Below are 115,343 nucleotides of genomic sequence, written 5' to 3' on the forward strand. Positions count from 1 at the left end.
GCAACTTGGTTGTGGAGGAATTAATGGTGCAACTGGTTGTGATATTGATATTGATCATATTTCCTTAAGTGGTAATTCTGCAAATGGAATGGATCGTGCTGCGACCTCTGCCTTGATTACTAATCCTTTTGTTCAATTTGCTATAAAAAATCCAAATCAGGCATCTACACGTGAAGTTTTGGGTTTCCGTTTAAGTGCAGAAAAGATTTCAGGTCTACTGACTATGGGTACAGAAAATACGGCCACACCAAATGGTATTAATAGTTTTAGTGGATATATGAAGACTAAAGAAGCCAAAGGAACAGCTGTAACTAATCCAAGAACAATGACCTATGCATCAACTGGCAATAAATATATTGAAGGTGCTGTTACGGGAACAATATTGGGGCAGGATCTGGAACTTCATTATAAATCGAATGATTATACTTTTAATTTAACAAGTACCAATGCGCCATTTGTGATTCCAGCCACTATAGTTTCAGGAACACGAATGAGTGAAGTTAAATTAAAGGGGACTGGTACAGTTGACAGAATTGATTTTAGTGGCCCATTAAAGGCCATTTTAAAGCCACTGGATTTATTTGAGCTTACACTGGATAAACAAATTACAGGCTATATGACAGGCCTTAGAACAGATATTACAGTGGATCAAGATCTTGGCTTAATCCATGCATTGTATTTGAATAACCCAGCATCTTTATCATTACAATCGCAAAAAATACTTTGGCCGGGTGCTGCCGTTGCTGCTAATCAAGGTTGGTGGATGGCAATCGAGGATGAGGTAAATCTTGGTGATATTAGTCCAAATAAAGGTGTGGATATTACTAATGCGGTATTAGCACAAACCATTGCAGGGATTAATCATGATTTAACATCAAAACCCAGAGCATGTGGAAGTCTTTTGAATTGTGTATTTGATGGAGCTTTAGATGTGAAAGAAATTAAAAACCCGGCACTTCTTGATTTTCCTTTGAAAAATTTAGAGCTTAAAGGCCAGAACTTTCAACCGAACTGCTTCGGTGGACATAAATTCTGTTAAGTTAAAAAGAATAAAAAATCCCGCACTTGACGGGATTTTTTTATTAAGAAAGCAAAATTATTTCGCGATTTTAGCCAACAACTCTTCTTTGGAAATATTTACAGATTCAGCATCACGGCGACCTTTATATTCAAAAGTACCTGCATCCAAGCCTTTTTCACCAATCACAATACGGTGTGGAATACCGGTCAACTCAAGGTCAGAAAATTTAACGCCTGGACGTTCGTTACGATCATCTAGAATTACGTCATAACCCGCAGCAGTGAGTTCAGTATAAAGCGCTTCAGCTGCTTCTACTGTGCGTGGTGATTTATGTGCATTCATCGGTACAATGGCCACTTCAAACGGGGCAATGGCAGTTGGCCAAATAATGCCTTTCTCGTCAAAGTTTTGTTCAATGGCAGACGCAACCACACGTGTTACCCCAATACCATAGCAACCCATGGTCACAGTGAATGGTTTGCCATCTTCACCCAAGACTTTACAGCCCAATGCTTCAGAGTATTTCTGACCCAACTGGAAGATATGACCCACTTCGATACCACGTTTGATTTGCAGTGTACCTTTGCCATCTGGAGAAGGGTCACCTTCAACTACATTACGCAAGTCATAAACTTCAGTGAACTGTGCATCACGTTCCCAGTTTATGCCGGTTGCATGCTTGTCAGCTGTATTAGCACCTGCAACAAAGTCAGACAATACTGATGCTGCACGGTCAACAATGACGGTGACACCTTTTTCAACCAGACCTTGTGGGCCTACAAAACCAGCTGTCAAGCCAAGTGCTGCGATTTGCTCTTCGGTTGCAAAAGTGAGTGGAGCTGCAATTTGTGCATGCTTCTCGGCTTTAATTTCATTCAGTTCGTGATCGCCACGAAGGAATAAAGCAACCACAGGAACAGAACCATCCTCTTTTGCAATGCCTTGAACAAGCAATGCTTTTACTGAGTGAGCTGGATCCGTGCCCAAGAAGGCAGATACATCCGCAATGGTTTTTTGATTTGGCGTATCAACCAGTTTAAGTTCTTGAGTTGGTGCCGCACGTTCGCCGACCAGAACGGCTTCAGCCATTTCAATATTGGCGGCGTAGTCTGATTCGGTCGAAAATGCGATATCATCTTCACCGCTTGAAGCCAGTACATGGAATTCGTGTGAACCTGAACCACCAATCGAACCGGTATCTGCTTGAACCGGACGGAAATCTAAACCAAGACGAGTAAAGATTTTGCAGTAGGCTGCATACATGTCGTCGTAGGTTTGTTGCAATGATTCCTGATTGGCATGGAAAGAGTAGGCATCTTTCATGATGAATTCACGTGAACGCATTACCCCAAAACGCGGACGAATTTCGTCACGGAATTTGGTTTGCACCTGATAGAAGTTGGCAGGGAGCTGCTTATAACTTTTTAGTTCATTGCGTGCTAAATCAGTGATGACTTCTTCATGGGTTGGACCCAGTACAAACGGGTTACCGTGGCGGTCATTGAAACGTAACAGTTCAGGACCGTATTGTACATAACGACCTGATTCTTCCCATAAAGACGCAGGTTGAGTCACCGGCATATAGACCTGAAGTGAACCGACCTTGTCCATTTCTTCGCGAACGATCGCTTCAACTTTATTTAATACGCGAACGCCCATCGGCAACCAGGTGTACAGACCTGAAGCCAACTTACGAATCATACCGGCACGAAGCATCAACTGATGGGAAATAACCTCAGCATCGTTCGGGGTTTCTCTTAACGTTGCAAATAAAAAGCGACTCGCGCGCATGGAAACTGTCCTAAAAAATTAAGCGTTAAAGCAGAGATTATACAATAAAAAATGAGATGAGCATTTGGGAATGTCACCTCATTGTGTTGCATTAAATTATGCCATGATTTTACGCATCTGACGCAGCATAAAATTCTTAAAGTCATCCAGGTAGGTAAAGATCACGGGGACAACCACCAAAGTGAGCAGGGTTGAGGTGATCACCCCGCCAATCACGGCATGGGCCATCGGCGCACTTTGTTCACCGCCTTCACCCAGCCCTAAGGATAAGGGCACCATACCCATGACCATGGCGCTGGTGGTCATTAAAATGGGACGCAGTCGGGTTTTCCCCGCGGCAATAATCGCATCATAACGCTCTTCACCGCGATCCATGGCTTTTTTAATAAAGTCGATCAGCAGAATCGCATTCTTGGTCACCAGTCCCATTAGCATGATAATCCCGATAATCGAAAACAGGTTCATAGTGGAATTAAACAGGAACAGCGCCAGGAACACACCAATCAAGGATAATGGCAAGGAGGCCATAATCGCCGCAGGATGGATAAAGCTATTAAACTGTGAACCCAGCACAATGTAGATAAACACAATCGACAGGGTGATGGCGGTCAGGGCATAGCCTGCGGATTCTGCCATATCGGCATTTGAACCTTGGGTATCAAAACTATAACCTGGCGGCATATCAAAATTGGCTTGTAGCCGGCTGATATCCGTGCCGATATCTCCTGTAGGACGACCAGCGGTATTGGCTTCTATCAGAACTTCACGTGCCAGATCACGGCGGTTAATTTGTGAAGCACCGAGTTTTTCTTCAAACTTGGCCACACTCGAAAGTGGAATCAGAATCGGCTGATGATTGGCATCGGTTTTATTTGAAGTGATATACATGTTCTGTAAATCACGTGGCAAGCTGCGCTGGTCTTCCGTCAGGCGCAAATTCACATCATAAGTTTCGCCTTTTTCATCCTGCCAGGTGGTGACATCATCACCGGCAATCAGTGGACGAACCACATTGGCAATCTGATTCACGGATAATCCTAAATCACTGGCCAAGACACGATTGATCTGCACGCCGAGTGTCGGCTTGGGTTCTTTCAGTGAGGTTTCCAAATCGACAATACCGTCAATCTTGGCAATCTCTGTCATAAAACGATCGGAAATTTTTTGCAGTTCATCCAGGTCGGGGCCCTTGATCGAGATCATAATTGGCTTTTGACCACCCGAAACGGTTTCATCGGCAGATGCAACCGAGGTAATACTGATCCCGGCAACCGATTGCAGGCGTTGTCGAAACTCATTGTTGAGCTCGGTCAGGCTTTTTTCGCGTTCGATCCGTGGTGTCACGGTCACTCGCAGGCTGACGTGGTTTTTACCACGGTCAGTTACACCATTAATCACGCCATAAGTTGCTTTAACATCAGGGTGTTGACGGATAATATGATCGACTTGTTGCAGTTTGGCTTGTGAGTATTCAAGCGAAGAATCTACCGGTGTTTCAAACTTAATGCGGATTTCGCCTTTGTCAGGAACCGGTACAAATTCGGTGCCAATCAGTTTCGATAATCCCAAGGCACCAAATAATGAAGCTACGGCAATCATTAAGGTAATGAATCTGAAGCGCAGCGCCAGTTTGAGCAGCTTTTCATAGACATGGCTTAAATTGTCCAGCTTGCCAGAAATCCAGCTAAAGAAACGTTTCACCCGTCCGGGTCTTTTATTTGGATCTTTTTTCTTTTCGGCCCAATGTGCAGAAAGCATCGGATCTAAAGTAAAACTAACAAACATCGAAATCAGCACAGCCACACTAACTGTAACCCCGAACTGATAAAAGAAACGACCAATAATCCCGCCCATAAAGGCCACCGGCAGAAACACGGCGACAATGGTCAGGGTGGTGGCCAGAACAGCTAAACCAATTTCTTTGGTGCCATCCAGTGCGGCAGTCACATGATCTTTGCCCATGTCGGCATGCCGGACAATATTTTCTCGCACTACAATCGCATCATCAATCAACAGGCCAATACTCAAGGATAATGCCAGCAAGGTCATCATGTTGATACTGAAGCCAAAGGCCCAGATGAAGGTCAAAGTACCTAATAATGCAATCGGCAGAGTTAAACCGGTAATCACAGTGGAGCGGAATGAACCAAGGAATAGCAGAACAATCAGCACGGCAAGTACCGCACCTTCAATAATGGTGCGGGCTACATCGCCAATGGTGCCACGGATACTTTTGGAAGAATCCACCACCACTTGCAAGGTCGTCCCCTGAGGAAGCTGGGTCTCAATACTTTCTAAAGTTTTGTAAGTTCTATCGACCACCTCAATCACGTTAGAGTCCGAGCTACGCAGGATATCAATCGCAACTGCGGTTTTGCCATTTAAAAAGGCGGCAGATTCTAGTTCTGCCTGACTGTCTTGGATCTCTGCGACTTGTCTCAGGAAAATCGGTACGCCGTTTTTATTGGCGATGATGAGATCGCCGAAGGCCAGCGGATGCAGCACTTTGGAATTGATCTCAATCACCAGTTCCGAGTTGCCAGATTTGAGTGTGCCGCCTGGAACTTCAATATTTTCAGCCTTTAAGGTATTGATGACACTGTCTACACCAAGGCCAAAAGCTTGCAGTTTTTGCGGTTCTACCTGAATCCGGATCTGGCGCTGTGCATCGCCGAGTAAATTCACCGTTCCCACGCCAGCAACTGTGCGCAGTTGGGGTACAATCCGCTGATCCAGATAAGAACTGAGTGCTTTGATATCCATGTTATTGGATTCAAATACGATCGACATGACCGCATTTGCGGTTGGATCATAACGTTCGACAATCGGATCCTGAATTTCATCACGAAATTCAGCAGTCACAGAGGCAATTTTATCCCGCACATCCTGAGCGGCTGTGGTAGAAGGTACATCCAGATTAAACTCAGTGGTGATCATCGACAGGCCTTCACTGGACTGTGAAATCACCTGTTTTAAACCAGAAATGGTATTGATCTGATCTTCGAGTTTCTTGGTTATTTCTGACTCGACCGTTTCTGGAGAAGCACCCGGGTAGTTGGTATACACCACCACAAAGGGAAAATCGACATCGGGAAATTCTTCAACGCCCATCCGCTGCCAGGAAGCCAGTCCCAATACCATCAGACAGAACATCATCATGATGGTGAAAACTGGATACTTCACACTAATTCGGGTAAACCACATGTCAATGATCCTGTGTGAGGCGCTTTAGTTCGAGCGAAGTGTGACAGTTTTTTGTAGATCGGCTTCGCTAAATTTAATTCGGCTGACCTGATCGGTGCTTTCCAATCCTTTGACCACTGCAATATTGTCGTTATAGCGCTGTTCCAGTATCTGCACATTGGCCTTGATAAGTTTATTCTGGCGAATCACCCAGACATAGGGTTTGTTCTGGATATCCTGCAGCGTATCTAGGGGAATAATCTGCCCACTGATTTGGCGTGAACTCAAAATATTGCCTTCTACAAAGGAACCGATACTTAAAGAGGGAATTGTTTCATTCGGCGTAGCAAAGAATTCGATCTGGCGACTGGCCTGATCGGCGATCGGGGAAATCCGGCTCATCACTGCAGTGAGCCGATTGGGATTGCCTTGAATGCTGTATTCGACTTGACTGCCTAGCCTTAAGTTTGATTGTAGGTCACTAGGCACGCGTGCCTGAATTTCCAGCTGTTTAGGATCGACAATTTCAAACAGGGTTTGTCCAATCGCCACGGTTTGGCCAGGTTCCACCTGACGCTGGGTAATCACGCCACTGATCGGACTGGTCATGGTTCCGTCACGATCTGCTTTCTCGGCAATATCGACATTGGCTTGCTGGGCACGTACATTTTCCAGCTGTGCCTGATAATCGACCTGACTCTGTTCATATTCTACTTTTGAGATAAAGCCCTGATCGAGCAGACGCTTTTTACGTTGCATCATGTTTCGAGCCTGATTGGCCTGAGCTTGAGTAGAGGCCAGATTGGCACGTGCCTGTGCCAGTCGGGCAGCATTGTCCTGATTGTTTAGCCGTACCAGCACCTGACCTTTGGAGACGGTCTGACCGACTTGGGCATTGACACTGGTGGCGGTGGCAGACACCTGCGCCTGAATACTGCTTTGATTGACAGCCCGAATCGTGCCGGTAAACGCAGTTTTTTGAACTGAGTTGCCGGACTGTACTGCAATCAGGTCTTGAGGAATCAGTTCAATGGATGTGGGTGTTTCGGCTTGCTGTACGGGTTCATTTTTATCACAAGCCACTAACAACATATTTAAGCAAAGTGCACTCATGATCAGGAGAGAGCGCGGAAAAGGCATATTTAAACCATGAGCATGTGGTGCAGTTTGCATAAGAGTCCTTGTAGCTTACTGTGGTTTAAAACCAACACAAGCTATCTGTATTTATTCAAGTGCTTTTAAACGGGCGATAATTTTGTCGTATTCTGCTTCCAGATTTCGATAGCGACTTTGTAAAGATTGAATATTTTCTTTTTGGGAAATGAGATTTTTATGATTATTCTCAAGTGTGGTTTTCAGGTGTGCCGGTGGAGCCTTACCTTTACGTAAATATTCACGTTCTTGGCGTACAAACATCACTCGATCTTTTTGCAATTGCTTCATTTGTTCTTGCTGAAAATCAATTTGCTTTTTCAACTGTAGCAGACTGTCATTTTTTTTCTGTAAGGCGGTCTGACTATTATTGTACGCTCGCTTCAGTCTATTGTCTTCAGCGATCCGCTTGGCCTGTTGAGCACGTTGGGGAGCCTGTCTGATATCGGCTTCGGCATTATAAGGACGAGCACGTTTAATGACCTGCATATTCTGGTCAAGCGCTTCATAACCGTAACGAATATGATTGGGCGTCACATTAGTGCTGATATTGGCCACGCCTTTACTATCGTAATAGCGGTACCAAGTGGCCTTTGGCTGGATTTGGTTATTGTTGGCACAAGCTAAGGTCACCTGTAATAGTAACAGCACAGCAACAATGAATTGACCAGTCATTTTATTTTTATCAATGACAGCAAGTTTTTCTGAAAACTGACCCATCATTGGCTCCCTAGATTTAAAGTTGACTAAATTACTTATTTTAAAGTAATAATCTTGTTATATTAGACTTAAATTTACGAATTAAAAACTACCGTTAGTCAAAAAAAAAACATCGGCGTGGGTAAAATGTGAAGCTGTTGTTAAAAATAACTGATTTTGTCTACTTGTGTAGAAAATGTTCATTGATAATACAAGTGACTTTATGTTAAAAATGTTTATCGATCGTAATAAAATAATCCTATGAGCCTTATGGCATAATAGTTTCTAAAATGGGAAGGGTTAAACAAATGGACGATAAATTCCAAAATCTAAAAGTTATGGTTATTGATGACTCAAAGACCATTCGTCGTACCGCGGAAACTCTTCTTCAGCGCGAAGGTTATGAAGTGATTACTGCCGTCGACGGATTTGAAGCTTTGTCAAAAATTGCCGAAGCAAATCCAGATATCGTGTTTGTAGACATCATGATGCCGCGTCTAGATGGCTATCAAACTTGCGCGTTAATTAAAAATTCTCAGAATTACCAGAATATTCCTGTGATTATGCTATCAAGTAAAGATGGTTTATTTGATCAGGCCAAAGGTCGTGTTGTGGGTTCAGATGAATACCTGACCAAACCTTTTAGTAAAGATGAATTGCTGAACGCAATCCGTAACCATATTAGTGCTTAATATTTGATTTTTTTTGGGGAATTGGCATGGCACGTATCCTAATTGTGGATGACTCACCGACAGAAACTTTTCGCTTTAGAGAAATTCTTTCTAAACATGGCTTTGAGGTGATTGAAGCAGCCAATGGGGCCGATGGCGTCACCATGGCACAGGCTGAATTGCCTGATCTGGTCCTGATGGACGTTGTGATGCCGGGCGTAAACGGATTCCAGGCGACCCGTCAGATTGCGCGTGGGGCGACCACCAAACACATTCCAATTGTGATTGTCAGTACCAAAGATCAGGCCACTGACCGCGTGTGGGGCAAGCGTCAGGGTGCAGCAGACTATCTAACAAAACCAGTAGATGAAAAACAATTAATAGAAGTAATTAAGCAACACCTCAATGCAGGATAAGCTCTATGGCAGCAAATGGATTTATCGAATTGCTTCGCATTGCGAAACGGGGAAATAAAAACTACGTTTCCAATGACAATGAAGTGAACCGATGGTCGGGCATTGCTTTTGAGATGATGGGGCAATATTTTGTTGCTCCGCTGGGGGAAGTATCAGAAGTGATTTATCCCCCAAAATATACGCCGGTACCCAAGACACAAGCATGGGTGTTGGGTCTGGCGAATATCCGGGGAAGATTGTTATCCGTTTCTGATCTCACTCAATACGTATCAGGGCATAGCAGTCAGTTTTCACCGACTCAAAAAGTATTGTGCATCAACCATAATGACCAGTATGTCGGTTTGGTCGTAGATCAAGTTTTGGGTATACAACATTTCAATAAGAAAAGTTTCTTTTCGAAGAAATCTGAATTAGATGAAAACTTACAAGAATACTGTCAAGGATTTTTTCATCAGCACAACCAGCAGTGGCATGTGTTCTTATTCAGTCGTCTGTTGCAAAATCCAAATTTTATGAACGCATCTATAAAATTTATAAATTAAATGTCGCGCACGAAAGTGATCAAGGCGTCAACCGGGGAGAGGCTGCATGGGCTTTAAACTTAAAAAGAAAAATACAGGTGAAAGCACTGGCCGCAATGGCGGTAATGCTTTTTTCACTAAGATTCAATCGCAAATAGATCAATTATCACGTGTATTTGGTGATAGTGAGAAATCAAAACCGCTGATCTATGGGGCAGCAGGCTGTCTTTTAGCCGCACTGATCACTTTATTATATCTTTTTTATAGTGTGCCACGTAGCAACGAACTCACTCAAAGTCTGGGTGATTTACGTCTCCTCTCGCAAACGATTTCGCGCCAAGCAACTGAAGCAACCGCTTCGGGTACACCGGAGTCAATGAAAAACCTAACTGACTCGCAAAAATCTTTTGCTGAGAACCTTGAAACAGTTAAAAATATTCATTCAGATAATGAGGCGCTACAAGCTGTTGATAAACAGTGGACAGAAGTTTCTAGCGGTATTGATCTGATTACCTCGCAACAAAAAATCATTAACCAGTTATACGACACCAACATTGCCATTGGTGAAGCAATTCCCGGGATTCAGGCGGAATATAACTTGATGGTTGACCAAATGGCGCGTCAAGATATGCCATCGAGCCAGGTGGTGATTGCCAAGAACCAGGTATTTATTGCAGAACGTATTTTACGTTCCATCAGTCTGGTATTGACGGGTAGTGATGGCTCTCGTGAATCGGCAGATGACTTTAGTGCCGATACCGAAACTTTCGGCTCTTATTTAAATGCACAATTGAATGGTTCTGTTGAACTGGGCGTACAGCGTATTGCTGATCCAGCAATGCGTGAATCTCTAGAAGGTATTAAGGCTGAATATGATGAAGTACTCGAATCAGCATCAGCAATTATTCTGAAGAACTCGACTGAAATTGTAAAAGTTCGTCAGGCCGCTGCATCTATTTTTGCCCAGTCTGATGTGCTTTTAGATAACCTGAACAAATTATCAGGTAACTCAGGTCTTAAAACCGTTATTCCAGCCATCCTGTTGATTGCCTTGTTACTTGGTTTCTTGCTTTGTGTATTCAAATTGCTTTCTTTGCGTGGTGTATCGGATAAGCAGCGTGTAGGCCGTTTACAAGAAGAATATGACCGTAACCAGAATGCGATTTTACGTTTACTGGATGAAATCGCCGATCTTGCAGATGGTGATTTACGTTCATACGCAACAGTATCGGAAGACTTTACCGGTGCGATTGCCGACTCGATTAACTTTGCAATCGACCAGTTACGTGACCTGGTATCGCGTATTACTGAAACTTCACAAGAAGTTGCGCAATATACCGCAACCACACAGGGCATTACCAACCAGTTGGCTGAAGCTTCTGAACATCAGGCTCAGGAAATTGCCGGTGCTTCTGCGGCAATTAACGAAATGGCCATGTCGATTGATCAGGTATCTGCCAACGCCGATGAATCTGCTGTGGTAGCAGACCGTTCGGTACAAATTGCTGCAAATGGTGCGGATGTCGTACAACGCTCGATTGAGGGGATGGACACGATTCGTGAACAGATTCAGGAAACCTCAAAACGTATTAAACGTCTGGGTGAATCTTCTCAGGAAATTGGTAACATCGTTGCCTTGATTAACGATATTGCCGACCAAACCAACATTTTGGCATTGAACGCAGCCATTCAGGCGTCGATGGCCGGTGAAGCCGGTCGTGGTTTCGCAGTTGTAGCCGATGAAGTACAGCGTCTTGCAGAGCGTTCTGCGTCTGCAACCAAGCAGATTGAAGGCCTGGTAAAAACCATTCAGACCGATACCAACGAAGCGGTTATTTCGATGGAGCAAACTACAGCCGAGGTTGTACGTGGTGCGAACTTGTCTAAAGATGCCGGTGTGGCACTGGATGAGATTCAAACAGTATCGAATAACCTGGCGAAACTGATTGCGAACATTTCCGATGCAGCGAAACTGCAGTCTGCATCTGCAGGTCATATTGCGACCACGATGAATGTCGTACAGGAAATTACTTCGCAAACCACCAGTGCCACCTTCGATACAGCACGTTCGGTATCTGAACTGGCAAATATGGCCGATGCATTACGTGAATCTGTAGCTGACTTTAAACTACCAGAATAAAGTTAGCGATGATGGGGAGAATGTGCCTTGATTACGATTGAGGCACATTCAAAAAATACAGATAAAGCCTCGACAAGATGTACTTAACCTCAAACATTAGGTATTGCGTGACGGTCACAATTAAGTTTGAGCGCCCTTCTTGGCGGCATAACGTAAGAAGCATAAGCTATGAAAGAAATATTAAAAAATTTAGTTGAAACGACAACGCTTCCTGAAGATAGTTATCTTGATCAAGATGCAGAAATTCTTGAAATTTTTGTTGAGGAAATCGAAGAAATCTTCGTTGAGTTAAATGCTTTATTTCCAGAATGGCTGGTCAATCCAGATCATCAGGAAAATCTGAAGACCATTCGCCGTCATTTTCATACCCTGAAAGGTTCAGGTCGTATGGTCGGTGCAAAATCGGCAGGGGAAATGGCCTGGGCAGTTGAAGATACCCTGAACCGGGTCTTGTCCGGTTCAATTCAGCTGACAGCGATGGTGCAAAAATTTGCCCAAGCGGTACTGAATGTCTATCAATATGCTTTATATCCAAAATTCAAACATGTACAGGAATTGGATCTCGACCTGCGTCCAATGCTGCTGTTGGGACAACAATTACAACAAAACCTTTCACCTGAACCTGCGTTAGAAGAATTATTAGCATTGGCCGATCATTTGACTGCCGAAGGTCAGACCACGGGGCTAGAAATTGCGGATCATAATCTAAGTGAATCTGCTGCTATTATCGAAACAGCGCCGGTAGAAGTAGCGGTTCGCAATGATATTGAAGAAACCGTGGCCATCTTCATTGAAGAAGCCGAAGAGCATTTGGAAACGATTGCCACCTTCCTGCGTACTGAAGATGAAAAATCACAAGATTATAATGCTCTGATTCGTGCTATTCATACCTTGCGTGGCAGTTCATCGATGGCGCAGATTGAACAGATTTTTGAAGCCAGCTCTAAAGTTGAACAGTTATTTAAAACCTTGCTACAAGATGAAATAGTCTCGACCTCAAAAGAAACAGCCTTACTGATTCAATATGCCGAATTTATCAGTGACTATGTGCATTTATTAGGTCAGGGGGATACCGAAAAACTAGATGCGGTCTATGCCACTTTTGAAGCAGTCTGGAGTGATTATGGCTTTGCGGTCACTGAATCAGATGCGGTTCAAACCCAAGGTCTGGTGTCCAAACTGGTTGAGCTGGATATTGACCTGTTGCTCGATGCTGAGTTTGAATTCGATAAACGCGCACAAGTCGATTATCCGGAATATATCCAGGCACTGAGTCAACAGGCTGCAGAATTACTGGCGCATACTGATAGCCGCGCGGCCAAAGGAATTCATGAATTCACGGCAGATCTGAAATCGGCTTATGATGCCCTGCTTAAAAAGCCGGTGCTGTTAAACAGCAATTATGCTTATGAACTGTTTGCACAGGCACATCAGGAATTTATTCATTTATTTGATACCCTGGCCGCAGGACAGCGCGTCATTCTGAATGATGACATTCAAAAAACTTTAAGTGAACTGTCGGCATTTGTACAACAGGATCTTGAGATCTTTGCGGAAGATACTGAAACGTCAGGCCTTGAGCCGACCACAGATATTATCTCAACGGCTGACACCTTAAGCACAGGCAGCGTAGATTTTGCTGCCTTGAGCCAGCGTATTGCAGCCGATCGTCAACAGCGCGAGAGTGCTGAAACCAACCGTGATTTCGATGAAGAACTGTTAGGTATCTTTCTGGAAGAAGCCGATGAATTGCTGGCAGGTATTGATGAAGATCTGAATACCTGGAGCAAAAAACAGGATGATACGACTTCACTGAACAATCTGATGCGTCATTTGCATACCTTAAAAGGTGGTGCAAACATGATTGCGGCTTCGCATATCGGTTTGATTGCCCATGAACTGGAAAGTATTTATGAACGGGTGATCCGTCAGCAGATTGCCGTAACACCTGCTTTAATCCAGATTGTCCGTCTGGTACAGGATAACGTGTCCGACCGTATTCAGTCCATTCGAGATGATGGCATTGATTATCCGGCGACAGAAGCGGTGGCAATTTTACAAAATATTCAGGCACTACTTTCTGGGCAAACGCTGGCTGCTGTTGAAAGCACAACTGCTGAATTCAACGTGACCGCGTTAGAGATGCTATCGACTCCTGAAGTGCCATTCGAAGAATCAGTGGCGACAGAACAGCCTGCAACTGATCTGGCTGAAACAGAAAAATTAGTTGAAATCCCTAGATTTACTGAAAATCAAGTTGAACGCTCTGAAGAAGATGAGCTGAAATCAATCGTTGAAGAAACCTTCCTCGAAGAGTCTGAAGAAATTCTGGCCAATGCAGAGAAGCTGCTCAATCAATGGTTTGATCAGCGTAGTGACCGTAGTTTATTACTTCAGTTACAACGTGCTGCCCACAGTATTAAAGGTGGTGCACGCATGATTGAAACTGAAGAGGTGGCCAGCATTGCCTATGAACTGGAAACCACTTTCGAGCAGTTTGCAGTTTATCAATTTAACTCGAATGCCTATGATGGCTTATTGCAGAAAACACTGGCCTGGTTAAAACAGGCAATTTTCCAGCGCGACTATAGCGGTTTTGAGCAGCTTCAAAGCAGTCTGAAAAAGATTGCTTATGTGGACGTCACTGCGCAATTGCCTGAGCGTCTGGCAAAAACAGAACATCTGGTGGTCAGTACCGACTTTGGTTTTGTTGAGGGTGATGGTACTGAACCGCCACAGATGATGGGTGAGTGGGCGAATACAGGCAGTAGCGATAGCAATAACGAGATGATTCGTATCTCTGCTGATCTGGTCGAGAAGATGATTGACCTGTCGGGTGAGAACTCGATTAACCGTTCGCGGATCGAGATGGATCTGGGTCAGCTTGGCAATACCCTGAACGAGATGGAACTGGCGATCAAACGACTTGCCGACCAGTTGCGTCGAATGGAAGGCGAGCTGGAATCACAGATTATTGCCAAACATGGTTCAGAAAATTCGCGCTATGCCGACTTCGATCCGCTGGAAATGGACCAGTATTCATCGTTGAACCAGTTATCCAAATCTCTGGCAGAATCAGCATCGGATCTGGTCGATTTCAAGAGCACCTTGGCCGACAAGATTCGTGAAACTGAAGGTCTATTATTACAACAATCGCGTATTCAGGCCGAGATTCAGGAAAGCCTGATGCGTACCCGTCTGGTGCCGTTTGACCGGATGTTGCCGCGTTTACAACGTATTGTGCGTCAAACCTCAACCACCTTGAACCGTCCTGCCGAACTGATTGTGCAGAATACTGAAGGTGAATTGGATCGTAATATTCTGGAACGTCTGGTTACGCCATTTGAACATATGTTGCGTAATGCGATTGACCACGGTCTGGAAGATACCGCAGATCGTCTGGCATTGAACAAGCCGGAAGTGGGTTCTATTGTATTGAACATCAGCCGCCAAGGAACCGATGTCATCGTTTCTTTCAGTGATGATGGCAAGGGGATCGATGCGGAGAAAATTCGTGAGAAAGCCCTCAGTCTGGATCTGATCAAAGCCGACCAGCCGATTGATCAGGATGAAATACTACAATATATCTTCCATCCTGGTTTCACTACCGCAAAAGCAGTCACCCAGATTTCCGGTCGTGGCGTTGGTCTGGACGTGGTACAAAGTGAAATCAAGTTGCTCGGTGGTCATGTTTCGGTCAGCTCGGAACTGGGTAAGGGCACGGTCTTTACGATTCGCGTACCGACGACAGTGGCCGTTAGTGATGCCTTGATGGTGAAAGCGGGCGATCAGCAATATGCAATTTCTCTGGCGCAGATTGACCGAATCGTGCGGATTGCGCCGACCACATTGGAAACTTACTTTAACAGTAAAGACGATTACTTCAAGATTGATGGTGAAAACTACAAGCTGCGTTATCTGTCTGAATTTGTCGGTACTCAGCCGATTCCACGTCTGAATAATGTCGGTCATTCATTGCCGGTGCTTCTGATTAAAGGCAACAGTGGCCAAACCATTGCCTTGCTGGTCGATCAACTGGTGGGTTCACGTGCACAGATTGTGGTGAAACCGATTGGACAGCAGTTTGCCAACATCGGGGTAGTGGCGGGTGCTACGATTCTGGGTGATGGTCAGGTCTGTCTGATTCTCGATGGCCAGAATATTGCGCGTCAGATTCAGGCGACACAGCGTGTGAAACAGATGCATGATCAGCGTGATGGTTCGCGTCATTCCAATGCACGCCGTCTGGTGATGATTGTCGATGACTCGGTGACAGTACGTAAGGTAACTTCGCGTCTGCTTGAACGTCAGGGCTATGACATTGTGACCGCCAAAGATGGTGTAGATGCGATCGAGCAGCTAGAAAATGTCAGACCGGATCTGATGCTGCTGGATATCGAAATGCCACGTATGGATGGTTTTGAAGTCACCAACCTGGTTCGTCACCATGATATTCACCGTGACTTGCCGATTATCATGATTACGTCGCGTACTGGTGAGAAACATCGTGAACGTGCATTCAGTCTGGGCGTGACCCACTATATGGGTAAACCGTTCCAGGAAGCTGAACTGCTGGCCAATATTCAACAATTAATTGCCGAAAAACAGGGGTAATCGATGAGTCAGAGCAATTCGACGAGCAAGATGGCTGATCAGATTAGCCAGCAGGAACTTCAGCATCTGATTACGGTATCGACCGGATTTATTGATGCCTATATTATTGACTGTCATGGCAAAGATCCGATGTTATTGCCACAAAACATTGTGCTGTCAGCGCTGGACAGCACTACCCAGGTCAAGACAGTGGAATGGCATGAAGCACAATTGCCAGTCTATGCCATCAATGAGCCTTCACGTCAACATGGCGTGGCACTGGTGATTGAAGGTGATGAGATCAATCAGCGTTTTGCCCTAATGTGCAATGAAATGCCGAAAACCATCCGGATTCGTATTTCTGAAGTGGTCGATGTCGATCAGCCGGTGAATGACCCTGCAATTTTCCAATATGTACGAATGAATGAACAGCTGTTTCATATTCCGAATATGACGAATATTCAGGCTACAATCGGGCTGTAATGCAAACTATTAAATATCAAAAAGGAACTCCATGGAGTTCCTTTTTTATTGCGTTATGAATTTACTTAATTGGCAAGTAAATTTACCAAAATCTGCTCATAAATTTCAGCCAGTGGCTCCAGATCGGCAATATCAACATGCTCATTGATCTGGTGGATGGTGGCATTCAATACGCCAAGTTCCAGTACCTGTGCGCCTGTAGGTGCAATAAAGCGGCCATCCGAGGTTCCACCAGAAGTAGAAAGCTCGGTTTCAGTACCGGTGACATTTAGAATAGCGGTTTTAGCTGCATTGACCAGCTCGCCGACCGGGGTCAGAAATGGCAAGCCCGACAAAGTCCAGGAAATGTCATAGTCCACACCGTGACGATCCAGAATTTCCACAGTACGTGCTTTAAGTTCTTCGGCAGTCACTTCAGTTGAATAACGGAAGTTAAATAGCAGATTCATGCTACCCGGAACAACATTGGTTGCGCCTGTACCCGAATTGATATTGGAAATCTGGAAAGTGGTTGCCGGGAAATATTCATTGCCATGGTCCCAGACGGTGTCACACAGCTCGGCAATCGCTTTAGAGGCACTATGAATCGGGTTCACTGCCAGATGCGGATATGCCACATGACCTTGTTTGCCTATTACCGTGAGATTGGCATTTAAAGAACCGCGACGGCCATTTTTGACAATATCCCCCAGTTTATGGGTACTTGACGGTTCACCGACCAGACACCAGGTAATTTTTTCATTACGCGCTTCCAGGGTTTCAATGACCTTGACTGTACCATTAATTGATGGGCCTTCCTCATCTGACGTAATCAGGTAAGCAATTGAACCTTTATGATTTGGGTATTTTTCTACAAAACGTTCTGTCGCTACGATCATAGCTGCCAAAGCCGTTTTCATGTCGGCACTGCCACGACCATAAAGTTTACCTTCACGGATTTCGGGTAAAAATGGATCTGAGTTCCAGTCATCCAGGTTGCCCGTTGGCACCACATCGGTATGGCCAGCGAAACAGAAGACCGGACCTTCTGTGCCTTTGCGTGCCCAGATATTATCGACATCTTCAAAACGCATGGATTCAATATTGAAACCAATCTTTTTTAAACGTTCCGCCATAATATTCTGGCAGTCATGATCAATGGGGGTGACAGAAGGCTGACGTAATAGTTGCAGGCTTAAATCGAGAGTAGCGGAAGAGCTCATGCGGTTTTCAACAGTCGATAATTTTCTCGGCTCTATAATAGGCGAATATCGGCTTGAATGTGAACGATCGATATAAAAAAACCCTATCTGAGATAGGGTTCTATGAGCATTTAAGAAAAAACTAGTTTTGACGGATTTCGTCAGAGGTTTTTTCAGCAGTATTGGTTACCGCATCGCCCGCCTTAGACACGTCTTTGCCCATACCTTTTACGGTGTTACAGCCAGTTAATACAAAAGCCATCATTAATGAAGCAGCAAGAATTTTTTTCATCATCATCTCCGTATAATCAATAATAAAATTATTATGATGTGGAACTTAGAGTAGAAAATATACGCACTAAAAAATATGTGGTTTTCATAGTGCTTCGGTTAATAAATGTAATGCTTTATAGGGGCTTATGTGATGGATACTGGCTTAGTACCGGTTGGCGATACATATAGAAGTCATTGCGATCGATTTTTTTATAGAGACCATCCGTCCACCAGGTCGCAGTCAAACTGCTTGGCTGGGCTTGCGGATAAATCCATTCATGCCGTTGCAGGCGATAGAACGCATCTTGTGCAGCAGGAATATGCTGTCCCCATAGACCTAGGCGACGCTCGGTATTGATCCAGGTGGGAATAGGCTGGTCAGCATGATGGGTCGGCAGATACAACTGTCCCTTCATCACACAAAAACGTTTTTGAATAGAATGTGCTAAAGCTTCATCAAATTGGAACTGTTTTTGTGTGAAATGGTTCATTTTTCTGATTAAGGTATCGGTGCGGTTCAGGCCGTACCAATGCGGCAGACTAAAATCTGCTTCGGCCAGATAATATTTCAGGGCAATTTCCCAGTGTTCAACCAGTCCGGTATCGGTATTAAGGACTAGGAAATCCAGTTCACCCAAGGTTTTTGCACCCTCAATTTGCTGAATACTATGACCGAGTAGCCGATAGGGATGATAAGCATCGTCGAGTAACCAGAACCAGACCAGCATTTCAAAGCGCAGCCCCAAACGCGTGCTTTTCAGTTGCTGCACAAACTCGATTAATTCTTCTGGATGCTGATCGAGAAATTCCAAACGTGGATGATACTGGCTAAGATATTGCTGCCAAGTCTGGCTGTCATGCAGCTCAAAGCGATGTATGAGTTCAAGCTCCTCGGGAATACCGGACAGAATATTCGGACTGCCGACAGCAAATGCCAGTTGCCGTACCAGAGGATGTTGATAACGATGCCATGCTTCTACAAAATTTTGGTTTAAACTGGAAAAAGACATGGTACAACCTGTGAAAAGTGCAGAAATACAACGGACAGTATCGGAAAACGCTTTATACTACCTGAATTCTGCGGTTAGGGTTGATGTATGAAAGTGTTGTTTTGGCGGAGTCTGGTGGTGCTGTTTGTGATCCTGGGCTTTATCGGTGCAATCCTGCCGGGTATGCCAACAACGGTCTTTTTGATTCTGGCTGCTTGGGCGGCATCTAAAGGTTGGCCACAAATGGATAACTGGTTATTGAACCATCCCAAATATGGCTCGACTTTAAGAGATTGGCGGGCACATGGTACTGTACCGCGTAAGGCCAAATGGCTGGCCAGTATCATGATGCTGATCAGCGGGATTATCATGCTGTTTACTACCGCACCCTTGGCAGTAAAAGCCTTTACCAATATCACCATGCTGATTGTGGCCATCTGGTTATGGCGACGTCCTGAACCGGATCAGGTGATGCTTCATCAAGAAACGATTCATCCTGAAAAGACAGAGATAAAGTTAAAGAAAACAGAGTCAAATAAAGTAGATTCAGAGAATAACAAGTCATGAATACCTTGCATCTGGATCAAGCAGATATCCTGATTGATCTCGCCCAACAAAAGCTGTATTTGCCACGTCTAAACAAGCAATATCTGATTTCCACTGGTAAAAATGGCATTGGTGAAACTGAAAATAGTGGCAAGACCCCACGTGGCTGGCACAAGATCGCTGAAAAGTTTGGCCAGAATGCACCTTTAAACAGTGTATTTATTGCACGTCAGGCGACGGGTGAAATTTATGATGCTGAATTGGCAGCAGAGTTTCCGCAACGTGACTGGATCTTGACCCGTATTTTATGGTTGAGTGGGCTTGAAGCCGGTTTTAATCAAGGCGAGGGCTGCGATACCTATCAACGTTATATCTATATTCATGGCACGCCAGAAACAGAAATGATGGGAGAGCCGCTTTCTCATGGCTGTATTCGTATGCGGAATCTGGAGGTCGCTGAACTCTTTGACCTGGTGGGTGAGAATGCCTTGGTGTATATCTCGGAACATGCATTAGATTCAAAAATGCTGAAGGGTGTGCATACTGAATAATGAATCGATCTTTAATGTCATGTGAAAATGATTTTGTTTTTACGGGCGGGATGAGATGATTTAATACAGTTTAAGACATTTATTAATCTGATCCAGATCCTATTTTTACAGCATGAAACGGGTTGAATCATCGTCTAAAGCTAAACTTTATCGCTATTTTTCACATAAAAATAAATGACAGTTGAAAGATTACATGAACACAACGCCGAGTAATTTTAAAGCTTTGTATAATTCTTGATCGGAACTAAAGCATACTGCCTGAGTGAGTCTGAAATCTCGCAAGAGAAGACAGGAAATTTTGTTGTGATTTTCATTTTGGAAATTAAAAAATTTCGGTAGAGACTTAAAAAATAAACAAAAAGTGTTGTTTTTTTTAACAAACAACCTATTTTTTAATCACTCACACCTAAAAAGTGGAAAACATTCCGAAAAGCGTTTGACAGGCTGTGCAGATTCTCTATAATGCACCCATCAAACGATGATAGACGTTTAGAAAGGGCGCTTAGCTCAGTTGGTAGAGCGTCTGCCTTACAAGCAGAATGTCGGCGGTTCGATCCCGTCAGCGCCCACCAAGCTCTTTCATGTTGAGACCTTATAGTTGCAGCGGTAGTTCAGTTGGTTAGAATACCGGCCTGTCACGCCGGGGGTCGCGGGTTCGAGCCCCGTCCGCTGCGCCACTTTAAGATCTTGATTCTCGTTTGCCACAATAGCGATATTGTGTAAATGCAGCGGTAGTTCAGTTGGTTAGAATATCGGCCTGTCACGCCGAGGGTCGCGGGTTCGAGTCCCGTCCGCTGCGCCATTTATACGATAGACCTTTTGAGGGCGCTTAGCTCAGTTGGTAGAGCGTCTGCCTTACAAGCAGAATGTCGGCGGTTCGATCCCGTCAGCGCCCACCATAATCTTTTGCGATGCAGCGGTAGTTCAGTTGGTTAGAATACCGGCCTGTCACGCCGGGGGTCGCGGGTTCGAGCCCCGTCCGCTGCGCCATTTCAAAAGAAATTAAATTTAGGTCCCTGAGCTTAAATTTGATTAAACTAAAGATTGACACTCTTTATCAGGGCGCTTAGCTCAGTTGGTAGAGCGTCTGCCTTACAAGCAGAATGTCGGCGGTTCGATCCCGTCAGCGCCCACCAATTCTTACGATGCAGCGGTAGTTCAGTTGGTTAGAATACCGGCCTGTCACGCCGGGGGTCGCGGGTTCGAGCCCCGTCCGCTGCGCCATCCTAAGATGAGAAGCTTGGATTCCTGAGATCTGAGTGTTCAATATACCAAGACATTCCTTGTCTTGCGTCATTAAAAACAACGCTGTTGTTTTTCTCAGGGCGCTTAGCTCAGTTGGTAGAGCGTCTGCCTTACAAGCAGAATGTCGGCGGTTCGATCCCGTCAGCGCCCACCATATCTTTCTTGCCTAAACACTGAACATTTCATAGAATTTGAAGTCTATAATAATTTGAAGGTTTCACGACGATGAGAAATCCATATCAGCGCAAGGCAGCGACCAAATCTCAAACTACATACGACCCTCAACACCTTTATAAACAATATATTGAATCGATTGTCGCGAATGCCGGCATTTTTGCGCTTTATCAGGATGGCTGGGCTTTGTGTGCTACGCCGACTGGACAGCGTGCATTTGCTTGCTGGCACAGTAAAGGTCTGGCTCGTCTGCTGATTAAAGACAATTGGGTGAATTATGATATTCAGGAAATTGGTCTCAAGGATTTTGTAGAGAAAGTGATTCCGTTTTTACGTCAGGAAAGTACCATTGTGTCTCTTGATCTGACGCCAGAAGGGCAGAATATTCTGGTGGCACCGGAAAAATTATTACTGGATATCAAAAATTATCTGTATCAGATCTATGTGCAAAAGCCGGAACTTTTTAAAAATCCGGATATGCCTTTGCCAAGACACATTCGTTTAAATTAATTTTCTTGTTGTTAAATAGCTTGTTTATTGGAACAGTGAATATTCATTCAGCAGCCAGCCATTAATCAACGCAAAATATTCACGTAGCCATGAATGGTAGCGAGCATTCTGAGGAGTGCGGGCACTCAGACTGATCACTTGCTGATAGCCCTGATGTCTGGCAATGGCACGGGCACGCGGGCTATGAAAATCGTTGGTCACAATCACAATAGGCTCATTTCGATCAATATTCTGTTGTTGCAAGATCGCCTGAGAATATTGCAGGTTCTGTTGGGTGCTTCTGCTTTGATCTTCTAAGCGAATCGGGTTTTTGAGCTGCGGATAGGTCATATGAATATAATGTTGCATGACTTCAGCTTCGCTTTGTCTTTCCCGGAAATTTCGTCCCCCGGTCATAATCATCAACGTATCTGGATATTGTTCTGCATATTTTGCTGCAGTATCCAGACGATTTTTTAAGATGGGTGAGGGTTGACCCTGGTTAATCCCACTACCTAATACCAGAATCGCTGTAGCCGGTTGTGCAGGAATATTTGAGTTAATCGACATCTGGATATAAGCGAAGAAAGCCGCGACACTGATGATCCAGAATAAAAATCCGCCCCAGAGACTGTTCCAGAACAATGTTCTGAGTCGAGAATTTTGTTTCCAGCGCTGAATAGATGAAAAAAGCAGGGCATACAGGATCAGTGCCACAGCAATGATGATAGACAGCATGATACCAAAATGCCTTTGATCCTGATTCAGTAACCAGACGCTATTGATACAGAGGATCAAGCCAAAGATCAGACTGAGACTTCGTTTAAGTTGATTGAACATCCAAGTTTCCTTTTTTCTTATTCATATTTTTATTATTACTTTTGTATTTTCAAAAACCGGGCTATTGCGCCCGGTTTTTAGTATATCAGTTCATCTTAATATACATCACGGCGATAACGGCCATCCAGACGTAATTGATCGAGCAGCGTTTCACCAAGTATCTCGGTCAGGGCCTGATCGACATCACTGGCCATGCCATTGATGCTACCACAGACATAAATCACTGCGCCTTGGGCAACCCAGGTTTTCAGCTCTTCAGCCTGTTCCCGTAATTTATGATGCACATAGACTTTTTCCTGCTGGTCACGAGAGAACGCAAGATCCAGCCGTTTCAGGGTTCCCATTTGCAACCAGGCCTGAATGGTTTCTGCAAAGAAAAAATCATGTTCACGCTGACGTTCACCGAAGATCAGCCAGTTTTGGCTGTATTCCTGACGGTTACGGGAACTGAGCAGACTCATTAAACCAGCAATACCGGTACCATTCCCAATACAAATGATCGGACGGTTATCATCAATCAGGTGGAACGATTCGTTGCTGCGAATGCGTAGCGCAATCGGTGCATTGAGTGCGGCATGCTGGGTTAACCAGCCTGAACCCAGACCTAGATTTCCATTCGCATCAGCTTGCTGACGTACCACCAGACGCAGGACTTGCTGACTTGGAATGCTGGCAATCGAGTATTCACGTGATGCCAAAGCCGGTAATTGCTTGAGGAGCTGATCCAGTGAATCAAAAGGTTCAGCCTGAGTCAGATCACGATCCCAAAGCGCGCGCTCAATGCTTTGCTGCATAGAAGGCACTTGTGTGCCGGCAGCAATATTGTGTTGTTGCATAAATGCCTGAATACGTTCCGGACTGTTAGCTGGCTGAATCTCGGCAATATCACCTGCTTGCCAGATTGCTTCATGCTCAGGAATCAGTTCGATATTAAAGGCAGGAGCACCCAGACTACCTGGATTGAGGATTTCACGTTGAGTCAGTGTCCACTGATCAAAGGTTTTATCGATACCCATGGCTTGCAGTTCAAGGCGAGTTACTTGTGCCAGTGCAGTATTCCATTGCTGGATGTGCTCATTATTGGCATTATCCACTTCAATGGTGGTGAATAACTGCTGGGCACCATTTTGCTGCAACCACTGGTCAATACGGTGACCAAAACTGCAATAGCTATCCGGATATTCTTGAGAACCGAGCGCCAACACCGCATAATTTAAATGCCGCAGATCAGCTTTGCCGGACAGGATTTTTTTCTCAAAAGAAGAGGCCAGATCAGGTGCTTCACCTGTGCCATAAGTACTGGCAACAAATAATACCTGCTCGGTTTGCTGTAAATCGGCAAGCGTCAGTTGTTGTACCGCTTTTACTGTTGCTGGCTGACGCGCTTCCTGCAGGGCAGTTGCTGTACGCCAAGCCAGTTGTTCTGAGACACCTGTTTGTGATGCATAAGCAATCAGCCAAGGTTTGGCATTTTCATCTAAGTCAACTGGAGTGACACCCTGACGCGCTGCCAGCGTTAAGCGCTTCTGTTTACGACGTTTCAGATACAGCATCCAGCCTGTCACAAAGAATAATGGCATTAACAAGGCTGCGACCATGGCAAAGAACTGGTAGATCGGGCCGAAGAAGCTGCCACGATGCACCGGTAACATGCTGCTCATGATCTTTTCATTGAGCTTTTTATCTTCATAGAATTCAACTTCTGTAAATTCGGCTGTCTGGTAATTATAAGTGGCACTGTTCCGCGCACGTTCATGCTGGGCAACCGGATCGACAAAGCTGAGCTGCATGCTGCCGTCGGGTTTTTTGGGAAGATTAAAGGTTACTGTGGAATATTTATCTGAAAATTCAGTATTAAAGCCAGTCCAGCTCAAATCTAGCGCGCGGCCAATCTGTTCTGGATTCATGCCTTCTTCGCGTCCTTCACCACGTGGGCCGCGTTCGCCACCTTGACGTCCTTCACCACGATTATTGCCCGCATTGGCTTGCATGGTAGGCTGTGGACGTTCAACGCCGAGAACTTTAAACATCCCGCTACGCCACCAGTCATAGGACCAGTACAGACCAGTACAAGCCAGAATCAGGTAGAAAATCACCACCCAGGTTCCCACAACAGCATGCAGATCCCAGATAAAATTACGGCCTTTCAGCTTGGGTTTTACAAAGAACCATTGCTTGATCGAATGACGTTTTGGCCAGCGCAGGTAAAGACCGGACAAGACGAAAAAAATCAGCATTAAAGTACAAGCACCGGTAATCTGTTTGCCGACCGGGCCAACCGTTAAATTACGATGCAGTTGCTGAATAAACTGGAAAAATTCCCGACCCTTAATTTCAGGCAAAACTTCGGCAGTATAGGGATTGATCAGGATGTTATGACCACGCCGTGCTCCCTCTTTGGCAATATTTACAGTACTTGAAGCACTTGGATCTTGTGCCACGCTAATACTGTTAATCTTCATCTCTGGAGTGGTATTTTGAAAATGCTGATACAGCTGAGCAGGCGTAAGTTTGTCACCTTGCTGAACCTGAACCGTATAACTGTCGTTATTTATCCATTTTAAGATTTGTTGTTCATAGGAATAAATTGCGCCAGTGACGCCCATCAAAGAGAGGATTAAACCTGCTGTAATCCCCAGAAACCAGTGGATTTGGAAAAATGTTTTTTTAAACATGGTCGTCAGATTAAGGGTGAGCTTTATAAAAGTGGCCAAATTATAACTGAACTTTAATACTGAATTATAGGTGTTGAGGATAATATTTATTCTCATTATCATTTATTGTTTTAGGATTAAAAAAACCTCCATGCCGGGGCAGGAGGTTTTTTATTGAAACGTGTACAAGTTTAGATTTGTTTGGCTGCGCCAACTTCTGCTTCTAGATGCTTACGAATCGTGTTAAAAGAAAAGTTTTTGCTGTCCAGACGTTTAGGCAGGATATAAGCACCTTGCTGGCCTTTTACCTTGAAATTGACCAACATGAATTCTGGTGTGTTGTACCATTCATAAATGTCTTTCCAGCTGATCGCACCCACACCTTCCTGCATGCCCATTTTCTGACGCATGATGATGCCGTGCGGTTGTACGCCCAGACGAACACCTTTGATTTCCTGTACCGGAAATTCGTTCATCTTGCGTTTAACATACCATTCCAGACCAAAGGTACGGATCAGGTAATACAACACCACACAGGCAATCGCCACCCAGCAGAACACGGTTGAATAGTTCTTGAGAAGCAGAAGGCCCAGAATAGAAAGTGCAACAACAGCACCCATGATCAGCCATGCTTTCATGCCAATTTTATTGGTACTACGCCAGATCACCAGCTGAGCATGACGCTGCTCGGCTTCTGAAATTTCATAGTTCACAGGCTGTAGGGTATAAGCGTATAAATTTTTCGCGGTCATAGTGAAACTAGCAGATTTAAAACTGTAAAAAGTTTAGCATTAATTGTACCAATTCAGTGAGTATATTGTTCCAAAATCATCCAAATTATAAGGAACCGAGTTCTGTTGCCTGTTCATCACGCTCATGGCTCAAACTTTGTTTCAATTGGCTCAACTGGTTTAAAATACTGAACATTAAAGACAGCTGCTGCAAAATGATCAGAGATTTCTGATCTTGTTCCTGATCATGTGATAGACGCTGACGAATATGGACAATCATATTTTGCGCCCTGAAATCGGGCGTTTCGTCTCGTAATAATGCACCGCGAATGTTCTCTAATGCATTATCCAGTAAATTCAGAATGTCCTGATCCTCAATTCTTCCCCGGTGCGCACCCAGCGCGGCGATATAACTGATAAAGGTATGGTTCAGACACAGGAACTCAAAGGCCAGCGATTTTTGTACCGGATCAATATCCGGTTCAGTGGCCAGGGTCGAAATGAGTGAAGCCACCTCTGCATCGGTATTGTGGGCAGCACGGCGCACAATCCGATATTTCAGGCCATTATTACGCCCCGATTTATATTGCTCGATCACTTCACTTAAATAGTCCGCTTCTGCCTGCAAGCTGCGTTTGATACTGCGCGGCAAACGTCTGAACTTCCAGTCCGGGAAAATAAAGCTGACCCCGAACCAGGCAATGGCACAGCCAATCAGGGTATCAATCATCCGCGGGATAGCCGCAGCAAAGCCCATACCATCCAGATTGAAGTTGATCAAGGCAAGAATCGTGATAAAGGCCGTGGCTTGGGCATACTGTTTACTACGCAATTCAAAGAACAAGATCCCGCTGAACACCAGCAGTAATAATTGTCCTTCGACAGAAGGTACAAAATATAAAATGGCATAACCGAAAATAATACCGACCAAGGTACCGACAATCCGCAGACGTAAACGCCGCTTGGTGGCGTTAAAGTTTGGCTGGCTGACAAACAGTGCAGTTAATAAAATCCAGTAACCATATTCAATATTGCTGACCTGTACAAAGATATAGCTGATCAGCAGCACAATCGACAGGCGGATGGCATGCCGGAACAGCACCGATTCTGGAGTGAGATGCTGTTTAATTCGAACCTTGATGTCGTCCCAGCCTTTCAGGTCATCATCTCTGAGCTGGTTTTCAATATGTTTAAAACGCTCGGCTTTGATACTTTGCTCGGTTTCCAGGTTACGTAACTGGGCATCAATCGATTTCAGGTTCTGAAATAGTGAAAATAAAGCATTAATCCAGACCTGATCATAATGCTGATCCTGACGTAATTTCTCCAGAGACAGCCGAAGATTGTCAAAAGCATGCTTGAAGCGTTTGTTATGTACATAAGGCTTGCGCAGCAGCAAACTTTCACTCAGGTCCTTGCAGGCTTTGCCCTGAATCGACATGATGCGCTGAAAGCGGAACAGGATGTCGCTGTGCTGGAAAATCTTGGCCAGTTTCTGATAATCAATATGGGCTGAATCGGCACGTTCATGAATATCCTGCGCCACAAAATAATATTGCAGACTGCGACGGGTATCTTTTTGCCCACGGTCGCCTTTTAGACGGGTCAAGAGCGCCGTTTTCATTTCGTTAAAAATGGCAATCAGTTTGCCATTTTCAAGAGAAAGATCAATCATGCTCTGCTGATAACTGGTCGGGGTCATGTCCACATCAAACAGATTGGACTTGGCATATAAAAAGTCACCAAGCGAAGCATAAGAGGTGGCAAGCTTGTCTTGTGCCAACCGGGCAGGGAAGACCAGGAAGCTGAGCGTCGACAGAATGCCGTACCACATCGCACCGATGACCAGCAAGCCGGCCTGCTTATACCATTCATCGAACAGTTCGACACCCAGCATGGCATAGACGGAAACCACCAGACAGCCATAAGAAATTGTGGCATAGCGCCTGCCAAGGGAGCCAAGCAGAATCAGGCCAATACAAGAAACAATCAAGGCCAAGGCGAACAGCGGCGGATAAGGATAGAGCAGATAAACGCCAACCGCAGTAATAAAGAAACCCATGTAGGTATACAGCAGATTGAGAATACGCACCGAAAAGCGGTCATCAATATCGCTTAAACCGGCTGCGACCACACCTAAAGTCAGAGGAATCGTCATCAATTGTTGCCCCATAAAATAGGGAACAAAGGCGGTACCTGCAAATGCCGTCATCATACGCAGGTTATACATCAAGGTCGTATTATAGGTGGTTTGCTTGAGACGAGTGAGCCAAGATTTCAAAAGTCGTCCTTTATACTGCAGTCTTACAGATGAATCTGAATATGCCAATGAAAAATAGTAGGTTTATAAAATTTCATTTCAAGCTAAATCATACTATGCACTGTGTTAACTTGTCTGCATATTAGCGCTTTAAATCTTCATGCTTATGCCATCGAATAAAATCGTACAACCACCTTATGCCATGTCCTGGATTGTTTTGCTAGCGGCACTGAGTGCGCTCGGACCTTTATCCATTGATATGTATCTTTCTGCCTTGCCGGCGATGGCAGCAGATTTTGGCGTCAGTACCCAAATGGTCTCGAATAGCTTGCCGGCTTACTTCTTCGGTCTGGCTGTGGGGCAACTGATTTATGGGCCGATCAGTGACCGGATTGGGCGTAAACCACCGCTGTATTTTGGGCTGTGTTTATACATTGTGGCAAGTCTGCTGTGTGTGTTTGCGCAGGATGAATGGAGTCTGATCGCTGCACGGATTCTGCAGGCTTTGGGTGGTTGTGTCGGGGTGGTCATGGCCCGTGCGGCCATTCGTGATCGTCTGGATATGCATTCAGCAGCTCAGGCCTTTGCCAGCATGATGATTGTGACCGCCATTGCGCCAATCATCGCCCCAAGTCTGGGGGCCTGGGTGTTGATGTTTTATGAATGGAACATGATCTTTGTGGTACTGATGGGCTGTGGTCTGTTGAGTCTGGCCTGTGTACATTTTCTATTTAAAGAAACCTTGGAACCAGAACGCCGTCTCAAACTGAACTTTCAACAGGTATTAAGTTTGTACCGTACTATTTTTCAGGATCCAAGCTTTCGACGCCCGCTCTATGCCGGTTGTTTCTCCGGTGCGGTGATGTTCTGTTATATCAGTGCTTCTTCGGCCATTCTGATGGATCGTTATCAACTGACCGAGCAGCAGTTTGCTTATGCTTTTGGTGCCAATGCCTTCGGGATCATGCTGTTTTCGACCTTGAATAAACGTCTGGCTGGGCGATTCTCGATATTGCAGCGTCTGAAAATTGGCACCTGTCTGCAGTTTGCTGGTGTATTAGGGTTAATCTTGCTGGGCTGTCTGGACGTCGATTCTGTGTTCTGGGTGTTGTTAGGCATGTTTATTATGGTGGCATCCATCGGGTTTACTGGTCCGAATGCCATGGCTCTGGCAATGGCTGAACAGGGCGAGAGAGCAGGAACTGCCAGTGCGATTATGGGCAGTATGCAATTTGTTTGTGGCTTATTGGGCGGTGTATTACTGAATTTTCTGATCTGGCATGCCTTATTAAATATGGCATTGATCATGCTGGTTTTTGTAGGTATTTCCGCTTGGGCGATTTTTAAAATCAAGATGCCCAGCTTGAAAAATGCATAGATGCTGGGCGTTTTCTACAAATATTGAAAATGCTGGATTGTACAGAGGGCTAAGTGAGTTGACTTAGCCCTCCTTGCATTACTCATCGATAAACACGGCAAATTCCTCTACGGGAACGCGCGGGGTAATAAAGCTGTTAACAATCTGCTCTGGGTCAGCATAACCCAGTGTCATACCGCAGACCAGTTCTTCATCATCAGGAGCACCCACCAGATCAAGCACGATCGGATGAAAATGATTCCAGGCGGCCTGCGGGCAAGTATCCAGACCGCGGGCTTTTGCTGCAATCATGACATTCTGGATCATCATCGAAATATCCATTTTCGAACCAATGGCCAAAGAGCGATGTACGGTAAAAAACAGTCCCACCGGTGCATCAAATAATTCAAAATTACGCAGCTGCTGCCGTGCCATTTTTTCTTTTTCGCCTTTTTGAATATTCAGCAAACCATATAAGCCCCAACCATTTTCACGACGACGTTCAATAAACGGCGAGAGCCATTGTTCAGGATAATAGGCAAAGGTTTCTTGGTATTGTTCCGCCAGCTCGGGATTGGCATAGATTTGCATTTGGGCCTGACAGACGCGTTCTACCAGTTCATCGCGTTTTTTACCTGTCACAACATAGACTTTCCAGGGTTGGGTATTGGTGCCCGAAGGTGCGCGGCTGGCCACAGTTAAAATCTGTTTCAAGATGTCTGTACTGACCGGCGTATTTAAAAAAGCGCGCACCGAATGGCGAGAGGTGATCGTTTGATCTACAGCATGAACAAGTTTTTGATCCATTTTGATGTCCAATCGAATATCCATATGAAGTTTTGAATGACTATAAACTAAACAAACAGTAGGGTGGACAGAAAAATTAAATCGCGGGCCAGAATGGAAAAAGTATTTATCAGTGAAACAAAAGATTGATATCTAGCTTGATGTTTTAAATAGCCTCAGTCAAATAGTCAGGACATTGGTTAAAAAGCTTTGATGAAATTAAAAATTAGCTTAAAACTCGGATGCTTGAACCATTTGAACATACTAATTGCCTGCACAGATGAAGTGGATTGGGATAGAAAAGCACGTTAATTCCATTGAAATTTCTTGGTTTGATAAAGTTTTAAGTAAGAGATTAATATTTTTTTTCGATAACTAGAGAGTTTGACCCTCATCTAAAAACCCTGGATTAATAATTATTTTTTATAGATTGATTAACTATTCTTAATAAAAAACAATAAAACTTTATACAAAGAAACAGCATAATATGCAGCTTTTCATCTTAATCCATGCGCTTTGGGAAAATTCAAGGTCGGCATGCACAAGATTTATTTTAAATAACGCTATTCCAAGTGGCTTGAATTAAGCTAGTCAGGTTAAAAGCGCTCACTAAACCTTGGTGTTTTTTGAGAAGTAGAACACAGTCTTATAGATCTGACTCTCCTGTTAAATTTGTATGCTTATACCATTCATTGACAGCAATAGAGCTTGAATCAAAGCTGTATTTTGGCTTTTATAAATCTCTCATTTGTTGAATATGATCGTGATGATGATATTCATAAGTTTGAAAGAGATGGTGGATCATTTTGTTATTTTAAAAGCATTAGATGAGATCAGAATATTTTAGGTCGAAATCGATGAGAGATCTAAAGCTCGGTATCTCTGCATCACTTTTAGAATGATAAAAAATCAACATTATCTTGGGCAAGAAATTATGGATTTTACTTTTAACGCATTTTATACCTTGATTGCCGCAGTTATTGTTTTGTTACTCGGCCGATTCCTGGTTAATAAAATCGATTTTTTAAAGCGCTACAATATTCCTGAGCCGGTCGCAGGCGGTTTAGTCGCTGCAATTATCTCGTTGCTGGTGCATGCACTGTGGGGATATAGCATCACCACCAGTGCAGAATTACAAACCAGTTTTATGCTGATCTTCTTTGCCTCGATTGGTCTGAGTGCCAACTTTTCCAAGTTGCGTGAAGGCGGGATCGGTCTGGTTATTTTCCTGTTTGCTGTTTCGGCTTTCATTATTTTGCAAAATGCAGTCGGCATGAGTCTGGCCACCTTGCTCGGTATTGACCCATTGATTGGCCTGATTGCAGGTTCAATTACCTTAACCGGCGGTCATGGTACTGCAGGTGCATGGGGCGAGATTTTTGAGGTTGAACATGGCATTCAGGGGGCGCTTGCACTGGGGATGGCCAGTGCTACTTTTGGTCTGATTATCGGTGGGATTATTGGTGGTCCTTTAGCAAAATTGCTGATTAACCGTCATAATCTCGCAATTGCACGTACGGATCAACAAATCGAAAAGCGTGATAGCACGCCAATGGATATCAACTCGACCGAATATATTCCATTTGAATATCCGCATCAGGTGCGTTTAATTACCGCAGATAATGCAATCACGACTTTGGGTCTATTTGCAGGCTGTTTGGCTTTTGCAGAGTTTATGACGGGTTTCAGTAAAGGTACTGCATTTGAACTGCCAACATTCGTGTGGGCATTGGCGGGTGGTGTCATCCTGCGTAATGTACTGGAAGGTATATTTAAAGTCCAGATCTTTGATCGTGCCATTGATGTGTTCGGTAATGCTTCATTGTCGCTGTACTTGGCGATGGCATTGTTATCATTGAAATTATGGCAATTGGCTGACCTTGCAGGACCACTGATGGTAATTCTGGGTGCGCAGACCATTACGATGGGTTTATATGCGGCATTTGTCACTTTCCGTTTGATGGGCAAGAACTATGATGCTGCGGTACTTGCAGCGGGTCACTGTGGTTTTGGTATGGGTGCAACACCGACAGCGGTTGCCAATATGCAGGCGATTACCAATATGTATGGTGCATCACATAAGGCCTTCCTGATCGTTCCATTATGTGGCGCGTTCTTTGTTGACCTAATCAATGCCACTGTTATTCAAATGATCTTGAAGTTCTTTGTATAATTTAGACCTGATACGATGAGTCATAAGCTCATAAGGATGTGACATGAATGATCAGTTAAATGAAACATTGCTTGGCTGGATTAATGCCGTGAATGGTCCTTTGTGGGACTTTCTGGTGGTGTTTCTGGTCGCAGTTGGTATTTTCTATACAATCATGACGGGTGCAGTACAAATTCGTTTGTTCTGGCACAGCATGAAAGTCATGAAAGGCAGCCGTGGCAAGGTTCAGGATGCGCACGGCATTACCCCGTTTCAGGCCTTTGTGACTGGTCTTGCAAGCCGGGTCGGGGTGGGTAATGTCGCCGGTGTGGCCATTGCCATTGCGATTGGCGGACCGGGCGCGGTGTTCTGGATGTGGGTTACTGCATTTCTGGGTATGAGCTCTGCTTTGGTGGAATCCTCATTGGCGCAATTGTTTAAGGTGCGCGATCATAAAAACCAGCAATTCCGTGGTGGCCCCGCGTATTACATTACTCAGGGTCTAAAACAGAAATGGCTCGGGATTGTCTTTGCAATTGCATTGATCACGACCTATGGTTTTGTGTTTAATGCGGTTCAGGCCAATGCCATTACCGGTGCAACATCACACGCATGGGGCTGGGATCAGGCCAATATCATTTTGCCTTTAGGCGGATTGGATTTTGAAGTTTCCTGGATTGGGCTAGTCTTAGTATTGATTACAGCTACAATCATTTTTGGCGGTATTAAACGTATCGCCAAAGTGGCAGAAAAGGTAGTGCCCTTTATGGCGCTACTGTATCTGGCGGTGGCTTTATATATTGCGGTTATCAATTACGATCTGCTCCCATCCATCTTCCAGCTTATTTTCAGTAAAGCCTTTGAATTTGAAGCCGCTGCTGGTGGTTTCTTTGGTGCCATGGTGTCTATGGCCATGATGATGGGGATCAAGCGTGGTCTGTTCTCTAACGAGGCAGGGATGGGTTCGGCACCGAATGCTGCTGCAGCCTCGGATGTCAAACATCCAGTCAACCAGGGTCTGGTACAGATGCTCGGAGTATTTGTAGATACCTTTGTGGTGTGTTCATGTACCGCGATTATTATTCTGGTTTCGGGTCTGTATGAAAATGCAGGCTTTGAAGGCGTGACCTTGACCCAGATGGCACTCGAAAGCCAGATTGGTGCCTGGGGTGATGACTTCCTGGCTTTGATTCTGTTCCTGTTTGCCTATTCTTCGATTATTGGTAACTATGCCTATGCCGAAGGAAACGTCCAGTTCATTAATAACAATAGCCGGGTTATGTTGATTTTCCGTTTATTTGTATTGGTGATGGTGTATTTCGGTTCTGTCGCCAGTGTGCCATTGATCTGGAATATGGCAGACCTGTTTATGGGCATCATGGCAAGTATTAACTTGATTGCGATTCTGTTGCTGATGCCATTCTTGCTCATGCTACTCAAAGACTATACCGGTCAGTTGAAGCGTGGCGTGAAAGAACCTGAGTTTAAACTGGATAATCATCCTAAGTTTAAAGACAAGGTCAAATCTGATATCTGGTAACCCTGCAAAGCAAAAAGCCCTGATCGTTCAGGGCTTTTTTATGGCTGGAGTATTTTAAAAGAAATTCAAATAACTTTGATAAAAGATAAAACCCAGAATCAGGCTGCACCAGACTGGTAATTTTGAACGGAGTAAAGCAATCATTACCACAACGAACAGCAGGTCGGAGATACTGTTAAAATAACGTTGTGACAGATTCAGGAGCAAAGCCAGTAACAAACCCACTACCGCTGCATTAATTCCCATCACGGCCTGATGAATCAGCCGTTGCTGCAGCAGCCATGACCAGTAGGGCAAGGTGGCAAAGATCAGAAAAAATGAGGGTAAAAAGATTGCACAGGTCGCTAAAAGTACATTCAGCCAGACATAGGGCGTCCACGGCAGCACAGCGCCAATATAACTAGCAAAACTGAATAGTGGCCCGGGCATGAGCTGGGCAAATGCATAGCCAAGATCAAAAGATTGCGCATTCACTATGCCTGTCGCGACAAAATCCTGATGGAGTAAGGGCAGAATCACATGACCACCACCAAAAACCAGCGAACCGGTCTGATAAAAATCACTCAGGAATTGCAGGCCCGACCCATTCGATAGTTTATCCGCTAGGGGCAGCAGCAAAAATGGCAAGATAAATGCCAGCAGCCAGTAGGGTGCAGCAGCAGATTGCAGATAAGGCGAGCTGATTTCAGTACTGTCACTGTCTTTGAGCTTTTTCGGATCTAATCTGGAAGAATATCCCATCAACATTCCACAAATTGCGCCGAGGATGATGACGAGAATCTGGTTATAACTCACCGAAATTACCGTCAATAATATGACAGACAGCAGCAGGACTGCATATTGCCAGGCCGTTTTACAGCAGCCTCGCAGCATCTGCCAGAATGCCCAGGCAATAACAGAAAATACAATGAGCTGAATGGTATGAAAGCTATTTAAGTTTAGAATATGAACATAGTGTTGACCCAGTAGCGCGACACCAGTCATGAGTATGACCGAGGGCAGGGTGAATCCCAGCCATGCCATCAATGCCCCTAGATAACCACGTTGCAGATATCCAATAGACAAACCCACCTGACTACTGCTCGGACCCGGTAAAAGCTGCGCCAAAGCCACCAGTTGACTGTATTGGGTATCATTGAGCCATTGTAGTTGCATCACAAATTTGCGGTGAAAAAATACCAGATGTGCGGCTGGCCCGCCAAATGAAATACAGCCCAGTTGCAGGAAAATCAGAAAAATCCGGTACAGTGAAATGACTGACATAGCATGAAGGGGAAAATGAAGACAAACTACCCGAACTGTATGACAATTTTACGAAATTCTACAGATTATTTAAGCAGGTGTTTATACACTATGCTGCTTTAAGTTAATGAGGACATTCTCTACATGCAGAAATATGTGTTGAGTATTGTGGCACTGGGTGCATTCGGCCTGAGTGGTTGTCAAACCACACCGATGACAGTCCAGTCGGCTACCAATCATCTACAACCCGCTGCGCAACGTGGAGAAGCTCAGGCACGTCCGAATCAAATTGATTTTGAAAAGATCAAGCAAACTGAACAGCGTCCGGTCATTGCTCTCGTTTTAGGCAGTGGTGGTGCGCGTGGCTATGCACATATCGGTGCGCTCGAAGTACTGGAACAGGCCGGTATTCGTCCGGATTTTATTGTTGGAACCAGTGCGGGCAGCATCGTCGGATCTATTTATGCCAGTGGTAAACCGGCGATTGAGCTGCGCAATATTGCCTTGAGCATGCGAGCAACCGATGTACGCGATATCAAACTGGATCGAAAAGGTTTTTTTGATGGCAAAAAAGTAGAAGACTATGTCAATTTACAAGTCGATCAAACTCCACTAGAAGCCATGAAAATCCCGATGTTTGTGGTGGCCACAGCACTAAAAGAAGGCAAGAAAGTCGTTTTTAATTATGGCAATACTGGACAGGCAGTACGTGCTTCAGTGTCGATTCCGAGTATGTTTATTCCAACAATAATTGAAGAAAAAGAATATGTCGATGGCGGGCTGGTCAGCCCGGTACCGGTGAATGTGGCACGTGAGCTGGGAGCAGATATTGTGATTGCGGTTGATATTCTGGCACAGCCTATTCATACGGAAACCAGTAATGTCTGGGGACTGTTTAACCAGAATATTAATATTATGCAGCAACACTTGGCACAAGAAGAATTAAAGCATGCCGATGTGGTGATCCAGCCCGATTTACGGGAAAAAGGACATATCTTTGATGTACGTGGCAGAGAATTAACCATGCAGGCCGGCATTGATGCTGCACAGTTAAAACTGATGGATATTTCTCTCGCTTATCAAAAATATAATTATGCTCGCGGCCATCATATTCCGCTCTTTGTGGCTCAGGAACAGCAGCAGCCCTAAAGCATATTGCGGTTAAATTTTTTTGTTCATTTTTTATGAGATCGAACCAGGTAGGCAAAGCTATTGCATCCCTATGCTTTCCAGATTCTGATCTTAACACTGGCTGATCGTTATAAAAGATTAAATTATTGTTTCTGCATATGAATTGGCCAGAATTTTCAGGAGAGATAAACTTTATTTTGACTATAAGTTGTTGAATTATAAATTATATTTTTTTTGGAATAAGTATTGCTTTTCTAAGTCGAAATTTTAATATTATTATTCCTATACTTAAGTTGATCAAATATTTAAATATTGTTCATGACAGAATGTGCTTTGAAAGATTAATGAATAGATGTAACGACAATGAATCAGATTAAAATTGGACATCAGGTCAAGTTGGCGCAATTTGAACACTATATTTTTACAGTGACAGCTGCACATCAAGATGGTTCTTTCACGGTCACTACCACACTGGATGGTCAGCAAATTCTCAGCTATGAAAATGTCGCCCAGGAAATGTTAAAACCACTCATGCGCTAAATCAGTAATGATTTATCCAACATCTTGAATTATTTTTTGCAAAATGAGAGCGGCCCGAAAAAAACTTGAGCTGGGTAAGCAGATGCTTTGGATCAATAAGTGTTTATTTGTTTGGAACTTAGCTTCTTGCTGAGCCTTGAGATCTGTTAAATATATTTTTTTCTGTATGAGTGCAGTTTCTATATCAATAATTATGATGCTTCATTTGCCGAATTGAACATTTTATTCATGTTAAAAACGCTATAATAATAAGCGATAACCTTGTCATTCAAAGAGTTCAAAGAAAACGATGGCCCCTTTAGATCAAATTGCAGCAGTGTCAGATGACCAGTCAGAGTTAACGATGTCAGTTCTCATGACGCCAGATATGGCAAATTTTTCAGGAAATGTTCATGGTGGAACCATTCTGAAATTACTGGATCAGGTGGCGTATGCATGTGCGAGTCGCTATTCGGGCAGTTATGTCGTGACCTTATCGGTAGACAAGGTGAACTTTAAGGAACCAATTCATGTGGGTGAGCTGGTAACTTTCTTGGCCAGTGTCAACCATGTTGGTCGCACCTCGATGGAAATCGGGATTCGTGTAGAAGCGCAGAATATTCAAAAAAGAACGGTACGCCATACCAATAGCTGTTATTTCACTATGGTGGCCGTAGATGAAAATGGCAAACCGAAACAGATTCCGGCTTTGAACCTGGACAATGACTGGAAACGTTGCCGTTTTGAAGCAGCCGAACAGCGTAAAGTCGCGCGTTTGCAAGAGAATCATCATCCTTCATGCAGTATTTATAAAAAGACTGCACAGAGTTAAGCGGTGATTTAAAAACATCTTCATAAGAGTAATGCCAGTCAGTTAACCAATTGACTGGCATTTTCTTTTTTAAATTGAGGATTATATGTGATAGGTGGAAAAGTCATCCGCAACTGTTTGAGGCATGGGGTGTATTGCACCGCAAGATTTAAAAAATGATGGTCTCCATGACAAATTTACGAGTCGAGGGTGGCTGACGAGTTTTGCGGTGAGGAATATGACTGCAAGATGCCTTCCTTGCGAAGTTCCGCTGCTCATTTGAATGAAATCAAAGTAACAAATGATATTGAAAATATTTGATTTAAAACCTTAAGACTCCATCATGAATGACTAAGCAGTTAAAGCGTCTATTTTTAAATTCTTTAACTGATCAGCATGACTTTATAAGAGAGTCTTTTTTGCCTTAATTTCAGTTTATGTCTGGAGCTTTATCGTTTTTTGCTCTAATATAAAACGATACGTATCGTATCGATTGTGTTTGAAGATAAGTAGACTTTATGAATCATGACGAAAAAAGCTCACGACGACAGCAATGTATTTTGCAAGCGGTTGCCGATGCATTGGCAGAGGGAGAGTATCATCAACTGACTATTGAGGCTGTTGCAGCACGAGCTGGGGTGGGAAAATCTACGATTTATCGCTGGTGGAAGCATAAATCGGAGCTGGTGCTAGATACCTTCAAACAGCATACGGTCTCAGTCTTTGAGCCTGATCCTGCAAATGACCTGAAAAGTAATCTGATTCGACAGCTAAGCTTGTTGTCTCAGGCGCTCAACCATCCGATTGGTCGGGCTTTACTGGTGGTAATCGCCAATCATCGTGAGCTGGCCGGTGAATTCTTTCAGCAATATTTATTGCCGCGTCGACAGCAGACTCATCAACTGATTCAGCAAGCGATTGAGCGTGGCGAGATTCGCGCGGATTATCCTTTTGATTTAATGCTGGACAGTTTGTACGGCCCGATCCATTACCAGATTATTTTTTTCAATCGTATGCCGGATGAAAATTACATCCGGGCGCTGGTTGGGTTAGTGCTGCATCCTGTTGTAATTCAAGCCTGAGCCTGGTCTATTTTTCTTAAAGTTGGTTTTTATGTCTTTCAGCCCCGAGCGTTTATGGAATCGCTCATTTATCTTGTGCTTATGCAATAACTTTTTTCTGTTTGTTTATTATTTTGCCTTACTGACCATCTTGCCGATTTACATCATGAAAGATTTGGGGGGCTCAGTCAAAGAAGCGGGTCTGGCACTGACCTTGTTTCTGGCATCATCAATTGCAGTTCGGCCTTTTTCCGGCATGATCATCGAAAAACTGGGCAAGAAAATCTCGATGCGCGGTGCAGGCGTGATTTTTGCGCTGTTTGCCTTTGGCTATTTGCTCATTGATAGCTTGTGGTCACTGTTGCTGGTGCGATTTCTACATGGCATTTGGTTCAGTATTTTGACCACGGTGGCGGTTCCGGTGGCCAATGAATTTATTCCAGAACAGCGTAAAGGCGAGGGCATGGGCTATTTTGTCATGTCGACCAATCTGGGGGTGGTATTTGGCCCATTGCTGGCCTTGACCGTCATTCAATTCACCAGCTTTAAAAGCTTATTTGGGATTCTGGCTATTATTATTTCTCTGGGACTGATTTTCTGCTGGATGCTGAAAATTACCGAACTGCCAAAATCAAGGCGGATCGGCACAGAAAAAACCAAATTGAGTCTACAAGATATATTGGAAGTCAAAGTCCTGGCGGTAAGCTGTGTGGCATTGCTGACGGCATTTGCTTATTCGGGCATCATGAGTTTTATCACGGCATTTAGTGAAAGCAAGCAGCTTTTGGCTTATACCAGCGTATTTTTTATTGTATTTGCGGCTTCGATGCTGTTGGTACGGCCGTGGGTCGGGAAAATCTATGATCGTAAGGGACCAAGTGCTGTCATTTATCCTTCCTTTATTTTCTTTGCGATTGGCCTAGTCATGGTGAGTCTGATATCCAATCAATGGACGCTCTGGTTATCAGCGGTCTTTGTGGGGATCGGTTATGGTTCATTATTTCCATGTCTGCAGACACTCGCAATTCAATCTGTCGATAAGCAGCGTATGGGACATGCGATTTCAACCTTCTTTACCCTGTTTGATCTGGGTTTGGCGGTAGGTTCCGTGGTGATGGGCCTATTGATTGCCTATTGGGGCTTTGAAGCGATGTATGTGTCGAGTGCTGCACTCGTCATTGTGACGATCTTGGTTTATCGTCAGTATGTGGCCAAAAGACCAATACACGTACCGGAAAATCAGGAAGCATAAAATGGAATTAAGACATTTACGTTATTTTGTCACTGTGGCCGAGGAACTGAATTTTACCCGGGCTGCGGAAAAATTGAATACTGTACAGCCTTCCTTAAGTCAGCAAATCAAGGATCTGGAGCGTGAGGTAGGCGTACAGTTACTGGAGCGAAATAACCGTAAGGTCAACCTGACCGAGGCCGGACAGGTTTTTTTAAAAGAAGCTTTGCTCAGTCTGGAACATGCAGAACGTGCGATCCACGCTGCCAGACAGATTGCCAATGCACATCAGGATCAGCTGAATATCGGATTTGTACCGGTTGCGGAAATGAAAGTCTTTCCCTATATCATGCCCAATATCCGCGCACATTTTCCTGAACTGAAAGCACTATTTCATAGTTTGACCGACGCTGAGCAGTTTAGTGCTTTAAGAAAAGGCCAGATCGATATTGCTTTTACCCGCTATCCGGGACAGTCGAGCGAGTTTGATTCGATCCGGATTTTTGATGAACCTTTAACCCTGATTGTGCCTAAAGATTCTCCGGTTGCGACCCTGCCACATGTCAGTATTAAGAGCTTTGAAAATCAGGATTTTGTCATTAGTGATGAACAGGCTTCACCACAATTGCATCGAATTATTCAAGACTTTTTTAAACAGTCCAAATTGAAGGTCAATGTGGTGCAGCATTCCACCAATATCCTGCTCAATGTCAATCTGGTCGGAATGGGCGTGGGCTGGAGTCTGGTACCAGCCTATGTGATTCCATTACTCGGCGATAATATCGTGGTGAAAAAGACCCTTGAACCTTTGCCCATGATTGGGCTATATGCCAATTATCGTAAAGACCAAAAACATGTGGTGATTGATCTGATTTTAAAAGTCTTAAAAGAAAAGTTTTGTGTCGATCTTTTTTAAGATTTGCATCTTTGGTCTGCCTATATTTTAAAAGCTGTGCGACAGAAATGATCTGTAGCACATCTGTGTAAATTGACACAGAAAACCGTTTTATACTGAAACTCTAAAAATAAAAAATGGTTAAACCAATATGATGAAGCTCTATAACAATCCGCAATCACGGGGCCTGACCCTGTTGCCCTTATTGAAAGAATTGCAGATTGAAGACCAGATTGAGCAGGTGGAAGTGTCCTATGAATATATGCATCAAGCTGAATATTTACAGATTAATCCGATAGGAAAAGTTCCCTGTCTGGTCGATCAGGAGATTGTCATTTCAGAAATGGCCGCCATTTTTATCTATCTGGCAGATAAGTATTCTGATAAAGGCTTGGCACCTGCTTTGGATGAACCCAAGCGTGGGGCATATTTAAAATGGATATTGTTCTGTCATGGGCCCTTCACCGAATATATCGATATAAAAAATTTGCAGGTCTCGCCAGAAAATATTGAACAGAACCGCAGAAGTTTAAGTTTCGGCAATGAAGCAGCCGTATTTGATTTTCTGAAACAGGGCATAAGTCAGGCCAATCCCTATTTGCTGGGTGAAGAATTTTCCGCAGCAGACTTATATGCTGCCTATTGTTTGATCTTTGCGATCTCTGCGAAAATTTTACCGCCATTTGACGAGTTCAGACCCTATTTGCAGCAGATGGCCTCTCGTGATTCCCTGAAAGACATGCCGTGGTTTCAAGACTACCGAGTTTAGTTCATCGTTCTGTATCACTTGATCTGGATATCTCATCACAATAAAAAACCACGCCGAAGCGTGGTAAAAAATGACCTTAAAATTATTTTAGGTACAGCTTTTTAAACAGTTGCTGACTGGTGTTTTCCAGTGATTGTGGAATGGCCAGTGCGGCCACAAAACGGTCAGGACGCAAGATCACCACTGAATCGGAAGTATTGCCAAACCAGGAGCGAATTTCTGTGCCGCTATCACCAAGGGTGATGACATCTTCAAACGGTTGGCGCTGGGTATTTTGTAACTGCACTGCCGGAATCACCTGAATGAATTTTACCCCGAGGGTTTTCCACTGTTGCAGTGTCTCTGGACTCAGGCCCCATTTTGGATCGACACCCCAGGCAATAATGGCAAAATCATTGCCGATGACTTCATCCAGTAACACTGTTTCACCTGATGCAAGCTGAACTTGAGGCTGAATGAACATCTTGCCAATTGGAGAATTTTTGGCGCCGTTGCTCAAAAGCACACCATCATGATATTTCGGCATCGGTTTAAAGCGCATTTCCAGCAGGTACTGTTTGATCGGCTTGATATAGTTCAGGGCATAGGCGATACCGTCACGGACAAAACCTTGCCACTTTTTCGGTGGTGCCAATACATGACCGGCCATTACGGACAGATCAATCATGGCTTTGGCATGGTCTTTACGTTCAATCTGATACGAATCTAAAAGTTCTGGGCCGGTTTTGCCTTGAACCACCAGTGCGACTTTCCAGGCCAGGTTAAAGGCATCCCGCATCCCGCTGTTATAACCCTGACCTTGCCAGACGGGCATAATGTGCGCAGCATCACCTGCCAGTAAAATGCGGTCTACCCGGAACTTGTCCGCAATACGGGCATTATGCGTATAAACACGTTGACGGATCACTTCGATGCCATCGGTACTTGGAAGCACTTTGGCCAGTAATTTGGCAATATTTTCCGGTTTGCTGAGTTCTTCCTGAGTTTCACCCGGCATAACCATAAATTCAAAACGGCGAATTCCATGGGGCAATGCGGCGGATACATAAGGACGTACCGGATCACAACACAGGTAAATATGCGGTGTCGCAAGCGGATCATTTTCAAGATCGATCACGATCCATTGATTCGGCGCAGTTTCACCCTCAAAAGCAATGCCCAGATTGCGGCGTACATAAGAGTTACCGCCATCACAGGCAATCAGGTACTGGGCACGGACTGTTTCTGTATCCCCTTGTTCGTTTTGCAGGTTAAGCGTTACACCCTCGGCATCCTGACTAAACTGGGTCAATTGACGTGAGAACAGCACCTGCGTATTTTTATATTGTTTTAAGCCCTGAAGCAGAACCTGATCGACTTGTGGCTGAATAAAGGCATTACGGCGTGAAAATCCGAATTCGCGGGTTAAAGGCTGAATATCTGCAAAACAGCGACCCTTAGGTGTTAAAAAGCGCATGGCATGATTGGGCGTGGTATGGGGCAAGACTTGATCGACCAAACCTAAGGATTGAATGGTACGCAAAGATTCATCATCGATCCCAATGGCACGTGGATAATCAATCAAACTATCCAGTTGCTCGACCATCGTGACGCTCACGCCTTGCTTGCTCAGATAGTTGGCAATGGTTAAGCCTACAGGCCCAGCGCCGAGGATTGCTACATCAGTGCTGTAATTGGTATTGCTCATAGTGAATGTCCATTCAATCGACTTGCATTTCAATCTATTAAGGGACAGTTCTGAGCTAGAAACAAGTTAGGCGATAGTAGTTGAGCTATATCAATAATATTAATTTTAAATAGATTTTTATTAATTAAATTATTGAATTTAAATGATAAAGTTAAAATAATTCAATAGTCATTCTCAATCCTGTGATCAGTTTTAACTATGATGGGCATTTAAATCTAGTCAACAAAAATGCTGAACCCGCGCAAAGCATGATTCAGCATCGATCAATATGAGGCAGTACAGGCTAAGCCTACTGGAGAAATACTGCCCTGATATTTTCTTTGATCATTTAACCCGTCGTTAAATCACTTAACGTGCTGCAGGTTGTGCAGGTGTTGCGCTTTCTGCAGCAGCTTCAGATGCAGCTGGTTGTTCTGCATTTGCGCCAGCAACCGGAGCATTTGACTCAGGCAATTCCTGGGTACTGACAATCACTTTTTCTTCAGTGTTTGTATTTGCATTTGTTGTTTCAGTCGCGGCAAAGCTGGTGGCTGCAGCAGCAGTAAGCGTTGTTGCAAGTAAGATTTGTGCATATTTCATTTTTGGCATCCTTTATTTATGTCATATAATTTGCCGAGCTGACCATCACATCAATTCGACAGGAGTTCATCCTAAGCACTGAAATTTTGATGAGCAAATCAATTAACAAAAGCGACACGGAGTGAATAACTCAGCATATACACAATGCAGAAAGTTGTTTAATTACTGTTAATTATGCAGTGTTCTATTTAATGAAAATGTATATGAATGTTTCAAAAAGCTGAATTTTAAATATGAATAAACATCAGGATTCTCTATTTGGGATAATTCGCTTAACTTATAAACTGATGGTTTCAAGTCGCCATTGAGCAAGAAAATGTCTCTACAACCATGCTGTGTCCTATAATACAGGGCATGATCTTGTCTATTTAATTTCTTGAGAACCAATTTTGAAAATTCTGTCCGCAGCACAGCCGATTCCTGTCCATATCATTTCTGGATTTTTGGGGGCGGGTAAAACCACACTGCTTAAACATTTATTACAGCAGAAACCTGAACAGGAAATCTGGGCCGTACTGATGAATGAGTTCGGTCAGATCGGGGTGGATCAGCAGTTATTACCACAAGATTCAGGCTATGCGGTAAAGGAATTACTGGGTGGCTGCCTATGTTGTAGTAGTCAGTTGCCGATGCAGATTGCCTTGTCACGTTTACTGTCCGAAGTGAAACCGGATCGGCTGTTTATCGAGCCGACCGGATTGGGGCATCCCGGGCAACTCCTGGAACAGTTGACCGAACCGCATTGGCATAGCCATTTAAACATGCAGGCCTTGGTCACGGTGGTCGATGGTTCACGTTTGCATGACCGGGACTGGACTCAGCAAAACCTGTATGCAGACCAGCTTAAGGCTGCGCATATTGTGGTGATTTCCCATACAGATTTAATGACAGCCGAAGATCATGCTGCGCTTATGCAGCTTCAGGCGGAATATCAAGTCTATGCCCAGCAGTGGTTGTGCACAGAGCAGGGACAGCTGAGCATTGAGCAGATTAAACAGGATTATCAAGGTTCTGTACGTCAGCTCCAGCCTTTATTAAAACAGCAACAGATCAATCCTTCCCCAGAGGTACCCGTGCTGATTCAGCAACTGCCTTATCATTATGTGGAAAGCGCGCAGGGCTATCAGGTTGCGGGCTGGAAGTTGCCGAAACGCTGGCAATTTCATTTTTATGATTTGCTCGACTTGCTGTGTGAACAAAAAGACTGGCTCAGAATCAAAGGAATTTTTAATACCGATCAGGGCTGGAAAAGCTTTAATTTCAATCCGGAGCAGTTTAATTATCAGTCGGTCGAGGCAGGTATTGATAACCGGATCGAAGTGATTTATCAACAGTCACGGGATTGGCTGGAGTTTGAAAGCGCGTTGATGCAATGCCGTATTGATCCGGAAAAATAATAGTACTGTTGCTAAGGCGCTGAATGAGCTATTGACCTAAATCTGTTCAGCAAAATACTGCTAAATCTTATATGCTAGGCGCCAAATTTGAGGATTGTGTTATGGCGTTAAAAGCGACGATTTATAAGGTTGATTTGAATATTGCAGATATGGATACGCACCGTTATGCAGATTATCAGTTGACGATGGCGCTGCATCCTTCAGAAACCATTGAACGCCTGATGGTGCGTATTCTGGCGTATGCGCGTTATGCCGATGAAACGCTGGAATTTACCAAGGATCTGTTTGAAACCGATGAGCCGGCCTTGTGGGAAAAAGACCTCACTGGTCAATTGGTGAAATGGATTGAAGTCGGTAGCCCGGATGAAGATAAAGTCAAAAAAGCCAGTGCGCGTTGTAAGCAAGTGGCTGTGGTGACCTATGGTTCTGCGGTAGATGAATGGTATAAGCGCAGCAGCAAATTAAAGACGTTAAAGAATGTGGAGGTGTGGAAATTATCGACTACAACCACCGATGCATTGCCACAATTATGTGCACGCACCATGCAGTTACAGCTCAATGTGATGGATGGTGAATGGACTCTGATTGGCGATCAGGGGCAGGTGCTGGTCGAGTGGGAACAGTTACAATAAGGACGCATAAGGATGCACGTCTGGACTTGTATCCTGTCGCTTAAATTGCGTATACCTGAGGGATAAAAATACTCAGGGTTATGTCATGTACCATGAACTTTATGATTTACTGCTGGCCGTCGCGATCGGGGCCATTATTGGTGCAGAACGTGAATATCATAGTAAATCTGCCGGACTGCGTACCATGATCATGGTCAGTCTCAGCTCCTGTCTGTTTACTATCATTTCCCTGAAAATAGGTGTGGAAAATCCTGACCGGCTGGCGGCCAATGTCCTGACGGGGCTAGGCTTTTTAGGGGCAGGGGTCATTCTCAAAGATGAGAACCGTATTTCAGGAATTACCACGGCCACCACCATCTGGATGACCGCAGCACTGGGCATGGCAGCCGGTGCGGGTTATGAAATCCTGAGTATCTGGGCCACTTTAATGGTCATGGTGGTACTGGTTCTACTGATGTATGTACAGCGCGGGATCGAGTCGCTGAATCAGGAACGTAATTACGAAATTGTCTGTCCTTTTGAGAAACATGAGCTCAACCATTATGAATCGCTTTTCAAACAATATAAGCTAAAAGTCATGCATTCTTCACAGCGCAAGGTTGAGCAGCAGATTAGCGGAAGATGGGTGCTGATGGGATCGGCCAAAAACCATCAAAAACTCACCCTGCATTTACTCAATGATCAGAATATTCAGGAACTCAGCTTTTAATCCATCAAGGACTAAAGCCTAAAAAAATCAATCAATCCGGTTTATACTGGTTTTTGAATTTATGCCAATCTCAGGTAAATAAGTATGATTAACGAACTTGAAATTATTGATTTAAAAGTAGGCGAAGGGAAAGAGGCGGTAAAAGGCGCGCTGATTACCACACACTATACCGGCTGGCTAGAAGATGGAACCAAGTTTGATTCATCGATTGATCGCGGTAATTATTTTGAAACCGTGATCGGAACAGGCCGTGTGATCAAAGGTTGGGATCAGGGCATTTTGGGCATGAAAGTGGGCGGTAAACGTAAACTGCTGGTGCCGGCACATTTGGCCTATGGCGAACGTAAAATGGGCAAAGTGATTCCAGCCAATTCAGACCTGATTTTTGAAATTGAACTGTTTGATGTAAAAACACGTGATTAATTCATTGAAATAAGATTCATTCAGTATCATGAGTGAATGCTGATCGGGAGAAGTCTCAGTATTGGGGGCTTCTTCCGATAAACTACAAAAAAATATTTGAACTCCCTGATATTCCAAGTAGATTATAAGAAGAATAAAGCTCTTTTTCAGGAAACTACTGTCTTTGCAAAACGTGATAAGGAATGTCTATTTTGTAATGTGGGTTTGGGCCATAAGCTGGGGCATCTTGATGAGCACTTCAGTATCTGCCCAGATCGCTGCCACATCCCCCGGGGTGCAGCAGCAGTTCCGTGATCATATCTCTGAAATTCATTTTAGCGAACACAGCAGCAGCCCTTTGCAGGGGAAATGGTTATTTTATCCGAGCCAGTTTATTGTCCAGCCAAGTTCCGTACTGTTATCAAAAACAGTGGAATTGCCGGCTTCTTTTAAAATACTGACCAACTCAAATATTGGTTATGGCACATTTATTAGCCATTATAAAATTCCTAAAGAATTTATCGGACGCCGGATTGCCATTCGGATTCCTGCTCAATATGGCGCTTATCGGGTCTATGTAAATGGCGAGTTTATTGTCCGGCTTGGGCAAATCAGTAAAACACCTGAACAGCAGATCACTGAAAAAGCCCCCCGGATTGGCTATTTCGTTGCAGACAGTGAATACATTACCTTAAGCATTCAGGCCTCGAATTACACTCATTTGCATGGAGGGCTGGAACGCCCAATGCAGATTGGGGTCGCAGGTACAGTCAATCGTCAATTCCAGCAGTTGATGATGAGTATTGCCATGACCTGTGGCGCAGTACTCGGGGTGGGTGTTTTCAATATCCTGTTTTCAATATTTCGAGGATCGAAAGAGCGTAATAGCAAAAGCATTTTTGTGTTTGGCTGTTTTATTATCTTTCTGGCCCTGCATAATATGTTTTCAGCGCCCTATGCTTATTCGGTATTTACCAATATCGACTGGTTATGGGGAACACGTTTAGAGTATCTGTTTACGTTTCTGGCGGTATTATTTTTCCTCAGTTATATGCATCTGTTTAATCAGCGCTATTTAAAACCGCTGATTTATTATATTGCGATCGTCTTATTGATTTTGAATATCAGTGTGACGCTATTTTCTACCCCCGAGTTATTTGAACGTCTTGCGCTCTATAGTGCGATTTATGGTCTGGTGATTATTGGGAATTTTATGTACGGGTTTTATCAGACCCTACGTGATAAGCAACCGTATTCACGCCTGAATCTGTTTGCCATTATTTTCTTGTGTCTGACATTTTTAAATGACTATCTCTTGCTGATTAATGTCATTCAAACCACACATTTGTCTTTCATTTCCACCAGTTTATATGCCTTGTTGATTATGTTTCAGCAGTCTAGACACTATGCGCATCAAACTTATCAGACAGAACAGCTAAATTTTAACCTCATCGAGCTCAACAGTTCGCTTGATCAAAAAGTCAAAGAGCGTACCCAGCAACTGCATCAACTGAATGCCAAACTGGAACATCAGATGAAGATTGATGCGCTGACCGGTGCTTTTAACCGGCGTGCTTTAAATAGTGAAATCCAGCAGAAGTTTTTGCAAAGCCAGCAACATTCACATGCCACACTGCTTTTTGCCATGCTGGATGTTGATTATTTTAAAAATTATAATGATCATTATGGCCATTTAAAGGGTGATGAGATTCTACAAAACCTGGTTAAGGTGATTCAGGCCAGCTTGCCTCAATCGGGTTATCTGGCGCGTTATGGCGGGGAGGAATTTGCCATTCTGCTTGGTGATATACCGATTCCGGTTGCCCTGCAATATCTGGAACGTGTCATTCAGCAGGTTCGGGAACAACAATTTGAACATCTAAACCGGCCGGATGGCAAAGCCTGGATCACGGTCAGTGTGGGCGCGGCTTGGATAAGCCCACAACATCAATATGCCGATATTCATGCCTTGATGAAAGCTGCAGATGTGCAGCTGTATCTGGCCAAACACACCGGGCGTGATCAATTAAACTTTGAGCAGGGCGCGGATTAAAAAACGTATTTATACAGATATGATCCATCATCTTGTGAATGTGCAGGGCTGGAATCAAATCCACATCGCTGATAATAGCTGAGGGCTGTTTGAGTCGACTTGACTGCAATCTGATAGATTTTTTTCTCTACTAATGCTGCATGCATTTGATTAAATAATTTGGTGCCAAATCCAAGCCTCTGGCAATGTGGGGCGACATAATGCATCCGGATTTCTCCAGTATCACTGACCAATAAAAACCCGACTACTTTGTCGTGCACAAGGCAAACCCAACAATCGTTATAAAGCATATCGACAATCAGGCTGGCGTGATCAAATTTTTCCAGCCAGCTTTGGATGCGACTGTCCTCACGTTGATGATCTAAAACACAAGATTGAATACTGTCATGAATCACCTGAATAATTTGAGGTATATCCTGAATCTTCCCTTCACGAATCACCATGTTATTCATTTTCTCGAATTCTCGAACATTTACAGGAAGGCTTCATTGGAAGAGAAATGCAGGTTGAAACAAAATAACAATCTTGTAGTTTTTTGAGAGGATTTTCTTAAAACCAGTAGGTGAAGATAACTTATGTTGCTGATCTGTCGGTTTTGTTTATCTGATTTTCTAAAATCAACGCTTCTCAGGAGCGGGTGCTCAAATTTACAGCAAGCTTTGCTAGAATCGCCGTGCTTACTTTAAATCCCCATAAAATCGAGTCAAGGATGCCATCATCGAAATAGTGCAGGAGTTTGCACTGTCTAAAAAATAGACGTATGCTAGGTGTTAGGCCATTATTCAAATGAATATGAAGTGCTCGGTAATAAAAATAAAATCAGCCACACGAGATGATCTACTATGTTTAAATTGTTGCTCTTGCTGTGTATTTTTTTACTGTTCAATGCCGCCTGGATCGTGGGGCGGAAAATTTATAAAACCCAGTCTTATCTCTCTGCGCAGCGTGCAGAAAAACCTGAACAAATTGCCAGTATTTCAGAACATGTCATGACTACGCATGAGGAACAGGTGCATCTGGTTGATGCTTATGAACTGGAACTGTTTGATGATGTTGCTCAGCTGTTTTTTCAGCGTCATGTAGCTATTCAGGACAGGGCACAGGCAGAGCAGTTACAGCAGGAAATCTTGCAAAAAATGCCCATGCAAAGCAGTACACAAATTCGTCAGATGGATTTAGGGGAGTGGTCGATTTTCTGGAATTTTTACCATCAGTCACTGGAATATTATGTCGGCCGCTATGGCGTGTTTTATACGCATGTCGACCGTTTTGGCCAAGAGCATCGTCAGGAAATTCGTACCGATCTTTTACGGTCAGATTGTGCTTGATCTCTCTGCTCAGGAAGCTTGTAAGTTTTGCAGGAAACGATAGGCATTAAACATCAGGCTGCATATTTAAGCCGATGTAATTCGGAAAAGGTATTTAAGGCATCTTGCCAGATTTTTTCTGCCCCCTGACGGAAATAGCCCATATGACCAATGTCCTTTAAACCATAATCTTCAGCTTTAAGATCAATATAATGCACGTTTGCCTGACGGTAATATTGCATAAAAGCATGTCTGGAATTAGGCAGGGCCCAAGCATCATCGAGAGCAGCAACCGCATAAATCGGAGTACTTACCGCAGCATAACGTAGGTGTAAGTCTTTCAAATCCGGATCGGCAAAGAAATAGGTCGGATATTTGCACCACTTACGCCACTGATCATAGACATCACGTGGCAAGTCTGCACCCATGTTAAATTTGCTCCATGGCAAATAGTCGGTGATTGCTACAAGTGGAGGGAAAACAATATTCCAGATCATCTGAACCTTGATTTTTTCCTTGAGTGGCATATAACCATGCCAGCCGGCGCCTGTGCCATAACAGTACATCGCTTCGATGCGGTCATGATGTTTACACAGACCTAATGCCTGACCTCCATAGGAATGGCCAATCATATAAATATCCAGTCCTGTCCGGCCCAAATATTCAATTGCCGCACTCAGGTCATATTCTCCCCAGTCCAGATAAGACATTTTAAAGCCTTTGAGCTGTTTCGGTGCGGAAGCGGCCACCCCTCGATAATCGAAGGTCAGCACCTGAAAACCGGCATGAGTTGCATATTCTGCAAAACGGCGATAAAACGCTTGCGGTACTCCCGTCGCACAGGCAACGACAATATTGGCCTTCGCCACAGACGGTGTCCGGTAGAGTTTGCCACTTAAGCTATAACCATCTTCTGCCAGAAACTGGACACTTTCTACCTGCATTTTTCCCTGCACCATGAGTATATCCTTCGTTATATTGGATGAGATCTTGTTTTTTGTGCGCTAGCTTATGTTTAATCCAATAATGGGCCAGATGTCAAAACTCGGCAGTCGTATAGCGAGAAGAACCCTTTAAACATATATGAAGATCGCTGCGCTATCATCATGTCTAAACAGGGGGAAATAGTATGATTATTGATTTTCAGCAGGCGCAATTACAGAAGTTTATGGCTCTGGCAATGAAGATCGAAGCGCAGCCTGAACTGTATGTGCAGTTTGATTCGGTTTCAGACTTTTATAAAGCAGACTGGTTGCAGGATTTTCCAAACGGAACCACATGGTATGTGTCCGGTTTAGACGATGGCGCCGATGAATTTCATGTCGTGATTGACTATGCCACAGCGCAGCTACAGATCAGTTGTGGCCAGACACAGTTGTCTGCAAAACTATCTTGCACAGATTGACCGAATTGCCGCTATTTCCCGATAAAAGAATAATGACAGATGCTATAAAGTTGATATAAATTGCAGAATCATCTCTGTGTTTGGTTTTATTTGCGATAGTCCGGAGTGACCTAAGCGAATAATGCAATAAAAATAAGGAAAAATAGCATGGCACATCAGTTCACTGTGAAAGCAATTATCAATGGCGTGTCTATTGATGAATTTAAACGTCTGGCCAATGATATTCGTTTGCATGAGGCAGTCTGTCATCGAATTCCTGCGCAAAATTTAGAAATTCTGGTCTCGGAAAAGCAGGGGCATATGTATACCTTGAAACGTGCCTATAATCTGGATGTCAACATCCCGGATATGGCAAAAAAATTACTCAAGGATGCATTCCGTTTGCAGCGTACCGATATCAGCGATCTGAATCAAATGACATCGACGGTACAACTCGGGGCAAATTTACCGATCGAGGCGACCTGTCAGCGTGCAGTCACTGGAGATGAAGACCAGATCCAGTTTCAGCTTAACTGGACAGTAAAAGTTAAAGTGCCATTGCTCGGCGGTATGCTGGAAAAGCATGCAGAAGGCGAGATTCGTAAATTTAGTGAAATTGAACTCAGTATCGTTGAAGATGAATTACGCAAGAGCCTAACAGCCTGAATCAGTGCCCCCATCTCGTTCACCAATATTTAAAAAGGGCACTTTTAAGCTGGGTGGTGGCGGTCAATTCGGCAATGTATAGCCATTTAGCTTGCTGCCGTTCTCTAAGCAATGCGGCTTAAGACGTAGAAAAATAATAAGGCAATACAGATGGGATTGAGTGCCGTTTGATCGACTGAAGAAACGGCATCATATTATTTGTATTTATGCCGCTAACTTTGAGCTTAATCACTTCTTCTATGATATTGCATCCCCAGTCGATAAGCGAGTTGATCCACATTCAGTAATTATCTGCGCGTACTGCGCAACATGAACTAACCATCTGCATGCTATTGTTTATATAGCTATTTTTAGATTAGTGAAACAGATTGCTGAATTGCAGTGCCATAAGCAAAGACTTCGACCATACCGCCTTGCATGCCCAGTTCCGTAGTGCTCAGCCGAATCCCCATAATCTGGGTGGCTCCGATTTTTTCAGCTTCAAGTTTTAAACGTACAATCGCCTCACGCCGTGCCCGCTCTACCACGCTTTCATAGCTGGTCAAACGACCTCCCAACATGTTCTGCACATTGGCAATTGCGTATTTAAAATAATCATGGGAAATAACCACATTACTGCTGATCATCTGTCCGGAATGTTCAGATACGATAAAGCGGCTGTTGTTGACCTGGATATAAGCCAGTCGTTGCTCCTGTTCGTCTAGATAACGAAAATGTTTGCGTTCATTATAACGACCAAAGCCAAAACCGACGCTAAACAGAATGACAAAAATGACGATCTGAAAAATTAAACCGTCCATGAATTATTCTGCCTGTGGAAAAGGGTCGGGTAATTTTGGCATGACTGGATCAACAATGACCGCCGTTCCATAGACAAACAGTTCAGAGGCGCCTTGGGCAATATTGGAGGTCGAGAAACGAATACCGACAATCGCATTGGCACCCATGCTACGGGCTTTTTCAACCATCCGGTTCATCGCTTCCTGACGGGATTCTTCCAGCAGCTCGGTATAAGCAGTAAGCTCACCCCCGACAATATTTTTCAGGCCAGCGAGTAAATCACGCCCGACATGTTTGCTGCGTACCGTACTGCCATAAACCACATCAATTTGTTGGCGAATAGTGTGTCCCGGTACAGATTCCAGATTGCTAAGTAACATGCGTATGTTTTCTAAATAAATTGCTGGTCTATGACAATAGGAAAACTGCTTTGAAAATGCAATAAAAAAGCCCACCGAAGTGAGCTTTTCTTTTTCTATTTTAAATCTATTTCGCCTGCTGTGCTGCTGCGCGGCGTTGTTCAGTCACGGACGGCTGATTCGGCAGGGTATCCGTGGTATTGACTTTTAAGCCTCCACCGAGGGTCTTGTAGACTTCAACCTGATTGTTCAAGTTGGCCTGTTCAAGCAAGAGCAAGCCTTGTTCTGCGGCATAAGAGGCGCGCTGTGCATCCAGTACCGTCAGATAGCTGTCAATCCCGGCGCGAAAACGTGCCTGCGACAAGCGATATGTGGTATTGGTGGCTTCTACCAGACGGCGCTGTGCAGCAATTCGATCACCAATGTTTTGGCGAACTGCTAGCGCATCATTTACTTCACGAAAAGCGGCTTGAATCGACTTTTCGTAATCTGATAATGCAATTTGCTGATCGGTTTCAGAAATCTGGATATTGGCCTGACGGGTACCCCAATCGAAAATTGGAATATCCAGACTTGGGCCAAAGGACCAGCCAAAACTGCCTGATTTAAACAGATCGCCTAAATCGGTCGATGCATAACCTGCTGAACCGGTCAAACTGATGGTCGGGAACAGGCGTGCGCGTGCTGCCGCGATATTGGCACCCGCTGCAGACAGACGATACTCGGCAGCGCGTACATCTGGACGGTTAATCAGCAAATCACTTGGCAAGCCTGCACCCAGTGCCGTATTGGACGTGATGCTGGTTACGCGTTGTGCCGGCAATAAAGTCGCAGGCACTTGCTGACCGACCAGCAGGTTTAACAGGTTTTGTGCCTGTGCCACCTGAGTGCGGTAATTCGCGACATCATTGCGTGCCGTTTCGACGGAAATCTGGGCCTGACGCACAGGAAGTTCGCTGTCGATCCCGACATCAAAACGTTTCTTGTTCAGGTTAAACGATTCAAGCTGTGCTTTTAGCGTTTGTTCAGCCAAAGCCAGATTGGCATTGGCAAATGAATAGCTGAGCCAGGCTTGAGACACCTGACCAATCAGCGCAATTTGCGTCGCATCTCGCGCACTCTGAGTCGCCAGGAAGTTATCCAGTGCATTGTCACTTAAGCTACGTACACGCCCCCAAAAGTCCAGTTCAAATGCGGTTACACCCAGACCTACATTATAGGTGGTTACAGCACCGCGGCTTTGAGGATTGCTGCTGCCCGTGTCTTGACGTAACACGCTGCCACTGGCACCAATGGTCGGTAACTGATTGTTTTCAGTAATTTGATACTGTTGCTGCGCACGCTGAATGTTTAATGCAGCAATACGTAAATCACGGTTATTGTTTAATGCCAGATCGAGCACCTGTAACAGGCGCTGATCGGCAAAAAAGTTTTTATAACCTTGTTCTGCTACAGAAGTACCAGACGCATTGGTATAGCTGCTCGGGATATTTGCCTGTGCAACCGGCTCTGGACCACGCATGCTTTGACAGGCTGTCAAAGCAAGCGCAAGGGCAGATACCGCAATGCTACGACCTGTAATAGACCATACATTTTGCATTACGACTTATACTCCTGATTTTGTTGTTTTGGTTTGTATTTAAAGATACTTCGAATCCACACGTAGAATACCGGGATAAAGAAGATACCTAACAAGGTCGAGCTGATCACGCCACCAAGTACACCATAACCGACTGAGTGCTGACTACCTGCACCTGCACCTGAAGCCAGGGCAAGCGGCAATACACCAAAACCAAAGGCCAAAGTGGTCATGATAATTGGACGTAAACGCATTTTCGCCGCATGCAAGGTTGCTTCGAATAAATCTTCACCTTGCTCTTGTAGCTCTTTCGCAAATTCCACGATCAAGATCGCATTTTTCGCAGAAAGACCAATCACGGCAATGATCGCCACCTGGAAGTAAATGTTATTCGACAGGTTCGGGTTTTGCAGCAGCACCATCCCGCCATAAGTCATGAGCAATGCACCGACGATACCCAATGGCACCACCAGCAGAACCGAGAACGGAATCGACCAGCTTTCATACAGGGCTGCCAGACACAGGAATACGATCAGGAGTGACAGGGCATACAGGAACGGCGCCTGTGCACCAGATTCACGTTCTTCCAAAGACAGACCGGTCCATTCGAAGTCAAAGCCGGTTAAGCCCATTTCTGGTAACTTCGCCGCAATTTCTTCCATGGCCACCATGGCATCACCCGAACTGATTCCCGGAGCCGGTGTACCTTGAATGTTCATCGACGATACGCCGTTATAACGTTCAAGACGTGGTGAACCATAGGTCCATTCGCCTGTGGCAAAGGCCGAGAAAGGCACCATTTCACCGCGATTATTACGCACATACCACTGGTCCAGATCTTCCGGCATCATACGTGAGCCAGCTTCACCCTGAACATATACCTTCTTGACCCGACCGCGATCAATGAAGTCATTGATGTACGAACCGCCCCAAGCAATACCCATAGTACTGTTAATTTCGGCAACGCTGACACCCAGTGCACCGGCTTGTGCATGATCAACAATGACACGGTACTGTGGATTATCTTCCTGACCATTTGGACGCACACCTGCCAGACGCGAGTCTTGTGCTGCCAGGCCCAGAACCGCATTACGTGCTGCCAGAAGCTGGTCATGACTTTGACCACCTGCCGCCTTAAGCTGTAAGTTAAAGCCAGCCGACACACCCAGTTCAGGCATTGCAGGTAATTGCAGTGGCATGATGTAAGACGCATCTTTAACAATCATGTTTAGCGCCATACCACGCTGGATAATGGCACCGACTTGAGATTCCGGACTAGTACGTTCTGACCAGTCTCTCAGTTTAATAAAGGCCAGACCTGCGTTTTGACCCACACCGGTAAAGGAGAAACCCGCCACACTAAAGACTGACTCGACATGATCTTTCTCGTTTTCCAGGAAATAGTTGGTCATGGTATTGACCACCTTGTCGGTACGTTCCAGAGTTGCATTTGGTGGTAACTGAACCAGTGCCATGACCACACCCTGGTCTTCATCCGGCAAGAATGAAGACGGCAGTTTCTGGAACAACAGCACAATAATACCCAGTACCACCGCATACACGATACCTGAGAAAATCTTACTGTGGGTCATGCGATTCACGCCGCCCTGATATTTCACAGACACCTTGTCAAAGCTGCTGTTAAACCAGCGGAAGAAACGCGCAAAGATACCATTGCTTTCCGGCTTGTTTGGATCATGCTGTTTGAGCAGGGTCGCACACAGGGCAGGGGTAAAGGTCAAGGCGACAATCAGTGACAGGATCATTGCCGTGACCAGCGTAATCGAGAACTGACGATAAATGACGCCGGTGGTTCCACCGAAGAAGGCCATTGGAACGAATACTGCAGACAGCACCGAGGTAATACCAATCAGTGCGCCGGAAATCTGTCTCATCGATTTTTCAGTTGCAGACACAGGATCCAGATGCTCTTCCACCATGACCCGTTCTACGTTCTCGACTACAACAATCGCATCATCGACCAGAAGACCGATCGCCAGTACCATGGCAAACATGGTCAGGGTGTTGATCGAGAAGCCAAAAACGTTAATGACCGCAAAGGTGCCCAATACCACCACTGGAACAGCCATGGTTGGAATAATCGTGGCACGCCAGTTCTGCAAGAACAAGAACATGACCAGGAACACCAGAATAATCGCTTCGATCAGAGTCTTAACCACACTCTTAATCGACAGTTCAATAAATGGTGTTGTATCAAAGGCCAGTTGATCGACCATGCCTTGCGGATAGTTCGGACGTAACTGTTCTAAGCGTTCTTCAACCGCTTTTGCTGTATCAAGCGCGTTAGCACCTGTGGCAAGTTTAATTGCCACACCACCAGCCGGTTTGCCATTAAATTTCGAATCAAACTGATAGTTATCTGCACCGAGTTCCACCCGTGCCACATCACCCAGACGAACTTGCGCGCCCGAAGTGGTGTTTTTCAGGAAGATATTGCTGAACTGTTCCGGAGTTTGTAACAGGCTTTGAGCCGTTACGGTCGCATTCAGCACTTGACCTTCAACTGCAGGAGCACCACCAAGCTGACCCACCGCAACCTGTGCGTTCTGGGTGCGAATTGCAGTCGCAATATCGCTCGGTGTTACTTGCAGGCTAGCCATTTTGGCCGGATCTAGCCAGATGCGCATCGCATAAGAGCCACCAAAGACCTGAACTTCACCAACCCCGGCCACACGGCTTAAAGGTTCAGAAATATTCGAGTTGACATAGTCTTTGATGTCATTGGCGGTCAGGCTGCCATCAGGTGAATAGAAAGCCAATACCTGAAGGAAGCTGGCACCGGATTTGGTGACACGCACACCCTGACGCTGTACATCTTCGGGAAGAAGTGCAGTGGCAGACTGTAATTTGTTCTGAACCTGAACCTGTGCGATATCAGGATCAACACCCTGGTCAAAGTTCAAGGAAATAGAAGAAGAACCGTTACCCGCACTGTTAGATGAGATATAACGTAAGCCATCCATACCGTTCATCTGCTGCTCGATGATCTGGGTCACTGTATTTTCAACAGTTTCAGCAGATGCACCTGGATAAGTCGCAGAAATGGTCACGGTTGGCGGAGCAATCGTTGGATATTGTGCAATTGGCATTTTGCTGATGGTTAAAATACCGGCCAGCATGATAACCAATGCAATCACCCATGCAAAAATCGGGCGATGAATAAAGAATTGAGCCATGAACCATTACTCCTTATGCATTTGCAGCAGGTTTTTGTTCAGGTTGTTCTTTCTTTGCATCATCTGCCTTTTTCTCGCTTGCTGCAGGCTGTTGCGGTGCAGCACCTTGTGGCGCAGCAGCTTGAGGTTGATAAGGTTTAGCTACAACTTGCTGTTCAGGTTTCACTTTTGCAATCCCGTCCACAATCACTTTATCACCTGGATTCAGACCTTCAGTCACAATCCAGTTGTTGCCTTGAGAGCCGGTGGTCGTGACTGGACGTGGTGCTACTTTACCATCAGCACCGACCAGCATCGCCATTGCCTGACCTGTTGGAGTACGGGTCAACGCCGCTTGTGGGATCAGGAAGGCATTGGGCACTTCACCCTGTACGATTTGCGCAGTCGCAAACATACCTGGCAGGAGTAAATGGTTTTTGTTCGGGAATACCGCACGTAAAGTCACCGTACCTGTTTCCGGATTTACGCTGGCATCCGAAAATGCAAGACGGCCTTCAATCGGGTAGATGCTGCCATCTTCAAGCTTTAACTTCACTTTAGTGTTGTTTGAGCTATTCAAATCGCCTTTGTTGAGCTGCTGACGTAAACGTAAAAGCTCAGCACTGGACTGGTTGATATCCACATAAATTGGATCTAAACGCTGAATGGTAACCAATGGCTCTGGTTGATTCGCCGTCACTAATGCACCCGCAGTCACAGAGGAACGGTTGGTCTGGCCCGAGATCGGTGCACGTACAGTCGAATAGCCCAAGTTAATTTCGGCATTACGCAAGGTGGCACGGTTGGCATTCAGATCGGCTTCAGCCAGTTTGACCTGTGCCACGATGTCATCATATTCTTGTTTAGAAATGGCATTGGTTCCAACCAGCTGGCGGTAACGGCCTTCCTTCACACGTAATACACCCAGATTGGCTTCAGCACGGGCAATTGCTGCACGAGCATTATCCACGGTCGCACGGTTGGTGCTTGAATCGATTTCGTACAGAGCCTGACCTTCACGCACATAACTGCCTTCAGTGAACAAGCGTTTAAGCACCACACCACTGGCTTGCGGACGTACTTCTGAAATTTCAAATGCTGTTGTACGACCCGAGAGCTCTACAGACTGCTCTACACTTTGTGGTTGTGCAACAAGAACACCGACTTCAGTCGGTGGCATCTGTTGTTGAGCACCAGCTTGCTGGCCCTCTTTTGGATCTTTGCTACAACCAACAAGTGCAAGACTTGTTGCTAATGCGCAAGCAGTCAGGGCAGGTGCCCAAAGCTTTGCAGACATCATTGTTTCACCTCTATTAGATCTTTATCTAAATTTTCTTATTTGTGCGCCGCGCAATATCTGATCCAGACCATATACCACAACGAAATCCAAATAAAACTGATACTCCAGCCGGATATGACATCTGAAGGAAAATGTACGCCTAGATAAACTCTTGAAATCCCCATCATCAGCATCCATAAGCCTGCACCGATCATGATGATGGTAAAGCGAGAATGTTGCCGATACATGTAAATTGCCAGACAAGCCAGACATGCCGCATACAGACTATGCGCACTTGGAAAGGAACTTCCAAAACTTTCAACCAGATGCAAGGACTCTGGTGGTCGGGGTCGGGCAATTGCAAACTTTAACAGCCAAGCTAGGAGTATTCCTCCGATAATTCCGATACATATAAAAATTACGCTTGTATGCTTTTTATACCACAGCAAGGCAATACACCATAGTGTGGATAAAAATAATACAAATGGCATGCCACCTATCACTGATAAGGACAGAGTAATTCGATTCCAAAACTCGGTGCGATACAGACTCATCCACTCCACTGCGTGCAAATCAAGCTTGCTTAAAGCAGGGATATTCAGGATGAACACACTGAAAATTAAAAATAAAATACCGACAAAAAGTAACAAGTAATGCATGCCAAAAATCCTTGTCCCTTTAACCGTTCGCAGATCGGTTAATTGTCTGGAGTAGAAGTGTACTTGTCAGTACACTTTTTTTCAAGTGTGCGTATTTTATGCGAATTCCATTTTTTTAGTAAGGAATTTGTTGCTAAATATACTGTAATTGTCGCAGTTTTAAGATTTTGTCGATGTATGATTTTCGTCAATTTCAATGCTTTGCTTGGGTGGCCAGAAGAAATCACTTGGCCGGGTCAGGAAGTGAGTCATGACCAGTTTTGCCAACGGTTTCCACTGTTCAAAACGTACCCGTCGTGCACGTAAGGCCACAATAATGGTCAAACTGAAACTGACAAATAAGTTGGTCAGGCCAATCAACAACACACCGAGGAAAGACACCACAATCAAGCCAATATCCGGGCCATTAATATTGATCAGGCCCTGAATAAAGTTGGCCGAGGCAAAGGCAATATGACGGATATCGAGCGGCAACCCCAGAATAAAACCAATGGTGCCCATACTGCCGAGCATGATGCCAAACATGAAATTACCTGCCAGCGCTCCCAGATTACGTTCAATATAATCTGCAAACCGGTACAGCCGTTCCTGTCCCATCAATTGCGATAAACGTATATGGGCTTTCAGGCGGGGGCCTACTTTGCGGTAGACGGCCATGTTGTCAAAATAACCGGCCAATAACCCGGACAGGAACAGACATACCCCGGCAATCGCAGCATGCGGAATCGCCAAAGAGGTAAAGGGGTTCAGGTCATGTAAGGTTTTGGTTGCCTTGGCATGATTCATTAAGGGTTCATGCAGAGCAACGTCCCACATTAAGGTAATCAATGCCGCCACCGGAATGGCAATCGAAATATTGCCCAGAATTGCCACAAACTGGGTACGGATAATATTCACAATCAGCGCGGCCAGCTCGGCAATTTGCGCCATTTTTGAGCCTTTGCGTTGCTGGACTGTGGCCGCCAGTGCAGCGGCTGTCATCGCTGGCTGTTTGGTCGCCACGGTAAAATGCAGCACATGAATCAGCATAAAACCCAGCGAATAATTCATGCTATAGCTAAAGGCCTGCATGAGAGGCGCCATGCTCAGGCGTGTCATCAGGATTTTCAGGGTGGCCATCGTCGCGATGATTGCACCTGCACCGGCGGCCGATTTGTACATGGCCAGAAAGCCTTTTTTGTCAGTACTGACATAGTGTTCGCCAGTTTTACTGGCATTCTCAGTCACCTGCAAGGCCAGGAGTTCACTGTTGGTCGCCAGCAGGGCACGTACACTGCGTTCGCTATAAATCGCTTCAGTGATATCTGCAATAAACAGGCCGATGGACTGGTAGCGTAGGTCATCCTCGTCCATGACCATGTTGAGCAGGATTTCAACCCGCTCCAGACACTGCTCCAGCAGTGCCAGCATATAGGTCAGACTCACACTGACCCCAATCCGTTTGGTAGAGCGGCGAATTTTTGCCACGACATCATGGCACTGTTCCAGCATGACCAGCGCTTGCGAAGCATCTGGCGGGGTGATCGAATCGACCAGCGTGACCGTGTTATAGCGTTTTTTGTATTCCTGAATAAATTCGTTAATCTCACGGTTCTGCACCAGAAAAGGAGATTCATATTCCATCAGTTCCGGCTGTGCATTAATAAATTCAGGATGCAGACCAATACCACTGATCCGATACGACAAAATGGTCAGTGCCTTGATCAGTTGATCTTTAATGCGGGTCTTTTCAGGCTGATTGGAGTGACCCTGATTGAGAACTGAAAATAAGCGTTGCCAGTCATCTTCATCAAAATAGTCGAGCCAGTATTTATCGGTCGGCTGATAAAAAACCTTGCGAAATAATTCTTGTAATTGCTGATGATCCGGAATAACTGGCAGGATATGCGCGCCAATACGCTGATTGAGCTGATTCCAGAAACCATCCAGAGACAAAATACCGGTATCGGAAAACAGACTGGTCTGTTTATAACGGTTAATGATCCGCAGGGTAAATGTCTGTAATGCTGAAACTGCATTCGGCGTCAATAATAAAGCCTGGATAAATGCATTGAACTTTGCTTCGATTTCTTCGGTATTTCTGCTGTCTTCCGGTCTGATTCTTTCAATCAGTTCAATGAGAAGATTTTCATCCAGCACCGCCTGAGGTTGCTCAAGCTGATGCTGCATGTTTTGGAAAAGATCAAGAAAATTAATATGCATAGGCGAGTTTAAAGATTACTGAATTCGGTGTAGGGCCAGTTTGGCCAGATTAATCAGAGCTTGACGATACTCAGAGTCAGGTAATGCCTGCAGGGCATGAATGGCGGTTTCCGTTTCTTCAGTTGCACGTTGACGGCAATAGTCCAGTGCCCCAGATGCATTGACAATTTGAATGACTTGATCGAGATGTTCTGTACCGCCAGTGGCAATACTGCGACGAATAATTTCATGCTGCTCACCGGAGGTATTTTTTAGCGCAGCAATCAATGGCAGGGTAGGTTTGCCTTCCATCAGGTCATCACCAATATTTTTGCCGAGGGTTTCTGCATCGGAGGTGTAATCTAGAATGTCATCAATAATCTGGAAGGCATTGCCGAAATGACCGGCGAAAGTTTTTAAAGGCTCACGGAATTCATCTTTACCCGACAGAATCGCTGCGCCTTCTGTCGCCAGTTCAAACAGGCGCGACGTTTTACCATGAATAATATTTAAATAAGTCGCTTCACTGGTTTCTGGCTGGTGCTGGGATTGCAATTGCAGCACTTCACCTTCAGCAATTTCACAGGTGCCGGTCGAGAAATCTTTCAGCAAGACCATATTGTTTAAATCGACCAGCAGATCAAATGCACGTGAAATCAGGAAGTCACCGACCAGAACAGCAGTCTGGTTATTCCATGTCGCATTGGCAGTCGGACGGCCACGACGCAGGCCAGATTCATCGACCACATCATCATGCACCAGCGTCGCCGTATGCAGCATTTCAATAATCGCGGCCAGCTTGCGATGCGGTTCTAAATCTTCAGCACCACAAGCCTTGGCAGCCAGAAGACACATAATCGGGCGCATGCGTTTGCCACCCGCTTCGACCACATGTTTGCTGACGGCCATCACCAGTGCAACTTTTGAAGTAATTCCTTCATTAATGAATGTGTCCATCGCAGCAAAGTCGTTAGCAACAGGAGCGAGAATGTCTTGCTTAAAGTCGATGGTCATGTGAAAGAAAACCTCTAGTCTGGTAAATCGCAGGTCGTAGTTTAACAATTTATAACATGAGTGAAACCTAAGAAATGCATAAACTCCACTAAAAATCAGCTTTTTATAGATCTTATTCAGATTCGATCTATATTCTGCGCTACAAAAAATTAGGAAAGGTCAGCGATGTCGCCCTCTTCATCAGGCTGAGTATATTAATCAAACTGGCCGAATTTCTGCTGTATTATTTTGTTGCTGAATATATCTTGAGTGTCTGATTTGATAGAAATTATTTAAGTGTTAAATAATTAGCACATACTCGCCATTATTATTTCAGTAAAATGGCTTGTTGTTTTTTTGAATATCCCTTAAAATCCTCGCCCTTAGATATCCCCCAGTGGCGTACGTCTTAAGATCGATATCTTCCTTTATCGGCACGACGACACGGGCTTGTTTGGAGTACATTATGTACGCAGTAATCCAAAGCGGTGGTAAACAACACCGTGTAATCGAGGGTGAAACCCTTAAAGTAGAATTATTGAAAGCTGAAACTGGCTCAACTATTACGTTTGATGACGTATTGATGCTTGTAAACGGTGAAAGCATTCAAATCGGTGCTCCAGTTGTTGCTGGCGCTACTGTAACTGCTGAAGTAGTTAGCCATGGTCGTCACGACAAAATCCGCATTATCAAAATGCGTCGTCGTAAACACTACCGTAAACAACAAGGTCACCGTCAATGGTTCACTGAGTTGAAAATTACAGCTATTTCAGGCTAATTACGAGGAGTAAATAGACATGGCAACTAAAAAAGCCGGTGGTTCGACTAAAAACGGTCGTGATTCGAATCCTAAAATGTTAGGTGTTAAAATGTACGGCGGTCAATCTGTGACTGCTGGTAACATTATCGTTCGTCAACGTGGTACTGAATTCCACGCTGGTCAAAACGTAGGTATGGGCCGTGACCATACTTTGTTTGCGACTGCTGACGGCGTAATCAAATTCGAAGTGAAAGGCCAATTCGGTCGTCGCTACGTATCTGTTGAAGCGTAATTCGCTGAGATAGAAAAAAAGCCCACAGTTTCTGTGGGCTTTTTTATGCCTGAAAATTGACTGTAATGAACGCCTGATCCAGCTTATGTAAAAAAACGGCTGAAATCTTCATCATGATGAACAAAAAAATAGATTTCGACTTAATAACCATACAAAAGTTCTTATTTTCTATCATTTTAGCTTTTAATTTTCGTTTAAGATGAGACATCAAATAAATTGCGATGACACAAAATATAAAGGTGAAATTATGAATATGCTTCGTAAAACCGTCTGTACTATGGCTCTGGGTGCAGTGACTTTAGCACCGATGATGAGTACAACCGTGTTTGCTGCACCTGTGGCAGCGTCGGAGCAACAGGCAACTGCCAGTCTGGTGAAGCAGCTGAATTATGTGCGTAGCATGACGGCAAATTTTGAGCAAAGCACCAAGGTGACCAATCCGAGAGCAACCCAGAAAAAAGGCTTGAGCGCACAACATATGAATCAGACCTTTCAAGGGGTGATGAAAGTCGAGCGTCCGGGTAAATTCTATTGGGAAACGACAGCACCATCGAAGCAAACCATTACAACGACTGGTAAAACAGTATGGATTTATGATCCGGATTTGCAGCAAGCGGTTCGTCAAAACCTGGATGAGCAAGTTGCCAATACACCGGCTTTGCTTCTGTCAGGAAATACCAGTCAGATTATGCAGTCTTACCGGGTCACTCAGCCAAATAAGGGTAAAACCTATTACACGCTGTATCCTAAAAATACCGATGGTGTCTTTGAGAGCCTGACCATTAGCTTTGGCGCCAATAAAGCACCTAGCTTGATGATCCTGCAGGATTCACTTGGCCAAACTACAAATATTAAGTTTAGTAATGTGAAAGTGAATGGCAGTATTCCAGCTTCTACCTTTAACTTTACCCCGCCAAAAGGTACGGACATTATTGATCAATAATCAGAAGTATCAAGTAAATCAAAGAGCAACCGATTCAGGTTGCTTTTTTATTGCCGATTATCAGGATTGCTTTGAGCAGGCTACAAGGTTCAGCTATATCTAGACACAAGAGCATCTTAAAATAAATAAAAGTCGAGTCAATGAAATTGCAAAATTTTGGGAGCTCAGGATGAAGATCAATCTGTTTAAAACTGCTGAATTTTATGCTGTCTTATTAATCACTGTATATATGTTGGGCTGTCAGCCGCCATCCAATTCAGTTGCAACGCTTACCCAAACAGATCCGTGGGTGCAGATTGAAGCCAAGAGTATTCCCGTCAAAGGGGTGGCCAAAGTGGTGTGTGAAATAGAAGGCTGTGTACGCTTTGATCTTCATACGGTGGATACCAACCTCGACTGGATTGATCAATATTTTATAGAACGTATTCAGCATACCGAGCCGGTTGCATTCACCAAAGTGACTCAGAAAAATCCTAAAAAAGCCGATGAGCCCCATTATCTGGATCAGCGTTTTATCAAGGTACTATTTATCGCTCAGCGTGATCATATGGCGACTTTTGCCTTAATAAGTTCCAATCTGGTGAAGAATCACACTGCATCAAGTGAACATGTGGAATATATCAATTTTGATATGAAACAGAAAAAGCGTCTGGCTTTGCATCAATTGATGTTAAAGGGCGGTGAGCAGAAACTACTCAATGTGATATATCGAACCAATACTCGATGGCTACGCACACAGGGGATACAAGCACAGCAGTTAAAACTGAGTGATAACTATTATTTTGACAGGTCGGGTCTGGTGTTGGTGTACCCGGCAGGTGAATTAACGTCTAAAGCAGCAGGAACGCCTGAATTAAAAGTGTCCTATGCAGATTTGGGTGAAGTGATTTGGCCTGAATATTTAGCCATTTTACAGCCCAAGACTTCCTAAATATTGTGCTAATAAGGCACAGCTGGGGTCGTAGTCACTGTATTTTTTGACGTTAAGAGCTTACACTATAGCCAGTTTTTTTCTTCTGCAAAGATTGATTATGATCGACCCGAAATTACTCAGAAACAATATTGAGGCTGTAAATTTGGCCTTGGCAAAACGTGGTGTTCAACTCAATGTTGAAGAGTGGGCCTCCCTAGAAGCGCGCCGTAAAGAAATTCAGTCCAAGACAGAAACACTGCAAGCTGAACGTAATGCCGGTGCAAAACAAGTCGGTCAAATTAAAAAGGCAGGCGGTGATGCTTCTGAAATCATGACACGCATGTCTGCGATTGGTGATGAAATCAAAGCGGCTGAAGCAGCATTGGCTGAACTGCAAGCGGAGCTTGAAGAAAAATTACTGTCTATTCCAAACTTGCCAGATGAAGCTGTGCCTGAAGGCAAAGACGAAAGCGATAACGTGGAAATCCTGAAATGGGGTACACCACGTGAATTCGATTTTGAGATCAAAGACCATACTGACCTCGGTGAAATGATGGGCGGTCTGGAATTTGAAACCGCAACCAAATTAACCGGTTCTCGTTTCAGTGTTTTGAAAGGCCCATTGGCGCGTTTACAACGTGCATTGACACAGTTCATGCTGAATACGCATACAGACCAGAATGGTTATACTGAAGCTTATGTACCGTATTTGGTGAATGCGGATTCATTACGTGGCACAGGTCAGTTGCCTAAATTTGAAGAAGATCTGTTTAAACTTCAAGGCGAAAAAGAATTCTATTTAATTCCAACTGCTGAAGTGCCAGTGACTAACTTCGTGCGTGATGAAATCATTGATGCAGATCGTCTGCCATTAAAATATGCAGCACATACCCCATGTTTCCGTAGTGAAGCAGGGTCTTATGGCCGTGATACCCGTGGCCTGATTCGTCAGCACCAGTTCGACAAAGTGGAAATGGTTCAGATTGTTAAACCTGAAACGTCTATGCAGGCACTGGAAGATTTAACCGGCCATGCTGAAGGTATCTTGCAAGCATTAGGTCTGCCATACCGTAAGATCATCCTTTGTGGCGGTGATATGGGCTTTGGCGCGACCAAGACTTATGATCTTGAAGTTTGGGTGCCAAGCCAGAATACTTATCGTGAAATATCTTCATGTTCAAACATGGGTGACTTCCAGGCGCGTCGTATGAAAGCGCGTTACCGTGCCGACCAGAAAAAAACTGAATTTGTACATACCTTGAATGGTTCGGGTCTGGCGGTTGGTCGTACCTTGCTTGCAGTGATGGAAAACTATCAGCGTGCAGACGGTTCGATTGAGATTCCTGAAGTATTGCGTCCATATATGGGTGGTGCGACTTATATCGACTAATGCTTGATATCAGCATCGCTAAATGTGCATGAAAATTGCATAGACAATCAGATTTAAAATTTTGAGGTAGTTCGTGGATATCTTTCCAATCTCGTTAAAGTTGCAACAGCAACCTTGTCTGATTGTCGGTGGTGGACATATTGCCTACCGTAAAGCGGTATTATTAGCAAAAGCAGGAGCAGTGATTCATGTCATTGCACCTGAAATTGATGCCAATTTACTTGAGATTGTTCAGCAGTCTCAAGGGCAATATGAGCAGGCACCATTCAGTACACAGATTCCTTTACGCCATTATCGTTTAGTGATTGCAGCAACAGATGATGCTGATGTGAATCGTCAGGTTTTCGAGCTGTGCGAAGCTGAAAATGTACTGGTCAACAGTGTTGATGATCCACCACATTGCCGTTTTATGGTGCCTGCGATTATTGACCGCTCACCGCTGGTGATTTCGGTGGCATCGAATGGCACATCGCCGGTGTTGTCACGCCAGATTCGGACTCAACTGGAAGCGACGATTCCACATGGCATGGGCAAGCTGGCTGAGTTTTCAGGCAAATGGCGCAGTCGCGTTAAAGCAAAAATTGTCAATCCGGATCAGCGCCGTATTTTCTGGGAAGATCTGTACGCCAGTCCGCTGAAAGAGCAGGTGTTTAATGACAATATGGCTGAAGCAGATCGTCTGATCGAGCAAGCATTACAAGAGTGGCAACAGCCGAAAGGTGAAGTCTATCTGGTGGGTGCAGGTCCAGGTGATCCAGAACTGTTGACCCTGAAAGCTTTACGTTTGATGCAGCAAGCCGATGTGGTGATTTATGATCGCCTGGTGTCTGAACCGATTATGGATCTGTGTCGCCGTGATGCGGAAAAAATCTATGTTGGTAAGGCGCGTTCCAATCATGCAGTTCCACAAGATGGGATTAATGCTTTATTGGTCAAATATGCCAGTGAAGGCAAGCGGGTTTGTCGTCTGAAAGGCGGTGATCCTTTCATCTTTGGGCGTGGCGGCGAAGAAATTGAAGAGCTGTTTGCGGCAGGTATTACTTTTCAGGTGGTGCCGGGTATTACCGCAGCTTCAGGTTGTTCCGCCTACGCCGGTATTCCATTAACGCATCGGGATTATGCACAAAGTGTGCGTTTCCTGACAGGTCATTTAAAAGAAGGTTCGCCTGAATTGCCTTGGCGTGAGCTGGTCTATGAAAACCAGACCTTGGTGCTGTATATGGGACTGGTGGGACTGGAAAGAATCTGTGCGCAGTTAATCGCCCATGGTCAGCGCGCAGATATGCCGGTGGCACTGGTCTCTAAAGGCACGACTCCTGAGCAAAAAGTTGTGGTGGGAACCCTTGCCGACATCGCCTCCAAAGTGTCTGAGCATCAAATTCAGGCACCGACTTTAACCATTATTGGTGAAGTGGTTCGCTTGCGTGAACAACTGCAATGGCATGAGCGAGGATAAGCAAAGCACTGCTTTGCCCGAGCGCAAGACGAAGGCTATGCCTGAGTAAGAGGATAAGCAAAAGTTGTTTCTTGGTTTGACCGCAAGACGAAAATTACACCTGAATAAAAGGATATGACGATTAATCTCATGGTCCGAATACAGGCAAAAATTTGTATCTGAAAAAGATAGCACTGATGTTGCTGTTTGATCTATAAGTTGAAAGCTATATCTGAATGAAATGTATAAAGTGAGAAATAAGTGATCCACGTTGTTTTATATGAGCCCGAAATTCCTGCAAATACAGGCAATATTATTCGTCTGTGTGCCAATACGGGAGCACAGTTGCATCTGGTCAAGCCACTGGGTTTTGAACTGGATGATAAAAAACTGAGACGTGCCGGTCTGGATTATCACGAATATGCACGTATGCAGATTTGGGACACTATCGAAGATTGTCTGGCCGATCTGGCAAGCAAAGGCATTGCTCTGGATGCGGTCTATCCGCTGACCACCAAAGGGACTGAAATGCCACATACCTCGGACTTGAACCGTCCTGTGGCATTGTTGATGGGGCCGGAAACGCGTGGTCTGCCTGAACATGTTCGGATGATGTTCCCGCAGCAGCACTGGATTCGTTTACCGATGGCAGAGAACTCTCGTAGTTTAAACCTTTCGAATGCCACGGCAGTGATTGTATATGAAGCCTGGCGTCAGCAGGGTTTTAAAGCGCTCTAAGCTTAAATTTACAATAATTTGAAAAGCTGCCTTTGGGTGGCTTTTTTATTTGCTAGGATAGAGAGAGACAACTGATTGGAATAAGAAGGATATACGCGTGAAGCCGATATTAAAATTTGCCTTGGCCTGTTGTATTGGAATGACTGCTTTACACCTCGGTGCGCAAGAAGCAAGTGATGTAATGGGGGAAACGCAACAAGTTCAGCCAATTACGCAAGCGGAAATACAGCAAGGATTGGCTGACATGCAAAAACGCTTGGATGCGCGGATCGATAACTGGGGACAGAGTCTGAATTCCGATGATTTTGAATGGACTTGGCGTGGACGTAAATTGAAGCAGACCAAACGTCAGGAAGTTTGTGATATTTTTCAGGATGTGGTCAATGAAATGTATCAGCTGGCGGTCAAGAATAAAGCCAGACTAAATCCGGAAGAGCAAAAATTATTGTCGAATAGAAGTCTGTTCATTGAAAAACTGGGCTATGAAAATAATCGGGTCAATACCCAAATGGGTTTTGATTGTCGTTTATCTTAAGTAAAATCAAAAACATAAAAAAGGCGCTTAAAGCGCCTTTTTTATTTGAACTGGAACGATATTATTTATCGTCAAATTCGTTGTGCTGAGGTGCAGGATGCTTGAAACCTTTGGTTTTATAACCCAGGTACAAGATACCGCCAAATGCCCAGATCAGACCATATTTCAATGAGGTTTGATCAACTTCGAGCCATAAGGCAAATACTGCAATGAAACCTGCAAGTGGTACCACCACAAAGTTCAGAATTTCTTTCGCAGTTTTGGTACGACCATCACGTAAAGCATAGCGTGAAATGACAGACAAGTTTACGAAACTGAACGCCGTCAATGCACCGAAACTGATCAGTGAAATCACAAAATCAAGATCCATGAAGCCAGCTGTTAAGGCTACAGCACCGACAATCATAATGTTGTATGACGGTGTGTAGTTTTTCGGACTGATATGACCAAAGATTTTCTTGTTGATCACGCCATCACGGCCCATGACGTACATTAAGCGAGATACACCTGCATGTGCAGAAATCCCTGATGCCATGACGGTAATGATTGCAAAACCAAGTACATAAGCCTGGAACAAGGACCCACCCACCAGCATCAAAATTTCCGGCTGAGTTTCAGCAATATTCTGGAAATATGAACCTGGATTGTTCGGGAAGTAAATCTGCATGAAGTAAGTGCTGATAATGAAAATAATACCGGCAATTAAAGCGGTCAAGAAAATCGCTTTAGGCAAAGTTTTTTCAGTATCTTTGGTTTCTTCAGCCAGCGAGCTTAAAGAGTCAAAACCGGTGAAAGAGAAGCACAGTAAAGTCGCACCAGTAATCAGGGCGCCTACTGAGGTTAACTCATTCCAGAACGGTTCCAGACTCCAGAGCTGATAGCGTTGCTCAGCTGTGATTGGACCATCCGCATTAAAGCCAGCCTGTAACTTGCTGTAGACCATCCAGGTAAATACGGCAATGACAATCAACTGCACGAACACGATCATACTGTTGAAGTTCGCTACAAAGCGCGCACCACGTAAATTGATGCCAGTCATGAATGCAGTCAATACCACGACCCAAACCCAATGATTGATATCAGGGAACAGGGCTTCTAGGTAAATGACAGCAAGAATGATGTTGACCATTGGCGACAATAAATAATCGAGCCAAGATGACCATCCCACCATGAAACCCACATTCGGGTGAATGGATTTTTGCGCATAGGTATAGGCCGAACCCGAAGAAGGGTAGCGACGAATCATATGACCATAGCTCAAAGAGGTTAACAAAATTGCAATCAGCGCAAAAATGTAAGAGGTGGGAACGTGGAAGTTACTTTCTTCAGATACCAGACCGAATGTATCAAACAAGGTCATGGGTTGAATATAAGCCAAACCAATAATAATGATGTGCCAGAGTCCCAGCGTTTTTTGCAGTTTAGCTGCCGATTGAGTCCCAGAGATATTAGTCAACGGCGTTATCCTCTTAATCGTTGATCAAGGATCAGTCATATTTATAAGGATCGTTTGAGACGAACGATCCCCCCTACAGTTTTCTATAAAAGCCCGCCAATCTACTTGAAAAGAAGGGCTTTTGCTAGCTATTTTTTTGACTTTTGAGGTGCATAAAGTATGCCATTCAAATTAACGCAATGATTTCTTTATGCAAGATAAAAGCCTGATGTCTAAAAAAACATCAGGCTTTAATTTTCGCTATATTGGCTTATTTTTCAGTAATTACCAAGCCTTTTTTAAGATAGATTTTAAATCTTCCAGGGTGGCTTCTTTCGGGTTATAAATGATGGAACCATCGTTCAGGGCTTTCTCTGCCACTTCATCCAGCTGCGCTTCAGAAATCTTGCCGGTTTCACGTAATGTACGTGGCAGTTTGGTCAGACTATAAATCCGATCTCGCATGGTCAGAATAGTGGCAATGGTTTTGTCTGCGCGTAAATGTGCTGGTGTTTGCGCATAAATATCGGCACCTGCCAAAGGTAGCAACAGATCAGCAATCTTGTCACCATTGACCTCTTTGTTGTATTCCAGCACATACGGCAGGAACAGGTTCATACATAAACCATGCGGCAAGTGCACCACTGCACCCAGTGAATGACCGAGTGAATGCACAATCCCGACCATCGAGTTAGAAAATGCAATACCGGCCATGGTCGATGCTTGAGCCAGTTCCAGACGGCCTTGCGCATCATTGGGATTATCCAGCACATTGAATAGATGGCTACTGATCTTCTTGACTGCTGCGGTGGCATAAGCATCTGAGATTGGATTGGCTGCCATGCAAGTATAAGCTTCGACCGCATGGGTCAGTGCATCCATTGCGGTCATGGCGGTTAAATGCGGCGGCAAAGTCTGGGTCATGCGCGGATCTAAAATCGCAGCATGCGGCATCAAATAATACGATGCGAAAGGCATTTTAACATTCTTCTCAGTATCTGAGACGACGGCCACCATGGTGACTTCTGAGCCTGTCCCCGAAGTTGTTGGAATCACAAAAAATGGCTTCAGCGGCTTAGGCAGGTTATGGGCACCAGAATATTTAAGCAGGTCATCACCGCCTTCAGAGACCAGAATATTAGTTGCTTTGGAGGTATCAATGACTGAACCGCCGCCCACAGCAATGATCGCATCACAGTGATTTTCACGATACAGTTTCGCCGCACTACGTACTGTACCCAAGCTAGAATCGGGTGGTACGTCATCAAAAATGGCTACAATTGCAGCATCCGCCATTTCAAATGCAGCTTCAATCGGTGCCAGCAGATTATTGGCGCGTACACCTTTGTCGGTAATGATGAGTGGACGTTTGGCCCCCAAAGTTGCAAGCTCAAACGGAATATGTTCTAACGCGGCATGTCCGGCAATGACTTTAACTGGACAGAAAAATTCATAATAAGGTTTAGCCATGTTATACACTCCGTTTTAAATAAGATTGAGCGATTTTTAGATAAATACTGCTCGCTTCGCTTAGTTTTTCTTTGAGGCTGAGATTGCTTGGATATTCTTTGACAGCCAGTTGCGCCACCAGTTTAGGCAAAATCAGTGCTTCCATTTTATTTAGACAACGCACCAGACGAATGGCATTGGAAATATCGCCATCGGCAATCATGCGGTCATTGGCAAAGGCTTGAGAGGTGCTTTCCTGAAAGGAAAAAACTAAAAAAGCATGGTGCAGATGTTTAAAGGTAATAGTCAGATCAGGTGCTTTTTCCAGATTTTTCACCAGTTCCAATTGCTTGTCCTCAGTGACCCGCGCCACAAAGGCTGGGCCATGCGGAAAGACTTTCATGGAAAGAGTGAAATGGACTGGAAATTGGGCAACTTCCTGTTTGATTTCTTCATCCACCTGGCTTGCCATGACCAGACCGCGGCCAATCACATCCATCATGAGTTTGACATAGGCAAGCTGCAAAGCGGGTTTTACGGATTTAGTTGCAATCACGTGATGATCCCTATCTCAATATTATTGGTTTAGAGTAAATACTCTAATTTGTTTGGGGGTGAAATGCAAAGGCTTTATCTTTGCTCGACAGTGACTTGATTAAAGTAACCGCTGTGGCGCAAAGTTTCAATAATTTCACGACATAACTGGTTGAATTGTGGCGGTTGTTCCAGTAGGTCGCTCATGCGAACCATTTCCAGTCCCGCATAACCACAAGGGTTGATGGTATTAAATCCGCTCAGGTCACAATCCAGATTTAAGGAAAGACCATGATAGCTACGGCCTTTACGAATTTTAAAACCCAGTGAACCAATTTTTCGTTCAGCCACATAGACCCCCGGTGCATCGGGTTTGGCATAAGCATCAATGCCGTATTTTTTCAGCAGATCGATCATCAGGTTTTCAGCATAGGACACCAGTGTACGCACATTCCAGCCCAGGCGATTCAGGTCAAACATGAAGTAAGCCACCAGCTGGCCCGGGCCGTGCCAGGTCACTTGACCACCACGATCGGTTTGAATTACCGGGATATTGCTCGGTATCAGAATATGTTCTGGCTTACCGGCCTGACCTTGAGTCAATACATCCTGATGTTGCAGAATCCACAGCTGATCCGGACTATATTCATCACGGTTTTCCGTAAATGTTTTCATTTCCAGAAAGCGATCTTCATAAGGAGTAAGGTCGTGATATTGACGAATGATCAGCTCGGGCTTTTGCAGCACATCAGTCACAGGGAGTGTCCTTGGTAATTATAAAAAACTGGTCATAATTATAATGATTTCGGCATGAAATAGGGGCGAGACCTACAATATTTAAGCGCTAGCTCAGTCATTGTACAGGCATAAAAAACACGCCCGAAAGCGTGTCTTTTGTATTTTTGATTACAGTGCGGTTTTAATCAGCGGACAGGCGGCCAAATCTGCATATACTGCATGTACCTGCTCCAGTTCCAAAAAGCGCAGTTGTGCGGTAATGGAATGATATTTGCCAGTACGCGACGGTGTGATGGTCATCTCACTGCCATCAAATTCAGGAAAATGTTTTACAAAGATATCATTCACGGCCTGACGCAGTTCAATGCCAGCAAGGCCAATCAGTTTAATCGGATAATCCATAGGGAAAACCCAAAGATGTTCTTGAAGTTCACGAGATGGTGTACGGTCTAACATGGTAGTCCCCCTGATTTGAAACGCCTGCAATCATGCAGGCGTTTGGGTCTGTCTTGGCTACTTAAGTGGAGACTGATGATTAAATTTCAAGTCTCCAGAATAAGCATCAAATCTTAATCATTCTCGAGGAATGAACGTAAGTGTTCTGAACGTGATGGATGGCGAAGCTTGCGTAACGCTTTAGCTTCAATCTGACGAATACGTTCACGTGTCACATCAAACTGTTTGCCCACTTCTTCCAAGGTGTGGTCGGTCGGCATGTCGATACCAAAACGCATTTTCAGAACTTTGGCTTCACGTTCAGTCAGGTTTTCCAGAACTTCGCGTGTCGCTTCTTTCAGGCCTTCTGAAGTCGCAGCATCAATTGGTGACGTGATGTTGCTGTCTTCAATGAAGTCACCCAGATGCGAATCTTCATCATCACCGATCGGTGTTTCCATCGAAATCGGTTCTTTGGCGATTTTTAGCACTTTACGTACTTTGACTTCGTCCATTTCCAGACGTTCGCCCAACTCTTCAGGTGTCGGTTCACGCCCCATTTCTTGAAGAAGCTGACGCGATACACGATTGATCTTGTTGATGGTCTCGATCATGTGCACCGGAATACGAATGGTACGTGCCTGATCGGCGATTGAACGGGTGATCGCCTGACGAATCCACCAGGTTGCATAAGTCGAGAATTTATAACCACGACGATATTCAAACTTGTCCACCGCTTTCATCAAGCCAATGTTACCTTCTTGAATCAGATCCAGGAACTGCAAGCCACGGTTGGTGTATTTTTTCGCAATTGAAATCACCAGACGCAAGTTGGCTTCGACCATTTCTTTCTTGGCGCGACGTGCCTTAGCTTCACCAACGGCCATGCGTTTGGCAATGTCTTTAATGCCTTTAACATCAAGACCCAACTCTTTTTCAATATCGGCAATCTTTTGCTGGAAGGCCAATACATCGGGACGTACTTTTTCCAGATAGGCTTTCTGGTCTGCAGGTGTTTTCGCGATCTGTTCATCTAACCAGGCTGGATTCGATTCCTGTCCCGGGAAAGAAGTACGGAACTGGGTACGATCCATACGACCACGGCGCACGGCATAACGCATCACTTCACGTTCTGCACCACGGATCTGGTCATGCGTACCACGAATCATTTCTGAAATGATATCGAATAGACGCGGCGTGAATTTGAACATCATGAATACGGTCGCCAGTGCTTCCAGCGCAGCTTCAGATTCTTCACTGTCACGACCATGTTTTTCGATGGCTGTTTTGGTATTCAACCATGCATTTTCAAGTTCAGTGAAGCGCGCTTTGGCAATTTCAGGATCTGGACCAGAATCAGCTTCTGAATCATCTTCAGTTTCAGCTTCTTCCTCTTCATCATCGTCCAGTTTTACATCCTTGGTCGATTTTTTCGAGTCAGTCTTGTCTTCAGCGATCTCGACTTCTTCTTCGAGTACTTCAGGAATTTCTTCGTCTGATTCAGGATCTAAATAACCCGATAACAGGTCAGCAAGACGGCGTTCGCCCGCTTCATAATCTTTATATTCTTGGAGTACAACTTCTACCGCATTGGGCCAGTAAGCAATCGAGTGCAAAACATCACGAATACCTTCTTCGATGCGCTTTGCAATGCTAATTTCGCCTTCACGGGTTAAAAGCTCAACGGTACCCATTTCACGCATATACATACGCACAGGGTCAGTTGTACGACCTGGCTCATTTTCTACAGAGGCCAGTACGGCTGCAGCTTCTTCTTCTGCAACTTCATCGGCAGCTTCTGTAGTATCTTCGAACATCGTATCATCAGATTCAGGCGCGCGATCATGTACAGGAATACCCACGTCATTCAGCATCTGAATGATATCTTCAATCTGCTCGCTTTCTGTGATGGAGTCCGGCAGATGATCGTTAACCTCAGCGAAGGTTAAGTAACCTTGTTCTTTGCCTCGGCTAATCAGAGCCGCTACTTGTGAAGTAGGGGAAGTCATATCGCTCATCTTTTGCTTACTCTTCGTTGAATCTGTGACAGGAAAAACCGTACAACTTATGCACGATTTAAGCTCATTAAATTTAGTGAATAGCCTACGTATTTCATCAGAGTATTCAGCATTCAAGCTGTCTGATAAAATATTTAAAATGAAATTCAGTAATTTAAGATGGGGATGAATTTGTTATTTTCAAGTCCAACCCCGGCATCTGTGTATTTGACCAAAAAATGTGTAGTCAAAAAACATAAGGACGCAGGGTGGATTATATCATGTCACACAATGTCCTTAAAAAAAAGCCCTATTTACAACTTTAAAATACGAAAATTTAAATAAAACTTGACTTGTGGTTTTAGGCAAGATAAATAGCGCTAAAACCATTTACATTTTTCACTATGAGGAAGTTTTAGTGTCTTCTACAGATTTTGAACTAGATGATAGCTTCGGTGAGGATGATGTTAATTTCGATGAAGCTTCCAGCAAGCTGAGCGCTAAAGAGTCGTTGGAAAAACGTCGTCTGATTGATGACTTACTTTCACAACGTCGCTTGGAACGCGAACTCAAAGATTTTGACTATGACTTCGACGATGATGACGATTTTGATGACGAAGATTAACGAATTCGGATTTAGCATGGCCTGAATAAATGCTATGCTAAACCTTTCGGTTTTCTAAGTTTGGATGTTAGATGAGTGCTTTAGATTTAGACCTGTTGAGTGAATATCTAGATGGTGACCAAAATGAACATGGTCTAGATTTCGCAGCAACCCATGGTTTCTTATGTGCTATTGCAGTAGGCCCAAAATTCGACAAATGGTTAGACGAGCTTTTTGATAGCAATCAAAAGAAAGTGCCTGCAGAAATCATCACTCAGGTACAAGCATGGTTAGAGTCTATCCGTCAAAGCTTAGCCAATGAAGAAGGGATTACATTCCCATTTGAAATTGAAGAAGCAGACACCGAATCAAGCTTGGGTGACTGGAGTGTGGGCTTTGTCGATGCCATGTTCCTGAACGAAGAAGCTTGGTTTACTGAAGAATTTGAAGAGCAACTGGTAGATTTAACTCTGCCAATCATGGTCTTCAGCGGCATTGATGATGAAGATCCGCAAATGGAAACTTTCCGTCGCAATGGCCAGTTAATGGACGAACTTGCAGAAGAAATTCCAGACAACTTAAATGAATTGTATCTGATGTATCACACTCCAGAATAATTCATAAAAAAAGCACCGCACGGTGCTTTTTTTAGCTTTGGACTTTTATCAAAGCATCGAAGGGATTTTACTTTCTTTCAATACCGACCCGTTTGCTCAGACTGTAGCGGGCATAGCTATTATAGGCAATATGAAAGATCAAACCATGCACCGCAATCACAGCGGCCATCAGAAATGAATTCGGGCCCCTTCCGGTATAAGCCATGTTGTTGAAGATGGCTTCAGTCTGTGGATGCATCCAGATCACAACAAATATAAAAATAAACCCAAATGTAATCGCAATGATGGTAGAACCCCATACCAGTTTGCTTTTCTCTTCCTTGCTGGGTAAATGTTGTTCTCTCTTCACAAAGTATCGGGCACTGAGAAAGGCTGACGCGATCAGGGCCGGGATCAGGAGAATCGCGCCCAGATTGAATACATAAATGAGTACGCCCACGAATAGAACCAAGCTAAGATAAACGGTAGCAAAATATTTAAGATAGTGCGACATCGTTTTAGCCTCCTTCATGCTGAGGTCTATTCAGGATGGACGATTTTTACGCTGCTGTCTACGGTAGATAACCCAGGCAATAATGACTATAACAATCGCAATAATCACATAACTGACTTTACTGAAAATTTGCTGCATCAACTCTTGGTTTTCACCAAAGTAAAATCCGACACAGGCCAAAAACGTGGTCCAGATGATGGTTCCGAGTGTGCTATAGAACATGAATTTCCAGAAGGGCATACGGCTCATGCCGGCAGGAATGCTGATCAGTGAGCGGACGGCAGGAACCATACGGCCAAAAAACACAATCCGATGTCCATAATGTTCAAACCAGCTCAGTGATTTTTTCACATCATTGGATTTGATAAACAGATATTTGCCATAACGGTCGACAAACTTGAAAATGGAATCGTGATTGAATTTATAACCCACCCAGTACAGCAAGGCTGCTGCTAGTAATGAGCCAATGCAACCGGCCATGATCACCCCGGCCAGTATTAACTCACCCTGAGAGGCTGAATAGCCCGCAGAAGGCATAATGATTTCGGAAGGGATGGGTGGGAAGACATTATCCAGAAACATGAGCAGGGCAATACCCCAGTAGCCCAGTTGTTCCATGACGGAAATAATCCATTCAGTTAAATTCATAAGATGGTCAAAATAAAAAATACTGCCTGTATCCTAAGCAGTATTTTTTATGCGGTAAAGTCTTGGAATATAAATGAGCAGGCAGAATCAGCTATGTGTCAGCGTATAAATATAGACTTTGCGTAAGCCATAGGCCAAACAGACAGGTAAAACACTCAGCAGCATAAAATGAATGACACTGGTATTAAGATGATAACCAATAAACAGCGCTAAAATCGCGCCAATCATAGTTCCCAAGATGACCACAAACACATGTGACTGGCTCTCAAGCTCGCCATTAACCTGATGAAGTCGTTGTTGTTTTATATTGTCTTTGGGTTGAAACTGAACCAGATTATCTGGATCTCGAGCAAGTGAACTGGTCATGTTATATTCCTTTTCATTTTAAAATTTAAGTTAATAATTAAAGACTTAGCTTAAGATAGACTTTTCAATAGACTAGCAATCTTGCTTGGAAAAAAATAAGGTTCTTGGTAATGAATTGGTGAGAGTTTTATTACTGTTGTAATTTTTATGTAAATAAAAAACCCTCCGAAGAGGGTTTTTATATATTTGCTTACAAAGCGGCTGGCTTAGAGACGTTTACGTTTTGCTGCCAGAATTTGGGACTGACGCATACGGAAACCGTCTTTTTGTTTCTCTGTGGTCTTGTCAATGCAGTACACGCAAGAGACACCATGTTCATAACTTGGCAGCGCCACTTCTTCAGGAAGCAAAGGCCAGCCACAGGCATGGCATTTGGTGTTTTGACCTTCTTCGACACCGTGTGTTACTGCTGTACGGCCATCAAATACGAAGCATTCGCCTTCCCACATACTTTCTTCAGCCGGAGTTTCTTCCAGGTATTTTAAAATACCGCCTTTCAGGTGATACACCTCTGTAAAACCTTCTTGCAGAAGCAGAGAGGTTGATTTTTCACAGCGAATACCACCGGTACAGAACATGGCAATTTTTTTGTCTTTGTGCTGTTCCAGATTATTTTTCACATATTCAGGGAATTCACGGAAGCTTTCAGTTTTCGGGTCAATCGCGCCTTTGAACGTTCCTGCTTTGTATTCGTAATCGTTACGGGTATCAACCAGAATCACGTCATCACGCGCAATCAGTTCATTCCATTCCTGAGGATCAAGATAGTGACCGACCAGATCACGTGGTTTCACTTCTACCCCTAAAGTCACGATTTCTTTTTTTAATTTAATTTTCATTTTACGAAATGGCTTGTCAGAGCTGTCTGACTCTTTATATTCCATCTCAACAAAGCCTTCATTGAGAAGGAACTGGTGAATTTGATCAATCGATGCACGGTCACCTGCAACCGTACCGTTAATCCCTTCACCCGCTACAATGAGTGTTCCACAAAGGTTGATTGTTTTTACCAAGTCTAAAAGACGTTGTTGAAGATCGGCAGGATCTTGAACTTCTTTGAATTGATAAAGTGCGGCAACAACCCAACCTGAGGTCGCTTGCTGTTCTACAGGTGCAAGCTGTTCTACAGTAGCGTTCATGGAATACTCCAACGTAGCATGATAATTTAAAGGCGCATATTTTAGCGTGATTCGAGTGAATAAGCGAGTAAAACACTTGCCTTTTAACAGGCTTCAATTCATGGGGGAGAGCGTGTATAGTCATGCCCGACCCGGAATTTTGTAAAGTTTTATGCAGTGATGCAGGTACTGGAAGTTGTAGTATCTTTGGAGTGTGTTTTGAGTTCAGATCGTCGTATTGCGTCTTTAACCCCGTGTGCTGGGCGTTGCTCGACCGTATTTGGTGATGCGGTATGTCGTGGTTGCCGCCGTTTCAATCATGAGGTGATTCACTGGAACACTTATGGCGCTGATCAGCATCATGCCGTATGGCGGCGTCTGGATGCACAGCTGGATCAGATTTTAGTGCCGTTGTTGCCACATGCAGATATCGTCAAGGTTCAAGCCTTTGTGCTGTCAAAACGGGTACGTTTACGTGACGATGCCTCCAAAGGGCGTAAGCTGTATCATGCTTTAAAGCTCTGTGAAAAAAATCGGCATTTTACCGATGATAGTGGTTTGGGGATTCATTATAAGCAGGTACGTCCACTCTGGGATGAATTTGAGCGCCGGATTCTGGCTTTGGCCACTGCCAGTTATGATCTGGCTTTTCTGCGGGCGGATGGTATCAGTCAGCATCTGATTCATCTGCAGGAAGAGGAATAAGTCCTCTTTTTTTATGCAAAAAAATAACAACAGCTGAGGGAAGAGCATGAATATCAGTGAGTATCTCTTGTATTGTCTGGCTGTTGTGGTAATGATCGCCACGCCTGGTCCGGTGATGTTGCTGGTGGCCAGTTCCGGTCTAAAAGGCGGTTATGCTGCGGCTTTAAGAACTATTTTTGGCACCAATTTCGCTTCATTGATATTGATTGCTTTATCGATATTAAGCCTGAAAGGTTTGCTGGTCATTAATGAACAGTGGCTGTATGCCATCAAGTTGCTGGGTTGTCTGTATATTGGTTATCTGGGGCTGCAAATATTTCGGGAGGTGATTTTTCAGCAAGCAGAGTCAGCTCAAAAGAAGTTATCTCCGGTACGTGGCGGCTTTCAGCAGGGTTTTCTGGTCGGTATTTCCAATCCCAAAGATATTATTTTCTTTGCGGCTTTTTTCCCGCAGTTTATTGGTATTACATCTGATCTCGATTTGAGTCTCATAATCTTAACCTTGAGCTGGATCGTGCTGGATTTCCTGACCCTGTCGGTGGTGTATTTGGGTTTTAACCGTTTATCCCGTTCTCGGTTGTATCCGCATTTGCTGGCCTTGTGTGGTCTCATTCTGCTGATCATTGCTCTTTACGGCATTTATCAGATCCTGATTTAAAAAAGTACTGCACAGTTGTAAGGTTCCTGCCTGGCATATGCGCTAAAAATCATGCTAAGGTAAAATCAAATAAAAATTGAACAGATCAGCATGTCTAAAACAGTAACCAAGCCCGATCATCCATTCTCACCGCTGTTATTTATTCAACCTGCTGTTATTCAGATTCTTCAAATCATTGGACTCGCGCTGATCGCTGTCAGTATCGTGTATCTGCTGGCAGCAAACTGGTGGATGCTGCCGAAATTTGTCCAGTTGTTTATGCCGCAAGTTTTATTGCTGGGTTCGGCATTGCTGAGTGTGCATTTTGCTGCGCGAGAAAAGTTAAGACAAAGTCTGGATACTGTATCGGGTTTAATGCTGGGCTTAAGTCTGGCGGTGATTGGGCAGATCTATCAGACTGGCGCGGACAGTTATCAACTATTTTTGCTTTGGGCATTGTTACTTTTGCCTTGGCTGTATCGACCGAATATTGGTGTGTTTGCATTATTTTGCGTGGTCAGCCAGCTGGCGCTTTATTTTTATTTTAAACAAAGCTTTTGGTTGGTGCGTGCTGAAACTGCCTATCTGCTCAGTCTTAATCTGTTGACCGGACTGAGTCTGATCTATGCATTACGCTATTATCCGGTTTTACGCTATCTGTTGATTGCCGTGGTGGTACTCATTTCGGTATTCAGCATGTTTCGATTTATCGACTCGAATTCGATCTGGTATTTGGCTTCGGTACTGGTCTTAGCACTGTTATTTAGTGCTTATTTCTATACTCGGCAGCAACAGCTGGAAACCAGTTTGCTGGTTGCAGGGCTGGCACTGAGTTTTAGCATTCTGATTTTTGATCTCACAGACCAATATTTGCAAAATTCAGCTGCAGGCTTATTGGTGCTGGCTTTGCTCATCTTTGGCTGGTTTGCGGCGATTAGTGCGCTGCTGATAAAGCTGTTACCCCAGAGCCGGTTTTCGGTCATTCCACTGGCGCTGGGCGCATGGATTGCTGGTGTGATACTGGCCATGCTGTTGCTGACCTATTGGGAAAGTTTATCCATCCTGATGGGGCTAATCTTTATCGGGATTGCCTGGTGGCTGATTCATAGCAAGCCTTCAGTTTTTCTGCGGCAACTGGCTTATTGTTTGTGGGTTTGCGGTCAGGCTGCTGTCCTGATTCATACCGAATTGTTGACAGATAGTTTATTGCTGATCTGGCTGATACAAATCGGTATTACGTTGCTAAGTATCATGAATCGCATGCATTGGCTGGTGCTGCTATTACAGTTATTACTGGCTCATGCGTTGGGAATTGCAGTTTTAATCGAGCAGCACCCATTTTCTCATGACCATCGCCTGATCACATGGATCATGCTGTTGAATTACAGTGTGCTGACCGTGGCTTTACTCACTGCAAGACACTGGCTTGCTTCAGCTTATGCCAAAAGTGTGAATCTGTGGATGATCAGTATTTTGGCAGCAACGGCTATTTTTCAATGTCTGTTGCAATTTGGCGTAGCGCAGCAACTGCATCCGCGCGGTATAGATGAAGCAATTGTTTTCTATATTTTACCCGCAGTATGGCTGCTGAGTTTTATCGGAATACATCTGAAGCAATTTTCGCTGACACCACTCTGGCTGATTCCTGCCGCAGGCATTTTACTGATTGCACTGGGCTATTTTGAAATTTTCATCATTCTGGTACTTATGGCCTGGGCGATGGTCAATCAACAGCGATTGATGCAGGCCTTATTGGTTCTGTTACTGATCTTCTGGTTATGGTTGCTGTATTACAATCTGGGACTCAGCTTTTTATTTAAGAGTGTCAGTATCTTTGCTTCAGGTCTGCTGGTTTTGCTTCTGGCTTATGTGTTGAGCTCACCGAAATTTCAGTCGAAAACAGGAGTGACCTCATGAAAAAGTTTTGGGTGCTACACCTGAGTATTTTTAGTATTGCCTTATTTGTGGGCTTAATTATCCAGCATGAATGGCATTTAAGAAATAGTCAGAGTATTTTTGTTAAGTTGGCGCCCGTCGATCCGCGTTCGATTTTGCAGGGCGATTATATGGCGCTGAATTATCAGTTGCATTTTGCTGGTCTAGATGCTGATGAAACTGCCCTGAATCAAACAGGTTCAGATATCACTATTCAGGATTTTAAAGATCGGTCTCAGATCATGAGCTATGTACGCTTGGATGCACAACGACGGGTGATACGAAGCAGTTTTGATCCGCGTCTGTTACAAGTTCATCCGGCATCTTCCGCAAAACTGCTGTTAAAGAATCCACGCAATAGTTTTGAAGCTTTATATCCGGCGGCCAATAGTTTTTTATTCGCCGAAGGCCTGGAGCCGTGTTATCGCAGTGCCAAATTTGCCGAACTTAAGCTTAAGGAAAATGGAAAGGCTTTACTGGTTAATCTTGTTGACTCCCATTTAAAGCCCCTAAATTGTGAAAGTTCTAAAAGCTGGCGGCAGGGCAGTTAATTATATTTAGTCATTCTGGCCATAAAAAAGCCCGCGAGGTGCGAGCTTTGGGAATCTGGTCGAATCGACTTAAGCGACTTGTACCGGAATACAGTTGGCAGTATGGCTGACGGTATTGTTTGGATTTGCATAGACCAAGCGTGGCTGATGTGCATTTGCTTCAGCTTCAGTGAAATCACCAAAAGTTGCAATAATGATGATATCGCCTACATCGGCTTGATGTGCAGCGCCACCATTGACTGAAATGATGCCTGAATTATCTTCGCCACGAATGGCATAAGTTGCAAAACGTTTACCATTGGTCACGTTCCACACATGAATTTCTTCGTATTCGCGAATGCCAGCTAAATCCATCAAAACGCCATCAATTGCACATGAACCTTCATAGTGTAATTCTGCATGTGTAACGTGAGCGCGGTGAATTTTGCATTTTAATAAACGAGATAGCATGGCTAGCGTCCCCTGAGTTGAACTAAGACTTTGATCATCATATGGTTGAATCAATTTCTACGACACTGGATAAGTGGGTAGGCTTGCGCATTTTGCGCTTAAATGATCTTTCTGACAAGCGGAATTGTCCAGCGATTTTTGAATGATCAGTTCGGCTTATAGGCATTAATTTGATTCATGGCTTGCTGTACTTCTGCATTCACCAGCATTTTGGTACGTGCGAGCGCATGTGAAATTGCATCATCCATTAACTTTTGTTCGCTGCTCGGCGCTTTGCTGAGCACATGACCAGAAACACGGTCTTTGGCACCAGGATGGCCGATTCCAATACGCAGGCGATGGAAGTTTGAACCAATATGCGGCACGATATCGCGTAGACCATTATGACCACCGTGACCACCACCCGTTTTCAGACGAATGATACCAGGATTCATATCCAGTTCATCATGGGCAATCAGGATCGATTCAGGTGCGATATTGTAGAATTTGGCGAAAGGAACAACACTTTTACCGGAAAGGTTCATAAAGGTTGTAGGTAGAAGAAGACGAACGTCTTGACCTTCGATATTGCCACGACCACTAAATCCATTGAATTTCGGGTCTTTCTTGAGGGTAATGCCATATTGCTCTGCAAGGCGTTCTACGAACCAGGCCCCTGCATTATGGCGGGTTTGGGCATACTCAGAACCTGGGTTGCCCAAACCAACAATCAGTGAAATATTTGACACTAATTACACCATTAACACTTATGCGCGTTTAAAGTCAGCGTGCATAGGCGTGTTTTTAGCTGGGTGACGTTGTAAGGCTTGGATTTTCACGCTTTCAACTTTACCGTCTACATCAATTTCGATAACTTCTTCAAAGAAAGAGTTGTTTTCTAAGAATTTAACAAGCTGACGAAGCTCAAGAGTAACAGCTACAGGAGCAGCTTCGCCACCGTAGATGATTGCAGGAACTTTAGCTTGAAGACGAAGGCGGCGGCTCGAACCTTTCCCTTGAACTGCTTCTTCACGTGCTGCTGCGTTTAATACGAAGTTTGCCATGATAGACATCCTATTTAAGTTAAATGAACCAGACTTGCGACCAGTCTAGTGAGTAAAAGCCCTACCAAATGGCAGGGCTTTGAAAATTCAGCGCTCTATTATAGATAAGAATCGAACATTGCGCTAATAGATTCTTCGTTGTTAATGCGACGAATCGTTTCGGCAACCATGCTGGCTACGGAAACCTGGCGAATCTTGCCCAGTGCTAAAGCTTCATCTGAAAGTGGGATGGTGTCACAAACCACCAATTCATCAATCACAGAATGTCTTAAGTTTTCTAATGCTTTACCAGAAAGTACTGGATGCGTTGCATAAGCAACAACCTTGCGAGCACCGAAAGTTTTCAATGCATCAGCTGCTTTGCATAAAGTGCCTGCAGTATCTACCATGTCATCGACGATGACACAATCACGATCTTTCACATCGCCAATCAAATGCATCACTTGTGATTCATTCGCTTTTTGACGACGCTTATCGATGATTGCAAGATCGATATCACCCATTTGTTTCGCAACAGCACGTGCACGAACCACACCACCGACGTCAGGTGAAACCACCATCAGGTTGTGATGTGACTGCTGACGTAAGTCAGCAAGTAGCGCTGGTGTACCGTAGATGTTGTCTACAGGGATATCGAAGAAACCTTGGATCTGGTCAGCATGAAGATCAATCATCACAACGCGGTCAATACCTACAGTCGTCAGCATGTCTGCAACGACTTTAGCAGTAATTGGCACACGGCTTGAACGTGGACGACGGTCTTGACGAGCATAACCAAAGTAAGGAATCACGGCAGTAATACGACCTGCACTTGCACGACGCAAAGCGTCAGCCATGACTAAGATTTCCATCAGGTTATCGTTAGTAGGAGCACAAGTAGGTTGCACGACGAATACGTCTTTACCACGAACGTTTTCAGTAATCTCGACAGCGATTTCACCATCAGAGAACTGACCTACAGAGGCAGCGCCTAGAGGAATATGTAAGTGACTTACGACTTTTTGAGCGAATTGTGGATGCGCAGATCCACTAAAAACGACAAGATTGGGCATGAAGCACCCTTGGCGGTTGGGATATATGGGAATAGATGGCAGGGGTAGCTGGATTCGAACCAACGGATGCCGAGATCAAAACCCGGTGCCTTACCACTTGGCGATACCCCTAATGCGGCAGAACTTTAATATTTTTACGGTAAAGTGTCAAGGTAAATTAACAGTCTTACAGCAAATGAGTGTTCTGTCTTTTTTCGAGAAAATGGCAGGGGTAGCTGGATTCGAACCAACGGATGCCGAGATCAAAACCCGGTGCCTTACCACTTGGCGATACCCCTAAATTTGATGAACTGTAAGATGGCAGGGGTAGCTGGATTCGAACCAACGGATGCCGAGATCAAAACCCGGTGCCTTACCACTTGGCGATACCCCTAATACAGTACATCTACAGGTGAAAATGGCAGGGGTAGCTGGATTCGAACCAACGGATGCCGAGATCAAAACCCGGTGCCTTACCACTTGGCGATACCCCTATCTACACTTTAAACTGAACTAAAGGTGATTCTTGTAAACTGTTGACCAGGTAAGCTTTACATGGTGCATTTGCAAGAATATCTTCGATATTCAGATTTTCAGTGACTTCAATAAACACACAAGCACCTGTACCTGTAAGTTTTGCAATACCGAACTGGTCGAGATATTGCATCGCTTCATCGACTTCAGGATATAAGGATCGAGCCAGTGGCTCAAAGTTATTTCCAAAATCAGATGGCGTTTGCTGATAGGCGCAAAATTTAGTGCTCTTCGTGTCTCTTGTCAATGCTTTTTGCGAAAAAAGCAGTTGAGTGCTGATAAAACAGTCAGGTTTTAACACAATGAATTGTTTTTGATCTAAGTCTATGAATGTTAAGTGTTCGCCAATGCCTTCAGCCCAGGCATTTCGACCATGTACAAATATCGGTACATCTGCACCCAGCTTGACTCCGAGATCTGCCAGTTGCTCGATATTTAAACCGCACTGCCAGAGCTGGTTCAGCACAATCAGGGTGGTGGCTGCATTCGACGAACCGCCACCGAGTCCAGCACCCATCGGGATATTTTTTTCCAGACGAATCTTTAGCCCGGTCAGTGTTTGAGCATAGGGCTTCAACAGTTGTACCGCACGATAGATTAAATTTTGTTCCAGATCGACTGAGGCCAGCCCTTCAATCTGGATGTGTTGATTATCTGTTTGTTCAAACTCCAGCCAGTCATACAGATCAATCAGCTGAAAAATGCTTTGCAGCTCGTGATAGCCATTTTCACGGCGACCGGTAATATGTAAAAACAAATTCAGTTTAGCAGGCGAGGGAACACGAATCATCATGGGCTAACATCAGGTCAATTAACGGTTTTCAATGATCATTGTAATACGGTTTTCCGCACCATTTTCAAGTGACTGCTTTAAAATCAAGCGGTTTGGCATTTTGGCCTGCGCATTGTAATTGAGATCGACCGTCCAGCCCTGTTCAATAATCTGGCTAATCCGCTGTGTATCATCTTTTTGCAATTTGGCAGTCGTTGTCGCAGGGCGGGCCTGTACCCAGTCCACTAAATAGCTGATCGGTGCTTGCCAGCCTGTGGCGCGTTGCAGTAATTCTTCGGCACTGGCCGCCTGAATCACACCCGTTTTAGCACTGTTTAATGTGACTTGGCCGGGCGTGCCGGAAATCTGGGTTTTGCCCACACCTAAAATGCCACTCAGCTCAATATCAAATTCTTCTTGCTGTTGTACCCAGGTAAAGAATGCACTGCCGGTCTGTTGCGGTGTGCGCACACCAATTTTACCTTGCAGCTGGAATTGATTATCTGCCTGTACAGAAGGTGTCACTGGCGTTTGCGGATTGATCATCTGCTGACAGCCAGTTAAGAATAAAGCAGTTGCTGCAAAGGCACAGCAGCCCAATTGGCTTAAATTGCGCATAAAAGAATTAACTCGTTTGGTTTTGTGGTGCTAACAATAGCGAATTAAGTTGTTTTAATTCGGGGTCATTTGGATGGTTTTGTTGTAATTGTTGTAACACTTGATGGAAGTGTTGTATATCACCATTCATGTACAACGAACGCGCATAACGTACCCCAATCTTCACGCTTGGATTGAGTTGATATGCTTTGTATAAGACATCTGCAGCCGTGGCAAAGTCATTCTGTAAATAACAGATATAACCATAAGTATCCAGAATGGAAGCCTGTTCCGGTGCATATTCCAGTGCCTGTTCGACATAGCGGCGCGCTTCTTCCAGACGCCGGTTCTGCATTGCCAGGGTATAGGCATAGGCATTCAGATAGGTCGGACTATTCGGTTCAATCTTGAGTAAATTTGCCAGCAATTCATCCAGCTTGTTGCGATCCTGATGTGGATCTAGCAATAGCACTTGTGCATAAACCAGTTCCGGATCATCCGGCAGGTTTTTGCTGGCTTCTTCTAGCAGGCGGATCGCGGCTTTTTTATTCTGCATACGCGTTAAAATATCTGCCTGGGCCAGATATAAAAAGCTGGCATGTTGCGGATAATTCACCCGTTCCTGAGTCAAGAAACGCAGCGCATCATGCAGCTTATCCTGCTGGGCAAAAATCGAGATCATGTTACGACGCGAGACGGTGTACAGACTGCCATCGACCAGACGATAATAGGCTTTGGCGGTTTCATAATGCTGTTTGCGTTCAGCATTCACTGCCAGATAATAATAGGCTTCATTTTGATACTGTGCAGAATAACGCAGTTCGACCAGATGTTTTTCGGCCTTCTCGTATTCTTCCAAGTCAATACTGGTCAGTCCGGCAATAAACAAGGCTTCTTCAGCCGTTGGCCATTTTTTTAGAATATCCTGCAGTTTTTTTAGCGCTAAAGTCGATTCATTGAGCTTGACCAGATATTTGACTTCGGCCAGACGCACATCCAGATTGTTACGGTGTTTACGGCTGGATTTTTCATACCATTGTAGGGTTTCTTCTGGATCGCCAAGAGCATTCAGCAGATTGGCTTTCATCAGGATATAACCAGTCGCATTCGGACGTTTTTTTAGAGCACGGTTAATGGTATTTAAAGCCTGTTCCAGCTGACCATTTTGTGCTTCCAGACCGGCCACCAGCACCAGAATAGACGGATTGTCTCTGGCTTTGGTGGTGCTTAAAGCCTGAATCAGATAGCTGCGGTCTTCTGTGCCTTCAGGTGAAATCCCAGCGAGAATTTCTTCCAGATCGGCACTGTCATCAATTTGCAGGATTTTCTCTAAGGTCTCTGCCGCCAGCTCATACTCATGCGCTTTCAGGGCAATATGGGATAAATAAAATAAGGCGGGGACATCCTGCGGCTCCTGTACCACCCAGTGGGTCGAGATATCGAGGGCTGCCTGTAAATCATCATGTTCCAATGCAACATTCAGTGCACGCTGCTTGACCGTGGTGGAGTTGCTCTTGATTGCCAGAACTGTATAGTTGTGCAAAGCAGTCGGAATGTCATGTGCGGCAATGGCAAACTCGGCCATCATACTTTGTTTTATGGCATCATAATTTTGATTTGCATGGTAAACTGCTTCCGCTGCATAAAGATGAGCAGTTGAAGCCATGCTACCCACCAGTAGGAATGTGGTAGAATATTGCTTAATTGTAGGGCCGTTGATACGGCTGATTGTTTGACGCAATTTTTCTTGATCCAAGTAATGCTTTTTATGACACCGATATTGCACAATAGCATAAATTTATTGAAATGATGACCTGATATGTCTTTCTTTGCATTGGGTGTCAACCATCAAACTGCCTCTGTAGAACTGCGGGAACAAGTTGCGTTTAACCCTGAAAAGTTAAGTGCCATTCTTGCCGAGCAAAGCCAACACCCTGAATTAAACGACATGGTGGTGGTGTCTACATGTAACCGAACCGAAGTTTACGCGATGTCTGACAATGTCGACATGGTGCTGAACTGGCTCGCCCAAAAAAATGGGGTGGATGTCAAACAACTGCAAAATCATGTCTATCGTTATGAAAATGCCCAAGCCGTGACGCACTTGATGCGTGTCGCCAGTGGTCTGGATTCACTGATGCTGGGTGAACCGCAGATTCTGGGACAAGTCAAAAATGCACTTTCTCTTGCCAAAGACTCCCAGACGGTGTCACGCAGTTTAAACCGAATTTTTGAATATGCCTTTTATGCGGCCAAACGGGTTCGTTCCGAGACTGCTGTCGGCAGTCATGCGGTATCGATGGGCTATGCGGTTGCACAGTTGGCCCTACAGGTATTTAGTCATCCAGACAAGCTCACCATTATGGTGGTAGCAGCCGGGGAGATGAACAGTCTGGTCGCCAAGCATCTCGCAGAAATGGGTGTGGGCAAGATTATTATCTGTAACCGTACCCGCGAACGTGCCGACATTCTGGCGCAGGAAATTGCGCATCGGGTGGAAGTAGAAATTATTGACTTTGACCAGCTGGCAAATAATCTGCATCGCGCCGATGTGATTTCCAGTTGTACCGGCAGTCTGCATCAGGTGATTCATTTTGCAGATATCAAAGCGGCACTGAAAAAACGCCGTTATCAGCAAATGTTGTTAGTCGATCTGGCCGTGCCACGTGATATCGATCCTAAAGTTGAAAAACTTGATGGGGTATATCTGTATGGCGTCGATGATCTGCAAAGTGTGATTGAGGAAAATCTGGCGCATCGTCGTCAGGCTGCGGTTGAAGCCGAAGTTATGGTGAATCAGCTCGCAACAGAACTGATGACCCAGCAAAAGGTCAAGCAGGCCGGGGCCACCATTCATGCTTATCGTGACCATGGTGAAGAGTTGCGGCAGGAAGAACTGGCATTGGCGCTGCAACGTATTGCCCAGGGTGAAAAAGCAGAAATGGTTATGGCTGAGTTTTCGCACCGCCTGACACAGAAACTCTTACATCCGACTTCTATTGTGCTGCGTGAGGCGGCCAAGGCGGAAGATCCAAGCTGTTTTGAAATGATGCGCGATACCTTGCAAGAGGTAGTTGATACACGCCGCAAGACCAAACATTAGCGAGCTCTTTAACAATAGCTATTTTGAAGAACGGCGTTTAGAGATAAACGCCTTATTTTTATTTGAAGCGATTTAAAACTGTTAATCGTCCAATAAGGTCATGGAGCGTTTTTTATCAATTTCGTAAATCTGCATTTTCAGATTCTTCATTTCTGCAATGCTGCTAAATTTTTTCGATTTTATCTTGTTTTTCAGACACTGATATTGCAGCTTGGTCGAGAAGTCTGCCGCCAGTTTGTCGGCCTGTTCAGGCGAAGAGGTATAATCGCTCACATTGGCATGTTGTAGAATATGCTGTAATTCATGATGATGTACTGCACAGGCACCTAAAACATAATAGATCGAGAGTTCAGGATCATCCGGCAGGTCATCAAAAATCACATTCAGAATATTTAGGATTTTAAACAGCAGCTGATCTTCAGATACCAGCGCACGCAGTGGTTCAAAATGAATATACAAATAGGGATGATTCATCAAAATTGCAATCACATATTCTTCAGCATCAATTTTGGTGCTAAAACTTAAGGATGCATCGGTATTGACCTTGGGTTGCCATTTACGGTTAAAGCCCAGTTTCTCGCGGAAAAATTGCTGCAGCAAATAGCGGAATGAGCCATGTTTAGGCAATAATTCGGTCAGATTTTTCAGTTCACCCATGACCTGACTTTTACCTTCAGGGGTAGTGATGTCCTGATTTTGGGTCAGATGGGCAAACACGAAGTCCGACATCAGCGGCGCCTGATCCAGCAAGCGTCTAAAGTTTTCGATGCCTTCACGGCGGATCAAGGAGTCCGGGTCATGGTCAGCAGGCAAAACAAAGAATTTCAGCTCACGGCCATCACTGAGTAATGGCAGGGCAATGTCCAGCGTTCGGCGTGCGGCTTTTTGACCGGCAGCATCGCCATCAAAGGCAATGGTAATCCGGTTGTTCTGCTTAAACAGAATGTTCAGATGGTCGGTATTACTGGCAGTTCCCAGTGTCGCGACTGCGCCATGAATGCCGTATTGCTGCAATGCAATCACATCCATATAGCCTTCGACCATCAGCCATTCCTGGGCTTTCTGCTTTCTGCCTTCATACAGCCCATAAAGCAACTGGTTCTTATGGAAAACTTCAGAGTCTGGCGAGTTGATGTATTTGGGCTTGATCTCGTCATTGAGCGCACGGCCACCAAAGCCGACCACACGACCCTTGGTATCACGGATCGGAAAAATTACCCGCTCTCGCAGCAGGTCGAAATCACGGCCACTGTCGCTGGTACGAATTAGCCCCAGTAGTTTCAGGCCTTCGATATCCTGAGGAAAGGCTTTTTCCAGATGTTGCCAGTCTTCAGGTGCATAACCTAAGCGCCAATAGGCAATGGTTTCTGCAGTCAGGCCACGTTGCTTGAAATATTGCTGTGCACTGGAACTGTTGGGTAACTGGCGTTCATAGAACTGCGCAATATTTTCCAGCAGGTCGTATAAGTTGCCGTCTTGCTGAACTTCGGCCATTGGCATGTGCTCAAAAGCAGCAAAAGGGTCGCCGTAGAAATCCTGTTCGGAGGCCTGAAACTCTGCAAATGGATCAAAAGAAGCATCCGACACAGAATGTTCTTGTGCTGGGCGTTGCGGAGCTTGCGTATTCTCAACTTTGGTCGCAGCGACTATTTTCGGTTTGGCGGCTTCCCGTTTGTATTTTAATTTATTGGAATCAGTATTGTCTTTTGGCAGTTCAATGCCGGTCTGACTGGACAGGTCTTTCATCACTTCGACGAAATTACGGCTACCAATGTCCATTAAAAAACGGATGGCGTTGCCATTGGCCTGACAGCCAAAACAGTGAAAATATTGTTTGTCACGATAGACGTGAAAAGAGGGCGATTTTTCCTGATGGAAAGGACAGCAGCCCGAATAGGTACGGCCAGTTTTTTTCAGTTTCACGAATTGACCAATCACATCGACAATATCGGTGCGATCGAGAATCTGATCAATCGTATGTTGAGGAATTGCCATAATCTGCTGAGCTTCTCGTGCTGCGTATCTAAGGTTTAAGTGATTGAATCAATAGGATTCAACTGATTCAGGTCAATTCTTTTTAACTTCCTTTGTATACCTTTTGCACGATTTGTTCAAGCCTGGCCGGGACAAAGCAAAAGGGCAAGTATGATACCTTGCCCTTAAAGAAAATGCACCTGCGACAGTCGGCTTATTCGGCAGTCGGTTCAGGTTGCTCTGCTTCGGTATTTTTAGGACGATCAAGCAAACCAAAAGATACACGATTGGTCAGGCTGCGCTTTTCAGTTTCTGGCGCATCCGACTCTGCATTGTTGTCAGTTACAGTCTTGGCTTCTTTACCAAAAATACCCAGTGTCGCGCGGTTAAAGAAACTGCTTTCGCTCCGCGCTGCACGCAGATTCACCGTACCATCTGATTTCACCAGATTCGGATAATTCAGCTTTAAAACATCCACATATTGCTGAGAAGTCGCTTTATCACCTAGCTGATCATAGCCATAAGCAACTGTTGCGAGTGCTTCTGGAATCTGCGGAGTTTGTGGATAATGTTCAATTACCCATAAGCCACGTTCAACTGCTGCCAGATACGCCTTACGCTTGATGTTAAAACGTGCTGCATTCATTTCATGCTCAGCCAGTTCCTGACCGATAAACTGCATACGCTGTGCGGCATCGACTGCATAGGTACTCGACGGATAGCGGCGAATGAAATCAACAAAATTCTGGTAAGCTACTTTCAGGTAGCTGACATCACGATGCGATTGTTTCAGTGAGGTATAACGCAGCAGGCCGTTATAGTTCTGTTCCATATTGGCGACACCGCGTACATAGTAAGCATAATCGACATTTGGATGTTGCGGGTTCAGACGGATAAAACGCTCTGCCAGTGCAACCGCACCTTCATAATCTTTTTGCTGGAATTTTACATACAACAGTTCAAGCTGCGCCTGAGGGGCATACTGACTGGTCGGGAAATAAGTTTCCAGCGCCTCTAACTGTTTTGCTGCATCGGTATATTGATTACGATCTAGCGCTTTCTGTGCTTTTTGAATATAAACCTGTTCGCTAGATTCCGGACCTTTATCCACGACTTCTTTTTTTGGATTACTGCTACAGCCTACCATTGCCGATGCAATGCCAATCGTGAGGGCAAGCATTGTCATTTTATAATGTGGTAGCGACATAAAAATTCCTCTGTTAATACGGGCAATGAGCTACAATTGCACTATTAAACCACTTTTGTCTGAATGAGCAAATGAGTCAAGCACAATCTTCCAATTCTAATATCCCTGATACTGATTTCAATTTACTTGAAGATTCTGAGGATGCAGATAACCATACTTCAGAAGCAACTGCAACACGTTTATCGTTGCAATTTCAACTGGATGAAACTTATATCGGGCAACGGATCGACCAGATTGCCGCGATGGTCTGGAGCGATTTTTCCCGAGAAAAATTAAAGCAATGGATCAAAGATGGCAATTTATTGGTGAATGGTCAACCGGTCAAGCCGAAATTTAAAAGTGATGGTTTTGAAATCCTGACCTTAAATGTCGAGCTTGAAGCGCAAACGCGAAACCTGCCGGAAGATATTCCACTGGACATCATCTATGAAGATGATGACATTATCGTCATTAACAAAGCTGTCGGCATGGTTGTGCATCCGGGCGCAGGCAATACATCGGGTACTTTGGTGAATGCTTTGTTACATCATTATCCAAAATCGGCTGAACTGGCACGTGCCGGTCTGGTACACCGTATTGATAAAGACACCAGTGGTTTGTTGGTCGTCGCGAAAAATCTGGAATCACAGTTCTCTCTCAGCAAACAGCTTGAGAAAAAATCAGTGTATCGTCTGTATGATCTGGTGGTATATGGCAATATTATTGCTGGCGGTACCATTGATGAACCGATCAAACGCCATCCGGTGGATCGCGTGAAAATGACTGTGCTTCCGGGCGGTAAAGATGCAGTAACGCATTATAACGTCAAAGAGCGCTTCCAGCATTTCACCCGTGTTCAAGCCCGTCTTGAAACCGGACGTACCCACCAGATTCGTGTGCATTTTAGCTATATCGGCTTTGGCCTGATTGGTGATCAGGTGTATATGCCGCGTGTCCGTATGCCGGCAGGTGCATCACAATTATTAGATGATACTTTACGTGGCTTTAAACGTCAGGCCTTGCATGCAGCAAAACTCGGTCTGACCCATCCGCGTAGCAAAGAAGAAATGACCTTTGAAGCGCCGTGGCCGGAAGATTTTGCCAATCTGATTGAAGTGCTGCGCACCGAAAACAAAGCCTATTAATTTTTTTATTTAGCTCGCGTCAAAGCAAGGAATCGAGATGCAATTTGTACCAGGACTTCCACAAGGTGTGTATGTGGGTCAGACCCGCGTTCATCATGCGAAAGTACAGCCATCCATGCAGCCTGAGCTTGCAGGTTTTAATTTGGCCTTGCATGTGCAGGATGATGCGCAGCGGGTACAACAGCATCGTATGGCTTTACTGCAAGATTTCGCTGCCTTTGGCGTAGATAAAATTACCTGGATGACCCAGACGCATAGCACCATCTGTCATAGCATTAATGAACAGATACCCTTTGAGGCATTGGTCGGCGATGGTCTGGTGACGCAGCGCAAAGCGCATGCCCTGATGATGATGACCGCAGACTGTTTGCCGGTGGTGTTAGGTAATGCCGATGGTACGGAAGTTGCCAATTTGCATGCTGGTTGGCGTGGTCTGGCCGGTGGTATTATCGAAAATACCATTGCGGCCATGCAGACTCCGCCGACCTGGGCCTGGCTTGGTGCGGCGATCAGTCAGCCCTGTTTTGAAATTGGCACTGAGGTGAAAGTGGCTTTTTGCAGTAAATATCCTGAACTGGACAGTGCATTTCAGGTGGGCGAGCAGGCGGGTAAATATTATGCCGACCTGTATGCGATTGCGCGTTATATCTTGCGACAACATGGGATACATACCGTATTGGGCGGGGATCAGTGTTCTTATCGTCAGGCGGATGAATATTTTTCTTATCGCCGTGAGCCTAAAACGGGTCGTATGGCGACATTCGTGTTTATGGCATGAAAATGTTAAACTTAACTGAATTTTTTGGCTTTTGAGCATTATGTCCCTATCTTCCAAATCTGTTGCGATTGTTTATCACAGTCCTTATGGACACACGGCTAAAGTGGCAAATTTTATTGCCGATGGTGCACGGGAAACCGGTGTTCAGGTGCATATGATGAATGTCGAACATATTGATTGGGATGTGCTAGATGCCGCAGATGCGATTGTCTTTGGTTGTCCGACCTATATGGGAAGCCTGACCTCTGCCATGAAGCTGTTTATGGAGCAGTCATCCAAGCGCTGGCTGGCGCGTAGCTGGCAGGGCAAACTGGCAGCAGCTTTTACCAATGGTGGCGGACTTAGTGGCGACAAACTGGCAGTGTTGCAGCAAATCAACCTGTTTGCGATGCAGCATGGTATGTTGTGGAGCGGTTTGCCCTTGATGCCGACAGGTCGTGCCGTGACTGATCTGAATCGTATGTCGAGCTTTTTGGGGTTGATGACCCAGTCGGACAATGCACCGGTAGAAGTCACCCCACCTGAAGGGGATTTAAAAACCGCGCTCTGGTTTGGCGAATATATTGCTTTGACACTGGCGCGCTTAAATCATCCAGCTTAGTCAGTGATAAAAAAACCTCCACATGCTGGAGGTTTTTATATTCAGGTATTGATCCATTATTTATGGAAAATTCGCGCTTTATCACGTTGCCAGTCACGGTCTTTTTCAGTGGCACGTTTGTCATGGAGCTGCTTACCTTTGACCAGTGCAATTTCCAGCTTGGCATGTGGGCCTTTCCAGTAACAGGCCAGTGGCACGCAGGAATAACCTTTCTGGTTAATCGCGCCCATCAGCTTTTCAATTTCACGGCGATTCAACAACAGTTTTCGGGTACGGGTCGCTTCAGGCACCACGTGTGTTGAAGCACTCAGCAAAGGCTGAACTTGCGCACCAAACAGGAAAGCTTCACCATTTTTAAAGGTAATATAGCTTTCTACAATGGTCATACGACCGGCACGCATTGATTTGACTTCCCAGCCCTTTAATGACAGCCCCGCTTCAAATTTCTCTTCAATAAAATAATCGTGGCGGGCACGTTTATTCAGTGCAATGGTACCGCCATTATTTTTTTTTACTACAATAGATGCTTTCGCCATAATCTGATACTTCCAAACGTGCTGCTATTGTACCGCAACTAGAAATAAGGTGAAGTTTTTTAAATTAATGAGGATTATTCACCAAAAAAACAAGTTTTTGCTAAAATAAGATTCTACATAACAAACAGAGTACAAATGGATGTCTAAAACTCGTGTGATTTATCCGGGGACTTTTGATCCAATTACCAATGGACATATTGATTTGGTAACCCGCGCAGCGCGAATGTTTGATGAGGTCGTTGTGGCGATTGCCATCGGTCATCATAAAAATCCGGTATTTAGTCTGGAAGAGCGTGTTGCCCTGGCAAAAGAGTCATTGAGTCATTTGGACAATGTTGAATTTGTAGGTTTTGATGGTTTGCTGGTCAATTTCTTTCGTGAACAAAAAGCGACGGCTGTACTGCGTGGTTTGCGTGCAGTGTCCGATTTTGAGTATGAATTTCAGCTGGCCAATATGAACCGTCAGCTTGACTCCCACTTTGAAGCGGTATTTTTAACTCCTTCAGAGCAATATTCTTTTATTTCATCCACTTTGGTGCGTGAAATTGCTCGATTAAGAGGTGATGTGACCAAGTTTGTACCACCAAACGTGGTTGCTGCCTTCGAGCGTAAACTTCAACAAGGTTGGTAGCGTGTCTTTATATATCACCGATGAATGTATTAATTGTGATGTCTGTGAACCTGTATGCCCGAATGAGGCCATTTATATGGGTGAACTCATTTATGAGATTCATCCAGATTTATGTACAGAGTGCGTCGGACATCATGATCAACCGCAATGTCAGCTGTTCTGTCCGGTGGATTGTATTCCACTGGATCCGAACCATGCGGAAACGCAGGAGCAGCTGCAAGCCAAGTATGAAAAACTGACTGCTCAAAAAACATCAAGCAATTAGTCTCGATATTTGGTACTATGCCGCTCGAAGTGAGCCAGACGATCGCTGCTGTGGAGATCTCCGTGATTGAAGCAGGGGAGGAAAGTCCGGGCTTCATAGGGCAAGGTGCCAGGTAACGCCTGGGCGGTGCAAACCGACGGCAAGTGCAGCAGAGAGAAGACCGCCTTCATTATGTTTTCGAGCAATCGGAATCGGAGGTAAGGGTGAAAGGGTGCGGTAAGAGCGCACCGCATGGCTGGTAACAGTTCATGGCGAGGTAAACCCCACCGGAAGCAAGACCAAATAGGAATCCATTAGGCATGGCCCATGCTGGATTCGGGTAGGTCGCTTGAGCGCATGAGTGATTGTGCGCCTAGAGGAATGATCGTTCACGACAGAACCCGGCTTATCGGCTCACTTCAACAAATTTTGATCAAACAGTGCATTATGGGGTTGACGCTCTTTAAAGAAAATCTCATAATGCGCGCACAGTTTAAGGCTATGTAGCTCAGTTGGTTAGAGCACCGCACTCATAATGCGGGGGTCACAAGTTCAAGTCTCGTCATAGCCACCATATTCTGAAAAAACCCACTCCGATTGAGTGGGTTTTTTTATGTCTGATATTTGGTGATGATGTTGGTGGAAAATCTGAAAAGCACTACAATAGTTAAAATAAAACAAATAACAAGAATATGTATGATGATTAAAAATTTAATACTATCAACTTTAATTTTATTTATGGCTTTGCCTGTTTTTGCTGCAGATTCAATTAAGTCATTTCCTTTTAAAGAAAAAAATATTTCCAAAGCAGAAATAAGATCAATTTGTCAAAAAGTAAAATTTAGTTGTGATGAGCGTGATGCAAAACTTTGGGTAGTTAAAATTGCTGAAGCTGAAAAATATTATTTAATTGATGAAAATTTACAAATTATTCAGCTTTCAAAAAATCTTGGAAAATATCAAATCATTGATTATTGGGATCTAACCACGTATCAACAGGTTTATGCGCTTAAAGAGGATAAGAGTGGTATAGAATTTATATATCCTGCCTTATACCCACTCAATCGGCATAGTTATGCTATTGCCTTAATTCATGGCTGGGTTTCAAATGATGCAGGTGAACAGAATGCACAGTTTATTCAATTACTTCCAAAAGGAAAGACAAAACTGGTCTTCGAGCATTTACCTTTTTACGAATACCAGAATCGACTTTCCTGCTACAAAGATATGAAAGATAAAAAGAATAATTATTGTGATGATCAGAAGGAGACCGTACTTAAGATCAGCTATAGAGATGTAGGATTGGCTTATTATGAATGGCGTTTAAGTTATTTGAATATAAACTGGCTTAAGAATAATAAAATCGACGAATATAAACAGCGGAGTTTGGCGTTAATCCCTTTTATTCAAGCGCAGTAAAGGCATGTAGCAGTGATCTAACATCATCCGTTTGCAACTGCTCACGCATTTTTAAAAACTGCTTTTCATCTAAGTCATAGAGCTTAAGAGAAAGCAGTTTTTCTATATCTGCTTTAGGAAAACGATATTTAATAATTTTGGCAGGCACGCCACCGACCACTGCGTATGATGGAACGTCTTTGGTGACCACGGCACCTGTTGCCACCACAGCACCTTCGCCAAGCGTTACACCTTGCATAATCATGGCACGTGAGCCAATCCAGCAACCATCGCCAATGAATGTATCGCCAGCAGGCACAAAACTGCGTGTATCGAAGGGAAAGGCTGAAATCCAGTCGGTACGGTGTAATTGATTACCACCCATCATAATCACGCATTCTGCGCCAAAACAGACAAAATTGCCGATATAGAGCTGATCAATGGGTTTATCTGGGGTAGAGGGCTTGTCATGTAGATAACGCACCACGCAACGCTCAAAACCCTGATCCCAATAAGCAGAATAGTAAGAATAGTTTCCCTTAATATGAATATTTGGATTCTTCACCGTTTTTGAGATGAATTCGAACTCACACCAGTGTTTGACAGGGGAGTTAATCAGCTTTTGAGACATGATGAAATAAAAGGAGAAGATTTTGATCATTATATACCAATTAAAAACTTACATCCTGAATGAAAACCTTTATATTAATTGTGCATTATAAGAATGGAAAAGCTATGTTTGTTGAAACAGAATTTAGAGAAGATAGACTTGAAGAAATAACAAGAATAATTAATGAATATCCTCTAGCATCTTTGATAGCTCAGACTCAAACTGGGTTAATTGCTGAACATATTCCTCTACTATTAATCGATGAAAAAACACTGAGAGGTCATATTTCATTGGAAAACACACTTTTTAAAAATTCAATTGTTAATAATCAGGTTCTATACATTTTTAAAGCTGAGAATGTTTATATCTCACCAAACTATTATCCAACGAAATTTGAAGATCATAAAAAAGTACCTACTTGGAATTATCAAGTCGTGCACATAAATGGAGAGATTAAATTTTTTCAAGATCAGAAAACTAAGCTTGCTGTATTAGGTCAACTTACTAAACAGTATGAAAGTATCACTAATGGGGAAAATGCTTGGAAAATGTCAGATGCTCCAAAAGATTATTTGATGGAAATGCTCAATCACTTGGTTGCATTTGAAATTAAAATTGAAAAAATAATTGCTAAATCAAAATTGAGTCAGAATAGAGAAGAAAAAGATTTTCGTAATGTAATTACAAAGCTTCAAGAATCAGGGAAAGTGAATATGGCAAAGACCATGGGTCAATTAAAAAGATAATAAAAAACCCCTCAATTGAGGGGCTTTAATTGTTGTAAATATCTAAAGCTTAGATATATTCAACTTTCACAATTTCGTATTCAACTTCACCATTTGGTGTCGTAATTTTCACATCATCGCCTTCGTTTTTACCCAAAAGACCACGTGCAATTGGTGAGTTCACAGAGATCTTGTTGATCTTAAAGTCTGCTTCGTCATCGCCTACAATCTTGTAAGTTTTTTGCTCTTCAGTATCCAGATTTTCAATTGTCACTGTCACACCAAAAACCACACGACCTGATTGCTCAAGTTCTTTCACATCAATGACCTGGCAAGCGCCCAGTTTCCCTTCGATGTCCTGGATACGGCCTTCACAGAAGCCTTGCTGTTCACGCGCTGCGTGATATTCTGCATTTTCTTTTAAGTCGCCGTGTTCACGTGCTTCCGCAATCGAAGCCGTGATACGAGGACGGTCAACGGTTTTCAGTTGATGTAATTCTTTCTCTAAGGCAATTTTGCCTTCAGGAGTCATAGGATAACGTTGCATGTTGTCCCTCAAAAGTCAGTTGAAAGATATAAAATCTATAAATAAAAAAAAGCCCGCCACCAAGAAGGTAGCGGGACTTCTTGGAAACTTAATTAACCTTTAGTTAGGTCTTGCAAGCGATATACATCCATTGGCAATTTGATTGCTAAAGCTTGGCATACAGCATCAGCACCGTTCAAGGTGGTCGTGTAATACACTTTACCTTGTAGCGCAGAGCGACGGATCGAGAACGAATCCTGCTGAGCCTGTTTACCTTCAGATGTATTGATAATGAGGTGAATTTCGCCATTTTTCAAGCGGTCCACGATATTAGGACGGCCTTCGGTTACTTTATTCACACGTTCACATGCAATACCCGCTTCAGTAATCACGCTGTATGTGCCACCCGTTGCAAGCAACTTGAAGCCATAGTCTACCAGTTGCTGAGCGATACGCGCGACATGCGGCTTATCTGAATCACGAACAGACAGGAATGCATGTTTTACTTCGCCTTCAGTTGGTTTACCTGGTAAGCGATCGTTCGAGCCTAATACAGCTTTATAGAACGCTTCACCAAATGATTTACCAACACCCATGACTTCGCCAGTCGATTTCATCTCAGGGCCAAGGATTGGGTCAACACCCGGGAATTTGTTGAATGGGAACACCGCTTCTTTTACAGAGAAGTGCTGAGGAATAATCTCTTTAGTGAATCCTTGAGATTCTAGAGATTGACCTGCCATACAACGTGCAGCAACTTTTGCTAAAGACTCACCGATACATTTAGAAACGAACGGTACAGTACGTGATGCACGTGGGTTCACTTCCAGAATGTAAACGTCAGTGCCTTTTACTGCAAACTGAACGTTCATCAAACCGATTACACCCAGTTCTTTTGCCATTGCAACAGTTTGACGGCGCATTTCGTCCTGTACTTCTTGAGAAAGCGAGTAAGGAGGAATCGAACATGCTGAGTCACCAGAGTGGATACCCGCTTGTTCAATGTGCTGCATGATACCGCCAATTACAACGTCTTTGCCGTCAGATACGCAGTCCACGTCAACTTCGATCGCGTCATCAAGGAAGCGGTCAAGAAGAACCGGTGCTTCGTTTGATGCTTGAACTGCATCACGTAAGTAGCGTTTCAATTCGTCATCGTTATACACGATTTCCATGGCACGACCGCCAAGAACGTATGATGGACGTACAACGAGTGGATAGCCAACTTTCGCTGCTTCAGCCATACCTTCTTCAGCAGATTTTACAATGCTGTTGTTCGGTTGACGAAGTTGCAGACGCTGAATCATTTGCTGGAAGCGTTCACGGTCTTCTGCACGGTCAATCGCGTCTGGAGATGTACCGATAATTGGCGCACCGGCTTCTTCCAAAGCACGAGCCAATTTCAAAGGTGTTTGACCACCGTACTGCACGATAATGCCTTTAGGCTTCTCGATACGTACGATTTCAAGTACATCTTCCAATGTGATTGGTTCGAAGTACAAACGATCTGATGTGTCGTAATCTGTAGAAACCGTTTCAGGATTACAGTTGACCATGATGGTTTCATAACCATCTTCACGCATTGCAAGCGCTGCGTGTACACAGCAGTAATCGAACTCGATACCTTGACCAATACGGTTAGGTCCGCCACCAATCACCATGATCTTGTCACGCGTTGATGGATTTGCTTCACATTCTTCATCGTAAGTTGAGTACATGTATGCTGTATCAGATTCGAATTCTGCAGCACATGTATCGACACGTTTGTAAACAGGGGTTACGCCCAGGTTCCAACGGTGTTTACGGAATTGTTTTTGTGAAATGCCCATCAAGTCTGCAATACGAAGATCCGATAAACCTTTACGTTTGAAGCTGCGGATGTTGTCCGCGTTCAAATCACCAAAACCTAAAGATTTAATCTGTTCTTCAGTTTTAATGATGTCTTCGATTTGAATCAGGAACCAAGGGTCGATATTGGTTGCAGCAAATACTTCATCAAGTGTAAAGCCGTGACGGAATGCATCACCAATGAACCAGATGCGCTCAGGACCTGGCACTTTAAGTTCTTGAAGAATTTTATCTTTCGCACCTTCAGCACCGATTTCGATTTTTTCATCGAAGCCAGAAGCACCAACTTCAAGACCACGAAGCGCTTTTTGCATAGACTCCTGGAAGTTACGGCCAATGGCCATGACTTCACCGACAGATTTCATCTGAGTCGTCAAAGTTGCATCTGCTTGCGGGAATTTCTCGAAGTTGAAGCGAGGAATTTTCGTTACAACGTAGTCAATCGCAGGTTCGAATGAAGCAGGAGTTGTACCGCCCGTGATGTCATTTTTCAACTCATCAAGGGTATAACCTACAGCCAGTTTCGCCGCGATTTTCGCAATCGGGAAACCCGTTGCTTTAGATGCAAGGGCAGAAGAACGAGAAACCCGTGGGTTCATCTCGATCACAACGATACGACCGTCTTTAGGGTTGATACCGAACTGAACGTTTGAACCGCCTGTTTCTACGCCAATTTCACGTAAAACTGCTAAAGATGCGTTACGAAGCAATTGGAATTCTTTGTCTGTCAATGTTTGTGCAGGAGCAACTGTGATTGAGTCACCCGTGTGCACGCCCATTGGGTCAAAGTTTTCAATGGTACAGACGATGATACAGTTGTCGTTTTTGTCACGAACAACTTCCATCTCGTATTCTTTCCAGCCAATTAAAGATTCATCAATCAATAACTGTTTGGTCGGAGAAAGATCGAAACCGCGTTCACAGATTTCAATGAACTCTTCACGGTTATATGCAATACCGCCGCCTGAACCACCCATCGTGAATGATGGACGGATAATCACAGGGAAGCCGAAGCGTGCTTGAATAGTTAAAGCTTCTTCCATTGACTCGGCAATATCTGCTTTTGGACATTCAAGACCAATTTTACGCATTGCCTGATCGAAGAGTTTGCGGTCTTCAGCTTTTTCAATCGCTTCTTTGGTCGCGCCGATCAATTCAACATTGTATTTTTCTAGAATGCCGTGCTCATCAAGGGCAAGGGCACAGTTCAATGCAGTTTGACCGCCCATGGTGGGAAGAACTGCGTCTGGGCGTTCTTTCTCAATAATTTGTGCAACAGTTTGCCAGGTAATCGGTTCGATATACGTTGCGTCTGCCATTGCAGGGTCGGTCATGATGGTCGCCGGATTCGAGTTGACCAAAATAACGCGGTAGCCCTCTTCACGAAGGGCTTTACATGCTTGAGCACCTGAGTAGTCAAACTCACATGCCTGACCGATGACAATCGGACCCGCACCAATAATTAAGATGCTTTTAATGTCAGTACGTTTAGCCATGATGCTTCCTTAATTACTTCTTAGATGCTTCGATAAGTTCGATGAAATGATCGAACAATGGTGCGCAGTCATGTGGACCAGGGCTTGCTTCAGGGTGACCCTGGAAGCTGAACGCAGGCTTGTCTGTGCGATGAATACCTTGGTTAGTACCATCAAACAGTGAGCGATGCGTTACACGCAATACATCCGGCAGGTTGCTTTCATCAACTGCGAAGCCGTGGTTTTGAGAAGTAATCATCACTGTACCATTTTCAAGGTTTTGCACAGGATGGTTGGCACCGTGGTGACCGTGAGGCATTTTTAGTGTTTTGGCGCCACTTGCAAGTGCAAGAATCTGGTGACCCAGACAGATACCAAATACTGGAATTTCAGTGGTTTCTACAATTGTTTTTACAGCTTCAATTGCGTAGTCACATGCAGCTGGATCGCCAGGGCCGTTCGACAGGAACACGCCATCTGGATTCAGAGCAAGTACGTCAGCAGCAGGAGTTTGCGCAGGCACCACAGTCAGTTTACAACCGCGGTCTGCGAGCATACGTAAGATGTTGGTTTTGACACCGTAATCGTATGCAACAACATGGAATTTAAGTTCAGGTTGAGAGAAACCTTTGCCTAATGCCCAAGAGCCTTCAGTCCACTCAAAGCCCTCAGGATCGCAACATTCTTTTGCCAGGTCTAAACCGTTTAAACCGCTAAAGGCACGTGCTTTTTCAAGCGCTTCTGCTTCAGTGATATTTTCGCCAGCAAGGATACAGCCATTTTGTGCACCTTTGTCACGTAGGATACGTGTCAATTTACGCGTGTCGATATCCGCAATTGCCACAACATTGTGTTGTACCAAATATTCAGCTAATGATTGGGTTGAACGGAAGTTACTGTGCAATAAAGGCAGGTCACGAATGATCAATCCGTTGGCCCAAACTTTATGAATACGACCTGATTCAGCGTCTTCTTCATTGCAGCCTGTGTTACCGATATGCGGGTAAGTCAGTGTCACAAGTTGCTGTGCATAACTCGGGTCAGTCAAAATTTCTTGATAGCCAGTCATGGCAGTGTTGAAAACGACTTCACCAGTCGTACTACCCGATGCGCCAATCGAAGTACCTTTAAAGATAGTTCCGTCGGCAAGGGCTAAAATTGCTGGGGTGCTCAAACCAAAGCTCCTGAAATTTAGGCTGTAAAAAAGCGAGAAGACGAAAAAAAAGGAAGGCTAATTTTTAAACCTACCCTCCTATGTCTGCTCGCTTGAACTTAACACGGCATTATACGCAGAATGATGCTTGAAGTCCAATGGCTTTGCAGCGAAAGTATAAGATAAATGCCTTGCTTTTTGAGTGGAAGTCTGTTTTGTAAACAGGATGAAAAAATGTAAGCAATTAATAATTGTCAGACAAATCAAATCTTAAATTTTATCAAGTCTACTAATATAGCTCAGTCAATATAACAATAGGAACAAGACAAATGACTACAGCATCAAAATCTACCCAATCCCAAAAAGCCAGCCCGAGCGTCGTGGCAGAAACTGCCGAGAAGCTTGAAAAAGTAGCAGTAGAGGCGAAAGATCAAGCACTTGAAAGCATCGAAGAAAGTAAAGAAAAGCTTGAAGTTGAAGCCAAGCAATTGACCGATACCGTACAGGAACAATTGCGCCAATTTAAGCAGGAGGTGTTGCAGCGAATTGACACTTTAAAGGAGCAGATCTTCGGTTCACAAAAAGAATTAACTGAATTGAAGAGCTTTATCAAAACAGAATTCAATGCAGTGATCGAAGACTTGTCCAGTCTGGGCAAGGAACTGAAAGAGGATGTCAGTCAGATTTCGACCAAACATAAAGAGCATTTGACCGATACCTTAAAACGTTCTAAAGACAGCACCATTGAAGTGCTGAAAAAAGTCAAGCCGGTAGTGAAAGCAGAAAGTTCAGACAAAAAGCCTGAGCTGAAAAGTTAAGCTGCGTTGAAAGGCTGCTCTTTAAAAGGAGAACAATCACATGTTCTCCTTTGTCTTTATGTAGCAAAACGGACTCACAATAATAATCAGAAGGGGTTACGATGCCACGGCATTATTTGGTAGGTGTGCTTGTTTTATTGATATTGATTATGCTGCTTAATCTGGAAAGCGGCTTGGGGCGCATACTTTATCTGGGTGTGATTGTGTTATGTTTGGGCGTACTGGGGCTGGTTTTGGGGACTGTTCTGCTCATGGTACTCACTTTTACTTTTATTCTTTATGCTGCAGTGAAAGCCATTCGGAGCCAGCATCAGTTACCTCATTAAAATGCTACTCTAAGATGTTCAAAAACAAGAAAATGCAAAATAACCATACACAGCTAACTACTTTGTTTAGAGACAAACAAAAACGTGAGACTTCAAGTCTCACGTTTTATCAGCCTATTACAGATTCAGACAGAGGATATACAGGTTTGATTGATTTAAAACACATGCAACCAGTCACGTTTATTATGAAAATCTGCCTGAGGACTACTATGCTGCATTGCGTAGTACTGGTCACCTTGCGAGGTTTTTAAAACAGCAGATAAACCCAGGAATAAGTTTTCCCATTTGAGTTTATGTGTTGCCATAAAATCGGTCAGATCCACACTGACATTGAGACCATAATGGGTACGTTTGAGCTGATTCAGTTCAATATCATCTGCAGCTTGTGGTGGCATATCTTCAGGATAGCGGTATTCTTCAAATTGATAAGCCTGCCAAGCCTGAGAAGGGGAGAGATTAATCTCACGATAAAAATCTTCACCCTGAACCCCAATAAAAATTTCAAAGCAGGTCTGTTCCCACAAGAAATCCTGACGGGGATGTGCAGCTACCATGTCTGGCCACAGGATGTAATGATTGGGATCGCGGATCCAGAAGCCCACATTTAAACTACATGGACCTTGCTGTTCAATGGCAGCAACCAGAGAGATGGCCTGAAAACGGCGATCAAATGCGCTAAGTTCGTAACTTGCCATAAGTCCTGTACTTAGTTAGACAAATGAGCGAAACGAACAAGATTGGACAATTTTTGGTTCTGTTTTGCCGCTTTCTTATAAAGAAGTGCAATTTTACCAATAGTTTGAACCACTTCAGCACCAGTCGCTTCTGAAATTTCAGCAATCAGCGCTGCACGCGCTTCACGATCTTCAGCGACAATTTTAACTTTAATCAGTTCGTGATCGTTTAAAGCACGCGCTAATTCTTCGATGACATTTTCCGTCAGACCTTTGTCACCTAGCATCACGACTGGGTTAAGTGTATGTCCGATTTGACGTAAACGCTTACGTTCCTGAATAGATAAAGCCGCCATGAGAGATAACCTGAATTTTAAAACGGCTTAGTATAGCAAAAGCAAAAAATAAACGCTGTAAATTATCAGGAAATAATCATATTCAATCTGTCCACGGAGAGAGCAAAAGCCTTAGATTTAGATACACATGTATACTGCAAAATAAGTCTTTTTCACGTACAATTAATAATGAGACATTTTTTTATTTAGAGAGTTATGGCTACACGCATTACCAACCAAAAGTTATCTAAAAGTAGTCGTGATTGGATGAGAGAGCATTTAGACGATCCTTATGTGAAAAAGGCACAAAAGGAAGGCTATCGTGCGCGTGCAGCATATAAGCTCTTAGAAATGCAAGAAAAGTATAAAATCATTAAACCTGGTATGACTGTGGTCGACCTGGGCGCAGCGCCAGGCAGCTGGTCACAGATTGCCGGTAAACTTGTTGGCGATAAGGGTTTATTGATTGCATCTGATATTTTACCAATGGATGCTTTACCAGATGTCACTTTTCTGCAAGGTGACTTCCGTGAAGAAGAAGTTTTCCAAAAACTGCTAGAAATTTTAGATGGTCGTACTGTAGACGTTGTAATTTCAGATATGGCCCCCAATACATCAGGTAATAAGGCTGTAGATCAACCGCGTCAGATTTACTTGTGTGAACTTGCACTGGATTTTGCCAATAAGGTGCTAGGCCCCAAAGGTCAATTTGTGGTAAAAGTTTTCCAAGGCTCAGGTTTTGATGAATTCCGTAAGCAAGTGGTTGATAGTTTTGATATTCTGAAAACATCTAAACCCTTGGCATCACGTGCTCGCTCTAAAGAAGTTTTCCTGATCGGGCAGGGACGCAAGAAGGCTTTAAAATAAGTCTACTTGCCAAGTCGTTAAAAATTGTGCATTTTGTACGTTTTCAGATAATTGTAAGTTAATTTACAGCTTAAGTATTAAGGTCACCCTGAACAGGGCATGATCAAATTAGATTGGAATGGGAATAAAGCTTTGAGCGATCTTTTTAAGAATGCCGTATTGTGGCTCGTAATACTGGGTGTGCTGGTGTTAATCTTCAGCAACGTCAGTGACCGCAATCAACCGACTACAATGAACTACTCAGAGTTTGTTGCCGCGGTCAATGCTGGCCAAATTAAACAAGTTGTTATTGACGGCGAAAGAATTCGTGGCGAAAAATCAAACGGTTCAGAGTTTGAAAGTATTCGTCCGGCAGTTCAGGATCCTGAGCTGATGCCAAGCCTCATTAAAAATAATGTTGTGGTCGAAGGTGAAGCACCACAACGTCAAGGCTTGCTCATGCAGTTGCTTATTGCAAGTTTCCCTGTGCTTTTAATCATTTTGTTATTCATGTTCTTTATGCGCAACATGGGTGGCGGTGCAGGTGGTAAAAACGGCCCAATGAGTTTTGGTAAGTCTAAAGCCAAAATGTTGTCTGAAGACCAGATTAAAGTCACTTTCGTCGATGTTGCCGGTTGTGATGAAGCCAAGCAAGAAGTGGTTGAAATTGTCGACTTCCTGAAAGACCCAACCAAATTTAAACGTCTCGGTGCAAGTATTCCACGTGGTGTTTTGATGGTCGGTCCTCCAGGTACAGGTAAAACCTTGCTTGCCAAAGCCATTGCCGGTGAAGCTAAAGTGCCATTCTTTAGTATTTCAGGTTCTGACTTCGTGGAAATGTTTGTGGGTGTTGGTGCATCGCGTGTGCGTGACATGTTCGAACAGGCAAAACGTCATGCACCATGTATCATCTTTATTGATGAGATTGATGCAGTCGGTCGTCACCGTGGTTCAGGTACGGGTGGTGGTCACGATGAACGTGAGCAGACGCTGAACCAGATGCTGGTGGAAATGGACGGCTTTGAAGGCAATGAAGGCATTATCGTGATTGCTGCAACCAACCGTGCAGATGTACTGGATAAAGCATTACTTCGTCCAGGCCGTTTTGACCGTCAAGTTGTGGTTGGTTTGCCAGACATTAAGGGTCGTGAACAAATCCTGAATGTGCATTTGAAAAAATTGCCTTCAGTCACAGGGGTCGATGTTAAAGTACTTGCACGTGGTACACCGGGCTTCTCGGGTGCGCAATTGGCCAACCTAGTGAATGAAGCTGCTTTATTTGCTGCACGCCGTAACAAAAACACTGTCGATATGCATGACTTTGAAGATGCAAAAGACAAGCTTTATATGGGTCCTGAGCGTAAATCGATGGTACTTCGTGATGAAGAGCGTCGTGCGACGGCTTATCATGAAGCAGGTCATGCGATTGTTGCTGAAAGTTTGCCGGGTACAGACCCTGTGCATAAAGTCACCATTATGCCGCGTGGCTGGGCATTGGGCGTGACCTGGCAGCTACCTGAATTTGACCAAACCAGCCATTATAAAGACAAAATGTTGAATGAACTTTCTATTTTGTTTGGTGGCCGTATTGCTGAAGAAGTATTCATTAACCAGATGTCGACCGGCGCGTCAAATGACTTCGAACGTGCAACTAAAATGGCACGTGCGATGGTGACCAAATACGGTATGTCTGACAAAATGGGCGTCATGGTCTATGAAGAAGATGCACAGCAATCGTTTATGGGCAGTATTGGTAGCCGCAGTATTTCTGAAACGACCCAGTTAGAAGTCGATCGTGAAATCCGCCGAATTCTGGATGAGCAATATAAAGTCGCACGCGATATCTTGGAAAGTAAAAAAGATGTTGCCCATGCGATGGTCAAAGCCTTGATGGAATGGGAAACTATTGATCGTGATCAAATCCGTGACATTATGGAAGGTCGTGAGCCTCAACCGCCAAAAGTCTATGTTGCAGAAAATCCTGTGATTGATGTAACCCCAGATGATGGCCCGTTAACGCCACCGCCATTGCCAGCCAACTAAGTTAAATAAAAAATCACCTTCGGGTGGTTTTTTTATGTCAGTCATTTTTATGATAATTTCTGAATGCTATATTTAACTCAAAACTAATGGGCAAATGTCTTATCGAGCTTTGCTTTATTGCTCTATCCATAAGATAATATTCGAATTATTGTGAACGAGAATGGAAACATGCAGCTGATGCCTTTACGACCACATGTATGGACATTTGGTGAGTTAAAACTGGACTTATCTCAGCCGCATGTGATGGGAATTCTCAATGTCACCCCCGACTCATTTAGTGATGGTGGTCGGCATAATCAAAAAGAAGATGCAGTTGCACGTGCGCTGGAGATGATGGCTGAAGGTGCGACCGTAATTGATATCGGCGGGGAATCGACCCGTCCGGGTGCCGCTGTTGTAGACGTAGAGGAAGAGATCCGCCGCGTGGTGCCTGTGGTTGAAGCCTTAGCAAAACATGATGTTATTCTCTCGATTGATACTTCACAGCCAGAAGTGATTCGTGCAGCGGTTCAGGCCGGAGCGCATATCTGGAATGACGTCCGTGCGTTGACCCGCCCCAATGCCTTAGCAACGGCCGCTGAATTAAATATTCCGGTAATCATTATGCATATGCGTGGTGAGCCGACCACCATGAACAATCTGGATCAATATGAGGATGTCACTACCGAGGTGATTGGCGAACTATCTCAACGTGTGCAGGATGCATTGGATGTAGGAGTAAAAGCCGAAAATATCATGATTGATCCGGGGTTTGGTTTTGCCAAGAATGCTCAGTAAAATCTCAAGCTGCTTCAAGAATTTTATAAATTGACAGAAATGGGTTATCCGATTTTATCTGCCTTATCACGTAAACGCTTTATTGGGGCTGTCTTAGATGGCGCAGAACCACAGGCGCGTGCGGTGGGTTCGGCAACAGCACATTTGCTCAGTATTCAGCAGGGCGCCTGTATGGTACGGGCACATGATGTGAAAGCGACAGCGGATGCGATTAGAGTCTGGCAAGCCATGCAGATGGCGTAGACATTGATGGCGGGAGAGTAAGCATCTGGCAATGTTGTTTGGCTTTCAGGCAACAATGTGCTATATAGGCACGCTTAGATTAAATTGTCATCTTTTAGAGTGCCTGTAATGTTTGCAGATTTACTTCTCCCCATGTTCGATGATGCGTATTATCCCGATATTCTGGTTGCTGAAATCAAACAGCACATCGAACATTTTGCCCAAAAAGTCGCTAAATCAGCTTTGTCAGATCAAGAAATTTACCAGCTTGCCCATCTGACCGTTGCTGATATTAATGCCATGAAACCGCAGTTTGAAGATCTGGATTCATCTCTGGATGATACCGCTGCAGATTATATTGCCGAAGCCATGATGATGGTGGTGCAAGAGCACGGGTTGTTCGAGATTGAAATGGAAGAGCTTATTACCAATCGTGAATGGTGATCGATAAAACCCTGCTACTGCAGGGTTTTTTATTATTTGTAGAAATAGTCTTTAAAACTTTTAAAGCGAATCGAGCTGAGTAATTTTTGCTCCTCATGCATGCATTGCTGATAAAGATTCTGGTAATAAGCCTGCAGATTTGACTGGTCCTGAATCGGTTGCGGTGTTTTGGATCTGGACTGTTGATAGGCCCAAAAGGCCAGCTGCCGCAGTTTTTGCAGTTTGATCTGATCAATTGCACTACAAGAACTTTTAAATAAAGGTTCTAAGGTGACAGCGCCAAAAGAGGAAAGCGCTAAAATGATCATGCTGATGATCACCAGCATATCTGAATGAACTACATACAGATTCAGCAATAAAACCAGAAAAATCGGAATTTGCAGATACAGACAGTTCTGCAAGCGCTGACTATAGGCTTTGGAGCTGAATTGCGCCTGATATTGTGCATACCAGATATAGGGATAAAGCAGGGCCATTAACATGATCAAGGTGACATTAAAGGCGATCGTGGCATTCTTGAAAAAATAATATTCCAGAAGTACTGAGCTGATGCTACAGGCCACGCAGATTAAAAGAGACAGTAAATTAATCGCGATCACAAACTGGAGATTTTGCAGGGCATTAAATTTGAAGCGGCTATAACGCAGCTTCAGGAAAAAAGCGTCTGGATGGCGTAATTGTAATGTGGCGAGATCGAAGTATTTTAATTCTGACATGAGGATTTCGCGCTAAAAGAATAAAATTCAGGCACAAAAAAACCAGCCTAATGCTGGGTTTTCTATTGCACCATTTTAATAGAGATTAAAATGGTGCCCGAGGCCAGACTCGAACTGGCACGCTTTGTGGGCGGGGGATTTTAAATCCCCTGTGTCTACCGATTTCACCACTCGGGCATGTGCGCAATAATAGAGGACGAAATAAAGCTTGGCAAGCACATTTCTAAATGATTGCTTTCTTTTCAAGCAATTCCGTGGCTTCTCTCTAAAAAATTAGCAGATCAATCTGTTTTTAAGGCCCCTTATTAGAAATATTCAAGATGGCTAATCAAAATAATAGAGCGAACTATGAGTTCTCGTCCAGATAACTGTCGACATCCAGATGTTTGATGGTTTTACAGTATTGATGCTCATGTTTCAGCAGCTGGGTATATAATTCGGCATAGTGATTTAATTGCTGTTTTAGTTCGGCATGCTGAGGATGATTGTTTGAACAAAAACGTAATTTTAGTCGAAGCATACAGGTCTGTTTATAAGCCCAGAAGCAGATTCTACGTAATTGTTGCAACTGATAATGTTCAGTATTTTGGCTGTT

At 44.3% G+C, this 115,343-nt stretch carries 108 protein-coding genes, 14 tRNA genes, 1 other RNA gene and 1 pseudogene (2 of these 124 cut by a window edge); 66 read left to right on the forward strand and 58 right to left on the reverse strand.

Annotation, left to right across the window (positions count from 1 at the left end; all coding sequences use genetic code 11):
* Positions 1-1,039: the 3' portion of a hypothetical protein gene (locus FTU90_RS00270; RefSeq protein ID WP_159138279.1), read on the forward strand. Its footprint begins 248 nt before the window's first position; the window shows 1,039 of its 1,287 coding nt (coding positions 249-1,287); its start codon lies beyond the left edge, outside the window; it ends in the stop codon at positions 1,037-1,039.
* A 57-nt stretch (positions 1,040-1,096) separates the two neighbouring features.
* On the opposite strand, the gene FTU90_RS00275 is transcribed toward FTU90_RS00270, so the two are convergent.
* From FTU90_RS00275 to FTU90_RS00290, 4 genes are all read right to left on the reverse strand, one after another.
* Complete coding sequence (locus FTU90_RS00275; protein ID WP_005169685.1) at positions 1,097-2,812, reverse strand: proline--tRNA ligase; 1,716 nt, start codon at positions 2,810-2,812, stop codon at positions 1,097-1,099.
* A 96-nt stretch (positions 2,813-2,908) separates the two neighbouring features.
* Positions 2,909-6,016 carry an efflux RND transporter permease subunit gene (locus FTU90_RS00280; protein WP_180071786.1) on the reverse strand — a complete coding sequence of 1,036 codons (3,108 nt, stop codon included), beginning with the start codon at positions 6,014-6,016 and terminating at the stop codon, positions 2,909-2,911.
* Between the two features lie 24 nt (positions 6,017-6,040).
* Positions 6,041-7,168, reverse strand: coding sequence for an efflux RND transporter periplasmic adaptor subunit (locus tag FTU90_RS00285; RefSeq protein WP_180071787.1), 1,128 nt, complete (start codon positions 7,166-7,168; stop codon positions 6,041-6,043).
* A 51-nt stretch (positions 7,169-7,219) separates the two neighbouring features.
* Positions 7,220-7,867, reverse strand: a complete 648-nt coding sequence (locus FTU90_RS00290; protein WP_180049570.1) for a hypothetical protein — start codon at positions 7,865-7,867, stop codon at positions 7,220-7,222.
* A gap of 287 nt (positions 7,868-8,154) precedes the next feature.
* Between FTU90_RS00290 and pilG the strand changes: the two genes are divergently transcribed.
* From pilG to FTU90_RS00320, 6 genes are all read left to right on the forward strand, one after another.
* Positions 8,155-8,538: a twitching motility response regulator PilG gene (pilG, locus tag FTU90_RS00295; protein ID WP_005097851.1), complete on the forward strand. Its 384-nt coding sequence runs from the start codon at positions 8,155-8,157 to the stop codon at positions 8,536-8,538.
* Positions 8,539-8,564: 26 nt separating this feature from the next.
* Complete coding sequence (locus tag FTU90_RS00300) at positions 8,565-8,933, forward strand: response regulator (protein WP_005097847.1); 369 nt, start codon at positions 8,565-8,567, stop codon at positions 8,931-8,933.
* Between the two features lie 5 nt (positions 8,934-8,938).
* The gene (locus FTU90_RS00305) at positions 8,939-9,475 is read left to right on the forward strand and encodes a chemotaxis protein CheW (RefSeq protein ID WP_005097846.1); all 537 of its coding nucleotides are present in this window, start codon (positions 8,939-8,941) and stop codon (positions 9,473-9,475) included.
* Between the two features lie 46 nt (positions 9,476-9,521).
* A complete protein-coding gene (locus FTU90_RS00310; protein WP_180071788.1) occupies positions 9,522-11,594 on the forward strand; it encodes a methyl-accepting chemotaxis protein in 2,073 nt (690 codons plus the stop codon).
* Between the two features lie 168 nt (positions 11,595-11,762).
* Positions 11,763-16,208, forward strand: coding sequence for an Hpt domain-containing protein (locus FTU90_RS00315; protein WP_180071789.1), 4,446 nt, complete (start codon positions 11,763-11,765; stop codon positions 16,206-16,208).
* 3 nt (positions 16,209-16,211) lie between these two features.
* On the forward strand, positions 16,212-16,670 hold the full coding sequence (locus FTU90_RS00320) for a hypothetical protein (RefSeq protein WP_005169706.1): 459 nt from the start codon (positions 16,212-16,214) through the stop codon (positions 16,668-16,670).
* A gap of 65 nt (positions 16,671-16,735) precedes the next feature.
* On the opposite strand, the gene dapE is transcribed toward FTU90_RS00320, so the two are convergent.
* From dapE to FTU90_RS00335, 3 genes are all read right to left on the reverse strand, one after another.
* Positions 16,736-17,872 carry a succinyl-diaminopimelate desuccinylase gene (gene dapE, locus FTU90_RS00325; RefSeq protein WP_159138274.1) on the reverse strand — a complete coding sequence of 379 codons (1,137 nt, stop codon included), beginning with the start codon at positions 17,870-17,872 and terminating at the stop codon, positions 16,736-16,738.
* A 121-nt stretch (positions 17,873-17,993) separates the two neighbouring features.
* Entirely contained in the window at positions 17,994-18,146 is a 153-nt protein-coding gene (locus tag FTU90_RS00330) for an entericidin A/B family lipoprotein (protein WP_004280704.1), read from the reverse strand.
* Positions 18,147-18,258: 112 nt separating this feature from the next.
* The gene (locus FTU90_RS00335; protein WP_180071790.1) at positions 18,259-19,134 is read right to left on the reverse strand and encodes a DUF1853 family protein; all 876 of its coding nucleotides are present in this window, start codon (positions 19,132-19,134) and stop codon (positions 18,259-18,261) included.
* Positions 19,135-19,221: 87 nt separating this feature from the next.
* Between FTU90_RS00335 and FTU90_RS00340 the strand changes: the two genes are divergently transcribed.
* The 11 genes from FTU90_RS00340 (at position 19,222) to FTU90_RS00390 (ending at position 22,139) form a co-directional block, all read left to right on the forward strand.
* Complete coding sequence (locus FTU90_RS00340; protein WP_100329126.1) at positions 19,222-19,680, forward strand: YbaN family protein; 459 nt, start codon at positions 19,222-19,224, stop codon at positions 19,678-19,680.
* The gene (gene elsL / locus FTU90_RS00345; protein ID WP_005097834.1) at positions 19,677-20,210 is read left to right on the forward strand and encodes a cell wall-recycling L,D-carboxypeptidase ElsL; all 534 of its coding nucleotides are present in this window, start codon (positions 19,677-19,679) and stop codon (positions 20,208-20,210) included. The genes FTU90_RS00340 and elsL overlap by 4 nt, the downstream gene beginning before the upstream one ends.
* 496 nt (positions 20,211-20,706) lie before the next feature.
* Positions 20,707-20,782: transfer RNA gene (locus FTU90_RS00350), tRNA-Val, on the forward strand.
* A 28-nt stretch (positions 20,783-20,810) separates the two neighbouring features.
* Positions 20,811-20,887 (forward strand) — tRNA-Asp (locus FTU90_RS00355).
* 48 nt (positions 20,888-20,935) lie between these two features.
* Positions 20,936-21,012 (forward strand) — tRNA-Asp (locus FTU90_RS00360).
* Positions 21,013-21,033: 21 nt separating this feature from the next.
* Positions 21,034-21,109: transfer RNA gene (locus FTU90_RS00365), tRNA-Val, on the forward strand.
* A 14-nt stretch (positions 21,110-21,123) separates the two neighbouring features.
* A tRNA-Asp gene (locus FTU90_RS00370) sits at positions 21,124-21,200 on the forward strand.
* A gap of 70 nt (positions 21,201-21,270) precedes the next feature.
* Positions 21,271-21,346, forward strand: a tRNA-Val gene (locus FTU90_RS00375).
* 11 nt (positions 21,347-21,357) lie between these two features.
* Positions 21,358-21,434, forward strand: a tRNA-Asp gene (locus FTU90_RS00380).
* Positions 21,435-21,533: 99 nt separating this feature from the next.
* Positions 21,534-21,609: transfer RNA gene (locus tag FTU90_RS00385), tRNA-Val, on the forward strand.
* A 71-nt stretch (positions 21,610-21,680) separates the two neighbouring features.
* Entirely contained in the window at positions 21,681-22,139 is a 459-nt protein-coding gene (locus FTU90_RS00390) for a DUF2750 domain-containing protein (protein WP_005097833.1), read from the forward strand.
* Between the two features lie 24 nt (positions 22,140-22,163).
* Here FTU90_RS00390 and FTU90_RS00395 read toward each other — a convergent pair whose 3' ends face one another.
* The 4 genes from FTU90_RS00395 to yccS all read right to left on the reverse strand — a co-directional run bounded on the left by FTU90_RS00395 (position 22,164) and on the right by yccS (position 28,624).
* Positions 22,164-22,958 (reverse strand): YdcF family protein, encoded by a 795-nt coding sequence (locus tag FTU90_RS00395; RefSeq protein WP_159138272.1) that lies wholly within the window; start codon positions 22,956-22,958, stop codon positions 22,164-22,166.
* 95 nt (positions 22,959-23,053) lie between these two features.
* Positions 23,054-25,633, reverse strand: a complete 2,580-nt coding sequence (locus FTU90_RS00400; protein WP_180071791.1) for a sulfite reductase flavoprotein subunit alpha — start codon at positions 25,631-25,633, stop codon at positions 23,054-23,056.
* A gap of 170 nt (positions 25,634-25,803) precedes the next feature.
* The gene (locus FTU90_RS00405; RefSeq protein ID WP_005169724.1) at positions 25,804-26,364 is read right to left on the reverse strand and encodes a YcxB family protein; all 561 of its coding nucleotides are present in this window, start codon (positions 26,362-26,364) and stop codon (positions 25,804-25,806) included.
* An 85-nt stretch (positions 26,365-26,449) separates the two neighbouring features.
* Complete coding sequence (gene yccS / locus FTU90_RS00410; RefSeq protein ID WP_159138270.1) at positions 26,450-28,624, reverse strand: YccS family putative transporter; 2,175 nt, start codon at positions 28,622-28,624, stop codon at positions 26,450-26,452.
* A gap of 139 nt (positions 28,625-28,763) precedes the next feature.
* On the opposite strand from yccS, the gene FTU90_RS00415 reads away from it, so the two are divergent.
* Positions 28,764-29,981, forward strand: coding sequence for a multidrug effflux MFS transporter (locus FTU90_RS00415; protein ID WP_159138269.1), 1,218 nt, complete (start codon positions 28,764-28,766; stop codon positions 29,979-29,981).
* Positions 29,982-30,059: 78 nt separating this feature from the next.
* Here FTU90_RS00415 and FTU90_RS00420 read toward each other — a convergent pair whose 3' ends face one another.
* Positions 30,060-30,767 carry a nitroreductase gene (locus FTU90_RS00420; protein WP_159138268.1) on the reverse strand — a complete coding sequence of 236 codons (708 nt, stop codon included), beginning with the start codon at positions 30,765-30,767 and terminating at the stop codon, positions 30,060-30,062.
* 913 nt (positions 30,768-31,680) lie between these two features.
* Here FTU90_RS00420 and gltS point away from each other — a divergent pair.
* Together gltS and FTU90_RS00430 are read left to right on the forward strand one after the other, a co-directional pair.
* A complete protein-coding gene (gltS, locus tag FTU90_RS00425; RefSeq protein ID WP_180071792.1) occupies positions 31,681-32,919 on the forward strand; it encodes a sodium/glutamate symporter in 1,239 nt (412 codons plus the stop codon).
* A 43-nt stretch (positions 32,920-32,962) separates the two neighbouring features.
* Complete coding sequence (locus FTU90_RS00430) at positions 32,963-34,438, forward strand: sodium:alanine symporter family protein (protein ID WP_180071793.1); 1,476 nt, start codon at positions 32,963-32,965, stop codon at positions 34,436-34,438.
* A 54-nt stretch (positions 34,439-34,492) separates the two neighbouring features.
* Here the strand turns inward: FTU90_RS00430 and chrA are convergent, their stop codons facing one another.
* Positions 34,493-35,701, reverse strand: coding sequence for a chromate efflux transporter (chrA, locus tag FTU90_RS00435; RefSeq protein WP_180071794.1), 1,209 nt, complete (start codon positions 35,699-35,701; stop codon positions 34,493-34,495).
* Positions 35,702-35,824: 123 nt separating this feature from the next.
* Between chrA and FTU90_RS00440 the strand changes: the two genes are divergently transcribed.
* From FTU90_RS00440 to FTU90_RS00470, 7 genes are all read left to right on the forward strand, one after another.
* A complete protein-coding gene (locus FTU90_RS00440; protein ID WP_005169741.1) occupies positions 35,825-36,829 on the forward strand; it encodes a patatin-like phospholipase family protein in 1,005 nt (334 codons plus the stop codon).
* Positions 36,830-37,174: 345 nt separating this feature from the next.
* Positions 37,175-37,351 carry a hypothetical protein gene (locus FTU90_RS00445; RefSeq protein ID WP_005169744.1) on the forward strand — a complete coding sequence of 59 codons (177 nt, stop codon included), beginning with the start codon at positions 37,175-37,177 and terminating at the stop codon, positions 37,349-37,351.
* A 289-nt stretch (positions 37,352-37,640) separates the two neighbouring features.
* Positions 37,641-38,162, forward strand: coding sequence for an acyl-CoA thioesterase (locus FTU90_RS00450; protein WP_004280680.1), 522 nt, complete (start codon positions 37,641-37,643; stop codon positions 38,160-38,162).
* Positions 38,163-38,659: 497 nt separating this feature from the next.
* Entirely contained in the window at positions 38,660-39,223 is a 564-nt protein-coding gene (locus FTU90_RS00455; protein WP_005169748.1) for a TetR/AcrR family transcriptional regulator, read from the forward strand.
* 31 nt (positions 39,224-39,254) lie between these two features.
* Positions 39,255-40,454 (forward strand): MFS transporter, encoded by a 1,200-nt coding sequence (locus tag FTU90_RS00460; RefSeq protein ID WP_180071795.1) that lies wholly within the window; start codon positions 39,255-39,257, stop codon positions 40,452-40,454.
* 1 nt (position 40,455) lies between these two features.
* Positions 40,456-41,349: a LysR substrate-binding domain-containing protein gene (locus tag FTU90_RS00465; protein WP_005097811.1), complete on the forward strand. Its 894-nt coding sequence runs from the start codon at positions 40,456-40,458 to the stop codon at positions 41,347-41,349.
* A 133-nt stretch (positions 41,350-41,482) separates the two neighbouring features.
* The gene (locus FTU90_RS00470; protein WP_180071840.1) at positions 41,483-42,097 is read left to right on the forward strand and encodes a glutathione S-transferase family protein; all 615 of its coding nucleotides are present in this window, start codon (positions 41,483-41,485) and stop codon (positions 42,095-42,097) included.
* Positions 42,098-42,179: 82 nt separating this feature from the next.
* Here the strand turns inward: FTU90_RS00470 and FTU90_RS00475 are convergent, their stop codons facing one another.
* Together FTU90_RS00475 and FTU90_RS00480 are read right to left on the reverse strand one after the other, a co-directional pair.
* Positions 42,180-43,784, reverse strand: coding sequence for a bifunctional 3-(3-hydroxy-phenyl)propionate/3-hydroxycinnamic acid hydroxylase (locus tag FTU90_RS00475; protein ID WP_180071796.1), 1,605 nt, complete (start codon positions 43,782-43,784; stop codon positions 42,180-42,182).
* 348 nt (positions 43,785-44,132) lie between these two features.
* Complete coding sequence (locus tag FTU90_RS00480) at positions 44,133-44,363, reverse strand: hypothetical protein (RefSeq protein WP_005097806.1); 231 nt, start codon at positions 44,361-44,363, stop codon at positions 44,133-44,135.
* 389 nt (positions 44,364-44,752) lie between these two features.
* On the opposite strand from FTU90_RS00480, the gene FTU90_RS00485 reads away from it, so the two are divergent.
* The 5 genes from FTU90_RS00485 to FTU90_RS00505 all read left to right on the forward strand — a co-directional run bounded on the left by FTU90_RS00485 (position 44,753) and on the right by FTU90_RS00505 (position 49,556).
* Entirely contained in the window at positions 44,753-45,760 is a 1,008-nt protein-coding gene (locus FTU90_RS00485) for a GTP-binding protein (protein WP_159138260.1), read from the forward strand.
* A 101-nt stretch (positions 45,761-45,861) separates the two neighbouring features.
* Complete coding sequence (locus FTU90_RS00490) at positions 45,862-46,392, forward strand: YaeQ family protein (RefSeq protein ID WP_005097801.1); 531 nt, start codon at positions 45,862-45,864, stop codon at positions 46,390-46,392.
* A gap of 85 nt (positions 46,393-46,477) precedes the next feature.
* A complete protein-coding gene (locus FTU90_RS00495) occupies positions 46,478-47,101 on the forward strand; it encodes an MgtC/SapB family protein (protein ID WP_005097799.1) in 624 nt (207 codons plus the stop codon).
* An 84-nt stretch (positions 47,102-47,185) separates the two neighbouring features.
* Positions 47,186-47,524, forward strand: a complete 339-nt coding sequence (locus FTU90_RS00500) for an FKBP-type peptidyl-prolyl cis-trans isomerase (protein ID WP_005097798.1) — start codon at positions 47,186-47,188, stop codon at positions 47,522-47,524.
* Positions 47,525-47,753: 229 nt separating this feature from the next.
* A complete protein-coding gene (locus tag FTU90_RS00505; RefSeq protein ID WP_100357896.1) occupies positions 47,754-49,556 on the forward strand; it encodes a diguanylate cyclase in 1,803 nt (600 codons plus the stop codon).
* Here FTU90_RS00505 and FTU90_RS00510 read toward each other — a convergent pair.
* Positions 49,553-50,008: a GNAT family N-acetyltransferase gene (locus FTU90_RS00510; RefSeq protein ID WP_159138257.1), complete on the reverse strand. Its 456-nt coding sequence runs from the start codon at positions 50,006-50,008 to the stop codon at positions 49,553-49,555. The genes FTU90_RS00505 and FTU90_RS00510 overlap by 4 nt on opposite strands.
* Positions 50,009-50,398: 390 nt before the next feature.
* On the opposite strand from FTU90_RS00510, the gene FTU90_RS00515 reads away from it, so the two are divergent.
* Positions 50,399-50,884: a hypothetical protein gene (locus FTU90_RS00515; RefSeq protein WP_074383421.1), complete on the forward strand. Its 486-nt coding sequence runs from the start codon at positions 50,399-50,401 to the stop codon at positions 50,882-50,884.
* 53 nt (positions 50,885-50,937) lie between these two features.
* Here FTU90_RS00515 and FTU90_RS00520 read toward each other — a convergent pair whose 3' ends face one another.
* On the reverse strand, positions 50,938-51,822 hold the full coding sequence (locus FTU90_RS00520; RefSeq protein WP_005097791.1) for an alpha/beta fold hydrolase: 885 nt from the start codon (positions 51,820-51,822) through the stop codon (positions 50,938-50,940).
* 170 nt (positions 51,823-51,992) lie between these two features.
* On the opposite strand from FTU90_RS00520, the gene FTU90_RS00525 reads away from it, so the two are divergent.
* Both FTU90_RS00525 and FTU90_RS00530 read left to right on the forward strand, forming a co-directional pair.
* A complete protein-coding gene (locus FTU90_RS00525; protein WP_005097790.1) occupies positions 51,993-52,268 on the forward strand; it encodes a hypothetical protein in 276 nt (91 codons plus the stop codon).
* A gap of 147 nt (positions 52,269-52,415) precedes the next feature.
* A complete protein-coding gene (locus FTU90_RS00530) occupies positions 52,416-52,913 on the forward strand; it encodes a DUF2505 family protein (RefSeq protein ID WP_005097789.1) in 498 nt (165 codons plus the stop codon).
* 350 nt (positions 52,914-53,263) lie between these two features.
* On the opposite strand, the gene FTU90_RS00535 is transcribed toward FTU90_RS00530, so the two are convergent.
* The 8 genes from FTU90_RS00535 to sdsA form a co-directional block, all read right to left on the reverse strand.
* A complete protein-coding gene (locus tag FTU90_RS00535; protein ID WP_180071797.1) occupies positions 53,264-53,713 on the reverse strand; it encodes a YbjQ family protein in 450 nt (149 codons plus the stop codon).
* A gap of 3 nt (positions 53,714-53,716) precedes the next feature.
* Entirely contained in the window at positions 53,717-54,073 is a 357-nt protein-coding gene (locus FTU90_RS00540; protein ID WP_005097785.1) for a YbjQ family protein, read from the reverse strand.
* A 106-nt stretch (positions 54,074-54,179) separates the two neighbouring features.
* Positions 54,180-55,652 carry a multidrug efflux RND transporter AdeIJK outer membrane channel subunit AdeK gene (gene adeK / locus FTU90_RS00545; protein WP_180071798.1) on the reverse strand — a complete coding sequence of 491 codons (1,473 nt, stop codon included), beginning with the start codon at positions 55,650-55,652 and terminating at the stop codon, positions 54,180-54,182.
* A complete protein-coding gene (locus FTU90_RS00550; RefSeq protein ID WP_180071799.1) occupies positions 55,652-58,828 on the reverse strand; it encodes an efflux RND transporter permease subunit in 3,177 nt (1,058 codons plus the stop codon). The genes adeK and FTU90_RS00550 overlap by 1 nt, the downstream gene beginning before the upstream one ends.
* Positions 58,829-58,841: 13 nt before the next feature.
* A complete protein-coding gene (locus FTU90_RS00555; RefSeq protein ID WP_034608437.1) occupies positions 58,842-60,107 on the reverse strand; it encodes an efflux RND transporter periplasmic adaptor subunit in 1,266 nt (421 codons plus the stop codon).
* Positions 60,108-60,142: 35 nt separating this feature from the next.
* Positions 60,143-60,745, reverse strand: a complete 603-nt coding sequence (locus tag FTU90_RS00560; protein ID WP_005097780.1) for a phosphatase PAP2 family protein — start codon at positions 60,743-60,745, stop codon at positions 60,143-60,145.
* Between the two features lie 159 nt (positions 60,746-60,904).
* Positions 60,905-62,947, reverse strand: coding sequence for a site-specific recombinase (locus FTU90_RS00565; RefSeq protein ID WP_034608441.1), 2,043 nt, complete (start codon positions 62,945-62,947; stop codon positions 60,905-60,907).
* A 15-nt stretch (positions 62,948-62,962) separates the two neighbouring features.
* A complete protein-coding gene (gene sdsA / locus FTU90_RS00570) occupies positions 62,963-63,940 on the reverse strand; it encodes an All-trans-nonaprenyl-diphosphate synthase (protein ID WP_005097778.1) in 978 nt (325 codons plus the stop codon).
* 445 nt (positions 63,941-64,385) lie between these two features.
* Between sdsA and rplU the strand changes: the two genes are divergently transcribed.
* From rplU to FTU90_RS00610, 8 genes are all read left to right on the forward strand, one after another.
* Positions 64,386-64,697: a 50S ribosomal protein L21 gene (gene rplU / locus FTU90_RS00575; RefSeq protein WP_005097776.1), complete on the forward strand. Its 312-nt coding sequence runs from the start codon at positions 64,386-64,388 to the stop codon at positions 64,695-64,697.
* Positions 64,698-64,716: 19 nt separating this feature from the next.
* The gene (gene rpmA / locus FTU90_RS00580) at positions 64,717-64,971 is read left to right on the forward strand and encodes a 50S ribosomal protein L27 (protein ID WP_005097774.1); all 255 of its coding nucleotides are present in this window, start codon (positions 64,717-64,719) and stop codon (positions 64,969-64,971) included.
* Positions 64,972-65,218: 247 nt separating this feature from the next.
* A complete protein-coding gene (lolA, locus tag FTU90_RS00585; RefSeq protein ID WP_180071800.1) occupies positions 65,219-65,914 on the forward strand; it encodes an outer membrane lipoprotein chaperone LolA in 696 nt (231 codons plus the stop codon).
* Positions 65,915-66,083: 169 nt separating this feature from the next.
* Positions 66,084-66,845 (forward strand): DUF3298 domain-containing protein, encoded by a 762-nt coding sequence (locus tag FTU90_RS00590; RefSeq protein WP_180071801.1) that lies wholly within the window; start codon positions 66,084-66,086, stop codon positions 66,843-66,845.
* 100 nt (positions 66,846-66,945) lie between these two features.
* Complete coding sequence (serS, locus tag FTU90_RS00595) at positions 66,946-68,217, forward strand: serine--tRNA ligase (RefSeq protein WP_005097768.1); 1,272 nt, start codon at positions 66,946-66,948, stop codon at positions 68,215-68,217.
* Positions 68,218-68,290: 73 nt separating this feature from the next.
* The gene (gene cysG / locus FTU90_RS00600; RefSeq protein WP_179999893.1) at positions 68,291-69,673 is read left to right on the forward strand and encodes a siroheme synthase CysG; all 1,383 of its coding nucleotides are present in this window, start codon (positions 68,291-68,293) and stop codon (positions 69,671-69,673) included.
* Positions 69,674-69,913: 240 nt separating this feature from the next.
* On the forward strand, positions 69,914-70,390 hold the full coding sequence (locus FTU90_RS00605) for a tRNA (cytidine(34)-2'-O)-methyltransferase (RefSeq protein ID WP_100329108.1): 477 nt from the start codon (positions 69,914-69,916) through the stop codon (positions 70,388-70,390).
* Positions 70,391-70,529: 139 nt separating this feature from the next.
* Positions 70,530-70,925, forward strand: coding sequence for a hypothetical protein (locus tag FTU90_RS00610; RefSeq protein WP_218944851.1), 396 nt, complete (start codon positions 70,530-70,532; stop codon positions 70,923-70,925).
* A gap of 61 nt (positions 70,926-70,986) precedes the next feature.
* Here the strand turns inward: FTU90_RS00610 and FTU90_RS00615 are convergent, their stop codons facing one another.
* The 6 genes from FTU90_RS00615 to rpoD all read right to left on the reverse strand — a co-directional run bounded on the left by FTU90_RS00615 (position 70,987) and on the right by rpoD (position 77,585).
* On the reverse strand, positions 70,987-72,381 hold the full coding sequence (locus FTU90_RS00615) for an APC family permease (RefSeq protein ID WP_005097762.1): 1,395 nt from the start codon (positions 72,379-72,381) through the stop codon (positions 70,987-70,989).
* 264 nt (positions 72,382-72,645) lie between these two features.
* Entirely contained in the window at positions 72,646-73,830 is a 1,185-nt protein-coding gene (locus FTU90_RS00620) for an iron-containing alcohol dehydrogenase (RefSeq protein WP_005097761.1), read from the reverse strand.
* A 1-nt stretch (position 73,831) separates the two neighbouring features.
* On the reverse strand, positions 73,832-74,365 hold the full coding sequence (locus FTU90_RS00625) for a hypothetical protein (protein WP_005097759.1): 534 nt from the start codon (positions 74,363-74,365) through the stop codon (positions 73,832-73,834).
* 74 nt (positions 74,366-74,439) lie between these two features.
* Complete coding sequence (gene lipB, locus FTU90_RS00630) at positions 74,440-75,099, reverse strand: lipoyl(octanoyl) transferase LipB (protein WP_005097758.1); 660 nt, start codon at positions 75,097-75,099, stop codon at positions 74,440-74,442.
* 150 nt (positions 75,100-75,249) lie between these two features.
* On the reverse strand, positions 75,250-75,537 hold the full coding sequence (locus FTU90_RS00635) for a YbeD family protein (protein ID WP_005169807.1): 288 nt from the start codon (positions 75,535-75,537) through the stop codon (positions 75,250-75,252).
* A gap of 113 nt (positions 75,538-75,650) precedes the next feature.
* Positions 75,651-77,585 carry an RNA polymerase sigma factor RpoD gene (gene rpoD, locus FTU90_RS00640; protein WP_225554192.1) on the reverse strand — a complete coding sequence of 645 codons (1,935 nt, stop codon included), beginning with the start codon at positions 77,583-77,585 and terminating at the stop codon, positions 75,651-75,653.
* A 346-nt stretch (positions 77,586-77,931) separates the two neighbouring features.
* On the opposite strand from rpoD, the gene FTU90_RS00645 reads away from it, so the two are divergent.
* Entirely contained in the window at positions 77,932-78,138 is a 207-nt protein-coding gene (locus FTU90_RS00645) for a PA3496 family putative envelope integrity protein (RefSeq protein WP_005169810.1), read from the forward strand.
* A 71-nt stretch (positions 78,139-78,209) separates the two neighbouring features.
* On the forward strand, positions 78,210-78,734 hold the full coding sequence (locus tag FTU90_RS00650) for a YecA family protein (RefSeq protein WP_005169813.1): 525 nt from the start codon (positions 78,210-78,212) through the stop codon (positions 78,732-78,734).
* A gap of 67 nt (positions 78,735-78,801) precedes the next feature.
* On the opposite strand, the gene FTU90_RS00655 is transcribed toward FTU90_RS00650, so the two are convergent.
* The 4 genes from FTU90_RS00655 to FTU90_RS00670 form a co-directional block, all read right to left on the reverse strand.
* Positions 78,802-79,227 (reverse strand): ABZJ_00895 family protein, encoded by a 426-nt coding sequence (locus FTU90_RS00655; RefSeq protein WP_100329106.1) that lies wholly within the window; start codon positions 79,225-79,227, stop codon positions 78,802-78,804.
* Positions 79,228-79,257: 30 nt separating this feature from the next.
* Complete coding sequence (locus tag FTU90_RS00660; protein WP_100355549.1) at positions 79,258-79,875, reverse strand: DedA family protein; 618 nt, start codon at positions 79,873-79,875, stop codon at positions 79,258-79,260.
* 87 nt (positions 79,876-79,962) lie between these two features.
* Positions 79,963-80,241 (reverse strand): FUSC family protein, encoded by a 279-nt coding sequence (locus FTU90_RS00665; RefSeq protein WP_180071802.1) that lies wholly within the window; start codon positions 80,239-80,241, stop codon positions 79,963-79,965.
* A 206-nt stretch (positions 80,242-80,447) separates the two neighbouring features.
* Positions 80,448-81,380, reverse strand: a complete 933-nt coding sequence (locus FTU90_RS00670; RefSeq protein ID WP_005097749.1) for a rhodanese-related sulfurtransferase — start codon at positions 81,378-81,380, stop codon at positions 80,448-80,450.
* Between the two features lie 198 nt (positions 81,381-81,578).
* Between FTU90_RS00670 and FTU90_RS00675 the strand changes: the two genes are divergently transcribed.
* The 4 genes from FTU90_RS00675 (at position 81,579) to FTU90_RS00690 (ending at position 85,187) form a co-directional block, all read left to right on the forward strand.
* Positions 81,579-82,064 carry a DUF1289 domain-containing protein gene (locus tag FTU90_RS00675; protein ID WP_035337988.1) on the forward strand — a complete coding sequence of 162 codons (486 nt, stop codon included), beginning with the start codon at positions 81,579-81,581 and terminating at the stop codon, positions 82,062-82,064.
* Between the two features lie 46 nt (positions 82,065-82,110).
* Entirely contained in the window at positions 82,111-82,722 is a 612-nt protein-coding gene (locus tag FTU90_RS00680) for a LysE family translocator (protein WP_180071803.1), read from the forward strand.
* A gap of 90 nt (positions 82,723-82,812) precedes the next feature.
* Complete coding sequence (locus tag FTU90_RS00685; protein ID WP_159138248.1) at positions 82,813-84,618, forward strand: DUF2157 domain-containing protein; 1,806 nt, start codon at positions 82,813-82,815, stop codon at positions 84,616-84,618.
* On the forward strand, positions 84,615-85,187 hold the full coding sequence (locus FTU90_RS00690) for a GDYXXLXY domain-containing protein (RefSeq protein WP_159138247.1): 573 nt from the start codon (positions 84,615-84,617) through the stop codon (positions 85,185-85,187). The genes FTU90_RS00685 and FTU90_RS00690 overlap by 4 nt, the downstream gene beginning before the upstream one ends.
* A 69-nt stretch (positions 85,188-85,256) precedes the next feature.
* Here FTU90_RS00690 and panD read toward each other — a convergent pair whose 3' ends face one another.
* From panD to FTU90_RS00745, 11 genes are all read right to left on the reverse strand, one after another.
* Positions 85,257-85,637: an aspartate 1-decarboxylase gene (panD, locus tag FTU90_RS00695; protein ID WP_005097743.1), complete on the reverse strand. Its 381-nt coding sequence runs from the start codon at positions 85,635-85,637 to the stop codon at positions 85,257-85,259.
* A 146-nt stretch (positions 85,638-85,783) separates the two neighbouring features.
* Positions 85,784-86,365 carry an aminoacyl-tRNA hydrolase gene (pth, locus tag FTU90_RS00700; protein WP_005097742.1) on the reverse strand — a complete coding sequence of 194 codons (582 nt, stop codon included), beginning with the start codon at positions 86,363-86,365 and terminating at the stop codon, positions 85,784-85,786.
* Positions 86,366-86,383: 18 nt separating this feature from the next.
* Positions 86,384-86,680: a 50S ribosomal protein L25 gene (gene rplY, locus FTU90_RS00705; protein ID WP_005097741.1), complete on the reverse strand. Its 297-nt coding sequence runs from the start codon at positions 86,678-86,680 to the stop codon at positions 86,384-86,386.
* Positions 86,681-86,778: 98 nt separating this feature from the next.
* Complete coding sequence (locus FTU90_RS00710) at positions 86,779-87,732, reverse strand: ribose-phosphate pyrophosphokinase (RefSeq protein ID WP_005097740.1); 954 nt, start codon at positions 87,730-87,732, stop codon at positions 86,779-86,781.
* Positions 87,733-87,768: 36 nt separating this feature from the next.
* Positions 87,769-87,843 (reverse strand) — tRNA-Gln (locus FTU90_RS00715).
* Positions 87,844-87,935: 92 nt separating this feature from the next.
* Positions 87,936-88,010 (reverse strand) — tRNA-Gln (locus FTU90_RS00720).
* Between the two features lie 20 nt (positions 88,011-88,030).
* Positions 88,031-88,105, reverse strand: a tRNA-Gln gene (locus FTU90_RS00725).
* A 25-nt stretch (positions 88,106-88,130) separates the two neighbouring features.
* Positions 88,131-88,205: transfer RNA gene (locus FTU90_RS00730), tRNA-Gln, on the reverse strand.
* 2 nt (positions 88,206-88,207) lie between these two features.
* Entirely contained in the window at positions 88,208-89,035 is an 828-nt protein-coding gene (gene ispE, locus FTU90_RS00735; protein ID WP_035337985.1) for a 4-(cytidine 5'-diphospho)-2-C-methyl-D-erythritol kinase, read from the reverse strand.
* Between the two features lie 21 nt (positions 89,036-89,056).
* Positions 89,057-89,635: a lipoprotein insertase outer membrane protein LolB gene (gene lolB, locus FTU90_RS00740; protein WP_005097737.1), complete on the reverse strand. Its 579-nt coding sequence runs from the start codon at positions 89,633-89,635 to the stop codon at positions 89,057-89,059.
* Between the two features lie 7 nt (positions 89,636-89,642).
* Positions 89,643-91,355 carry a tetratricopeptide repeat protein gene (locus FTU90_RS00745; protein WP_034608942.1) on the reverse strand — a complete coding sequence of 571 codons (1,713 nt, stop codon included), beginning with the start codon at positions 91,353-91,355 and terminating at the stop codon, positions 89,643-89,645.
* Between the two features lie 78 nt (positions 91,356-91,433).
* On the opposite strand from FTU90_RS00745, the gene hemA reads away from it, so the two are divergent.
* A complete protein-coding gene (gene hemA, locus FTU90_RS00750; protein ID WP_159138246.1) occupies positions 91,434-92,717 on the forward strand; it encodes a glutamyl-tRNA reductase in 1,284 nt (427 codons plus the stop codon).
* 81 nt (positions 92,718-92,798) lie between these two features.
* Here the strand turns inward: hemA and FTU90_RS00755 are convergent, their stop codons facing one another.
* Complete coding sequence (locus FTU90_RS00755) at positions 92,799-94,712, reverse strand: DNA primase (protein WP_005097734.1); 1,914 nt, start codon at positions 94,710-94,712, stop codon at positions 92,799-92,801.
* Positions 94,713-94,905: 193 nt separating this feature from the next.
* Positions 94,906-95,898 carry an outer membrane protein assembly factor BamD gene (locus tag FTU90_RS00760; RefSeq protein ID WP_180071804.1) on the reverse strand — a complete coding sequence of 331 codons (993 nt, stop codon included), beginning with the start codon at positions 95,896-95,898 and terminating at the stop codon, positions 94,906-94,908.
* A 71-nt stretch (positions 95,899-95,969) separates the two neighbouring features.
* Between FTU90_RS00760 and rluD the strand changes: the two genes are divergently transcribed.
* Genes rluD through FTU90_RS00775 form a run of 3 tightly spaced genes read left to right on the forward strand, consistent with a single transcriptional unit; the run spans position 95,970 to position 98,401 of the window.
* Entirely contained in the window at positions 95,970-97,022 is a 1,053-nt protein-coding gene (gene rluD / locus FTU90_RS00765) for a 23S rRNA pseudouridine(1911/1915/1917) synthase RluD (RefSeq protein ID WP_005169846.1), read from the forward strand.
* Positions 97,023-97,059: 37 nt separating this feature from the next.
* Entirely contained in the window at positions 97,060-97,800 is a 741-nt protein-coding gene (gene pgeF / locus FTU90_RS00770) for a peptidoglycan editing factor PgeF (protein ID WP_005169848.1), read from the forward strand.
* Positions 97,801-97,840: 40 nt separating this feature from the next.
* Positions 97,841-98,401, forward strand: a complete 561-nt coding sequence (locus FTU90_RS00775; protein WP_005097730.1) for a flavodoxin family protein — start codon at positions 97,841-97,843, stop codon at positions 98,399-98,401.
* A 56-nt stretch (positions 98,402-98,457) separates the two neighbouring features.
* On the opposite strand, the gene smpB is transcribed toward FTU90_RS00775, so the two are convergent.
* On the reverse strand, positions 98,458-98,937 hold the full coding sequence (gene smpB / locus FTU90_RS00780; protein WP_004280586.1) for an SsrA-binding protein SmpB: 480 nt from the start codon (positions 98,935-98,937) through the stop codon (positions 98,458-98,460).
* 139 nt (positions 98,938-99,076) lie between these two features.
* Here smpB and coaD point away from each other — a divergent pair, with 139 nt between their 5' ends.
* The 5 genes from coaD to FTU90_RS00805 all read left to right on the forward strand — a co-directional run bounded on the left by coaD (position 99,077) and on the right by FTU90_RS00805 (position 101,231).
* Entirely contained in the window at positions 99,077-99,568 is a 492-nt protein-coding gene (gene coaD, locus FTU90_RS00785) for a pantetheine-phosphate adenylyltransferase (protein ID WP_004280585.1), read from the forward strand.
* 1 nt (position 99,569) lies between these two features.
* Positions 99,570-99,833 (forward strand): YfhL family 4Fe-4S dicluster ferredoxin, encoded by a 264-nt coding sequence (locus FTU90_RS00790; protein ID WP_005097729.1) that lies wholly within the window; start codon positions 99,570-99,572, stop codon positions 99,831-99,833.
* Positions 99,834-99,859: 26 nt separating this feature from the next.
* An RNA gene (rnpB, locus tag FTU90_RS00795) (RNase P RNA component class A) lies at positions 99,860-100,237 on the forward strand.
* 72 nt (positions 100,238-100,309) lie between these two features.
* A tRNA-Met gene (locus FTU90_RS00800) sits at positions 100,310-100,386 on the forward strand.
* A 56-nt stretch (positions 100,387-100,442) separates the two neighbouring features.
* Positions 100,443-101,231, forward strand: coding sequence for a hypothetical protein (locus tag FTU90_RS00805; RefSeq protein WP_257222377.1), 789 nt, complete (start codon positions 100,443-100,445; stop codon positions 101,229-101,231).
* On the opposite strand, the gene FTU90_RS00810 is transcribed toward FTU90_RS00805, so the two are convergent.
* Positions 101,215-101,841, reverse strand: coding sequence for a CatB-related O-acetyltransferase (locus tag FTU90_RS00810; RefSeq protein WP_100357866.1), 627 nt, complete (start codon positions 101,839-101,841; stop codon positions 101,215-101,217). The genes FTU90_RS00805 and FTU90_RS00810 overlap by 17 nt on opposite strands.
* A 104-nt stretch (positions 101,842-101,945) precedes the next feature.
* Between FTU90_RS00810 and FTU90_RS00815 the strand changes: the two genes are divergently transcribed.
* Complete coding sequence (locus tag FTU90_RS00815) at positions 101,946-102,566, forward strand: FMN-binding negative transcriptional regulator (protein ID WP_180071805.1); 621 nt, start codon at positions 101,946-101,948, stop codon at positions 102,564-102,566.
* A gap of 49 nt (positions 102,567-102,615) precedes the next feature.
* Here FTU90_RS00815 and greA read toward each other — a convergent pair whose 3' ends face one another.
* The 3 genes from greA to carA all read right to left on the reverse strand — a co-directional run bounded on the left by greA (position 102,616) and on the right by carA (position 107,568).
* On the reverse strand, positions 102,616-103,092 hold the full coding sequence (gene greA, locus FTU90_RS00820) for a transcription elongation factor GreA (protein WP_005097724.1): 477 nt from the start codon (positions 103,090-103,092) through the stop codon (positions 102,616-102,618).
* Positions 103,093-103,184: 92 nt separating this feature from the next.
* Positions 103,185-106,415 carry a carbamoyl-phosphate synthase large subunit gene (gene carB, locus FTU90_RS00825; protein ID WP_005097722.1) on the reverse strand — a complete coding sequence of 1,077 codons (3,231 nt, stop codon included), beginning with the start codon at positions 106,413-106,415 and terminating at the stop codon, positions 103,185-103,187.
* Between the two features lie 13 nt (positions 106,416-106,428).
* On the reverse strand, positions 106,429-107,568 hold the full coding sequence (carA, locus tag FTU90_RS00830; protein ID WP_005097721.1) for a glutamine-hydrolyzing carbamoyl-phosphate synthase small subunit: 1,140 nt from the start codon (positions 107,566-107,568) through the stop codon (positions 106,429-106,431).
* A gap of 308 nt (positions 107,569-107,876) precedes the next feature.
* Between carA and FTU90_RS00835 the strand changes: the two genes are divergently transcribed.
* On the forward strand, positions 107,877-108,365 hold the full coding sequence (locus FTU90_RS00835; RefSeq protein WP_005097720.1) for a hypothetical protein: 489 nt from the start codon (positions 107,877-107,879) through the stop codon (positions 108,363-108,365).
* A 101-nt stretch (positions 108,366-108,466) separates the two neighbouring features.
* On the forward strand, positions 108,467-108,691 hold the full coding sequence (locus FTU90_RS00840; RefSeq protein ID WP_005169862.1) for a hypothetical protein: 225 nt from the start codon (positions 108,467-108,469) through the stop codon (positions 108,689-108,691).
* A gap of 155 nt (positions 108,692-108,846) precedes the next feature.
* On the opposite strand, the gene FTU90_RS00845 is transcribed toward FTU90_RS00840, so the two are convergent.
* Together FTU90_RS00845 and yhbY are read right to left on the reverse strand one after the other, a co-directional pair.
* Positions 108,847-109,386 (reverse strand): DOMON-like domain-containing protein, encoded by a 540-nt coding sequence (locus FTU90_RS00845; RefSeq protein ID WP_005169863.1) that lies wholly within the window; start codon positions 109,384-109,386, stop codon positions 108,847-108,849.
* Positions 109,387-109,397: 11 nt separating this feature from the next.
* Positions 109,398-109,721: a ribosome assembly RNA-binding protein YhbY gene (gene yhbY, locus FTU90_RS00850; protein WP_005097716.1), complete on the reverse strand. Its 324-nt coding sequence runs from the start codon at positions 109,719-109,721 to the stop codon at positions 109,398-109,400.
* Between the two features lie 195 nt (positions 109,722-109,916).
* Here yhbY and rlmE point away from each other — a divergent pair, with 195 nt between their 5' ends.
* The 4 genes and pseudogenes from rlmE to FTU90_RS00870 all read left to right on the forward strand — a co-directional run bounded on the left by rlmE (position 109,917) and on the right by FTU90_RS00870 (position 114,032).
* Entirely contained in the window at positions 109,917-110,567 is a 651-nt protein-coding gene (gene rlmE / locus FTU90_RS00855; protein ID WP_005097715.1) for a 23S rRNA (uridine(2552)-2'-O)-methyltransferase RlmE, read from the forward strand.
* 132 nt (positions 110,568-110,699) lie between these two features.
* On the forward strand, positions 110,700-112,589 hold the full coding sequence (gene ftsH / locus FTU90_RS00860) for an ATP-dependent zinc metalloprotease FtsH (RefSeq protein WP_100355633.1): 1,890 nt from the start codon (positions 110,700-110,702) through the stop codon (positions 112,587-112,589).
* A gap of 168 nt (positions 112,590-112,757) precedes the next feature.
* Positions 112,758-113,609, forward strand: a pseudogene (folP, locus tag FTU90_RS00865) (dihydropteroate synthase).
* Positions 113,610-113,717: 108 nt separating this feature from the next.
* Positions 113,718-114,032 carry a DUF5713 family protein gene (locus tag FTU90_RS00870; RefSeq protein WP_005169878.1) on the forward strand — a complete coding sequence of 105 codons (315 nt, stop codon included), beginning with the start codon at positions 113,718-113,720 and terminating at the stop codon, positions 114,030-114,032.
* A 32-nt stretch (positions 114,033-114,064) separates the two neighbouring features.
* Here the strand turns inward: FTU90_RS00870 and FTU90_RS00875 are convergent, their stop codons facing one another.
* The 3 genes from FTU90_RS00875 to FTU90_RS00885 all read right to left on the reverse strand — a co-directional run.
* Complete coding sequence (locus tag FTU90_RS00875; RefSeq protein ID WP_180071806.1) at positions 114,065-114,748, reverse strand: hypothetical protein; 684 nt, start codon at positions 114,746-114,748, stop codon at positions 114,065-114,067.
* A 91-nt stretch (positions 114,749-114,839) separates the two neighbouring features.
* Positions 114,840-114,925, reverse strand: a tRNA-Leu gene (locus FTU90_RS00880).
* A 169-nt stretch (positions 114,926-115,094) separates the two neighbouring features.
* Positions 115,095-115,343: the final stretch of a hypothetical protein gene (locus FTU90_RS00885; protein ID WP_100355626.1), read on the reverse strand. It continues 480 nt past the right edge of the window; 249 of the gene's 729 nt are visible here — the last part of the coding sequence; its start codon lies off the right edge, out of view; its stop codon occupies positions 115,095-115,097.

The organism is Acinetobacter sp. YH12200 (assembly GCF_013418175.1).
GTDB classification, from domain to species: domain Bacteria; phylum Pseudomonadota; class Gammaproteobacteria; order Pseudomonadales; family Moraxellaceae; genus Acinetobacter; species Acinetobacter pseudolwoffii.

Coding starts and splice junctions, on each gene's coding strand:
- FTU90_RS00275 (WP_005169685.1), bottom strand. CDS start 2,812: ATGCGCGCGAGTCGCTTTTTATTTGCAACGTTAAGAGAAACCCCGAAC.
- FTU90_RS00280 (WP_180071786.1), bottom strand. CDS start 6,016: ATGTGGTTTACCCGAATTAGTGTGAAGTATCCAGTTTTCACCATCATG.
- FTU90_RS00285 (WP_180071787.1), bottom strand. CDS start 7,168: ATGCAAACTGCACCACATGCTCATGGTTTAAATATGCCTTTTCCGCGC.
- FTU90_RS00290 (WP_180049570.1), bottom strand. CDS start 7,867: ATGGGTCAGTTTTCAGAAAAACTTGCTGTCATTGATAAAAATAAAATG.
- pilG (WP_005097851.1), top strand. CDS start 8,155: ATGGACGATAAATTCCAAAATCTAAAAGTTATGGTTATTGATGACTCA.
- FTU90_RS00300 (WP_005097847.1), top strand. CDS start 8,565: ATGGCACGTATCCTAATTGTGGATGACTCACCGACAGAAACTTTTCGC.
- FTU90_RS00305 (WP_005097846.1), top strand. CDS start 8,939: ATGGCAGCAAATGGATTTATCGAATTGCTTCGCATTGCGAAACGGGGA.
- FTU90_RS00310 (WP_180071788.1), top strand. CDS start 9,522: ATGGGCTTTAAACTTAAAAAGAAAAATACAGGTGAAAGCACTGGCCGC.
- FTU90_RS00315 (WP_180071789.1), top strand. CDS start 11,763: ATGAAAGAAATATTAAAAAATTTAGTTGAAACGACAACGCTTCCTGAA.
- FTU90_RS00320 (WP_005169706.1), top strand. CDS start 16,212: ATGAGTCAGAGCAATTCGACGAGCAAGATGGCTGATCAGATTAGCCAG.
- dapE (WP_159138274.1), bottom strand. CDS start 17,872: ATGAGCTCTTCCGCTACTCTCGATTTAAGCCTGCAACTATTACGTCAG.
- FTU90_RS00330 (WP_004280704.1), bottom strand. CDS start 18,146: ATGATGAAAAAAATTCTTGCTGCTTCATTAATGATGGCTTTTGTATTA.
- FTU90_RS00335 (WP_180071790.1), bottom strand. CDS start 19,134: ATGTCTTTTTCCAGTTTAAACCAAAATTTTGTAGAAGCATGGCATCGT.
- FTU90_RS00340 (WP_100329126.1), top strand. CDS start 19,222: ATGAAAGTGTTGTTTTGGCGGAGTCTGGTGGTGCTGTTTGTGATCCTG.
- elsL (WP_005097834.1), top strand. CDS start 19,677: ATGAATACCTTGCATCTGGATCAAGCAGATATCCTGATTGATCTCGCC.
- FTU90_RS00390 (WP_005097833.1), top strand. CDS start 21,681: ATGAGAAATCCATATCAGCGCAAGGCAGCGACCAAATCTCAAACTACA.
- FTU90_RS00395 (WP_159138272.1), bottom strand. CDS start 22,958: ATGTTCAATCAACTTAAACGAAGTCTCAGTCTGATCTTTGGCTTGATC.
- FTU90_RS00400 (WP_180071791.1), bottom strand. CDS start 25,633: ATGTTTAAAAAAACATTTTTCCAAATCCACTGGTTTCTGGGGATTACA.
- FTU90_RS00405 (WP_005169724.1), bottom strand. CDS start 26,364: ATGACCGCGAAAAATTTATACGCTTATACCCTACAGCCTGTGAACTAT.
- FTU90_RS00415 (WP_159138269.1), top strand. CDS start 28,764: ATGCTTATGCCATCGAATAAAATCGTACAACCACCTTATGCCATGTCC.
- FTU90_RS00420 (WP_159138268.1), bottom strand. CDS start 30,767: ATGGATCAAAAACTTGTTCATGCTGTAGATCAAACGATCACCTCTCGC.
- gltS (WP_180071792.1), top strand. CDS start 31,681: ATGGATTTTACTTTTAACGCATTTTATACCTTGATTGCCGCAGTTATT.
- FTU90_RS00430 (WP_180071793.1), top strand. CDS start 32,963: ATGAATGATCAGTTAAATGAAACATTGCTTGGCTGGATTAATGCCGTG.
- chrA (WP_180071794.1), bottom strand. CDS start 35,701: ATGTCAGTCATTTCACTGTACCGGATTTTTCTGATTTTCCTGCAACTG.
- FTU90_RS00440 (WP_005169741.1), top strand. CDS start 35,825: ATGCAGAAATATGTGTTGAGTATTGTGGCACTGGGTGCATTCGGCCTG.
- FTU90_RS00445 (WP_005169744.1), top strand. CDS start 37,175: ATGAATCAGATTAAAATTGGACATCAGGTCAAGTTGGCGCAATTTGAA.
- FTU90_RS00450 (WP_004280680.1), top strand. CDS start 37,641: ATGGCCCCTTTAGATCAAATTGCAGCAGTGTCAGATGACCAGTCAGAG.
- FTU90_RS00455 (WP_005169748.1), top strand. CDS start 38,660: ATGAATCATGACGAAAAAAGCTCACGACGACAGCAATGTATTTTGCAA.
- FTU90_RS00460 (WP_180071795.1), top strand. CDS start 39,255: ATGTCTTTCAGCCCCGAGCGTTTATGGAATCGCTCATTTATCTTGTGC.
- FTU90_RS00465 (WP_005097811.1), top strand. CDS start 40,456: ATGGAATTAAGACATTTACGTTATTTTGTCACTGTGGCCGAGGAACTG.
- FTU90_RS00470 (WP_180071840.1), top strand. CDS start 41,483: ATGAAGCTCTATAACAATCCGCAATCACGGGGCCTGACCCTGTTGCCC.
- FTU90_RS00475 (WP_180071796.1), bottom strand. CDS start 43,784: ATGAGCAATACCAATTACAGCACTGATGTAGCAATCCTCGGCGCTGGG.
- FTU90_RS00480 (WP_005097806.1), bottom strand. CDS start 44,363: ATGAAATATGCACAAATCTTACTTGCAACAACGCTTACTGCTGCTGCA.
- FTU90_RS00490 (WP_005097801.1), top strand. CDS start 45,862: ATGGCGTTAAAAGCGACGATTTATAAGGTTGATTTGAATATTGCAGAT.
- FTU90_RS00495 (WP_005097799.1), top strand. CDS start 46,478: ATGTACCATGAACTTTATGATTTACTGCTGGCCGTCGCGATCGGGGCC.
- FTU90_RS00500 (WP_005097798.1), top strand. CDS start 47,186: ATGATTAACGAACTTGAAATTATTGATTTAAAAGTAGGCGAAGGGAAA.
- FTU90_RS00505 (WP_100357896.1), top strand. CDS start 47,754: ATGAGCACTTCAGTATCTGCCCAGATCGCTGCCACATCCCCCGGGGTG.
- FTU90_RS00510 (WP_159138257.1), bottom strand. CDS start 50,008: ATGAATAACATGGTGATTCGTGAAGGGAAGATTCAGGATATACCTCAA.
- FTU90_RS00515 (WP_074383421.1), top strand. CDS start 50,399: ATGTTTAAATTGTTGCTCTTGCTGTGTATTTTTTTACTGTTCAATGCC.
- FTU90_RS00520 (WP_005097791.1), bottom strand. CDS start 51,822: ATGGTGCAGGGAAAAATGCAGGTAGAAAGTGTCCAGTTTCTGGCAGAA.
- FTU90_RS00525 (WP_005097790.1), top strand. CDS start 51,993: ATGATTATTGATTTTCAGCAGGCGCAATTACAGAAGTTTATGGCTCTG.
- FTU90_RS00530 (WP_005097789.1), top strand. CDS start 52,416: ATGGCACATCAGTTCACTGTGAAAGCAATTATCAATGGCGTGTCTATT.
- FTU90_RS00535 (WP_180071797.1), bottom strand. CDS start 53,713: ATGGACGGTTTAATTTTTCAGATCGTCATTTTTGTCATTCTGTTTAGC.
- FTU90_RS00540 (WP_005097785.1), bottom strand. CDS start 54,073: ATGTTACTTAGCAATCTGGAATCTGTACCGGGACACACTATTCGCCAA.
- adeK (WP_180071798.1), bottom strand. CDS start 55,652: ATGCAAAATGTATGGTCTATTACAGGTCGTAGCATTGCGGTATCTGCC.
- FTU90_RS00550 (WP_180071799.1), bottom strand. CDS start 58,828: ATGGCTCAATTCTTTATTCATCGCCCGATTTTTGCATGGGTGATTGCA.
- FTU90_RS00555 (WP_034608437.1), bottom strand. CDS start 60,107: ATGATGTCTGCAAAGCTTTGGGCACCTGCCCTGACTGCTTGCGCATTA.
- FTU90_RS00560 (WP_005097780.1), bottom strand. CDS start 60,745: ATGCATTACTTGTTACTTTTTGTCGGTATTTTATTTTTAATTTTCAGT.
- FTU90_RS00565 (WP_034608441.1), bottom strand. CDS start 62,947: ATGCATATTAATTTTCTTGATCTTTTCCAAAACATGCAGCATCAGCTT.
- sdsA (WP_005097778.1), bottom strand. CDS start 63,940: ATGACCATCGACTTTAAGCAAGACATTCTCGCTCCTGTTGCTAACGAC.
- rplU (WP_005097776.1), top strand. CDS start 64,386: ATGTACGCAGTAATCCAAAGCGGTGGTAAACAACACCGTGTAATCGAG.
- rpmA (WP_005097774.1), top strand. CDS start 64,717: ATGGCAACTAAAAAAGCCGGTGGTTCGACTAAAAACGGTCGTGATTCG.
- lolA (WP_180071800.1), top strand. CDS start 65,219: ATGAATATGCTTCGTAAAACCGTCTGTACTATGGCTCTGGGTGCAGTG.
- FTU90_RS00590 (WP_180071801.1), top strand. CDS start 66,084: ATGAAGATCAATCTGTTTAAAACTGCTGAATTTTATGCTGTCTTATTA.
- serS (WP_005097768.1), top strand. CDS start 66,946: ATGATCGACCCGAAATTACTCAGAAACAATATTGAGGCTGTAAATTTG.
- FTU90_RS00610 (WP_218944851.1), top strand. CDS start 70,530: ATGACTGCTTTACACCTCGGTGCGCAAGAAGCAAGTGATGTAATGGGG.
- FTU90_RS00620 (WP_005097761.1), bottom strand. CDS start 73,830: ATGGCTAAACCTTATTATGAATTTTTCTGTCCAGTTAAAGTCATTGCC.
- FTU90_RS00635 (WP_005169807.1), bottom strand. CDS start 75,537: ATGTTAGACCGTACACCATCTCGTGAACTTCAAGAACATCTTTGGGTT.
- FTU90_RS00650 (WP_005169813.1), top strand. CDS start 78,210: ATGAGTGCTTTAGATTTAGACCTGTTGAGTGAATATCTAGATGGTGAC.
- FTU90_RS00655 (WP_100329106.1), bottom strand. CDS start 79,227: ATGTCGCACTATCTTAAATATTTTGCTACCGTTTATCTTAGCTTGGTT.
- FTU90_RS00660 (WP_100355549.1), bottom strand. CDS start 79,875: ATGAATTTAACTGAATGGATTATTTCCGTCATGGAACAACTGGGCTAC.
- FTU90_RS00665 (WP_180071802.1), bottom strand. CDS start 80,241: ATGACCAGTTCACTTGCTCGAGATCCAGATAATCTGGTTCAGTTTCAA.
- FTU90_RS00670 (WP_005097749.1), bottom strand. CDS start 81,380: ATGAACGCTACTGTAGAACAGCTTGCACCTGTAGAACAGCAAGCGACC.
- FTU90_RS00680 (WP_180071803.1), top strand. CDS start 82,111: ATGAATATCAGTGAGTATCTCTTGTATTGTCTGGCTGTTGTGGTAATG.
- FTU90_RS00685 (WP_159138248.1), top strand. CDS start 82,813: ATGTCTAAAACAGTAACCAAGCCCGATCATCCATTCTCACCGCTGTTA.
- FTU90_RS00690 (WP_159138247.1), top strand. CDS start 84,615: ATGAAAAAGTTTTGGGTGCTACACCTGAGTATTTTTAGTATTGCCTTA.
- panD (WP_005097743.1), bottom strand. CDS start 85,637: ATGCTATCTCGTTTATTAAAATGCAAAATTCACCGCGCTCACGTTACA.
- rplY (WP_005097741.1), bottom strand. CDS start 86,680: ATGGCAAACTTCGTATTAAACGCAGCAGCACGTGAAGAAGCAGTTCAA.
- FTU90_RS00710 (WP_005097740.1), bottom strand. CDS start 87,732: ATGCCCAATCTTGTCGTTTTTAGTGGATCTGCGCATCCACAATTCGCT.
- ispE (WP_035337985.1), bottom strand. CDS start 89,035: ATGATTCGTGTTCCCTCGCCTGCTAAACTGAATTTGTTTTTACATATT.
- lolB (WP_005097737.1), bottom strand. CDS start 89,635: ATGCGCAATTTAAGCCAATTGGGCTGCTGTGCCTTTGCAGCAACTGCT.
- hemA (WP_159138246.1), top strand. CDS start 91,434: ATGTCTTTCTTTGCATTGGGTGTCAACCATCAAACTGCCTCTGTAGAA.
- FTU90_RS00755 (WP_005097734.1), bottom strand. CDS start 94,712: ATGGCAATTCCTCAACATACGATTGATCAGATTCTCGATCGCACCGAT.
- FTU90_RS00760 (WP_180071804.1), bottom strand. CDS start 95,898: ATGTCGCTACCACATTATAAAATGACAATGCTTGCCCTCACGATTGGC.
- rluD (WP_005169846.1), top strand. CDS start 95,970: ATGAGTCAAGCACAATCTTCCAATTCTAATATCCCTGATACTGATTTC.
- pgeF (WP_005169848.1), top strand. CDS start 97,060: ATGCAATTTGTACCAGGACTTCCACAAGGTGTGTATGTGGGTCAGACC.
- FTU90_RS00775 (WP_005097730.1), top strand. CDS start 97,841: ATGTCCCTATCTTCCAAATCTGTTGCGATTGTTTATCACAGTCCTTAT.
- smpB (WP_004280586.1), bottom strand. CDS start 98,937: ATGGCGAAAGCATCTATTGTAGTAAAAAAAAATAATGGCGGTACCATT.
- coaD (WP_004280585.1), top strand. CDS start 99,077: ATGTCTAAAACTCGTGTGATTTATCCGGGGACTTTTGATCCAATTACC.
- FTU90_RS00805 (WP_257222377.1), top strand. CDS start 100,443: ATGATGTTGGTGGAAAATCTGAAAAGCACTACAATAGTTAAAATAAAA.
- FTU90_RS00810 (WP_100357866.1), bottom strand. CDS start 101,841: ATGTCTCAAAAGCTGATTAACTCCCCTGTCAAACACTGGTGTGAGTTC.
- FTU90_RS00815 (WP_180071805.1), top strand. CDS start 101,946: ATGTTTGTTGAAACAGAATTTAGAGAAGATAGACTTGAAGAAATAACA.
- greA (WP_005097724.1), bottom strand. CDS start 103,092: ATGCAACGTTATCCTATGACTCCTGAAGGCAAAATTGCCTTAGAGAAA.
- carB (WP_005097722.1), bottom strand. CDS start 106,415: ATGGCTAAACGTACTGACATTAAAAGCATCTTAATTATTGGTGCGGGT.
- FTU90_RS00835 (WP_005097720.1), top strand. CDS start 107,877: ATGACTACAGCATCAAAATCTACCCAATCCCAAAAAGCCAGCCCGAGC.
- FTU90_RS00840 (WP_005169862.1), top strand. CDS start 108,467: ATGCCACGGCATTATTTGGTAGGTGTGCTTGTTTTATTGATATTGATT.
- FTU90_RS00845 (WP_005169863.1), bottom strand. CDS start 109,386: ATGGCAAGTTACGAACTTAGCGCATTTGATCGCCGTTTTCAGGCCATC.
- yhbY (WP_005097716.1), bottom strand. CDS start 109,721: ATGGCGGCTTTATCTATTCAGGAACGTAAGCGTTTACGTCAAATCGGA.
- rlmE (WP_005097715.1), top strand. CDS start 109,917: ATGGCTACACGCATTACCAACCAAAAGTTATCTAAAAGTAGTCGTGAT.
- FTU90_RS00870 (WP_005169878.1), top strand. CDS start 113,718: ATGTTTGCAGATTTACTTCTCCCCATGTTCGATGATGCGTATTATCCC.
- FTU90_RS00875 (WP_180071806.1), bottom strand. CDS start 114,748: ATGTCAGAATTAAAATACTTCGATCTCGCCACATTACAATTACGCCAT.